Annotated in this window: 111 protein-coding genes, 1 tRNA gene, 1 rRNA gene and 4 pseudogenes (1 of these 117 running past the window's edge); 54 read left to right on the top strand and 63 right to left on the bottom strand. The window is 39.6% G+C overall.

Annotated elements, in window-relative coordinates:
* Together selB and selA are read right to left on the bottom strand one after the other, a co-directional pair.
* Window positions 1-1,579: the 5' portion of a selenocysteine-specific translation elongation factor gene (gene selB / locus F3G88_RS09300; RefSeq protein WP_149716014.1), read on the bottom strand. It extends 242 nt beyond the left edge of the window; the window shows 1,579 of its 1,821 coding nt (coding positions 1-1,579); it begins with the start codon at window positions 1,577-1,579; its stop codon lies beyond the left edge, outside the window.
* Window positions 1,576-2,901 carry an L-seryl-tRNA(Sec) selenium transferase gene (gene selA / locus F3G88_RS09295; RefSeq protein ID WP_149716013.1) on the bottom strand — a complete coding sequence of 442 codons (1,326 nt, stop codon included), beginning with the start codon at window positions 2,899-2,901 and terminating at the stop codon, window positions 1,576-1,578. The genes selB and selA overlap by 4 nt, the downstream gene beginning before the upstream one ends.
* 154 nt (window positions 2,902-3,055) lie before the next feature.
* On the opposite strand from selA, the gene F3G88_RS09290 reads away from it, so the two are divergent.
* From F3G88_RS09290 to F3G88_RS09280, 3 genes are all read left to right on the top strand, one after another.
* Window positions 3,056-4,729, top strand: coding sequence for a 4Fe-4S binding protein (locus tag F3G88_RS09290; RefSeq protein WP_149716012.1), 1,674 nt, complete (start codon window positions 3,056-3,058; stop codon window positions 4,727-4,729).
* Window positions 4,722-5,435: a TorD/DmsD family molecular chaperone gene (locus F3G88_RS09285; RefSeq protein ID WP_149716011.1), complete on the top strand. Its 714-nt coding sequence runs from the start codon at window positions 4,722-4,724 to the stop codon at window positions 5,433-5,435. The genes F3G88_RS09290 and F3G88_RS09285 overlap by 8 nt, the downstream gene beginning before the upstream one ends.
* A 125-nt stretch (window positions 5,436-5,560) precedes the next feature.
* Window positions 5,561-6,166: a DUF6803 family protein gene (locus tag F3G88_RS09280; RefSeq protein ID WP_149716010.1), complete on the top strand. Its 606-nt coding sequence runs from the start codon at window positions 5,561-5,563 to the stop codon at window positions 6,164-6,166.
* Between the two features lie 17 nt (window positions 6,167-6,183).
* Here F3G88_RS09280 and F3G88_RS09275 read toward each other — a convergent pair whose 3' ends face one another.
* Window positions 6,184-8,010, bottom strand: a complete 1,827-nt coding sequence (locus tag F3G88_RS09275) for a DNA recombination protein RmuC (RefSeq protein WP_223228775.1) — start codon at window positions 8,008-8,010, stop codon at window positions 6,184-6,186.
* A gap of 315 nt (window positions 8,011-8,325) precedes the next feature.
* On the bottom strand, window positions 8,326-9,537 hold the full coding sequence (locus F3G88_RS09270; RefSeq protein WP_149716009.1) for a saccharopine dehydrogenase family protein: 1,212 nt from the start codon (window positions 9,535-9,537) through the stop codon (window positions 8,326-8,328).
* Between the two features lie 92 nt (window positions 9,538-9,629).
* Here F3G88_RS09270 and F3G88_RS09265 point away from each other — a divergent pair, with 92 nt between their 5' ends.
* On the top strand, window positions 9,630-10,223 hold the full coding sequence (locus tag F3G88_RS09265; RefSeq protein WP_188117484.1) for a tetratricopeptide repeat protein: 594 nt from the start codon (window positions 9,630-9,632) through the stop codon (window positions 10,221-10,223).
* 107 nt (window positions 10,224-10,330) lie between these two features.
* Here F3G88_RS09265 and F3G88_RS09260 read toward each other — a convergent pair whose 3' ends face one another.
* Both F3G88_RS09260 and F3G88_RS09255 read right to left on the bottom strand, forming a co-directional pair.
* Entirely contained in the window at window positions 10,331-11,005 is a 675-nt protein-coding gene (locus tag F3G88_RS09260; protein WP_103573712.1) for a tetratricopeptide repeat protein, read from the bottom strand.
* Between the two features lie 10 nt (window positions 11,006-11,015).
* Window positions 11,016-11,657 carry a non-canonical purine NTP pyrophosphatase gene (locus F3G88_RS09255; protein ID WP_149716008.1) on the bottom strand — a complete coding sequence of 214 codons (642 nt, stop codon included), beginning with the start codon at window positions 11,655-11,657 and terminating at the stop codon, window positions 11,016-11,018.
* A 112-nt stretch (window positions 11,658-11,769) separates the two neighbouring features.
* Between F3G88_RS09255 and F3G88_RS09250 the strand changes: the two genes are divergently transcribed.
* The gene (locus F3G88_RS09250; RefSeq protein ID WP_107849640.1) at window positions 11,770-13,071 is read left to right on the top strand and encodes an MFS transporter; all 1,302 of its coding nucleotides are present in this window, start codon (window positions 11,770-11,772) and stop codon (window positions 13,069-13,071) included.
* Window positions 13,068-14,207: a BaiN/RdsA family NAD(P)/FAD-dependent oxidoreductase gene (locus tag F3G88_RS09245; RefSeq protein WP_149716007.1), complete on the top strand. Its 1,140-nt coding sequence runs from the start codon at window positions 13,068-13,070 to the stop codon at window positions 14,205-14,207. Before F3G88_RS09250 ends, F3G88_RS09245 begins: the two co-directional genes overlap by 4 nt.
* A 439-nt stretch (window positions 14,208-14,646) precedes the next feature.
* Here the strand turns inward: F3G88_RS09245 and F3G88_RS10645 are convergent, their stop codons facing one another.
* From F3G88_RS10645 to F3G88_RS09235, 3 genes and pseudogenes are all read right to left on the bottom strand, one after another.
* Window positions 14,647-14,778: a hypothetical protein gene (locus tag F3G88_RS10645; protein ID WP_262974783.1), complete on the bottom strand. Its 132-nt coding sequence runs from the start codon at window positions 14,776-14,778 to the stop codon at window positions 14,647-14,649.
* Window positions 14,771-15,587 (bottom strand): annotated as a pseudogene (locus tag F3G88_RS09240) (DNA-methyltransferase). Before F3G88_RS09240 ends, F3G88_RS10645 begins: the two are co-directional and overlap by 8 nt.
* Window positions 15,568-15,855: pseudogene (locus F3G88_RS09235) on the bottom strand (DpnII family type II restriction endonuclease); the annotation flags it as partial. The pseudogenes F3G88_RS09240 and F3G88_RS09235, both read right to left, overlap by 20 nt.
* A gap of 36 nt (window positions 15,856-15,891) precedes the next feature.
* On the opposite strand from F3G88_RS09235, the gene F3G88_RS09230 reads away from it, so the two are divergent.
* Window positions 15,892-16,239 carry a DpnII family type II restriction endonuclease gene (locus tag F3G88_RS09230; protein ID WP_149716005.1) on the top strand — a complete coding sequence of 116 codons (348 nt, stop codon included), beginning with the start codon at window positions 15,892-15,894 and terminating at the stop codon, window positions 16,237-16,239.
* On the opposite strand, the gene F3G88_RS09225 is transcribed toward F3G88_RS09230, so the two are convergent.
* From F3G88_RS09225 to F3G88_RS09155, 16 genes are all read right to left on the bottom strand, one after another.
* Window positions 16,195-16,386, bottom strand: a complete 192-nt coding sequence (locus F3G88_RS09225) for a DpnII family type II restriction endonuclease (RefSeq protein ID WP_103598435.1) — start codon at window positions 16,384-16,386, stop codon at window positions 16,195-16,197. The genes F3G88_RS09230 and F3G88_RS09225 overlap by 45 nt on opposite strands.
* Window positions 16,383-16,580 (bottom strand): DpnD/PcfM family protein, encoded by a 198-nt coding sequence (locus tag F3G88_RS09220; protein WP_107931224.1) that lies wholly within the window; start codon window positions 16,578-16,580, stop codon window positions 16,383-16,385. The genes F3G88_RS09225 and F3G88_RS09220 overlap by 4 nt, the downstream gene beginning before the upstream one ends.
* Complete coding sequence (locus tag F3G88_RS10565; protein ID WP_223228774.1) at window positions 16,580-16,924, bottom strand: type II restriction enzyme NmeDI-related protein; 345 nt, start codon at window positions 16,922-16,924, stop codon at window positions 16,580-16,582. The genes F3G88_RS09220 and F3G88_RS10565 overlap by 1 nt, the downstream gene beginning before the upstream one ends.
* A 25-nt stretch (window positions 16,925-16,949) precedes the next feature.
* Entirely contained in the window at window positions 16,950-17,282 is a 333-nt protein-coding gene (locus F3G88_RS10560) for a hypothetical protein (protein ID WP_223228773.1), read from the bottom strand.
* Window positions 17,279-20,539, bottom strand: coding sequence for a carbamoyl-phosphate synthase large subunit (gene carB / locus F3G88_RS09210; RefSeq protein ID WP_149716004.1), 3,261 nt, complete (start codon window positions 20,537-20,539; stop codon window positions 17,279-17,281). The genes F3G88_RS10560 and carB overlap by 4 nt, the downstream gene beginning before the upstream one ends.
* On the bottom strand, window positions 20,539-21,294 hold the full coding sequence (mreC, locus tag F3G88_RS09205) for a rod shape-determining protein MreC (RefSeq protein WP_149716003.1): 756 nt from the start codon (window positions 21,292-21,294) through the stop codon (window positions 20,539-20,541). Before mreC ends, carB begins: the two co-directional genes overlap by 1 nt.
* Complete coding sequence (locus F3G88_RS09200; protein WP_002939972.1) at window positions 21,284-22,321, bottom strand: rod shape-determining protein; 1,038 nt, start codon at window positions 22,319-22,321, stop codon at window positions 21,284-21,286. The genes mreC and F3G88_RS09200 overlap by 11 nt, the downstream gene beginning before the upstream one ends.
* A gap of 9 nt (window positions 22,322-22,330) precedes the next feature.
* Window positions 22,331-23,563 carry an ATP-dependent Clp protease ATP-binding subunit ClpX gene (gene clpX, locus F3G88_RS09195; RefSeq protein WP_149716002.1) on the bottom strand — a complete coding sequence of 411 codons (1,233 nt, stop codon included), beginning with the start codon at window positions 23,561-23,563 and terminating at the stop codon, window positions 22,331-22,333.
* Window positions 23,563-24,351, bottom strand: a complete 789-nt coding sequence (gene lpxA, locus F3G88_RS09190; protein WP_103600252.1) for an acyl-ACP--UDP-N-acetylglucosamine O-acyltransferase — start codon at window positions 24,349-24,351, stop codon at window positions 23,563-23,565. Before lpxA ends, clpX begins: the two co-directional genes overlap by 1 nt.
* 26 nt (window positions 24,352-24,377) lie before the next feature.
* Window positions 24,378-24,824: a 3-hydroxyacyl-ACP dehydratase FabZ gene (gene fabZ / locus F3G88_RS09185; RefSeq protein ID WP_004317884.1), complete on the bottom strand. Its 447-nt coding sequence runs from the start codon at window positions 24,822-24,824 to the stop codon at window positions 24,378-24,380.
* 110 nt (window positions 24,825-24,934) lie between these two features.
* Window positions 24,935-26,011, bottom strand: a complete 1,077-nt coding sequence (locus F3G88_RS09180) for an epoxyqueuosine reductase QueH (RefSeq protein ID WP_149716001.1) — start codon at window positions 26,009-26,011, stop codon at window positions 24,935-24,937.
* Between the two features lie 26 nt (window positions 26,012-26,037).
* Window positions 26,038-26,787 (bottom strand): ATP-binding cassette domain-containing protein, encoded by a 750-nt coding sequence (locus F3G88_RS09175; RefSeq protein WP_149716000.1) that lies wholly within the window; start codon window positions 26,785-26,787, stop codon window positions 26,038-26,040.
* Window positions 26,784-27,464, bottom strand: coding sequence for an ATP-binding cassette domain-containing protein (locus tag F3G88_RS09170; protein ID WP_149715999.1), 681 nt, complete (start codon window positions 27,462-27,464; stop codon window positions 26,784-26,786). Before F3G88_RS09170 ends, F3G88_RS09175 begins: the two co-directional genes overlap by 4 nt.
* Window positions 27,461-28,261 carry an ABC transporter permease gene (locus tag F3G88_RS09165; protein ID WP_149715998.1) on the bottom strand — a complete coding sequence of 267 codons (801 nt, stop codon included), beginning with the start codon at window positions 28,259-28,261 and terminating at the stop codon, window positions 27,461-27,463. Before F3G88_RS09165 ends, F3G88_RS09170 begins: the two co-directional genes overlap by 4 nt.
* The gene (locus F3G88_RS09160; RefSeq protein ID WP_149715997.1) at window positions 28,258-29,196 is read right to left on the bottom strand and encodes an ABC transporter permease; all 939 of its coding nucleotides are present in this window, start codon (window positions 29,194-29,196) and stop codon (window positions 28,258-28,260) included. Before F3G88_RS09160 ends, F3G88_RS09165 begins: the two co-directional genes overlap by 4 nt.
* A 12-nt stretch (window positions 29,197-29,208) precedes the next feature.
* On the bottom strand, window positions 29,209-30,741 hold the full coding sequence (locus F3G88_RS09155; protein ID WP_149715996.1) for an ABC transporter substrate-binding protein: 1,533 nt from the start codon (window positions 30,739-30,741) through the stop codon (window positions 29,209-29,211).
* Between the two features lie 175 nt (window positions 30,742-30,916).
* Here F3G88_RS09155 and F3G88_RS09150 point away from each other — a divergent pair, with 175 nt between their 5' ends.
* Window positions 30,917-34,237 carry a DUF748 domain-containing protein gene (locus tag F3G88_RS09150; protein WP_149716035.1) on the top strand — a complete coding sequence of 1,107 codons (3,321 nt, stop codon included), beginning with the start codon at window positions 30,917-30,919 and terminating at the stop codon, window positions 34,235-34,237.
* On the opposite strand, the gene F3G88_RS09145 is transcribed toward F3G88_RS09150, so the two are convergent.
* A complete protein-coding gene (locus tag F3G88_RS09145; RefSeq protein WP_148785924.1) occupies window positions 34,234-34,638 on the bottom strand; it encodes a hypothetical protein in 405 nt (134 codons plus the stop codon). The genes F3G88_RS09150 and F3G88_RS09145 overlap by 4 nt on opposite strands.
* Before the next feature lie 113 nt (window positions 34,639-34,751).
* Between F3G88_RS09145 and F3G88_RS09140 the strand changes: the two genes are divergently transcribed.
* The 9 genes from F3G88_RS09140 (at window position 34,752) to F3G88_RS09100 (ending at window position 41,793) form a co-directional block, all read left to right on the top strand.
* A complete protein-coding gene (locus tag F3G88_RS09140; RefSeq protein WP_149715995.1) occupies window positions 34,752-34,955 on the top strand; it encodes a tautomerase family protein in 204 nt (67 codons plus the stop codon).
* Complete coding sequence (bcp, locus tag F3G88_RS09135) at window positions 34,952-35,449, top strand: thioredoxin-dependent thiol peroxidase (RefSeq protein ID WP_103571730.1); 498 nt, start codon at window positions 34,952-34,954, stop codon at window positions 35,447-35,449. Before F3G88_RS09140 ends, bcp begins: the two co-directional genes overlap by 4 nt.
* 8 nt (window positions 35,450-35,457) lie before the next feature.
* On the top strand, window positions 35,458-37,173 hold the full coding sequence (locus F3G88_RS09130) for a phosphoethanolamine transferase family protein (RefSeq protein ID WP_149703267.1): 1,716 nt from the start codon (window positions 35,458-35,460) through the stop codon (window positions 37,171-37,173).
* A 26-nt stretch (window positions 37,174-37,199) separates the two neighbouring features.
* Window positions 37,200-37,841: a thiol:disulfide interchange protein DsbA/DsbL gene (locus F3G88_RS09125; protein WP_021088157.1), complete on the top strand. Its 642-nt coding sequence runs from the start codon at window positions 37,200-37,202 to the stop codon at window positions 37,839-37,841.
* A gap of 100 nt (window positions 37,842-37,941) precedes the next feature.
* Window positions 37,942-38,856 carry a branched-chain amino acid transaminase gene (locus F3G88_RS09120; protein ID WP_149715994.1) on the top strand — a complete coding sequence of 305 codons (915 nt, stop codon included), beginning with the start codon at window positions 37,942-37,944 and terminating at the stop codon, window positions 38,854-38,856.
* A gap of 16 nt (window positions 38,857-38,872) precedes the next feature.
* Window positions 38,873-39,985, top strand: coding sequence for a prohibitin family protein (locus F3G88_RS09115; RefSeq protein WP_004317857.1), 1,113 nt, complete (start codon window positions 38,873-38,875; stop codon window positions 39,983-39,985).
* A gap of 2 nt (window positions 39,986-39,987) precedes the next feature.
* Window positions 39,988-40,722 carry a bifunctional phosphoribosyl-AMP cyclohydrolase/phosphoribosyl-ATP diphosphatase HisIE gene (hisIE, locus tag F3G88_RS09110; protein ID WP_103575631.1) on the top strand — a complete coding sequence of 245 codons (735 nt, stop codon included), beginning with the start codon at window positions 39,988-39,990 and terminating at the stop codon, window positions 40,720-40,722.
* The gene (locus F3G88_RS09105; RefSeq protein ID WP_149715993.1) at window positions 40,712-41,242 is read left to right on the top strand and encodes a DUF2393 family protein; all 531 of its coding nucleotides are present in this window, start codon (window positions 40,712-40,714) and stop codon (window positions 41,240-41,242) included. Before hisIE ends, F3G88_RS09105 begins: the two co-directional genes overlap by 11 nt.
* Window positions 41,242-41,793, top strand: coding sequence for a DUF2393 family protein (locus tag F3G88_RS09100; RefSeq protein WP_149716034.1), 552 nt, complete (start codon window positions 41,242-41,244; stop codon window positions 41,791-41,793). The genes F3G88_RS09105 and F3G88_RS09100 overlap by 1 nt, the downstream gene beginning before the upstream one ends.
* Window positions 41,794-41,951: 158 nt before the next feature.
* On the opposite strand, the gene F3G88_RS09095 is transcribed toward F3G88_RS09100, so the two are convergent.
* The 4 genes from F3G88_RS09095 to modA (F3G88_RS09080) all read right to left on the bottom strand — a co-directional run bounded on the left by F3G88_RS09095 (window position 41,952) and on the right by modA (F3G88_RS09080) (window position 45,187).
* Complete coding sequence (locus tag F3G88_RS09095) at window positions 41,952-43,283, bottom strand: acetyl-CoA carboxylase biotin carboxylase subunit (protein ID WP_004317853.1); 1,332 nt, start codon at window positions 43,281-43,283, stop codon at window positions 41,952-41,954.
* Window positions 43,283-43,735 carry an acetyl-CoA carboxylase biotin carboxyl carrier protein gene (gene accB / locus F3G88_RS09090; RefSeq protein ID WP_021093317.1) on the bottom strand — a complete coding sequence of 151 codons (453 nt, stop codon included), beginning with the start codon at window positions 43,733-43,735 and terminating at the stop codon, window positions 43,283-43,285. The genes F3G88_RS09095 and accB overlap by 1 nt, the downstream gene beginning before the upstream one ends.
* 85 nt (window positions 43,736-43,820) lie before the next feature.
* A complete protein-coding gene (locus tag F3G88_RS09085; protein ID WP_149715992.1) occupies window positions 43,821-44,480 on the bottom strand; it encodes a molybdate ABC transporter permease subunit in 660 nt (219 codons plus the stop codon).
* 8 nt (window positions 44,481-44,488) lie between these two features.
* Window positions 44,489-45,187: a molybdate ABC transporter substrate-binding protein gene (gene modA, locus F3G88_RS09080; protein ID WP_103574059.1), complete on the bottom strand. Its 699-nt coding sequence runs from the start codon at window positions 45,185-45,187 to the stop codon at window positions 44,489-44,491.
* A gap of 127 nt (window positions 45,188-45,314) precedes the next feature.
* On the opposite strand from modA (F3G88_RS09080), the gene F3G88_RS09075 reads away from it, so the two are divergent.
* From F3G88_RS09075 to F3G88_RS10550, 11 genes and pseudogenes are all read left to right on the top strand, one after another.
* Window positions 45,315-46,403 carry a nicotinate phosphoribosyltransferase gene (locus tag F3G88_RS09075; RefSeq protein WP_149715991.1) on the top strand — a complete coding sequence of 363 codons (1,089 nt, stop codon included), beginning with the start codon at window positions 45,315-45,317 and terminating at the stop codon, window positions 46,401-46,403.
* Window positions 46,404-46,411: 8 nt separating this feature from the next.
* Window positions 46,412-46,909 (top strand): chemotaxis protein, encoded by a 498-nt coding sequence (locus tag F3G88_RS09070; protein WP_149715990.1) that lies wholly within the window; start codon window positions 46,412-46,414, stop codon window positions 46,907-46,909.
* A gap of 112 nt (window positions 46,910-47,021) precedes the next feature.
* Window positions 47,022-47,837, top strand: coding sequence for a menaquinone biosynthesis family protein (locus F3G88_RS09065; RefSeq protein WP_411160876.1), 816 nt, complete (start codon window positions 47,022-47,024; stop codon window positions 47,835-47,837).
* Window positions 47,837-48,103: a flagellar biosynthesis protein FliQ gene (fliQ, locus tag F3G88_RS09060; RefSeq protein WP_002940829.1), complete on the top strand. Its 267-nt coding sequence runs from the start codon at window positions 47,837-47,839 to the stop codon at window positions 48,101-48,103. The genes F3G88_RS09065 and fliQ overlap by 1 nt, the downstream gene beginning before the upstream one ends.
* The gene (locus F3G88_RS09055; protein ID WP_149715988.1) at window positions 48,100-48,897 is read left to right on the top strand and encodes a UDP-N-acetylmuramate dehydrogenase; all 798 of its coding nucleotides are present in this window, start codon (window positions 48,100-48,102) and stop codon (window positions 48,895-48,897) included. The genes fliQ and F3G88_RS09055 overlap by 4 nt, the downstream gene beginning before the upstream one ends.
* Window positions 48,898-48,905: 8 nt before the next feature.
* Window positions 48,906-49,394 carry an addiction module antitoxin gene (locus tag F3G88_RS09050; RefSeq protein ID WP_149715987.1) on the top strand — a complete coding sequence of 163 codons (489 nt, stop codon included), beginning with the start codon at window positions 48,906-48,908 and terminating at the stop codon, window positions 49,392-49,394.
* A gap of 62 nt (window positions 49,395-49,456) precedes the next feature.
* Entirely contained in the window at window positions 49,457-50,554 is a 1,098-nt protein-coding gene (recA, locus tag F3G88_RS09045) for a recombinase RecA (RefSeq protein WP_002940852.1), read from the top strand.
* Window positions 50,554-51,804 carry a phosphopyruvate hydratase gene (gene eno, locus F3G88_RS09040; protein ID WP_149715986.1) on the top strand — a complete coding sequence of 417 codons (1,251 nt, stop codon included), beginning with the start codon at window positions 50,554-50,556 and terminating at the stop codon, window positions 51,802-51,804. The genes recA and eno overlap by 1 nt, the downstream gene beginning before the upstream one ends.
* Window positions 51,805-51,908: 104 nt before the next feature.
* Window positions 51,909-52,091, top strand: a complete 183-nt coding sequence (locus tag F3G88_RS10685; RefSeq protein WP_180385140.1) for a hypothetical protein — start codon at window positions 51,909-51,911, stop codon at window positions 52,089-52,091.
* Between the two features lie 5 nt (window positions 52,092-52,096).
* Window positions 52,097-52,957: an AMIN domain-containing protein gene (locus F3G88_RS09030; protein WP_149715985.1), complete on the top strand. Its 861-nt coding sequence runs from the start codon at window positions 52,097-52,099 to the stop codon at window positions 52,955-52,957.
* A 74-nt stretch (window positions 52,958-53,031) separates the two neighbouring features.
* Window positions 53,032-53,136, top strand: a pseudogene (locus F3G88_RS10550) (tyrosine-type recombinase/integrase); the annotation flags it as partial.
* A 225-nt stretch (window positions 53,137-53,361) separates the two neighbouring features.
* Here the strand turns inward: F3G88_RS10550 and F3G88_RS09020 are convergent.
* The 6 genes from F3G88_RS09020 to F3G88_RS08995 all read right to left on the bottom strand — a co-directional run bounded on the left by F3G88_RS09020 (window position 53,362) and on the right by F3G88_RS08995 (window position 61,512).
* Window positions 53,362-56,352, bottom strand: coding sequence for a molybdopterin dinucleotide binding domain-containing protein (locus F3G88_RS09020; RefSeq protein WP_149715984.1), 2,991 nt, complete (start codon window positions 56,350-56,352; stop codon window positions 53,362-53,364).
* Between the two features lie 12 nt (window positions 56,353-56,364).
* Entirely contained in the window at window positions 56,365-57,102 is a 738-nt protein-coding gene (locus F3G88_RS09015) for a 4Fe-4S dicluster domain-containing protein (RefSeq protein ID WP_107855733.1), read from the bottom strand.
* A gap of 186 nt (window positions 57,103-57,288) precedes the next feature.
* On the bottom strand, window positions 57,289-58,419 hold the full coding sequence (locus F3G88_RS09010; RefSeq protein ID WP_149715983.1) for a glycerate kinase family protein: 1,131 nt from the start codon (window positions 58,417-58,419) through the stop codon (window positions 57,289-57,291).
* Entirely contained in the window at window positions 58,416-59,810 is a 1,395-nt protein-coding gene (locus tag F3G88_RS09005; RefSeq protein WP_149715982.1) for a GntP family permease, read from the bottom strand. Before F3G88_RS09005 ends, F3G88_RS09010 begins: the two co-directional genes overlap by 4 nt.
* A gap of 165 nt (window positions 59,811-59,975) precedes the next feature.
* The gene (locus F3G88_RS09000; protein WP_149715981.1) at window positions 59,976-60,944 is read right to left on the bottom strand and encodes a phospholipase A; all 969 of its coding nucleotides are present in this window, start codon (window positions 60,942-60,944) and stop codon (window positions 59,976-59,978) included.
* Entirely contained in the window at window positions 60,937-61,512 is a 576-nt protein-coding gene (locus F3G88_RS08995; protein WP_149715980.1) for a molybdenum cofactor guanylyltransferase, read from the bottom strand. The genes F3G88_RS09000 and F3G88_RS08995 overlap by 8 nt, the downstream gene beginning before the upstream one ends.
* 202 nt (window positions 61,513-61,714) lie before the next feature.
* Between F3G88_RS08995 and F3G88_RS08990 the strand changes: the two genes are divergently transcribed.
* Window positions 61,715-61,972 (top strand): SemiSWEET family transporter, encoded by a 258-nt coding sequence (locus F3G88_RS08990; protein ID WP_103617060.1) that lies wholly within the window; start codon window positions 61,715-61,717, stop codon window positions 61,970-61,972.
* 312 nt (window positions 61,973-62,284) lie between these two features.
* Here F3G88_RS08990 and leuC read toward each other — a convergent pair whose 3' ends face one another.
* Window positions 62,285-63,550: a 3-isopropylmalate dehydratase large subunit gene (leuC, locus tag F3G88_RS08985; RefSeq protein WP_012140464.1), complete on the bottom strand. Its 1,266-nt coding sequence runs from the start codon at window positions 63,548-63,550 to the stop codon at window positions 62,285-62,287.
* Between the two features lie 393 nt (window positions 63,551-63,943).
* On the opposite strand from leuC, the pseudogene F3G88_RS10820 reads away from it, so the two are divergent.
* From F3G88_RS10820 to F3G88_RS08970, 4 genes and pseudogenes are all read left to right on the top strand, one after another.
* Window positions 63,944-64,780: pseudogene (locus F3G88_RS10820) on the top strand (cache domain-containing protein); the annotation flags it as partial.
* A gap of 42 nt (window positions 64,781-64,822) precedes the next feature.
* Window positions 64,823-65,920: a methyl-accepting chemotaxis protein gene (locus F3G88_RS10815; RefSeq protein ID WP_508610357.1), complete on the top strand. Its 1,098-nt coding sequence runs from the start codon at window positions 64,823-64,825 to the stop codon at window positions 65,918-65,920.
* 71 nt (window positions 65,921-65,991) lie between these two features.
* The gene (locus F3G88_RS08975) at window positions 65,992-67,314 is read left to right on the top strand and encodes an NFACT RNA binding domain-containing protein (protein ID WP_149715978.1); all 1,323 of its coding nucleotides are present in this window, start codon (window positions 65,992-65,994) and stop codon (window positions 67,312-67,314) included.
* 2 nt (window positions 67,315-67,316) lie between these two features.
* A complete protein-coding gene (locus F3G88_RS08970; protein ID WP_149715977.1) occupies window positions 67,317-67,658 on the top strand; it encodes a hypothetical protein in 342 nt (113 codons plus the stop codon).
* Between the two features lie 117 nt (window positions 67,659-67,775).
* Here the strand turns inward: F3G88_RS08970 and F3G88_RS08965 are convergent.
* Window positions 67,776-67,873: transfer RNA gene (locus F3G88_RS08965), tRNA-Sec, on the bottom strand.
* Window positions 67,874-67,948: 75 nt separating this feature from the next.
* On the opposite strand from F3G88_RS08965, the gene F3G88_RS08960 reads away from it, so the two are divergent.
* Complete coding sequence (locus F3G88_RS08960) at window positions 67,949-68,524, top strand: BON domain-containing protein (RefSeq protein ID WP_149715976.1); 576 nt, start codon at window positions 67,949-67,951, stop codon at window positions 68,522-68,524.
* 2 nt (window positions 68,525-68,526) lie between these two features.
* On the opposite strand, the gene F3G88_RS08955 is transcribed toward F3G88_RS08960, so the two are convergent.
* The 3 genes from F3G88_RS08955 to F3G88_RS08945 are packed head-to-tail and all read right to left on the bottom strand — an operon-like array spanning window position 68,527 to window position 72,298.
* Window positions 68,527-70,977: an efflux RND transporter permease subunit gene (locus F3G88_RS08955; protein WP_149715975.1), complete on the bottom strand. Its 2,451-nt coding sequence runs from the start codon at window positions 70,975-70,977 to the stop codon at window positions 68,527-68,529.
* Window positions 70,977-71,579 (bottom strand): Tgt2/MlaC family protein, encoded by a 603-nt coding sequence (locus F3G88_RS08950; protein WP_149715974.1) that lies wholly within the window; start codon window positions 71,577-71,579, stop codon window positions 70,977-70,979. The genes F3G88_RS08955 and F3G88_RS08950 overlap by 1 nt, the downstream gene beginning before the upstream one ends.
* Before the next feature lie 2 nt (window positions 71,580-71,581).
* Entirely contained in the window at window positions 71,582-72,298 is a 717-nt protein-coding gene (locus tag F3G88_RS08945; RefSeq protein ID WP_149715973.1) for an MlaA family lipoprotein, read from the bottom strand.
* A gap of 154 nt (window positions 72,299-72,452) precedes the next feature.
* Between F3G88_RS08945 and F3G88_RS08940 the strand changes: the two genes are divergently transcribed.
* The 8 genes from F3G88_RS08940 to F3G88_RS08905 are packed head-to-tail and all read left to right on the top strand — an operon-like array spanning window position 72,453 to window position 78,480.
* Entirely contained in the window at window positions 72,453-73,235 is a 783-nt protein-coding gene (locus tag F3G88_RS08940; protein WP_149715972.1) for a TOBE domain-containing protein, read from the top strand.
* Window positions 73,236-73,991 (top strand): molybdate ABC transporter substrate-binding protein, encoded by a 756-nt coding sequence (modA, locus tag F3G88_RS08935; RefSeq protein ID WP_149715971.1) that lies wholly within the window; start codon window positions 73,236-73,238, stop codon window positions 73,989-73,991.
* Window positions 73,988-74,377, top strand: a complete 390-nt coding sequence (locus F3G88_RS08930; protein WP_149715970.1) for a TOBE domain-containing protein — start codon at window positions 73,988-73,990, stop codon at window positions 74,375-74,377. The genes modA (F3G88_RS08935) and F3G88_RS08930 overlap by 4 nt, the downstream gene beginning before the upstream one ends.
* Window positions 74,378-74,379: 2 nt before the next feature.
* A complete protein-coding gene (locus tag F3G88_RS08925; RefSeq protein ID WP_149715969.1) occupies window positions 74,380-75,237 on the top strand; it encodes a sulfate/molybdate ABC transporter ATP-binding protein in 858 nt (285 codons plus the stop codon).
* Window positions 75,237-75,911, top strand: coding sequence for a molybdate ABC transporter permease subunit (gene modB / locus F3G88_RS08920; protein WP_149716033.1), 675 nt, complete (start codon window positions 75,237-75,239; stop codon window positions 75,909-75,911). Before F3G88_RS08925 ends, modB begins: the two co-directional genes overlap by 1 nt.
* A 36-nt stretch (window positions 75,912-75,947) precedes the next feature.
* Window positions 75,948-76,445 carry a redoxin family protein gene (locus F3G88_RS08915; protein WP_103565976.1) on the top strand — a complete coding sequence of 166 codons (498 nt, stop codon included), beginning with the start codon at window positions 75,948-75,950 and terminating at the stop codon, window positions 76,443-76,445.
* A 9-nt stretch (window positions 76,446-76,454) separates the two neighbouring features.
* Window positions 76,455-78,011 carry a methyltransferase domain-containing protein gene (locus F3G88_RS08910; RefSeq protein ID WP_149715968.1) on the top strand — a complete coding sequence of 519 codons (1,557 nt, stop codon included), beginning with the start codon at window positions 76,455-76,457 and terminating at the stop codon, window positions 78,009-78,011.
* 4 nt (window positions 78,012-78,015) lie between these two features.
* Entirely contained in the window at window positions 78,016-78,480 is a 465-nt protein-coding gene (locus tag F3G88_RS08905; protein WP_149715967.1) for a damage-inducible protein, read from the top strand.
* 2 nt (window positions 78,481-78,482) lie between these two features.
* Here F3G88_RS08905 and F3G88_RS08900 read toward each other — a convergent pair whose 3' ends face one another.
* The 3 genes from F3G88_RS08900 to F3G88_RS08890 are packed head-to-tail and all read right to left on the bottom strand — an operon-like array spanning window position 78,483 to window position 81,726.
* Entirely contained in the window at window positions 78,483-79,286 is an 804-nt protein-coding gene (locus F3G88_RS08900) for a 3'(2'),5'-bisphosphate nucleotidase CysQ family protein (RefSeq protein WP_149715966.1), read from the bottom strand.
* Complete coding sequence (locus tag F3G88_RS08895) at window positions 79,283-80,560, bottom strand: citrate synthase (protein WP_021085366.1); 1,278 nt, start codon at window positions 80,558-80,560, stop codon at window positions 79,283-79,285. The genes F3G88_RS08900 and F3G88_RS08895 overlap by 4 nt, the downstream gene beginning before the upstream one ends.
* 2 nt (window positions 80,561-80,562) lie before the next feature.
* Window positions 80,563-81,726: a cation:proton antiporter gene (locus F3G88_RS08890; protein WP_149715965.1), complete on the bottom strand. Its 1,164-nt coding sequence runs from the start codon at window positions 81,724-81,726 to the stop codon at window positions 80,563-80,565.
* Between the two features lie 163 nt (window positions 81,727-81,889).
* Here F3G88_RS08890 and F3G88_RS08885 point away from each other — a divergent pair, with 163 nt between their 5' ends.
* Window positions 81,890-82,324: a hypothetical protein gene (locus tag F3G88_RS08885; RefSeq protein WP_188117483.1), complete on the top strand. Its 435-nt coding sequence runs from the start codon at window positions 81,890-81,892 to the stop codon at window positions 82,322-82,324.
* A gap of 358 nt (window positions 82,325-82,682) precedes the next feature.
* On the opposite strand, the gene F3G88_RS10545 is transcribed toward F3G88_RS08885, so the two are convergent.
* From F3G88_RS10545 to topA, 3 genes are all read right to left on the bottom strand, one after another.
* Window positions 82,683-83,018: a hypothetical protein gene (locus tag F3G88_RS10545; protein WP_223228772.1), complete on the bottom strand. Its 336-nt coding sequence runs from the start codon at window positions 83,016-83,018 to the stop codon at window positions 82,683-82,685.
* 47 nt (window positions 83,019-83,065) lie between these two features.
* A complete protein-coding gene (locus F3G88_RS10540; RefSeq protein WP_223228771.1) occupies window positions 83,066-83,401 on the bottom strand; it encodes a hypothetical protein in 336 nt (111 codons plus the stop codon).
* A 62-nt stretch (window positions 83,402-83,463) separates the two neighbouring features.
* Window positions 83,464-85,578: a type I DNA topoisomerase gene (gene topA / locus F3G88_RS08875; protein ID WP_149715963.1), complete on the bottom strand. Its 2,115-nt coding sequence runs from the start codon at window positions 85,576-85,578 to the stop codon at window positions 83,464-83,466.
* Between the two features lie 202 nt (window positions 85,579-85,780).
* Between topA and F3G88_RS08870 the strand changes: the two genes are divergently transcribed.
* Entirely contained in the window at window positions 85,781-87,280 is a 1,500-nt protein-coding gene (locus F3G88_RS08870) for a flagellin B (RefSeq protein ID WP_148823602.1), read from the top strand.
* A gap of 272 nt (window positions 87,281-87,552) precedes the next feature.
* Here F3G88_RS08870 and F3G88_RS08865 read toward each other — a convergent pair whose 3' ends face one another.
* The 11 genes from F3G88_RS08865 to dcd form a co-directional block, all read right to left on the bottom strand.
* Entirely contained in the window at window positions 87,553-88,323 is a 771-nt protein-coding gene (locus F3G88_RS08865) for an oxidoreductase (RefSeq protein ID WP_103574258.1), read from the bottom strand.
* A complete protein-coding gene (locus F3G88_RS08860; RefSeq protein WP_103574257.1) occupies window positions 88,310-89,017 on the bottom strand; it encodes an acylneuraminate cytidylyltransferase family protein in 708 nt (235 codons plus the stop codon). Before F3G88_RS08860 ends, F3G88_RS08865 begins: the two co-directional genes overlap by 14 nt.
* On the bottom strand, window positions 89,010-89,912 hold the full coding sequence (locus tag F3G88_RS08855) for a Gfo/Idh/MocA family protein (RefSeq protein ID WP_103574256.1): 903 nt from the start codon (window positions 89,910-89,912) through the stop codon (window positions 89,010-89,012). Before F3G88_RS08855 ends, F3G88_RS08860 begins: the two co-directional genes overlap by 8 nt.
* Window positions 89,913-90,959 (bottom strand): nucleotidyltransferase family protein, encoded by a 1,047-nt coding sequence (locus F3G88_RS08850; protein ID WP_103574255.1) that lies wholly within the window; start codon window positions 90,957-90,959, stop codon window positions 89,913-89,915.
* The gene (gene neuC, locus F3G88_RS08845; protein WP_103574254.1) at window positions 90,956-92,116 is read right to left on the bottom strand and encodes a UDP-N-acetylglucosamine 2-epimerase; all 1,161 of its coding nucleotides are present in this window, start codon (window positions 92,114-92,116) and stop codon (window positions 90,956-90,958) included. Before neuC ends, F3G88_RS08850 begins: the two co-directional genes overlap by 4 nt.
* Complete coding sequence (gene neuB / locus F3G88_RS08840; RefSeq protein ID WP_149715962.1) at window positions 92,113-93,114, bottom strand: N-acetylneuraminate synthase; 1,002 nt, start codon at window positions 93,112-93,114, stop codon at window positions 92,113-92,115. The genes neuC and neuB overlap by 4 nt, the downstream gene beginning before the upstream one ends.
* Window positions 93,115-93,138: 24 nt before the next feature.
* The gene (locus F3G88_RS08835) at window positions 93,139-93,750 is read right to left on the bottom strand and encodes a NeuD/PglB/VioB family sugar acetyltransferase (protein WP_103574252.1); all 612 of its coding nucleotides are present in this window, start codon (window positions 93,748-93,750) and stop codon (window positions 93,139-93,141) included.
* A gap of 2 nt (window positions 93,751-93,752) precedes the next feature.
* Window positions 93,753-94,904 (bottom strand): LegC family aminotransferase, encoded by a 1,152-nt coding sequence (locus F3G88_RS08830; protein WP_149715961.1) that lies wholly within the window; start codon window positions 94,902-94,904, stop codon window positions 93,753-93,755.
* On the bottom strand, window positions 94,891-96,078 hold the full coding sequence (locus F3G88_RS08825) for a UDP-N-acetylglucosamine 4,6-dehydratase (RefSeq protein WP_317454239.1): 1,188 nt from the start codon (window positions 96,076-96,078) through the stop codon (window positions 94,891-94,893). The genes F3G88_RS08830 and F3G88_RS08825 overlap by 14 nt, the downstream gene beginning before the upstream one ends.
* A 2-nt stretch (window positions 96,079-96,080) precedes the next feature.
* A complete protein-coding gene (locus tag F3G88_RS08820; RefSeq protein ID WP_149715959.1) occupies window positions 96,081-98,060 on the bottom strand; it encodes a motility associated factor glycosyltransferase family protein in 1,980 nt (659 codons plus the stop codon).
* Between the two features lie 196 nt (window positions 98,061-98,256).
* Window positions 98,257-98,817, bottom strand: coding sequence for a dCTP deaminase (gene dcd / locus F3G88_RS08815; RefSeq protein WP_002939953.1), 561 nt, complete (start codon window positions 98,815-98,817; stop codon window positions 98,257-98,259).
* 113 nt (window positions 98,818-98,930) lie between these two features.
* Here dcd and F3G88_RS08810 point away from each other — a divergent pair, with 113 nt between their 5' ends.
* The 3 genes from F3G88_RS08810 to F3G88_RS08800 all read left to right on the top strand — a co-directional run bounded on the left by F3G88_RS08810 (window position 98,931) and on the right by F3G88_RS08800 (window position 101,197).
* A complete protein-coding gene (locus F3G88_RS08810) occupies window positions 98,931-99,773 on the top strand; it encodes a DUF3737 family protein (RefSeq protein ID WP_149715958.1) in 843 nt (280 codons plus the stop codon).
* Between the two features lie 20 nt (window positions 99,774-99,793).
* A complete protein-coding gene (locus F3G88_RS08805; RefSeq protein ID WP_149715957.1) occupies window positions 99,794-100,360 on the top strand; it encodes a YcxB family protein in 567 nt (188 codons plus the stop codon).
* A 240-nt stretch (window positions 100,361-100,600) separates the two neighbouring features.
* Window positions 100,601-101,197: an effector protein gene (locus F3G88_RS08800; protein ID WP_103559022.1), complete on the top strand. Its 597-nt coding sequence runs from the start codon at window positions 100,601-100,603 to the stop codon at window positions 101,195-101,197.
* A 2-nt stretch (window positions 101,198-101,199) separates the two neighbouring features.
* Here the strand turns inward: F3G88_RS08800 and F3G88_RS08795 are convergent, their stop codons facing one another.
* A complete protein-coding gene (locus tag F3G88_RS08795) occupies window positions 101,200-102,348 on the bottom strand; it encodes a hypothetical protein (RefSeq protein WP_103559023.1) in 1,149 nt (382 codons plus the stop codon).
* Window positions 102,349-102,822: 474 nt separating this feature from the next.
* Between F3G88_RS08795 and F3G88_RS08790 the strand changes: the two genes are divergently transcribed.
* The 7 genes from F3G88_RS08790 to F3G88_RS08760 all read left to right on the top strand — a co-directional run bounded on the left by F3G88_RS08790 (window position 102,823) and on the right by F3G88_RS08760 (window position 111,680).
* Window positions 102,823-103,533, top strand: a complete 711-nt coding sequence (locus tag F3G88_RS08790; RefSeq protein ID WP_087581439.1) for a disulfide bond formation protein B — start codon at window positions 102,823-102,825, stop codon at window positions 103,531-103,533.
* Between the two features lie 10 nt (window positions 103,534-103,543).
* Window positions 103,544-104,437 carry a hypothetical protein gene (locus F3G88_RS08785; RefSeq protein WP_149715956.1) on the top strand — a complete coding sequence of 298 codons (894 nt, stop codon included), beginning with the start codon at window positions 103,544-103,546 and terminating at the stop codon, window positions 104,435-104,437.
* A gap of 22 nt (window positions 104,438-104,459) precedes the next feature.
* Entirely contained in the window at window positions 104,460-106,751 is a 2,292-nt protein-coding gene (locus F3G88_RS08780) for a molybdopterin-containing oxidoreductase family protein (protein WP_149715955.1), read from the top strand.
* A gap of 11 nt (window positions 106,752-106,762) precedes the next feature.
* Complete coding sequence (locus F3G88_RS08775; RefSeq protein WP_107830835.1) at window positions 106,763-107,314, top strand: 4Fe-4S dicluster domain-containing protein; 552 nt, start codon at window positions 106,763-106,765, stop codon at window positions 107,312-107,314.
* A gap of 10 nt (window positions 107,315-107,324) precedes the next feature.
* Complete coding sequence (locus F3G88_RS08770) at window positions 107,325-107,963, top strand: TorD/DmsD family molecular chaperone (RefSeq protein WP_107830833.1); 639 nt, start codon at window positions 107,325-107,327, stop codon at window positions 107,961-107,963.
* Window positions 107,964-107,973: 10 nt separating this feature from the next.
* Window positions 107,974-108,858: an NrfD/PsrC family molybdoenzyme membrane anchor subunit gene (nrfD, locus tag F3G88_RS08765; protein WP_149715954.1), complete on the top strand. Its 885-nt coding sequence runs from the start codon at window positions 107,974-107,976 to the stop codon at window positions 108,856-108,858.
* 113 nt (window positions 108,859-108,971) lie between these two features.
* The gene (locus tag F3G88_RS08760) at window positions 108,972-111,680 is read left to right on the top strand and encodes an ATP-dependent DNA helicase (RefSeq protein ID WP_149715953.1); all 2,709 of its coding nucleotides are present in this window, start codon (window positions 108,972-108,974) and stop codon (window positions 111,678-111,680) included.
* Window positions 111,681-111,706: 26 nt separating this feature from the next.
* Here F3G88_RS08760 and F3G88_RS08755 read toward each other — a convergent pair whose 3' ends face one another.
* The 4 genes from F3G88_RS08755 to rrf form a co-directional block, all read right to left on the bottom strand.
* On the bottom strand, window positions 111,707-112,591 hold the full coding sequence (locus tag F3G88_RS08755; RefSeq protein ID WP_149715952.1) for a hypothetical protein: 885 nt from the start codon (window positions 112,589-112,591) through the stop codon (window positions 111,707-111,709).
* 9 nt (window positions 112,592-112,600) lie between these two features.
* On the bottom strand, window positions 112,601-113,317 hold the full coding sequence (locus F3G88_RS08750) for a disulfide bond formation protein B (RefSeq protein WP_149715951.1): 717 nt from the start codon (window positions 113,315-113,317) through the stop codon (window positions 112,601-112,603).
* A gap of 9 nt (window positions 113,318-113,326) precedes the next feature.
* Window positions 113,327-113,494, bottom strand: coding sequence for a hypothetical protein (locus F3G88_RS10320; RefSeq protein WP_188117482.1), 168 nt, complete (start codon window positions 113,492-113,494; stop codon window positions 113,327-113,329).
* A 1,427-nt stretch (window positions 113,495-114,921) separates the two neighbouring features.
* Window positions 114,922-115,040 (bottom strand): 5S ribosomal RNA (gene rrf / locus F3G88_RS08745).
* Between the last annotated feature and the right edge of the window lie 51 nt (window positions 115,041-115,091).

The raw sequence follows: 115,091 nt of genomic DNA, 5'->3' as shown, positions 1-115,091 counted from the left end.
TAAGAGCATTATCGCCACTAACCCTATCGATCTCTAACTCATCATATATATTATATGGAGCTGTTGGGGCTAGCTTTCCACTTTCTAAAATTTCATAAATTTTCTCTTCAAGCCTTACTTTTAATTTGCTAAGATCAACGCCTTTTTTGGTATAGACGCCACTATCTTTTGAGATTAAATTTATACTTTCAAGCTCATCAAGCGCTTTTTGGGCTAAATTTTGGCTAGCCCAAGCAAGTTTTAGGCTGATACTTTGAGCTGAAAAGACAGCAAATTCATTCTTTTCTATCATAAATTTAATGGCTGATTTTATCCGCTCAAGCGCGCTTAGATCGTAGATATTTAAAGCCTTTTCATCGACAAAGACGTTTGAGACTTTTTTAGCTACGGCTACGGCCTCTTCGTGATTTAGACCAAATCTTTGATAAGAAGAGATGATGCCAAAGCCATTTTTGTGAGCTTCTTTTAAGATAGAAAAAGCTTCAACAAAATCATGCTTTAAAAGCGAGGCTAAAAAGAGAATTTTGCCAGCCTTTTTTAGTGGCTCAAGCACTGGGTTTAGCACCCTGCCGCCACCTATCACGCGCGCATCTGAGATGAGCACAAAGGCCTCGTCAAATTTTAAAAACATATCGCTTTGAAATTTAAAGCTCACAAAGTAGCTATCATCTTTTTGGCTTAGTATTAGCACCTTTGCGGGCACGTTTTTAGCGCCCACGCAAAATGTCACGCTTTGAGAGTGGATGAGATTTTTAGCAGTTACGACCGCATCAACCTCTCTAAATCCCCTAAAAAAGCCCTTTTTACTAAGTAGCTGACCCTTTTTTAGCTCGCTAAGCTCTATGCCAGTTAGATTAAGCGCCACGCGGCTGCTAACTCCGGCGCTATCAACGAATTTATCGTGGCTTTGCACGCTTCTTACTAGCACCTCTTTGCCAGCGTCGTAGTTAAAAAGCTTATCGTTTTTGCTAACGCTTCCCTCTATAACGGTGCCAGTTACGACATTTCCGATACCTTTTAGGCTAAAAACCCTATCGATGTAGTATCTAAAAACGCCGTCCTCATCGCGCTTTTTGGCTCTTAACGTAAAGAGGTAGTTTCTAAGCTCATCGATGCTTGTCTTATCCTTTATACTAACGGCAAAAATTTCTAAAATTTGCAGGTTTTTAAATTTAGAAATTTCATCTCTTATCTCTTTTTTTCTTAAATTTATGGTGGCCTCATCAACGAGATCGCACTTTGTAAGTGCCACGATTATAGATTTCACGCCAAGGAGATTTAAAATTTCAAGGTGCTCCAAGCTTTGAGGCATAAGCCCGTCATTTGCTGCCACCACAAACAAGCACGCGTCAAAGCCATACGCGCCGCTTATCATCGTTTTTATGAGATTTTCATGCCCTGGCACGTCGATAAATGCGATGTTTTCATCATTTTTGCTTAAATTTGAAAAGCTTAGATCGATCGTTATGCCACGCTTTTTCTCCTCTTCAAGATTATCCCCTTCAAAGCCATTTAGCTCCTTTATAAGCGCGGTTTTTCCGTGGTCGATATGCCCTGCTGTTCCTATTATTAAACTCATTTTTCTTCCGTTTCATTTATTATTTTTATTAGCGTCTCTACATCATCATCTAGAAGCGATCTAAGATCAAGCATAAATTTATCGTTTTCTATGCGTCCGATCACCTTTTTTTGCCTAAATTTTAGCTCGTTTAAATTTGCGTCGCCACCAAATGCCAAAGCCACGCTTGGCAACTTTTTATTTGGCATCGCACCGCCTCCCACAAAGGTAGAAGTTCGCACTATTTCAAGCGGAGTTTTTAGGCTTTTATTTATAAAATTTGCTAAGTTTTCAAGCTCTTTTACGCTTTTATGAAGCAGTTTTTGCGTTGTGATTAGCTCAAATTCTTTGTTTAGATAGGCTTTCATGCTCTCAGCCAAAAGCGAGATGATCACTTTATCGACGCGAAGCATCCTTAAAAGCTGGTTTTTTCTAAGCTTTGCGATGAGCTCTTTTTTGCCGACTATGATGCCACACTGCACCGCACCAAGAAGCTTATCGCCGCTAAAGCTAACCAGCGAAACATCTTTTAAATTTTTTAGATCTGGCTCGTTTTTGTCTAAGTTAAATGGTAAATTTCCGTAAAATCCACTGCCAAGATCAAAATAATCTATCAAATTTTGCCTGCTTGCTAGCTCGCTTAGCTCATTTGCCGTGGTCTCTTCGCTAAAGCCAACGATGTCAAAATTTGAGCGATGAACCTTTACAAGCATCGCTGTCTCATTACTGATCGCCTCTTCGTAGTCCTTTAGCCTAGTTTTGTTTGTAGTGCCGACCTCTTTTAAGATACAACCTGCGTTTGCCATCACCTCTGGCACTCTAAAACTGCCGCCGATCTCGACTAGCTCGCCTCTACTAACGACAACTTCTCTGCCCTTTGCAAAGGTGTTTAGCACCAAAAATACAGCGCTTGCGTTGTTATTTACAACGATGGCGTCTTCAAAGCCAAAAGCTCTTGCTATTAGCGAGCCAACGTAGTCGTATCTGTTGCCGCGGCTGCCCGTTTTTAGGTTGTACTCTAAGTTTGAGTATCCAGTAATAACAGGCGTTGCCCGCTTTAAAATTTCTTTATCTATAACGCTTCTAGCGAGGTTTGTATGTATGGTGACACCAGTTAAATTTAGCACTCTTTGAAGGCTTGCTTTATTAAATTTATAGTACTCATCTAGGATCAAATTTATTATCTCTTCGCCGCTAAAGCTTGCATTTTCATTTAAAATTTTAGCTCTAACTTCATCTAAAATTTGCCTTGCAAGCATAGTGACTAAACTCGTATCAAGCCCCAAAAATGCTTCGTTTTTTATTATCTTATCAACTTGTGGGATGTTTCTTAAATCGTTCAATTTGCGCTCCTAGTAAGTTAGTTTTACCAAGCCGTGATTTTAACATAAAAATATTATAAATTAAAACTTAGAGCAAAAAAAGAGCATATAAATTTCAGAGTCTATTAATCCCATTAATATTAGAATAAGCCCGTTTTTGATAATAGGAGAAACAATGAAAGAATTTGGCTTTTATAACGATTTTGACGATGCTTTGATGCTAAATGAGCAAATAGAGATCAACAACGAAAATGGCGACTATCTAGTTTCAAACTCTCCAAAGCTAAAAGCAAACATCATCGCACCTGAGATAAATTTCTACCTTAAAAATACCACTGCAAGCGTCTTAGAAAAAGCCAAAAACACACTTTTGCTCTACGAGGCAAGAGCTAGCGCCTTTGACATGGCAAAGGATGTGGATTACGAAAAAGAGGTCGGCAAAAATGTTGTCATAGTAAGCAACACAGGCCGCGAAGAGCTAGCAAATTTACTAAAAGAAAATGGCTACAAAGTGATCGAGCTTACACACTTTGAGGTTAAATTTATATATGGCGCAGCTGGCGAGCTAAGCGTTTTGGTGCTTAGAGCAAATGACGAATTTGAGGTTGATTGCGACTTTTTCTTGGTTGAAAACGCAAGGGACTATATGCTAAAGCAAAGCGGCTGCTACGAAATTTCAGGACTAAAAGATGAAAAAGTGCTTGAAATTTTAAACGCAAAAAGTCCAAAATTTAGATACAAAAGCTTTACTCAATACGACTCTTCAATCTGCCAGTATCACGAGCGCAGGAGTGAAATTTGCGGTCGTTGCGCCGAGGTTTGTCCAACGGTTGCCATCTTAAAAGAGGACGAGACAAAGCACCTTGTCTTTTCGCAGATAGACTGCACAAACTGCGGAAACTGCATCAGCGTCTGCCCTAGCGGCTCGCTAGACTCTACTTTGATGCCACAAAGCTCGTTTGCCACTATCGCTAAGCTTTACAAAGATAAGGTCGCTCTCATCGTATCTGAAGAGATGAATTTAGAAGAGCTTAGCGTTAGCCTACCCCAAAATGTCCTACCTTTTGTCATCCTAGCCCCACATCTGCTAAGCCAAACGCACTTTTTGACGCTTCTTCAAGAAAGTGGCGCGAGTGTGATTTTATATAGCAAGAGCCTTGGCAAGGGCGAAAAGGACGCCATTAGCATATTAAATCAAATTTATGAGCTTAAATTTAAAGAGCAAGCTATACACCACGCAAAAGACAAGGCTGAGCTTGAAATCGCGCTTAAAAAAGCAAAACTAATAGACGGCTCTCAGCACTCGATCAACGAATACGCACTGCCAAAGAGAGAAATTTTTGCCAAAAGGCTTGAGTTTATCGTGGGTAGCGATGATCTTGGCGTGGTAAAAAGTGGCGAAATGATAAGATATGGCGACGTTAAGATAAACGCTGAAACTTGCACTCTCTGCCTTAGCTGTGTTGGCGCTTGTAACGTAAGCGCTTTGGTGGCTGATAAGAAGACAAATTCGATTTTATTTAACCCAAGCGTCTGTACCGCCTGTGGCTACTGCGAGCTAAGCTGCGCTGAGAAAAACACCATCTCGCTTGAGGTTGGCAAGCTAGCGCTTAAGCCTGAGAGCTTCGTTTATAGCGAGCTTGCGCATGATGAGCTATTTGCCTGCGTGGAGTGCGGAAAAGAGTTTGCGACTAAAAAGGCGGTCGAGAAGATCGCAGCGATCATGCAGCCACGTTTTGGCAACGACAGAGCTAAAATAAAGTCACTTTACTGCTGCGCTGACTGCAAGGCAAAGATCATGGTGCAAGCCCAGCTAAATGCGATGAAAGAGGATTTATTAAATGGATAAGAATATCACAAAGGCAAGGGCATATTTTTACGAATTTTTAGCATATCCACTCTTTTTTCACACGAGTGATGAGGGGTTTGCGAGATGGAAAGAGCAGCTTAGCTACCTAGCGCAAAATCCTTTGAGCGAGCAAAGCGAAGAGGCGTTTGCAAATTTGGATAAATTTAGCTTTGATGAGCTTACAAGCGAGCAAAATGACGTTCTTTTTGGCTTTACAAATATCCCTTTAAGCGCCTCATTTTATGAAGAGGGTAGAGATAACGGCGCGGCTAGACTTAGGGTGATACACTGCCTAAAGCTTAGCCCATATAGGCGTGATAAGGAGCTTTGCAAGGATAGCGAGGACTACGTTGGATTTATATTTTTGGCGATGGCTACATTTTTAAGTGATGAATTTAATGGCGCAAAAAATATCAGCGACAAGCTCTTTGGCGAGACTTTAAATTTATTTATAGATGAGTTTGGCTCGCTACTTTTGGCTCATAAAAATGCAAATTTTTTCCACTTATATGCGATCATTTTAAAAGACTTTATCGAGCTTGAAAGAGCTGTTTTAAGCCTAGAGGCACCATCCAAGTCACAAGGCGATAGCGTTGCGGTTGCTGCGCTTAAAAAAGAGCCTTATCAAAGCAAGATGCCGACCTTTAAAACTAAGCTTCACTGGGAGGAATTCTCTCCAGTCATCTCACACGAGTTTAAAGACTAGCTCAAATTTACTCTTAGCCTAGCTAGGAGTAAATTTAACATCCGATTAAATTTGTTATCTTGATATTTTATGATTATTAGCAATTTGGCGTTAAACTTCTTTAAATTTTTTACAAAGGATTTACAATGGTAATGACACACTACATGGAGCTTTTATCGCTCAATCAACCTTACAATCTAATCCTCTTCATGGTGATACCTGTGGGGCTTACGGAGCTTTTAGTGGCGATGGAGTTTTTCACTATGTATCACATGGATAGCGGCAAAAATGCTGGCTTTAAAGCTATTAGCAAATTTGCTGGCATAGTGCTTGGGGTCTATTTTACAGCTCTTGTGATCTATTTTATGGCAAAAATTTATCCAAGTATAAAATGGCGTGGATATGCCGATGTCATCGCTGTCTACTCATATCTCATCAGCGTCATACCACTTCTTGGCATCGCGCTTTTAGAGCTAAATTTGATCTACAAAAACGCAAGCGAAAAGGCAAAGCTAAAGCTTCACTTTTTCCTACTCATATTTGCCTTGATCGTCGCACACGTCGCAATGATATTTGGCATGGTTGATCCTACCATAACTGGCTACAAGGCTGAAAACGGTGAGATGGGTATGCATATGAATATGCCGATGAACATGCCAGCAGATATGCCGATGCATGATCACCACAATATGATGATGGATATGCAAAATATGAGTGAAGATAACTCAACTAATATGCACATGCATCACTAAATTTAAAAGCTCCAAATTTACTCTTTAGAGCTAGCTAGCAAGATCTCTCTAGGTCTTGCTTCAAGCTCTTTTATCTGCGTATCTTTGGTATTTATAGCGATCTTTTTAAATTTCTCCAGCCTGCTATCAAGCCCACCTTGTCCGCTCACGCTTTTAACGACCTCGTTAAAGTTATCATTTACCGATCTCACCGAGTTTCCAAGCCTATTTAGCTTCTCAGCGACGGTGCAAAATTTCTCATAAATTTCATTTGCGCTTTTTAAAATTTCCTTCGCCTCTTTGTTGCCATTTTCCATGCGCCATAAATTTGCCACCACACGAAGTAGCGGCATGAGCGTCGTGTGCGAGACTAGCACCACTTTTTTCTCATATCCGTAGTTAAACAAATTTGGATCAAATTTCAAAGCCTCCAAAAATGCCGGCTCAACTGGCACAAACATCAGCACAAAATCAGGGCTTTTCACAAGCGATGAGTAGTCTTTTTTAGCTAGCTCGTCGATGTGCTTTTTTATTGAGGCGATATGCTCGCCAAGAGCTAGTTTGCTCTGCGCTAGGTCAGCCGCCGCAACCGCCTTTTCGTAGGCATGGAGTGAGACTTTGCTGTCTATTATCATCTGTTTGTCGTCTGGGAAATTTATAACAAAGTCAGGTATGAGCTTTTTGCCACTCACGTCAAAACTCTCTTGCGTAGTGTAGTGCGTGCCCTTTTCTAGCCCTGCAGCTTCCAGTGTTCGCTCAAGCTGCATCTCGCCCCAGTTGCCAAGGACCTTGTTGCTGCCTTTTAGCGCCGTGCTTAGCGAGTTTGCCTCTTTTGACATATTTTTACCAAGCTCAACCACCTCTTTTAGCTGCGCACTAAGCTCTCCTGCGCTCTTTTGCGAGTCGCTGTGGGCGTCATTTACCCTCTTTTCAAAGCTTGTTATCTTCTCTCCAAGTGGCGTTAGCAAGAGCTCAAGCGACTCTTTGCTGTTTTTTGAGAAATTTGCACTTTTTTCTTCAAATATCTTATTAGCAAGGTTAGCAAACTCTAAATTTAGCTCATTTTTCACCTTTTTTAAATTCTCTTCTTGCGATCTTAAGATATTTTCTTTTGCCTCGATCTCGCTTTTTAGTGCGACAAGCTCACACTCTAGTTCATTAACACGTTTGTGAGATTTTTTAAATTCATCATCTTTAAAGTCAAGTTCATTTTGCACTTTATTTAAATTTTCTTCTTGTGATATTAAGCTTTTCTCTTTTGTCTCCACCTTGCTTTTTAGAGAAATTATTTCACACCTTAACTCATTTTCTAGTTCATAAGATTTTTTTAAATTAATCTCTTTTAAATTGAGCTCACTTTTTGCCTTGTTTAAATTCTCTTCTTGTGATCTTAGGATGTTTTCTTTGGCCTCGATCTCACTTTTTAGTGCGACGATAGCGCGTTTTAGCTCATTTTCACTCTCGTTTGATCTTTTTAGCTCATCCTCTTTTGCACCAAGCTCGTTTTGTAAATTTATAGATAGCGACTTTGCCATCTCAGCCATCTTTGTCTGGCTGCCAAGCTCCTCATTTAGGCGCCTTAGCTCGCGCTCTAGCTCGTCCTCTTTTTCATCTTTTTGCTTGAGCGAAATTTTATACTCATCTAAATTTTTAGCTAGCTCATTTATCTTGTCGTTATTTGCTTCAAGCTTTGCTCTTTGCTCGATATTTAGCCGCTCGCTATCTTTTAGCTCATCTTGTAAATTTTCTAAAGCATCTCTTTGCTTTGTCTTTTGCAAATTTGCATTTATCAAAAAAGCTGCCAACACCACGCAAACAAGCGCAAGAGCTGCCACCAAAATGTATAAATTTTCTATCGTTAGCACCGAAATTTCCTTTTAAATTTTGGCTTTATTATATTTGAAAATTTGTAAAAGAGTTGTGAAAAATATCTTGCAACCAAAAAGGAGAGATAAAATTTAGTGGTTAAATTTAATAAATTTAGGTGAAGTATTTTTCGCTTAGACGAGACGAAATTCGATTTTAAGCGGAACGTGTTATTAAAATAAAAAATCAGGCGAAATATCGTGAGATGGATTTAAATGTTTTGAAGTAAATTTCGCCTCAAGGCAAGACAGATAGTCTGCCGCAGAGCGAAATTTACAAAATCATTTAAAGGCGCTCACGAGACAAGTCTAAATTTAAACTTCGTATCTTTCGCCGGGTTTCATTTCTATCATCTCCCACGGCAATCCCTGCTTATTTAGCTCATCCATAAAAGGTTTTGCGTCAAAATTCTCCATATTAAAGACGCCTTTGCCGCTCCAGATGCCTTTTGCGACCATTAGCGAGCCGATCATTGCTGGTACGCCCGTGGTGTAGCTAACAGCCTGCGCGCCTGTCTCAGCGTAGCAAGCCTCGTGGTCGCAGACGTTGTAGATATAGATTTGGCGCTCTTTGCCATCTTTTAGCCCACGTATCACGCAGCCGATGTTTGTTTTGCCTTTTGTGCGTGGGCCAAGGCTCGCAGGATCAGGCAGAAGCGTCTTTAAAAACTGGATCGGCACGATTTTCATGCCGTTATGCTCGACTTCGTCTATACGCAGCATTCCCACGTTTTCTAGGCACTTCATGTGGGTTAGATAGCTTTGTCCAAAGGTCATGAAAAAGCGAATTCTCTTTAGCCCTTTGATGTTTTTAACTAAGCTTTCAAGCTCCTCGTGATAGAGCAGGTAGCTGTCTTTGACGCCTACTTTTGGGTAGTCCCACTTAAACATTATCTGCATCGGCTTTGTTTCGATCCACTTGCCAGCCTCCCAGTAGCGACCATTTGCGCTAACTTCTCGTAAATTTATCTCTGGGTTGAAATTTGTTGCGAACGGATATCCATGATCGCCAGCGTTGCAGTCTAGGATGTCGATCTCATGGATCTCGTCAAATAAATTTTGCTGTGCATAGGCGCAAAATACGTTTGTCACACCTGGGTCAAAGCCGGAGCCAAGAAGCGCCATGGTGCCAGCGTTTTTGAAGTCACTATCCTTCGCCCACTGAAGCTTATACTCAAATTTTGCGGTGTCTGGGTGCTCGTAGTTTGCGGTGTCGATGTAGGGTATGCCAGCCTTTACACAAGCGTCCATGAGAGTTAAGTCTTGATACGGCAGTGCGACGTTTAGAAGCAAATCAGCCTTTGTTTGTTTGATGAGCTCCACCACGGCCGCTGTGTCGTCAGCGTCGATCTGCACGGTGTTTATCTGCACGCCAAGGCGATCTTTTATAAATTTAGCGATCGCGTCGCACTTGCTTTTTGTGCGGCTTGCTAGGGTGATATTTGTAAAAACGTCCGAGTTCATCGCACATTTTACGGTTGCGACTTGGCTAACGCCGCCTGCTCCGATGATTAAGATATTTGACATTTTGGCTCCTTAAAATTTTAGTGATTTTAGCAAAGTTAATATAAATTTCTAGCTTCAAAAGGTAAAATGAGCCAAATTTTAAAGGTAAAAAGATGAAGAAAATTTTGCCATTTTTAGCGCCTATTTGCCTCTTTGCAAGTAGCTGTGACGAGCTGGTGCAAGAGAGTGTGAATGAGTTTTATAAAAGCGATATAAATTTAGCCGAGCAAGCGACTGATGTCTGCTTAAAAGAGGGCAACACCGAGCAGGCGATCACTTCGCTCATAAATGGCGCCAGCATTTGCATGGTAAATAAAGAGCCACAAAGGGCTCTAGAGCTCTCACAAAGAGCCCTAGAGCTTGCGGCAAACGTTAGCGACAAACTGCTGCTAGCTCGCTCTTATCAAAACATAGGCGCAGCAGAAAAGATGCTAGGCAAATACGACGAAGCGCTTGCTAATTTTCAAGAAGCTCAAAAAATTTATGACGTCACGCCAAATACCCCAATGCGCGACGAGCTGCTTTGCATAAAGTCCATCGGCAGCACCTACTACATGAAAAATGACTTTGCAAATGCCTACGACAAGCACATTTTAGCGTTAAATTTACTTGATATCACACCAGAGTTAAGTGGCAACGAGCTTGTGCGATCAGAGCTTTTAATAGAGGTCGCTAACGACCTAGCAAAGCTTGATGGAAAAGATTAAGCCGCCAAAAACTACAAAGAAGTGCTTGAAATTTTAAAAGGCAAGGAGCAAAACCCTCGCGCGCAGGATCTTTTGGAGCGAGCTAGCAAGGGGCTAAAGGAGCTTAACTAGGGCTCTATCTTTAGCGTGCCCTCTTTTATAGAGCTTGCTAGCATCTTGGCAAACTCATCGTCTGCGTAGCTTTTTAGATACTCTTCTAAGTATGGTAACGCGCCTTTTTGATCCATCCTAGCAAACTTTACTAACGCAAGACCTAAATTTGCCCTTTTTACGCCTAAATTTAGAGCTTTATCGTAGTTTTGCTCTGCAAGCTCTAGGCGGTTAGAATTTGCTAAAAAATCAGCAAATTCAGCATAAATTTCCCCATTATCTGGCGTCAAATTTATAAGCTCGCCGTAAATTTTATCCGCCTTCTTAGCCTCGCCCTGCACGTCAAAGTTATGCTTCATCACGTGGATCCTAGCTTGGCAAATTTTAAAATACCAAGCCTCTTGCCCGCCTAAGCTCTTAGTAAAGCCCTCTTCGTCCATAAACTCAAAAATTTTCTCCACCTTTAAAAGATCGCCAAAGGCCGCCTTCTTTTGCTGCTCATCTTTAAAATTCAAAGGATATGCTCTTGCATAGATATATAGCTCGTCCGTTGCCTTAAAAAGTGCGATGTAGTCGATCTTTCCGTTGCTATTTTCGTCTTTATAAACTATGCTTTTATATTCAAGCGCCCTATACTCACTCGCCACCAAAATGCCAAAAGTAAAAAATATAAAAAGTAAAATTTTCTTCATAAAAATAGTCTTATTTGTAGTTTTTCTTTAGACTTTTTAGCACAAAATTTGCAAGCTCCAGCCCCTTTGAGCGGTGAGAAATTTTAAGCTTTGTCTCGTTATCTAGCTCACCAAGCGTCTTAGTAAAGCCATCTGGGATAAAGAGTGCGTCGTAGCCAAAGCCGTTTGTGCCGCGCTCCTCGTTTATCGCCTCGCCATACATAAAGCCATGGGCCGTGTAGTCTCCAAATTTCGAGCTAATGGCGATACAGGCGGTGTAGTGAGCTAGCGAGCTCTTTAAATTTAACGCCTTTAGCTTGCTAATTAGCTTTGCTCTATTGTTTGCGTCATTTGCGTTTTTGCCGCGCACTTTGCCATTTTCATCAAGGTCAAAGTAGCGCGCTGAGTAGATCCCTGGCTCGCCACCAAGCGCATCCACACTGATGCCACTATCATCGCTAAGTGAGACAAATTCGCCCTCAAGTCCCTGCTCTTTAAGCTTTGCAAAGACGGCTCTTGACTTTATGAGCGCATTTTGTTGAAAAGTGCTACCATCTTCAACGATCTCAAATGGCTTCACAACCTCGCTTAGTGCGTAAATTTCATAGCCTTTTAAAAACTCTTTTATCTCTTTTACTTTGTCTAAATTTGATGTCGCAAGCACGATTTTCATCGCAAAACTCCTTGATTTTTGGGCGTATTTTACAAAAAAGTAGATTAAATTTTTAAATTTAAATTAGTATTAAAATGATAAACTTAGTCCTTTTAAAAATAAGGGAAAATTTATGTTAAAAAGCGTTTTGCCACTATCTTTTATCGTAGCTAGCAGATTTTTTGGACTTTTTATAGTCCTACCGGTGCTTAGCCTTTATGCCCTAAATTTAGAGGGCGCAAACGAATTTTTAGTTGGGCTAATAGTAGGCGTCTATGCGATCTCACAGATGATATTTCAAGTGCCTTTTGGCGCTCTTTCAGATAAGATCGGCCGCAAAAAAGCCCTAACCATCGGGCTTTTGATCTTTGTGGTTGGCTCTATCGTCTGCGCTCTAGCAAGTGAAATTTACACGATGCTTTTTGGCAGATTTTTACAAGGTGTGGGGGCTGTAGGAGCCGTGGCAACAGCGATGATAAGCGACTTTGTGGCTGAAGAAAATCGCTCAAAAGCCATGGCGATAATGGGCGCTTTTATAGGGCTTAGTTTTACGCTTTCGATGGTGCTTGGACCGCTACTTGCCAAAGACTACGGACTTTCAAGCCTCTTTTATCTAAGCGCTGCTCTTAGCCTGCTTTGCGTCGTGCTACTCTACACCGTCGTGCCAAAAGAGATAAAAGTGAGCGCAAAGGCCCAGAAGGTGCCATTTGGCAAGCTCTTTTTACAAAAAGACTATATGATCATAAATTTCACCTCTTTCATGCAAAAAATGCTTACAAGCATCGCATTCTTGGCGATCCCGATCATATTAGTAAAAGAGTATGGCTATGAAAGTGGCGAGCTTTACAAGGTCTATACGCTTGGCGCCGTGCTTGGCTTTTTGGCTATGGGGCTGGCTGGATTTTTGGGCGATGGCAAGGGGCTTAGCAAGGTCATCTTGATAGCTGGCACGCTACTTTTTGCCATAACCTACGCCATTTTTGCCCTTAGCTTTACGAAATTTCTCTTTGTGGTTGGCATCGCGATATTTTTTGTAGGTTTTAACCTTCACGAGCCAATCATGCAATCAACCGCGACAAAATTTGTAAAATCCTCACAAAAAGGCACCGCTCTTGGCATCTTTAACTCATTTGGCTACTTTGGAAGCTTTGTTGGGGGCGCTGTTGGCGGATATATCATGCACACCTTTAACTTCAAAGTGCTTGCCATCGTCTGCGTGGTGCTTTGCGTGATCTGGCTTGTTTTGCTATTTAGCCTAAGCGATCCAAGAATCTTTAAAAATATCTACCTAAGCCCAGAAGCGAGCTTAAATTTAGAGCTTCTAAACAGCCAAAAAGGCGTGGTGGATTATTACAAAAACGAGAAAAATCAAGTGATCAAATTTGACTCTCGCCTAACAAGCGAGGTAGCTTTAAAAGAGAGCTTGAAGTTTTGATCTACGACGTCATCATCGTTGGTGCTGGCGCTAGCGGGCTCTTTTTAGGGGCAAATTTAAAAGGCAAAAAGGTTGCCATTTTAGAGAAAAACAGCAGCGCTGGCAAAAAAATCTTAGCAAGCGGTGGCGGCAGGTGCAACATCACAAACCGCTTTGTAAGCGCTAAAAACTACCTTGGCGAGCAAAAATTTATAGAGCAAATTTTAAAAGTACTAGGCCCTGATCAGGTTTTGAAATTTTTTAGTGAGCTTAAATTTAGCGAGCAAAAGCAAAATCAATTTTTCTGTGATAGCGGTGCAAAGAGCGTTTTGAGCCTCCTTTTAAAAAGGCAAAATGCAGAAATTTTTTATAACAAAGAGGTTATCGGCGCTAAAAAAGTAGATAAAATTTTTGAAATTTTGACAAAAGATGAGAAATTTAGAGCTAGAAATTTAGTTATCGCAAGTGGCGGACTAAGCTACAAAGCCCTTGGCGCAAGCGATATTGGCTACAAGATAGCAAGTGAGTTTGGCATTGAGCTCTCACCTACCACTCCTGCTCTTGTTGGCTTTAGCGTGCAAAAAGATGAGTTTTGGTTTAAAGAGCTTAGCGGTGTTAGTCTAAGTGCGGACGTGGAGATAAATGGCAAAAACGAGAGCCATAAATTTAGTGGCGATGTGCTTTTTACGCACAGAGGTATAAGTGGTCCAGTGATACTAAACGCCTCACTTTTTTGGCAAAAGGGGCGAATTTGCATAAATTTTTTGCCTAAATTTAGTGAGAAAAATTTAGTAAATGGCAAAAAGCAACTTAGTTCAGTTTTGCCTTTGCCAAAGAGATTTGTGCTGGAGTTTTTAAGAAATTTTGGCTTAAAAGATAGAGCTTATTATGAATTTAGTGATGATGAAAAGAGCATCATAAAAAGGCTTTTTGCTTACGAGTTTGCCCCAGCTGGGACATTTGGATTTGAAAGGGCTGAAGTTACAAAAGGCGGTGTAAAGACTAATTTTTTAGATGAAAATTTAGAGTGCAAAAGCGTAAAAGGACTTTATTTTATAGGCGAAGTCTTAGATATTACCGGTATGCTTGGTGGATATAACCTGCATTTTGCATTTGCAAGCGCTCTAAAGGTGGCTAACGCTTTAAAAAATAGTTAATCAAATAGAAGTGAAATTTAGCTAGTGGCAGCCAAAACTGCCACTAAATTTACTACTTCTCGCTTAAGCTCACAAAGTTTCTTATCTGATTTATAAATTTTATTATTATCTTGAGCTGGGATAAATATTTGAAGGTGCCTTAAATTTCCTATCTCAACAATAATACCTTGAAAATAAGAATGTATAAATTTCTCATTTTGCTCGCTCTTGCTATCGCCTGTTTTAGCTAATTTTTTATCTTTACACTCACAAAGCCCCCAAAGCCCCCAAAGCCCAGCTCTGATCTTATAAAATTCTTTATTAGTCTGAACTATCCATTTTATACTAACAAACTAGGTTTTGCTGCCCCAAGTGCTAACATCAGTTTTATGATAGAGATCAAAAAGCGTTGCCATGCCACCAAGCTTAGCCAACGCTTCTATTACACACTCTTTTTGATTCATCTCTTGCTTAGATACTCTTGTAGGCTTTTTACTTCGAGTGCTTTGCCAGTTTGAACTGTGCTTAGCGACTTAGCAGCTGCGAGTGCTGCGCGGATAGTTGTGAAGTATGGGATCTTAAATCTAGCCAAATTTTAAGCTCTCAAGCATTTTTATATCACTAAATTTATCTCTAAATTTTATAAAATTTGCTTCTAGTTCAGCCTTTCGTTTAAGCGCAATATCTATAAAATTCCTGCTCTTTTTCAATACCAACAAAATCTCTACCTAACAAATTTGCAGCTATGGCAGTTGTTGCAGAACCTGCAAATGGATCACAAATGACGCTATTTTCATTACTTGCCATCAAGATAAGCCTTATCAAAAGCGAAAGTAGTTTTTGTGTAGGATGCTTACCGCATGCTTTCTCCCAAGGAGCTATCGCAGCAAAACTCCACACATCTTTCATCTGCTTATCACCATTTATCCGCTTCATAAGCTCATAGTTGAAGATGTGCTTATGTTTCTCATCTTTTCTAGCCCAAATGATCTGTTCAGTGCTATGTGTTAGATACCGGCAGCTAAAATTTGGCGGAGGATTAGTTTTTTGCCATGTGATGATGTTTAAAATTTTATAATCAAGCTTTTGAAGTGCCCTACCGATAGAAAAGATGTTGTGATATGTCCCGCTTATCATTATGCTGCCATTGTCACTAAGTGATCGTTTAGCAAGCTTGAGCCATTTTAGGTTAAATTCATCGATCTCATCTATATTCGTTCCTTCATCCCACTTGCCTTTATTTACACTAACTATCTGTCCGCTTTGAATACTAAGTCCGCCATTTGAAAGAAAATATGGTGGATCCGCAAAGATAAGATCAAACTCGTCTTTAAATTTAGCCAGTTCGTTAAAGCAGTCGCCATTTATGAGCCTGAAATCGTTACGCATTTTTAAGCTCATTTATAAAAAGGTGCAAATTTGCAAAGTTGTAAATCCTCACACTCTTATAGGCTTCTTGTAGCTTATTTCTAGCATCGTGCCAACCCCAACCATCAGTGATCCAGATAAATTTATACTCTGATAAATGGGAGATCTTTTTAGCTATTTCGATGTAAGCTCTTGCTACTTCGTTTAATTTTGAGCCGCCACCACTATAAAAATTTGCTTCGATTAGATAAGTGATATTTTGTGCGCAAATCACAAAGTCAAATCTCTTCACATCACTACCTAAATTTAATAAAAAATTTGAGCTTGATACTTCAGCTTGAAAGCAGATATTTCTACACTTTTTAGAGAATATCGAAGCTGTTTTGAGGTACTAAATTTATTAATCGCCGTTAGGGAAAGTAATAGAAAAGTTGTGAGTTTGAGTGGTAATCTACTTGAGCTAAAGAGTTATTTTGATGAGCCAGAGAAAATTTACAACTTTCTTTTAGAGACTGGGCTTGATGAAATTTTCAAGGATAGGAAAATTAAAAATTTATGTGATTATGCCTTTGGTGTAGAAGTTGGACTTGACACAAACGCTAGAAAAAACCGCAGTGGAACAAATTTTGCGAATTTAATCTCAGAAAGGTTTCACTCTGAAAATATCTGTTTTCAAATCTTTTGAGCCAAGCAAGGAATTTAAAGCATTAAGTTTTATGGCAACCTCTGCAAGATTTTTAGAACATTTTTTAAAATCACAAAAGTAGCCAAGCGTGGCATTTGTCTCTTTTAAACTTGCCATAAAATCATCAAAAGGAGTTATATTATTCATTTTTTACCTTGTTCTTTTGGCTTATTTGTGGAAAAGGTATTAAATTTCACCTCTGTAAAATCATCAGCTCCGAGCACGATCTCGCAATTTTCATAAGCCATTTTAGCGATCTTACACGCCTCATGCTGATCTTTTGCTTTAAGTTTTATCTTTTTGTTTAAAATTTCAGTTATCTCAACTTCGAATTCGCCCATTAAATCCCCATTTTTATAAATGCTTGCTCGCTCTCTCTTTCAAGCTGCCTTGATATATCTTCGTAACTAGCAAATTTCACCTTTTGAGCTATCCGTTCGTAGATACTAGCTCTTAAAACACTCTCATACTCTCTTTGTCTCATTTTGTCTGCGACTATAAACATCCTAGCATTAAAGTCTTGAAGCTCGTAAAATTTATTTAGTGAGTTTTTAAAGTCCGTGCTATGCTCGACTTCGTAAAATGAGTTTGGCAAATTTCTTTCATTAAACCATATTGTATCTATTGTTTTTGCTCTTTTAACAATGTATTCGTAACTAAATTTATATATGTCACTCAAGCTCACAAGCTCATAAAGTTTCTTATCTGATTTATATATCTTGAGCTGGGATAAACGTTTGAAAATGCCTTAAATTTCCTATCTCAACAATAACACCTTGAAAATAAGAATGTGTAAATTTCTCATTTTCTTCACTCTTGCCATCACCAGTTTTTGCTAAATTTTTATCTCTAAAATCACAAAGTCCCCAAAGCCCAACTCTGATCTTATAAAATTCTTTATTAGTCTGCACTATCCGTCTTATGCTAGCAAATGGGGTTTTGCTACCCCAAGTGCTAACATCAGTTTTATGGTAAAGATCAAAAAGCGTTGCCATGCCACCAAGGCTAGCCAACGCTTCTACCACACACTCTTTTTGATTCATCTCTCGTTTAGATACTCTTGTAGGCTTTTTACCTCGAGTGCTTTGCCAGTTTGAACTGTGCTTAGAGACTTGGCAGCTGCGAGTGCTGCGCGGATCGTTGTAAAATATGGAATTTTAAATCTAAGTACATTTTGGCGGATCTTTTTGCCATCATCCACGCTTGATTTTGTATCACTTGTATTTATAACAAGCGCGATATCGCCGTTTTTAAGTCTATCTTCGACGTTTGGTCTGCCCTCGCTTATCTTATAGACGAACTCGGCCTCCACGCCAGCTTCGGTTAAAATTTTATGCGTGCCACCAGTTGCGATGACGCTAAAGCCAAGGCCGATTAAATCCCTTGCAAGGTCTGGTGCGTAAGATTTGTCGCCATCAGCTAGCGTTAAAAATACCCTGCCCTTGCTTGGCAAAGTGTTGCTCGCAGCGATCTGGCTCTTTGCAAATGAGCTTGCAAAGTCGTGGCTGATACCCATGACCTCGCCCGTGCTCTTCATCTCAGGGCCAAGGATGAGATCTGCGCCACTTAGCTTGTTAAACGGCAGCACGCACTCTTTTACGCTAACATGCGAGCTTACGCGAGGTTTTAAGATGTCGCCCTCTTCATAAACAACTCTATAATCATCATAAAATTTAAGCGCCTCACGTAAATTTCCCTGCCACATAACCCTTGTCGCCACCTTTGCCATAGGCACGCCAGTAGCCTTGCTCACAAACGGCACGGTCCTGCTTGCGCGAGGATTTACCTCGATCATATAAAGCTCGTTTTCATAGATAGCAAACTGGATATTCATAAGGCCTACAACGCCTAAATTTAGCGCGATATCTCTGGTTTGTCTCTCCACTTTTTTTATCATCTCATCGCTTAAGCTCATCGGTGGCAATATGCAAGCTGAGTCACCAGAGTGAATTCCAGCCTCCTCGATGTGCTCCATTATCGCACCTATATAGACCTCTTTGCCGTCACATATCGCGTCTACATCGAGCTCTTTTGCATCTTGTAAAAATTTATCAAGTAGCACTGGCGAGTGGTTGCTAACCTTTACTGCCTCGCTCATATACTCTTTTAGCTCGCTCTCGTTATGCACCCTTCTCATCGCTCTGCCGCCAAGGACGTAGCTTGGACGAACAAGCACTGGGTAGCCGATAGTTGCAGCCTTCTGCAAGGCTTCTTCTAGGCTAGTGGCGGTATCGTTTTTAGGCTGAAGGACGCCTATTTTATTTATAAATTCGCTAAATTTCTTTCTATCCTCGGCCACGTCGATCACTCTTGCGGTTGTGCCGATGATCTTAGCGCCGATCACGCTTAGGCGTTTTGCAAATTTAAGCGGAGTTTGACCTCCAAAATGCACGATCACGCCGTCTGGCTTTTCACGCTCGATGACTGATCTAACGTGCTCAAAATCGATCGGCTCAAAATACAAAATATCGCTCGTGTCGTAGTCGGTTGAGACGGTTTCTGGGTTGCAGTTATACATTATCGTTTTTATGCCAAGGTCTCTTAGGGCGTAGCTTGCATGCACGCAGCAGTAGTCAAACTCTATGCCCTGACCGATCCTGTTTGGACCGCCGCCTATTATCATCACCTTTTTAGCGTCTTTTGCCAGCTCTCTTTTAGGAAATTTAGTGATATTTGTGGTTGAGTAAAGATATGGCGTTAGCGCCTTAAATTCGCCCGCGCAAGTATCTACCTCGTTGTATTCAAGCTCGATGCCAAGCTTTTGCCTAGCAAAATAGATATCATTTTGACTAAGCTCAAGATCGTCTTTTTCATTTATAAGCACGGCTATCATCTTATCTGAAAAGCCCATGCTTTTGGCCTCTCGCAGTAGCTCTTCGTTATTTAAGATATCCATGTCGATCTTATCTTCAAATTTAACTATCTCATAAATTTGCTCTAAAAACCAAGGATCGATCTTGCTAAACTCATGCACCTCAGCCACGCTAAAGCCATCTCTAAATGCCTGCGCGATATATAAAATTCTCTGCTCGTTTGCATTTCTGATGCCATAAATCAAAGCGTTTTTCTCTAAACTAAGGCTGTTAAATCCGCAAAGATCGCGCTCTAGGCTACAAAGCGCCTTTTGGATACTCTCTTTAAATGTCCTACCAATCGCCATGACCTCGCCAACTGACTTCATCGCAGTGCCTAGATATGGGTTTGATCCTGGGAATTTCTCAAATGTAAAGCGTGGAATTTTTGTCACGATATAATCAATCACCGGCTCAAAGCTAGCAGGCGTGCCAGTGATATCATTTTTGAACTCATCTAGGCTAAAACCAACTGCAAGCAGTGTCGCAACCTTTGCGATCGGATAGCCAGTAGCTTTACTAGCAAGCGCTGAGCTGCGGCTAACGCGTGGATTCATCTCGATAACGATCATGCGGCCTGTTTTTGGGTCTATGGCAAACTGCACGTTGCTGCCGCCAGTATCAACGCCGATCTCACGAAGTATGGCAAAACTAGCGTCACGCATAGCCTGATACTCTTTATCTGTGAGCGTGAGTGCTGGTGCGACTGTGATGCTATCGCCTGTATGCACGCCCATTGGGTCAAAATTTTCAATAGAGCAGACGATGATGCAGTTGTCATTTCTATCTCTAATGACCTCCATCTCATACTCTTTCCAGCCAAGCAAGCTCTCTTCTATCAAAATTTCATGTATCGGGCTTGCGTCAAGGCCAGTGTTAGCTAGCTCTTTAAACTCATCCATATTGTAAGCCACGCCACTTCCTGCGCCACCAAGTGTGTAGCTAGCTCTTATGATGAGTGGGAAGCCTATCTCGTTTGCCGCATTCAGCGCGTCGTCCATGTTATAAGCATATCTACTCTCAGGCAGGTCCATGCCGATCTTTTGCATGGTCGCTTTAAAAATTTGTCTATCTTCGCCCTTTTTTATCGCTTCTGGGTTTGCACCAAGAAATTTGACATCCTTTAAAAGGCCGCTCTCAAAGACCTCCATAGCGGCATTTAGCGCCACTTGACCACCCATCGTTGGCAAGATAGCATCAATATTTTCTTTTTCGATGATCTTTAAAATGCTATCTTTTGTGATCGGTTCTATATACGTTGCGTCGGCGAAATTTGGGTCAGTCATGATGGTGGCTGGGTTTGAGTTGATAAGCACTACGCGGTATCCAAGCTCTTTTAGCGTCTTGGCCGCTTGCGTGCCTGAGTAGTCAAATTCGCAGGCTTGACCGATGACGATAGGGCCTGAGCCGATTAGCAAAATGGTATTTATATCTGTTCTTTTTGGCATCATTTTTCCTTTGTTACAACGTATAAGTAGTTTGGTATGTTTAGCTTCGCATAGGACTCAACTATCACGCTTTGATAGGAGCTCTCTTTTAAAATTTTACTCACGCGCCCTACTGGCACCCCACTAAAAAATATCCCGTCAAGCCCGCTCGTAAAGACCTCGTCGCCCTCTTTTGGGCTGAGCCATTGTGGGATAAATTTCACCATTATTTGGCCTTGATTTCCATGCGCGACGCCTGGAATTTTGTCATTTCCTATATAGACTGCAAATATACTTTTTGGGTCATTTTGCAAGTATGCTAGTGGCTTGCCATCTTTTGCGATGACGATGCCAGCGCTGCTTCCTTGATAGATGAGCCCATAAATTTTATTTGGGTCGTATCCTTCAAACTCGCTTATCCAAATTTTATTATAATCCCCGATATGCACATAACTAAGCCCTTTTACTAGCTTTACAGCTGGGGCGTAGGCAGTTGAGTTTTTATCTTTTAAAATTTGGTTTAGCTCGTTTGCAAAAGTAGATAGAAGCGTAGCTGAGCGCTCTAGCTCTTTATTTTGCGCTCTTAGTTTTTCTATCTCGCTAGCCTGCCTAAAATATTCGTTTATATAATCTTTCACGCTTTTGGCAAAATTGTCGTATGAATTTATAGCGTAGTTGCTAAATTTGATAGAGATGTTGCTTAAAATTTCGCCCTTAAACATCGAGGCGCCAGCAAGCAACGCTATAAAAACAAAAAGAACAATCTTACTCTTCATTTGTTAGCTGTTGTAAAAGTCCGATCTCTTGAAGTGCCTTGCCTGTGCCTCTAGCAACAGCAAGAAGCGGCTCATCAGCTACAAATACTGGAAGCTTAACGATATCAGATAAGAACTTATCAAGCCCTCTAATTAGCGCTCCACCGCCAGTTAGCACGATACCAGTCTCGACGATATCGCCAGCAAGATCAGGCGGCATCATCTCAAGCACGGTTTTTAGCGCATCTGCGATCTCTTTTAGCGGCTCTCTCATCGCCTCTCTCACATCCTCACTTGTTAGCTCGACCCTGCTTAAAAGACCGCTCACTTGGTCGCGTCCTTTTACCACTACGCTTAGTTCTTTTTCTAGCTGCACAGCAGAGCCCACAGCGATCTTTATCTCCTCGCCTGTTCTCTCGCCTATTAGTAAGTTGTATTTTTCTTTTATGTAATTAACGATACTGCTATCTATCTTATCGCCAGCTGTGCGGATTGATTTTGAGATAACTAAACCGCCAAGCGAGACGACGCCGATCTCAGTTGTGCCACCGCCGATATCAACTACAAGGTTGCCTTGTGGCTCGCGAACTGGTAAATTTGCTCCGATAGCCGCTGCCATAGGCTCTTCTATCAAAAATACCTCTCTAGCTCCTGCGCTTAACGCGCTCTCTCTAACAGCCTTTCTCTCAACCTGAGTAAGTCCGTATGGAACTGAGATAATGATCCTTGGGCGTAAGAAATTTTTCCTTCTATGAGTCTTTTCTATAAAGTAGCGTATCATCCTCTCTGTCATGTCAAAGTCTGCGATAACGCCATCTCTCATCGGTCTTATCGCCTCGATGTCGCCAGGAGTTTTTCCCACCATCTCTTTTGCAGCGTGGCCGACTGCTAGAATTTTTTGTTTTCCATATTTTTCACGTCTTACTGCAACAACCGATGGTTCATTTATGATTATTCCCTTATCTTTTACCAAAACCAAAGTGTTTGCCGTACCTAAATCTATACCCATATCACTTGAGAAAAAACCTATAACCTGATCTAAAAACATCTATTTCCTTTACGCTGTTAATTTATTGTGCTTTACCAAAATCGGCTTTGCCTTATCTTTTACCGTCTCTTTTGAGATCACGATATCGTAGTCTTTTAGCTCTGGCAGATCATACATTATATCTGTCATGAGCTCTTCCATTATGCTTCTAAGCCCTCTTGCACCAGTCTTTCGCTCGATAGCAAGGCTCGCTATCTCTTCAAGCGCTTCATCATCAAATTTAAGCGTAGCGCCGTCGATCGCACAAAGCTTTTGATATTGTTTTAATATCGCATTTTTTGGCTCGGTCAAAATTTTAACCATATCCTCTTTTGTTATCTCATTTAATGTAGCCACCACGTGAAGTCTGCCGATAAGCTCTGGGATGAGGCCGTATTTTACAAGATCGTCTGGCTCAAGCATGCTTAGTAAATTTTCTTTTTCATTTTTGCCACGTTTTTCTTGGTTAAAACCAAGTACGTTTTTACCAACTCTGCGCTCTATGATGTCAAGAAGCCCGTCAAATGCACCACCGCAAACAAATAAGATATTTGTCGTATCTATCTGGATGAAGTCTTGGTTTGGATGCTTTCTGCCGCCTTTTGGTGGGATATTTACGACGCTGCCTTCGATGATCTTTAAAAGCGCTTGCTGCACGCCCTCGCCTGAGACATCCCTTGTGATGCTTCTGTTTTCGCTCATTCTAGCGATCTTATCGATCTCATCGACAAATACAATGCCCTGCTCCGCCTTTTTCACGTCGCCATTTGCAGCTTGCAAGAGCCTTGTAAGGATATTTTCAACGTCCTCGCCGACATATCCAGCCTCAGTTAGGCTTGTCGCGTCGCAAATCGCGATAGGCACGTCAAGAAATCTCGCCAAAGTCTGAGCCATCAAGGTCTTGCCGCTACCAGTTGGACCAACAAGCAAGATATTTGACTTTGAAATTTCAGTGTCGTCTTTGATGTCGCTTTGTTTAAAAATTCTCTTATAGTGGTTATATACGCCGACGCTAAAGACCTTTTTAGCCCTATCTTGACCGATCACGTAGTTATCAAGTACCGCTTTTAGATCCTTTGGTGTGAGCTTTTGATACTCTATCGCCTCATCGTTTTTGCTCTCTTCTACACTCGTGTCACCATGTATCATATCGTATGCTGCTGCTATACAGTACTCGCATATATAGGCGTTTCCTTCGATATCTGCTAATAATCTTCTCTCAGCAGACTCAGCCTCGCCACAAAAATTACACTTTCTAGCCATTAATCTCTTCCTTTTGCAAGCGGAATTCCTCTTGTCGTTTCTAATATAAATTTACACATTTTTTTAACATTTTCGTCGCTGGTTTTTGCGATCAGCTCGTTTGCTTGATCTTTTAGGCTGATGCCTTGATTAAACAAAAATTTATAAGCGCGAACAAGCTCTTCAACCTGCTCTTTGTCAAATCTACGCCTAATGCCAACTAAATTTAAGCTTCTTATATAAGCTCTGTTGCCCTCAGCTAGGCAAAATGGTACTACATCTTGACTGAGCGCACTAGCCCCTGCGACCATGCAGCTTTCACCTACTCTAACAAACTGATGAATAGGCGTAAGACCGCCAACAACAGCGTAGTCGCCAAGCTCGACGTGGCCTGCTAGAGTTGCGTTATTTGCCAAAATGACGTTGTTACCGATAATGCAGTCGTGTGCGATGTGAGAATATGCCATGATAAAGGCGTTATCGCCGATCCTTGTTATACCATCACCCTTGTGCGTGCCTGAGTTTATCGTGCAAAACTCACGTATAGTTGCGTGCTCGCCGATGATAACGCCAGTATCGACCTCATCTTTATAGCTGATATCTTGCGGGATGTCGCCTACGATCGCGTAGCTAAATACACGAGAGTTATCGCCGATCCTCGTCTTGCCAAGCACCCTTGCGCCTTGTTTTATCGTGACGTTGTTGCCAAGGACCGCATCTTTACTTACAAATGCGTAAGCCTCGATATTTGCGTCATCTCCAATGATCGCTCCATCTTCTATAACTGCTGTTTGGTGGATATTTTTCATTATTTCTCTTTTTCTTAAGCAAAAGCCTATTTATCGACTATCATCGCTTTAAGTTCAGCCTCGGCGCATAGCACATCATCGACGTATGCTTTACCCTCAAGCACCCAGATATTGCCTTTGTGTTTTAATACATTTAATCTATACTCTAGCCTATCTCCAGGGCGGACTGGATGACGAAATTTCGCTCCGTCTATGCTCATAAAATAGACCACTTTGTTCTCGATGCCAGCTTGGTGCTCGTCACTCATACTCTTAAACGCTAGCACGCCGCCAGCTTGCGCCATACCCTCAATGATCATCACGCCAGGATAGATCGGGTGACCTGGGAAGTGCCCCTGAAATATCGGCTCGCCAATGGTTACATTTTTATAAGCGACGATATTTTTCGCAGGCTCTAGCTCGACAACTCTATCGATAAGCAAAAATGGAAATCTGTGTGGGAGAATTTTTTGAATTTCTACGACGTCTATCACGTTTTAGCCTTAGTAATGTAAATTTTTGCCGATTGTAACAAATTTATACTAAGAAAAAAATTATTAGCCTCTTTTAAAATCTCTGAAATTTAGCCTTAATAGGTCTAAATTTAGCCCTCTAAAACCAAAATTTCTTCGCTGTCGTTGTAAAAAACAGCCTTTGCGTAAATTTCGTAGCTGCCCTTTTTGACCTCATCTAAGATGATAATAGGATTTTGCGAAAACTCCCCGCATATCTGCCTACGAAATTTCATCTCAGCGTCAAGCTCAAGCGGCTTTTTACAAAGCTCATCAACGCTTTTAAATTTGCTATTTGTAAATTTATTAAAGCGCTCTATGCTCATAAATATCGCACCCTCTTTTAGCTCATCGTCCATTTCGCAGTCACTCTCCACATTTAGCCTTAAGCTCTCTCTTTTAAAGCCAGAGTAGAGCACAAAGTAGCTTGGCACCACGGCGCTTTGAAATTTTACACTAGCGCGTAAAAGTCTGTAGTTTAAAAATCGCCTTCTAAAAAGGTGAAATTTCTCTCCTCTCGCCTCGCACTCGCGCACCTTTTTGTAAAGCTCAAGTCTAGCTTCTATGCTGCCATAAAGCGCCCTTGCGCGAACATCGCTCATTAGCTCACTTTGGGGCAAATTTTGCGAGTCACGCTGTTTTTTTAGCGCAAAGACGCAGCCACAGTAGTTTTGGTGATATAGTTTGTCTTTTTTAGCGAGGATAAACTGTTCGCTTGTGCCGCCATTTTTTCTATAATCAACCGCAACCGCTTCTAAATTTGATCCAGCCACCGCCTCATCAAGCGCCTTTTTAAGCTGAGAAAAGTCCTTTTTTGGGCTCATCAAAAGCGTTGTCGTGATCTTATTTAGACCAAGTTCTATCGCCTTTTTAGCAGAGTCTTTCATACGAAAATCAAAGCAGTACTCGCACCTTTTGCCCTTTTCTGGTTCATCTTCAAGTCCCTTTGTGCCGCCAAGCCACGCTTCATAGTCGTACTGGCCGCATAAAAGCTTGATGCCAAGCTTCTCGCAGCTTCGCTTTACGTCCTCAAAACGCAGTAAAAACTCACTATATGGATGTATATTTGGATCGTAAAAATAGCCTACTATTCGCTCGTTTGGGAACTCTTTTCGTAGGCGCTGTAAAAAGTAGTGGCTATCGACCGAGCAGCAGATATGAACTAGCAAATTTGACCTTTTTTGCTTGCATTATATCAAAGTTTGCCCTCATAAAATTTGGCTGCATCAAGGTATTTTTTAAGGACATTTTGACTTGCAAGATCCTCAAATTTACCCCACGCCACTTGCTTGCCAGATTCGATTATTAGCACCTTTTGCGCTATCTTCATCGCACTTAGGATATCGTGCGTGATGAAAATTATGCTGATATTTTCATCCAAGCTTAAAAGCAAATTTATGATCTTTTGCTTTGTCTCGTTGTCAAGTCCGCTTGTTATCTCGTCGCAGATTAAAATTTTTGGTTTTGAAAGAAGTGCGAGCAATATCCCAACCCTCGTCGCCTCGCCGCCACTTAGTTGTGATGGATATTTTTCTAAAATTTCATCTTTTAAATTTAAATTTCCCATAAGCTCCTTGAGCTCATTTTCGCTAAAGCTAAGCTTAAGATACGACCTCACGTGAGCGATGGCTGTTTTTACTTTTAGCGCTGGATTTAGGGCTTGTTTTTGGTTTTGCAAGATATATCTGATATCTTTTTTGAGCTCATTTTTGTCCGTGATCTCTTCATTGTTTATATAAATTTTGCCCCCACTTTTTGGCTCACTAAATGATATGAGCTTTGCAAGCGTGCTTTTGCCACTGCCACTTTGACCCAAAATGGCTAAATTTTCGCCATCATCAAGCTCAAAATTTATCCCCTCCAAAAGGTGCAAAACTTCAGCTTTAGCGTTAAAATGCTCCTTAAAACTTAAACTTTTTGAGACGTTTCTGAGCCTTATTTTCACGCATTTTCCTTTAAATTTAGCCGCCCATCTCTCATCTGCCAAATTTCATCGCTAAGATAGTTCGTTAGCGCCTCATCGTGCGAGATAAAGATGACGCTCATCTTGCCCTTTAGGCTCTCTAAGATGCCCGCCACATGGCTACCGCTAATGCTATCAAGCCCGCTTGTTATCTCGTCGCAGATCAAAATTTTTGGCTTCAGGCAAAGCGCAAGAGCGATCTGCACGCGGCTTGCCTCGCCGCCACTTAGCTCGTATGAGTATTTGTGCCAGATGAGATTTGCATTATCTAGCCCAAACTCCCTAAAATAAGCAAAGGCAAGCTCTTTATTTGCCCTTTTATCGCCATCAAGATAGGCGTTAAAGTGATCGCCCACGTTTAAGAGCGGATGAAGGCTGGCAACTGAGTTTTGAAAGATGAGCGCAGCGACCTTTCTTCGGTGCTCTTTTAGCTCATTTTGACTAAGTTTTAAGATATCTTTTTTATAAATGCTAAATTTATCCGCTCTCACTCTAAATTCATCATCAAAAAGCCTTATTAAGCTCTTTGCAAAGAGCGATTTGCCGCTACCACTTGCACCCGTGATACCTATAAATTTACCCTCGCCCATGGCAAAATCAAGCTCACGCAAAAGCTTCTTATCCTTATAAAAAACGTTTAAATTTTTAATCTCTATCATATTTTTATATTGCCATTTTTTGAATTTGATGTGATGATCGAGGTTGCAAGGATGAGCAAAAAGAGCGTCACGCCAGGGAAAAGCACCATCCACCAAGAGCCCAGAAAAAGCGCCTCTTTGCTCTCATTTAGCATGATGCCAAGGCTTATTTTATTTGCATCGCTACCCACGCCAAAAAAGCCAAGCGTAGCCTCCATGACGACTGCGTTTATCGCGTTTATGCCAAAGATGCTAACTATTAAATGCTTTAAATTTGGCAAAATTTCAAAGCAGATAAGGCTAAATTTGCTAGCGCCATTTATCACAGCTTGCTCGGCGTAGTCGCACTTTTTACTAAGCCTTAAATTTTGCATAAAGACTTTTGCGCCCTGCATAAAGGAGCAAATGGCGATGATAAAAGAGGTAATCAAAAGATCACCACTACTAAATGAGCTAAAAAGCATGATAAAAACGATGTTTGGTATGCTTAAAAAGGCATCAAGCCCCTTATCAAAAAGGCTCTCGCAAACCCTACTCTTGCTCGTGCCAAAATATGCATAAATGAGCGAAAACAAGGTCGTTAAAAAGCCAGCTAAAAGCAAGACAAGAAGCGAGTTTTTAAGCGCGTAGGCCACTCTTATGAGATTGTCCCTGCCTAAGATGTCCGTGCCAAAGATATGCTCGCTACTTGGGGCTAAATTTACCGCCATAAAGTCAGTGAAATTTGGCTCAAATTTAGAAAAAAACGGCGTCACAAAGGCAAATAAAATAAGTGCCAAAAAAGTAACGCAAGCTAGAAAAAATATGACTTTTCTCATAAATTTCTCTTATCTGTCAAGATGGCAAAAATTTTAGCTAGCAAATTTGCCAAAACGACAAAAACAGCCGTTAGCAAAATGGTCGCAAGTGCGACTGGATAGTCTTTGGCGATGACCGCATCAAGGCTAAGCTTGCCAATGCCAGGAAATGAAAAAATGCTCTCTATGACGTATGAGCCAGCAAAAACGCCAGCCACAAGAGTGGCGAAATAATAGACTATATCGGTGCTTGCGTGCTTTATGGCAAAGAGATAAATTTTGCCGCGCCCCAAACCTCTAGCGTGAGCCGTTTGGATAAAGTCGGCGTTTAGGCTTTGATTTAGCCTGTCACGCACAAATTTTACGTTTGCTCCAAGGTGTGGCAAGATGATGGCAAGCGTTGGCAAGATGATAAATTTCACCCCAACGCCGCTAGATCCTAGCTCGTTTGCCCCAGAGCTTGGTAGTACGTTTAGATAGACGCTAAAGATCGCTATTAGCACGAGTGCGATGTAAAAATGCGGCAGTGATGCCAGCAAAAACGAGCTAAAATTTATAAAAATGTCAGCAAATTTATTCTTATAAATGGCACTTAAAAGCCCCAAGAAAAAGGATAAAAGAGTTATTAGAAAAAACGAAGTAAAAAATAAAATGAGCGAGTTTAAAAGCCTCTCTTTAATGAGCAGCGACACGCTTGCCCCACTTACAAAACTAGTGCCAAAGTCGCCCGTGACAAAGTGAGCTAACCACCTAAAATACTGCACGAAAAAGTTATCTTTTAGCCCTAAATTTCTTAAAATTTGCTCTTTTATGGCTAAATTTATCGCTTCACTTCTTGAAAACATCGCGTCAGTGATATTTCCTGGCAAAAAGTATATAAGCAAAAATAGAAAAAATGAGATAAAAAACAGCAACCCAAGGCTTGAGATCTCTGTTTTTAAAATGGCTCTAAACAAAGTTTTTATCCACTATTTTACTTGCCACTCTCTTATGTTCCATAAAAATCCAGCCCCATGGTGGCCTAAAATTTGCGTCTTTATGCCTGAAATTTTGTTGTTAAAAACGAGTGGATAGTCAAGATAGGCTATAAAAATGTAAGGTGGATTTTCAAAAAGCGCTTTTAGAAATTCTTTGTAGTATTTTTTCCTAAGCTCCACGTCCTTTGTATATCTTGCGTTTTTTAGGGCAAGATCGACGTTTGCGTCCTTGTAGTGGCTAAAATTCCAGCCATTTTCATTTACGCTCACATCGGCAAATCCGCCAAAAATTCTATACGTATGAAAGTCTGGATCAAACGGGCTTCCCCAGCCGATCACGAAGCTATCGACCTTGCTTATGCTAAAGGCTGTTCTTGGCTTAGCGTAGGCTTTGGCTCTCACGCCAAATTTCTCAAACTCACTGCTTAAAATTTTGGCTAGATTGACCCTTAAGATGTCGTTATTAAAGGCGTAGATATCAAAGCCAAGCTCCTTGCCGTCCTTTTCAAAAAAGCCAGCCTTGTTTTTCTTAAAGCCGCTCTTTTCAAGTAGCTCTTTTGCCTTTTGCGGATCGTAGCTAAATTTAAACTCGCCGTCGTTTGCAAAGCTTTTTTCTATCGGGTTATTCGCTACGCTTGCATATCCGTGAAATAAATTTTTAACTATCTCGTCTTTATTTACAGCGTAGTTTAGGGCTATTCTTACATTTTTATCTTGAAAGATAGGATCTTCAAAATTAAACATCAAAGCTCTATAGTCCGCACTTTTAAACTTAAGCAAGCTTAATTTCTTATCATCTTTTATGAATTTTACACCAGTTGGAGAGATGAGTGCGACGTCGATCTCACCGCTTTTTAGTCCAACTAGTCTTAAATTTTCATCGCCAACGATCTTAAAAAATACCTTTTTTATCTTTGGCTCGCCTTTATAGAATTTCTCATTTGCCGCAAATTCCAAGCTCTCATCTTTTTTCCATTTTACAAGCTTGTATGCGCCAGTGCCGATAGGGGCGTCATTAAATTTATCAGTTGCGATATCTTTGCCCTTTAAAATGTGCTCAGGCAAAACGCCAAAGCTAAGTGCGTCAAGAAACGGCGGAAAAGGCTCACTAAGCGTGATCTTAACTTTATAATCGCCTAAAATTTCAACGCTTTTTACCACCTCGTAGTTTGAGATAGCAGGCGCGTTTAGCTTCTTATCTTGAGCCGCTTCGATGGTAAATTTAACGTCCTTTGCGCTAAATTTCACCCCGTCATGCCAAAAGGCATCATCTCTTAGCTCAAAAACATACTCCAAGCCATCTTCACTCACCTGCCAAGACTTGGCAAGCTCAGGCACCACATGGCTATTTTCATCGTGGCTAGTAAGCCCAGAGAAAACCAGCGAAAGCGTAGGATCGTGATCCTCGTCGTAGAGTGGATTTATACGAGGTGTTTGCTCCTCGATAGCGACCACAACGGCATTTTCATTTGCATAAGCAAAGGTAGAAAACAACAAAAACAATAAAGTCAAAAATCTCTTCATCACTCGCTCCTTTGTTTAAAAAATATTTGACGAATAGTAATACGAAATGCATAAAAGTATTATTAAGATAAATGTAAATTCAATGTATAGAAAATTTGAAATTTCTAACTATCTTTTAACCTTTTTTAAAGTAAAATCAAGGCTCATTTTAGCTGACAAAAAGGTAAATTTCACAATGGATAAAAAGAAAAAAATAGCCCTGATCACTGGCATCTGCGTAGTTTCACTCCTGCTTATTTACACACTTCTTGGCTTTTTTGGTCTGCCTTATGCTATCAAAAATATCGCGCCAAAATACCTAAAAGACTACAACGCAACGCTTTTTGTTGGCGATGCTAAATTTAACCCATTTACCTTTGAGCTAAACGCTACAAATGCCGAGCTAAACACCACTTCGCCGCTTTTTAGCACGAAGCAGATCGACCTTAAGTTAAAGCCATTTTCTATCTTTAAAAAGCTAGTTGAGATAGACATTTTTAGGCTAGATGAGCCAAAAGTAAAGATCGCAAGAGATAAAAAGGCAAATTTTAACTTTAGCAATTTTATAAGCGATGATAACGCAACTAGCGAAGATAACAGCACTAGCTCGATAAATTTCGCGCTAAATAACGCAAAAATCATCAAAGGCTCATTTTCATATAGTGATCAAAATTTAACAAAGCCATTTAATGTAAGCTTTGATGATATAAACTACGAGCTAAGCTCGCTAAATACGAAGAAAAATAGCGCTGGCAGTCATATCTTTGACTCAAACTCAAGCCTAGCACACAAGATCGATCTAAATGGCGATATCAAGCTAAATCCACTAAAAATAGAGGGTAACGTCAGCATAAAAGACTTTAGTATAAAGCCAGTTGCGATAAGCTTCATCGACAATGACGCGTTAAATCTCAAAAATGCCATTATAAACTTAAAGATAAACTACGCTTTAAATGCCGACGAGAACGCAACTAAGATAAATTTAAAAGATGGCTTTTTAAATGTAAAAGGGCTAAGTTTAGATGAAGGTGCAAATGAGCTTAGCATTGGCGAGCTAGAGCTTCCAAAATTTGATCTTGATAGTAAGATAGCGGATAAAACGGAGGCTGCGCTAAATTTAAGCGCTGTAAATTTAAATGACATCTCTTTTAAAAGTGCTATCGCTGCGAGCATAAAATCACTAAATTTAAATGAGATCTCGCTGCTTGCAAATTTAAATGAAAAAAGCGAATTAAACGCCACAGCCAAGCTAAAAAATATGGGGGCAAACGCTTTAAAAATAGATGAAGTAGATAGAAATTTAGCAAATTTAAAAGATATAAATGCTTCAAATTTAAATCTAAATTTAGCAAATAACAAAACCGCCCTAACGCTTGAAAAAATAGCACTAAATGGCATCAACGCGCCACTTAGCAAAAGCGCAAGTGCATATGTAGCAAGTGCTGGCGTGACAAATACAAGCTTTACAATGGATGGCAACAAAAGCCTTGCGAGCCTTGATGAGCTAAATGTAAAAAATATAGAGCTTAAAGCAAAAAATAAAGATATAGCAAGCGTCGCTGACGTGGCGATAAAGAGCATAAGCTTTGATCTTTTAAAAATGGCTCTAAATATCGCTAGTGTCGATGTTGATAAGCCTAAATTTACTTCAGAACTAAACGACAATGGTCTAAGCGCTGTAAATGAGCTAGGATTTGACGAGCAGAGCGCAAAACCTGCAAAAGTGGCAAAACACACTAAAAAAGTAGAGAAAAAAGCTGAAAATAAAAGTGCTTCAAAAAGCAAAGAAAATGAGTTTAAATTTGATATAAAAAATATAAGTGTAAATAACGCAGATATCACTTTGACGCATCTTTTTGAAGGCGAAAAGATCGCTCATAAATTTGATAATCTTTTTGTAAAAGTAGCAAATTTAAGTAGCGATTTTAGCAAGCCATTTGATGCAAAAGTGGCGATGAAAAGCTCACAAAAGCTAAATTTGGATGTTGATTCGAAGATAAAGATCGAGCCACTTGACGTGAGTGCTAAAATCAAGCTAAATGATACAAATTTACCAAAGTATTTTGCCTACGCAAAGCCCTTTTTAGAGGCCGATCTAGCTAGCGGTCAGATGAGCGCAGATGCCCAGCTTCACTACGCAAAAGATATCAAAGCAGACGCAAAAGTTAGCATCAAAGATATAAGATTAAATGGCAAAAAAACTGAAAAACTAATCGCCTTTAAAAGCCTTGATCTTGAAAAAATTTCATTTGCCAAAAACGACCTTACTATAAGCGGGGTGAGCTTAAATTCTCCATTTATCAAGGCTCATCTAAGCAAAGAGCGTAAATTTAACCTATCTCAGATCGTAAAAGAGGATAAAAATAAAGCTAAAACTGAGGCAAAACCTGAGACCAAAAAAGTAGCTAGCAAAAAAGAGGACGAGCTAAAATTTAGCGTGAAAAATTTCTCTTTAAAAAATGGCGAGGTTGATTTCTCGGACGCATCGCTATTTATGCCATTTGCCACAACGATCTCAAAGCTTAATGGCAAGCTAACAGACATCGATAAAAAGCGCCCAAGCTCAGGCGAGTTTCAAGGTGTGGTTGGCAAAAATGGCTTTGCTCAGATCACTGCAAAACTCTTTCCGTTTGAGCTAAAGCAAAATACTGATATAAAGCTTGACTTTAAAGATATCGATCTAGTTAATGTGACACCTTATAGCGGGCAGTTTGTGGGCTATAAGATCAAAAAAGGCAAGCTAAATTTAAACCTAAACTATAGCGTCACCGACTCAAAACTAAATGGCTCAAATTTTATAAATTTTGACTCACTTACACTTGGAGAGAAGGTCGAGTCAAAAGATGCTGTAAATTTACCGCTTTCGCTTGCTATCTCGATACTTAGCGATCAAAATAATCAAATAAACATCGATCTGCCAGTTGAGGGAAATTTAGACGATCCTGACTTTAAATATGGCGGCGTCATCTGGGCTGCAGTAAAAAAGCTCTTTGCCGACATCACGCTAGCTCCATTTAGATTTTTAGGTAACGCCCTAGGACTTGGCAGCAAAGATCTTAGCTCTATTGATTTTCTTGCTGGAAGTAGCGAGCTTATAAGCTCAGAAGCGCCTAAGATAGCTGATTTTATAAAGCTAACTGGCTCAAAACCTAAAATGAAGCTTAGCATAACGCCAACATACTCAAAACTCGATGAGAGCTTTTATAAAAATAAAAAACTAGATCAAAAGATCAATCAAATCATCGCTTCAAGTGGCAAAGACTACATCGCGGTTTTAAATGAGCTTGTGCCAAATTTAAAAGATAGAAGCGAAAAAGCCTTAAGAGAAGAGGCGTTAAAGGGCATCGAAGTCGATAAAGCAAAGCTAGTAGAGCTTGCAAATGAGCGTGCAAATGCGGTAAAAGAGGCACTTATAAAAGCTGGGCTTGAGGCTAGCCGCATAAATATAAACGATGCAACAAGCTCAGAGCCTAAGCAAAATACCTACACAAGCGTGCTAATGGGAGTGGGGAACTAAATTTCATTTATTTCGCTGCTTCTTGCATTATAGACAAACCAGCTAAGAAGCATAAGCATCATAAATGCCCCAAAAATGAGGCTTGCGTAAAAGTATAGGTTAAAATCAGCTCCCAGCAAATTTGCGTTGTGAAGGGCGATCATGACGCCAGCTAAAGCGATTAAATAGCCAATTAGCTTGATGATGAAAATTTTTGGATTTACAAGGATAAGCAAAAGACCGCAAAGTATGATGCCAAGGGCTATTTGTAAATTTGAAACATCAGCTTGAGCGTTTGAGCTAAGTGTTAAAAAGCCAGCTAAAAGTGCCATTAGTATCATTAAAACTGCATAAACTGCCCTGCTTCGTCCAAAGCCATACATAAAGCAAACAAAGCCCTTATTTTGCCTGTTATAATCCATTTTCACTCCTTTTGGAAGTTTGCTTATTTTAATGCCAAATTCTTAAATAACGGCTTTAATCTGAAATTTCACTCATTTTGGCTAATATTTTGCATCTTAAAAAAGGAGCAAAAATGCCTTATGTAAATATCAAAATAGCAGGCCCAGAGCCTACAAAAGAGCAGAAAGATCAAGTTTTTAAAGAGGTAACCGAGACGCTTGTAAGAGTGCTTGGCAAGAAAAAAGAGGCGGTTATGATCTTTATCGAAACTCACGACGCTGGCAATATCGGCGTAGGCAGCGAGAGCGTAGAGGATAAAAGAAAGGGGATGAAATGAGCGAATTTAGCAAAGCAGACATTGAGAGAAAGATAACGCTTGAAGTTGGCGATAAAGCGCCAGAGTTTGAAGCGCTAAATCAAGATGGCGTAAAGGTCGCATTAAAGGACTTTATAGGCAAAAACGTGGTGCTTTACTTCTACCCAAAAGACAACACTCCTGGCTGCACGACTGAGGCTTGCGAATTTAGCGCAAACTACGATCAGTTTATCAAAAATGACACCGTTATCATCGGCGTTAGCCCAGATAGTGTGAAGTCGCATGTGGGCTTTATCGCAAAGCAAAATTTAAAGCACATCCTCTTAAGCGACGAGGATAAAGAAATTTCAAAACTTTATGGCGTTTGGCAGGTCAAGAAAAACTACGGCAAAGAGTATCTTGGCATCGCCAGAAGCACCTTTGTGATCGGCAAAGACGGCAAGATAGCTAAAATTTACAAAAGCGTAAAAGCCAAAGACCACGCCGCAAAAGTCCTAGCTGATCTTGTGAAGTAAGGTAAAAAATGACCAAATTTTTTAATACCATTATAAAAAGTCCATTTATAAATATATTTGTGGTTACAACACTTGTAATGTTTATCGCAAATATCTATAAAATTTACTTTTTTGAAGGAACTGACCGTATAGCTCTTATGCATATGGCAAGAAGCTTAACTACTATATTTTTACTAAATTTAGTTATCACTCATGTTCTTTACTTGCTAAGTCGTGGGTTATTTAAAGGGGTTTATCTAGCTTATGCACTAACCATTTTTGTTCTATGTTTTATAAATTTTTTCACTTTAACAAGTTTAAAAACAGATATAAATATAGCAATAATAGATAGTGTGCTACACACAAATCCAGATGAAGCCGGTGAGTTTTTTCAGACATTTTTTGAAGCTAAATATCTAGTAGTTGCTATACTTTTATGCATCATCTTTTATTTTATGACAAGATATAAAAGATCTAGCACAAAAGAATTTAGCCGAAAAACTATTATTGTCCTTTCGGTAATTTATATAGCCTTTGCAGCTGTATTTTTTACAAAATCAGCAATGAGAATATCGTCTAATAAAGCTGATAGAGCTATAAGCAAGCTCTCAGAACACATCCTGATAAACTACGCTTTTGTTTTAAAAAAATATCTTTTAGATGATAATTTTTTAGCTAGCAATAAGCAAATTTTAAAAGATTATGACGCATCTAAAGTAGCAAATCAAAACATAAAAGCCGAGCAAAAAGTAGCAAATGTAGTCTTTGTGATCGGTGAAAGCTTGCAAAAAAATGAGATGAGCGTTTATGGATTTGGTTTGCCAACTACACCAAATTTAATGGCTTTAAAGCAAAGTGGCAATGCTATAGTCTATACAGATACTACTGCCCCTGATACATATACAAATGGTTCTCTTTCAAAGGTTTTAAATTTTTCAAACTATGAAAGCAAAGAGCCTTGGAGCAAGAGTTTAAACATCGTTGATATGTTTAGTCTAGTAGGATACAAAACAGCATGGATAAGTAATCAAAGCAATATCGGCGGATATTCTACAACACAAAAAAGTGTTGCAGATAGAAGTGATATCACATTTTTTACACAAAAATTTGCATCAGCTACAAATTATGCCGGTAGAGAAACAGATGGCATACTTTTGCCTGAAATTTTAAAGATAAAACAAAGTCTTGGAGAGTCAAATTTTTATATCATTCACCTAATGGGAAATCACTTTAAATACAACCTAAGGTATCCAAAAGATTTTGCAAAATTTACAGCCAATGATCTACAAAACAAAATGAATCCTGGACAAAAAGAGAGCTTTGCTTGGTATCTAAATAGCGTACTTTATAATGACTACGTGATAAATGAAATTTATAAAATTTTTAAAGACGATGAAGCTTTGATAGTCTATCTCTCAGACCATGGCGAGGCTCTTTTTGAGATAGATGGCATAAGAGGTCACGGCATGATAAACCGCTTTGTTTTAGAAATTCCGCTTATATTTATAGGAACTGATAAATTTAAAGCAAAATATCCACAAATTTGGCAAAAACTTGAAGTGGCAAAAGATTATAAATTTATGAGTGATGACATCATTCACACTTTTGCCGACATCATAGGTACAAAACCACTTGAATATAACGCATCAAGAAGCTTAATAAGTGGTGAATTTAATGCGAGCAGAAAGCGCCTAGTAAATGGTACTGACTATGAAAATATCAAAAATGTAAAGCCGCAATGGTAAATAACAAAAAATAATAAGGAGCAAAGATGAAGCTTATAAAAATGCTAATTTTAAGTGCGTTTTTTGCGCTAAATTTATCAGCACTGACTGAAGGTGTGGAGTATCAAACTCTAGCAAAACCGCTTAACGTGCCTAAAAACTCAGTCGTTAAGGTCTTTAGCTACGACTGCCCTCACTGCTATAAATTTGACCGAACGATCACAAGAAAGTTGATGTCAAAGCTTGACGGGGTCAAATTTATCCCATATCACCTAAGCACCAAAGGCAAGCTTGGCGAGACTACAAGTAAAATTTTCGCCGCTCTTATATCGATAGATGAGGCAAATGGGACTGATCTGCTAAGCGATGAGTCTAAATTTAAGCAAGCTAAATTTGCTATCTACAAAGCAAGACACGATGAAAAAGATGACTTTAATGATGGCAAAGACAAGCAAAGATTTATAGATCTAGCGCTAAATGCGGCTCACGTGAGCAAAGACGAGTATGAAAAAGCGCTAAGCTCAGAGCGTGCAAAAGAGCTTTTAAACGAGTGGTTTGCCTCTTATGATGTAGCAAGCATCAGCGGTGTGCCAGCCTTTGTGGTAAGTGGCAAGTATCTGATAAATTTAAACGCAGCATCGTCGATCGACGAGATGGCAAAGACGATAAAAGAGCTTTTAGATAAGTAACTTTAGCCTAAAATTTACGGACATTTTGGGCTTAGAAATGTAAATTTAAAGCAATTTTAGATAAACTCGGATCAAATTTCTAAAAAAGAAAGGTTTAATTATGAACGCTTCAGAATTCATCTGGATGGATGGAAAACTAGTAAAATGGGACGATGCGAAAGTACACGTTCTAACTCACTCTTTGCACTACGCTAATGCTGTATTTGAGGGCACAAGAGCTTATAAAACAAAAAAAGGTCTAGCTATTTTTAGACTCAAAGACCACACAAAAAGACTTTTAAGATCAGCAAAAATGACCGTTTTAAACGTGCCTTATACTGAAGAAGAGCTTGAAAAAGCACAGATCGAGCTACTTCGCGCAAATAAATATAACAGCAACGTCTATATCCGCCCACTTATCTTTTTAGGATACGGCGTAATGGGCGTAGCGCACACAAAAGCACCAGTGCAAACTGCTATCGCTTCATGGGAGTGGGGTGCATATCTTGGCGATGAAGGCTTAGAAAAAGGCATCAGAGTTAAAATTTCAAGCTTTGCTAAACTTGCCCCTGCTGCTCAAATGAACAGAGCAAAGGCTAGCTCAAACTACCTAAGCTCACAAATGGCAAACTACGAAGCAAAAGAGGCTGGATACGACGAGGCGCTACTTCTTGATAGCGAGGGCTTTGTGGCTGAAGGTCCAGGTGAGTGCTTCTTCATCGTTGAAAATGGTGCATTGATCACTCCACCAAACGATAACAGCCTAGTTAGTATCACTCAAGATACGGTCATCAAACTAGCTCACGACCTTGATATCGAAGTAAGAAGAGAGCGTATCACAAGAGATCAGGCCTACACAGCTGATGAGGCGTTTTTCACAGGTACAGCAGCCGAAGTAACACCGATAAATAGCATAGATAACCGCATCATCGGCAATGGTGCTAGAGGCGAAGTGACAAAGAGACTACAAAAAGCTTACTTTGACGTAGTTTATGGTCTAAACAAAAAATACGAATCATTTTTAACATATATTTAAGATTTAAAGGAACGAAATGCCCGCTGATTTAAATGATTATTTCAACAAAAAAAAGCCAGGTAATGACAACAGGGGCTCAGGTCAAAATAATGACAAAGAGCCACCTTTTAAAAAGGATTTTAAAATGCCAAATATACCAAGCGGCTTTGGCAAATTTGGTGCGCTAGCCTACATCATAATCGCCATTATCGCGATCCTTGCTATCACTCAGCCATTTAAAGTGATACACTCAGGCGAGGTCGGCATCAAAGCCACAGCGGGTAAATATGAGCCAAATCCTTTGCAACCAGGGTTTCACTTCTTTTTGCCATTTATCCAAAACATCATCGTAGTTGATACTAGAGTTAGGATCATCAACTACACTTCAGGCGAGGACATGGGCGAGAGCTTGCAAAAGTCTTATCAGGGAGCTGGAATTTTACGCAAAAATTCGATCTCGGTTTTGGACGCTAGAAATTTACCAGTTAGCATCGATATCACCGTGCAGTACCGCCTAAATCCAGAAAATGCACCACAAACTATCGCATCTTGGGGTCTTAGCTGGGAGAGCAAGATCGTTGATCCTGTCGTGCGCGACGTAGTTCGCAGCATCGCTGGTAAATATACAGCCGAAGAGCTGCCAACTAAGAGAAATGACCTAGCAAGGCAGATCGATGAGGGCATAAGAAAAGACATCGACTCTCAGCCAAACAAGCCAGTCGAGCTTCTAACTGTGCAGCTTCGTGAGATCATCTTGCCTTCAAAGGTAAAAGAGCAGATCGAGCGCGTCCAGATCGCTAAACAAGAGGCCGAGAGGACAAAATACGAGGTCGAGCGGGCAAATCAAGAGGCTCTAAAACAAGCTGCACTTGCCGAAGGTAGCGCAAAAGCTGCGATCATCGAGGCAAAGGGTAAGGCAGATGCTATCAAGATCGAGGCTGATGCGACTGCGTATGCAAACAAAGAGATCGCAAAAAGTGTCGATCAAAATTTATTAAATTTAAAACAGATCGAGACACAAAATAGATTTAACGACGCTCTTAAAGAGAACAAAGATGCCAAAATTTTCTTAACACCTGGCGGGGCTGTGCCAAATATCTGGCTAGATGCAAAAGATAGGGCAAAAGCTAGCTCAGTTAGCGAAAGGTAAAAATGAATAGCGTAGCAAAAAGTATAGACTGGCAAAAGGTTGGTGGATTGCTCCCGGTAGTGGTTTGCGATCACGCTACAAACGAGGTTTTGATGCTTGCTTATATGAACGAAGAAGCACTAAGCTTAACTCTATCTAGCCGCTACGCTCACTACTTTTCACGCACTAAAAATAGAATTTGGAAAAAAGGCGAAGAGAGTGGCAACACGCAAGAGATCAAGGCTGCGTTTTTAGACTGCGACAACGACACCTTGCTTTTAAAAGTCGTTCAAAACGGAGGCGCTGCTTGTCACACTGGGGCAAGGTCTTGTTTTTTTAACGAGATAAATTTAGAAAATTTAGAAATTTCAGATGAAAAAAGCGAGGTTAAAAAGCCAAGCTACGGCGTCATTGACGAACTTTATCACGTTATAGAGGATAGGAAGCTAAACGCAGATCCGCAAAGCTCATACGTGGCAAGTCTTTTTAAAAAGGGTGAAAATCAAATTCTAAAAAAAGTTGGCGAGGAGGCTACAGAGCTTGTCATGGCGGCAAAAGAGCTTAGTTTTGCCAAGCAGACAAAACAAGATGAGCAAAAGGCAAAAAATGACCTCATCTACGAAGCAGCCGATCTTTGCTTTCACGCACTTGTGGCGCTTTCAGCCCACAACATACATCCAGATGCCGTCAAAAACGAACTTGCAAGGCGTTTTGGCATGAGTGGCATCGAAGAAAAAAGATCGCGAGATGTTAAATAGCATCAAGCACAACATACTTTTCATACTTCAAAACGCCAAACTTATCGACTTTCTAGCCTATGGCTGGGTCTTTTTAGCCTTCGTTTTTATCGTGCTTTTGGGAATTTTCATCGCGATAAAGTCGTGGTGGCAGATAGGATTTTTATTTATCCTAGCTGGTTTTTTGGGACTTTTTGCAGGTAACTACTACGCAAACAAATATATAAATGAAAGCCTAAGACCTATTAGCATAAGCAAAATAAACACAAAACAGCTTCAATATGTCGATGCGTTGATGGTTGATTTTAACATCACAAATAATTCAAACTACACATTAAACGTTTGCAAAATTGAGCTTGGCTTCTACCTTGGTTCAACGCAAAGCACGAGAAATTTTCTAAATTCACTAAACCCTTTTGCTAAAAAACGTATCATTTTAAATGAAGCGCTTTTGCCAAAGCAGAGCAAGCAGATAAGAGAATTTGTCAATGACTTTGCCTTCATTGACTACAATATCACCAAAAAAGCGGAGTGTTTTTGATGAGTTCAGCCTACTTTACGATCGTTCATATCATCGTGCTTTTCGCGATCGCACTACTTTCTATCTTGTTTCTTGTGCTCTCACTTAGAGCTGAGCGAAAGCTATTTTTATCGCTACTTTTTACAAATATTTTGGTCTCAACCACGCTTGCCATTTTTTTGATGCTAGTTCTTGACAAATACACCAAAAAAGGCATAGTCGAGGGCGTAAAGAGCGAGCGAGTGTTAAGAAATGAAAGCATCGTCTTTCGAGGTCAAGTAAGAAATGTCGGCAAATTTACCATTAGCAAATGCACTCTTACAATTAAGCTCATAAATCAGCCACTAAATAAAAACGATCTTGGTGGCGAAGCGCTATTTAAACCAAGCGGGCTCTCATTTTTCTCATGGGTTTTTGGAGGCGATGAGGACGAGAGACCAAACACTGTTGCATACAAATTTGACATAGCTCAAAATTTACCAAAGCAAAAAGCGGTGCCATTTACCGTAACTATGCCCTATCCGCCATATTTTAAAAATGGTATGAATATCACAAAACTTAGTTGCTACTAATAAATTTAGATAAATTTTTTAGTATTTATTACATTTTATAGTTACAAACTGACTAAATTTCTCTTAAATTTAAAAAGTTTAATACCTAAAAATTTGGCTTATATATAAAATAAGAAATTTTAAACCAAAGCCAAAAGGCAATGGTTTAAAATTTAGTTTTAATGTCTTGAAAGATAGTTTGTATCGTAGTTGTTGCTTAAAAAGTCTTTGTTTTCCATCATGGCGATGTGAAAATCTTTTGTTGTTTTTATGCCACTTATTATGAGCTGATCAAGAGCTACTTTCATCTTGTGAATGGCTCTATTTCTATCTGTGTCCCAAACTACGAGCTTACCTATCATACTGTCATAATACGGCGGTATAGAGTAGTCTTGATAGATGTGGCTATCCATTCTCACGTTGCGGCCACCTGGGCAGACATATTTTGTGATCTTACCAGGGCACGGAGTAAAGGTGTTTGGATCCTCAGCTGTGATCCTGCACTCGATCGCATGACCTTTTAGCTCGATACTCTTTTGTGACGGTAGCTTTTCGCCCTCAGCCACTTTTATCATAAGCTCGATGATATCAAGCCCACTTACCATTTCGCTAACTGTGTGCTCGACTTGAAGCCTTGTGTTCATCTCGATAAAGTAAAAGTCTAAATTTTTATCAACCAAAAACTCAAACGTACCAGCTCCCTCGTAGCCGATCGCTTTTGCCGCTTTTATGGCAGTTTCATGTAGCCTCTCCCTTGTTTTTTCATCAAGTAAGATAGCTGGGCTCTCTTCGATCAGCTTTTGGTGACGGCGCTGCATAGAGCAGTCGCGCTCACCTATGTGAAGCACGTTGCCGTGGCTATCACCGATGATTTGAACCTCGATGTGGCGTGGATTTAGGATATATTTTTCCATATACATTGTGCCATCGCCAAATGCACTCATCGCCTCACTCTCAGCAGACCAAAACGCCTTTTCTAAATCAGCCTCTTTTTCAACCACGCGCATACCGCGTCCGCCACCACCTGCAGCAGCTTTTAGTATGACAGGATAGCCTATCTTTTTGGCTAGCTCTTTTGCTGCTTTTGTGTCAGCCACAGCGCCGTCTGAGCCTGGTATTACTGGCACGCCAGCTCTTTGCATGACCTGTTTTGCCTTGCTCTTGTCACTCATCAAAGCCATCGCAGCAACGCTTGGTCCAATGAATTTGATCTTGTGATGTGAGCAAATTTCAACAAAATTTTGATTTTCACTTAAAAAGCCATAACCAGGGAAAATAGCGTCTGCTTCGCTGATCTCAGCTGCGCTTATGATAGCTGGGATGTTTAGGTAGCTGTCGCTTGAGCGCTCTTTGCCGATGCAAATAGCCACGTCGGCGTATTTTACGTAAAGCGCGTCTTTGTCAGCGGTTGAATAAACTACAACGGCTTCTTTACCCATCTCCTTTATTGTTCGCAAAGCACGAAGAGCGATCTCACCGCGGTTTGCGATTAAAATTCTTTTTAATTCCATTAATTTTTCTCCACGCCAAATAACGGCAATCCAAACTCAACTGGCTGTCCGTCAGAGACTAGCATCTCAGTGATCTGGCAGTCAAACTCAGCCTCGATCTCGTTCATGATCTTCATAGCTTCGATGATGCCTACTACATCGCCCTTTCTCACTCTTTGGCCTGCTTTTACAAATGGAGCAGCGCCTGGGCTTGGAGCAGCGTAGAAAGTACCTACCATAGGAGATTTTATGCTATCTTTTGGCGAATTTGCAGCTGGTTTTACCTCTGAGCTAACGACAACATTTACAGGTGTTGGCGTTGGAGCTGCTGCTTGTGCTACTGGCTTCGCAGGCGCGCAATAATCAGCAAATTTCTCTACCTCAACCTCAAAATCACCACTTTTTATCTTGATATGATTCATCTCCATACCATTAAAAAATTCGATAAGCTCTTTTATATCTTCTTTTTTCATAGAAAATTCTCCTAAATTTTTATATAAGCCCCTAATTGTAGCGAAATTTAAATAAATTTAATTTTTAGCTGGCACAAATTTTGTGCTAAATCCTACTTTTTTCTAGCAAATTTATAACCCAAAACAAAATAAAACTAAGCACAACCAAAACAAGGCTTAAAGCGAGTGCCTGATCGCTTCTGCCGTCGTAGACTGCGTTATAGATAGCAAGCGAGATGGTGTCTGTTTTGCCTATGATATTGCCGCCTAAAATGAGCGTTATACCAACCTCGCCAAGCCCTCGCGAGAGCGCTAGGATAAAGGCCGCCACAATGCTTTTTGCAACGCTAGGCAAAAGCACCAAAATGGCTGTTTGAAATTTATTTTTACCAAGGCTATATGCCGCCTCGCTAAGGCTTTTTGAAAGTGAGCTAAGCGCTGAAGCTACGGGCTTTACAAATAGTGGCAGTGAGGCTATAAAGGCGGCTATCACAAGGGCTTTAAAGCTAAAGACGATCTCTAAATTTAAAGCCTTGCCGATGATGCCATTTTTGCCAAGCAGATAAAGCAGCAAAAATCCCGTTGCAATGGGCGGAAATATGAGCGGAAAGGTGACTATCATCTCGGCAACTACTTTAAATTTAGACCTACTAAAGGCTAAAAAATAAGCTAGAGCTAGTCCAAAAATAGCAAGCAAAAGCCCCTGACATAAAACGACCTTTATACTTAAAAATAGCGGATCAAAAAGCCATGTGAGCTCTTGCAATCTTAGCCCTATCTTATGCCAAATTTAGCGTAAATTTCTTTTGATCTCTCGCTTTTTAACTCGTTTATAAATTTCTCGCAATCACCCTTTTTCTTGCATCCTTCAAGCTTTGCAGCTACGATGTTTGCTGGTGCATAAAGCGCCTTATCTATCAAGATAAAACTACCAAATTGATCCTTGTGCGCGTTTAGCTCAGTTTGGTTGATAAAGCCAGCATCAACTTCGCCGTTTAATATATAGGTAACGACCTGCGGTACGCCATTTACCGCTAAAATTTTATCCTTTAGCTCGCCGTCTAAATTTGCTTTTTGCATAAACTCACTAGCTCTTTTGCCATAAACTGTCTTTACTGCGTCTGGCATAGCGATCTTAGAAAGTCTTTTTAGCTCGTCAATTTTTTCTATTTTTACGCCCTTTTTGGTAGCTAGCACCAAAGCGCCTTGGCCTAAATTTACAAATTCTAAAATTTTTAGATCAGACTTTTTCAAAAAGTCCTCATCGCCCACTATCACGTCTGTTTTGCCCTCTTTTGCCTGCGCCATGATCGCTGTGATGTTTGCAAAAGAGGTATCGATATTTACGCCATCTTTTTTGAGATTTTGCGCGACTGCCTCGACTATCTTTTTATATCCACCGCCTGCACTTACTAGCAAATTTTCATTGCCAAATGCAAAAACTGCGGCCATTAAAAGCAAAAACTTTTTCATACTTTTTCCTTTAAAAATAAAATTTTACGATTTTATAAAATATACTCTTATATATTCTTAAAATATATTTTTACAATTTTACTCTTTCGCTAAAATGGTATAATCTCACAAAAACAAAAGGATAGACATGAACGAACTTGAGCTAAAGATGCAAGGCAAGATAGATAGGCTAACAGATAAGACTTTTAGGCTAGATCCTAGGATTGGCGAGGGCTATTTCACGGCGAAATACTTTTTAAAAGTAAACGAGATAATTAAGCAAAATTTGCCTGACCAACACGTGACAATGCAGTTTTTCCAAAGGCGCGATGATATCGTGCTTTGCGGTATCGACGAGGTTTTAGCTATCATCAATAAATTTGCCAAAAGTCCAAGCGAGCTTGAAATTTACGCACTTGATGATGGCGATATCATAAACGCAAACGAGCCAGTTTTAAAGATAAGTGGCAAGTATGAAAATTTCGGCTTTTTAGAAAACGTGATCGACGCGACGCTTACTAGAAGAAGCTGCGTGGCGACAAACTCCAGAGACGTGATAAAAGCGGCAAATGGCAAGGACGTCTTTAGTATGGCTGATAGACAAGACGACATCTGCACGCAGCCAGGCGACGGATATGCCTCATTTATCGGCGGCATCAAAAAGGTCGCCACAGACGCTCAGGGCGAGCTTACAGGGCTAAAAGGTGGCGGCACCATGCCTCACGCGCTCATTCAAATGTGCGGTGGCGATGTAGTGAAGGCTTGCCAAATTTATGCTAAAACCTTTGAAAATGAGCAAATCACGGCTTTGGTTGATTATAACAACGACGTGATCACGGACGCTTTAAAGGCTGCAAATGCCCTAAAAGAGAGGCTTGGCGCAGTTAGAGTTGATACTAGTAAAAATTTGATAGATAAGTATTTTGAAGGCAAAGATACGAGTAAATTTGACCCGCATGGCGTTTGCAAGGAGCTTATATTTGCTCTTAGAGAGGCGCTTGATAAAGCTGGCTTTAAACACGTTAAAATCGTCGTTAGCTCAGGCTTTAATCCGCAAAAAATGAGTGAATTTGAGAAATTTAACACCCCAGTTGATATTTACGGCGTGGGAAGCTATCTTGTTAAAAATGATATTTGTGGCTTTACAGGCGATCTTGTCGAGCTAAACGGCAAAAACGAGGCTAAATTTGGCAGGAAAAATTTCACTTCAGATAGACTAAAAAGAGTGAAATTTTAGGAGAAAAGATGAAATTTATCAAAATTTTAACGTTTCTAGCGCTTTTGCTCTCTAGCTGCATGGCCGCAAACTACGCTAACGCCTTTGAAAAGGTTGGCATAGTTGAAGACGGCGTTTACCGCTTTAGCCAAAATGGCGTAGGAGTCAAAAAAGACCTGCTTGTAAAGGTGATCTCGGTGCAAAATGCGGACAGCCCCCGCAAAAAGATCATCTCCATGCTAAATATCCCTAAAAAATCTAAAATCACGGACTTTAAAACAAGCGACGCAGGCGTTATAGTCTGGCCATTTTATGAGTTTGAGGGCAAATTTATAACGACAATAATCGTTGAAAATATAAAAAAAGAAGATAGCGATCAAAAACTGCTTAAGATGCTTGAACTCAAACATCCGTTTTACTCAACGATCCTAGCTCGAAGAAAAGGGGCTAAAGACGCCATAGACGTGAAATACGTGCTAAATTTCAAAGAGGCAAAGCTGGTAAAATCGTTTCAAAACCACCCTTAAAACTTTATTTTAAATAAATTTCATTAAAATGGCGTAATCAAAAAAAGGATCATCTTTGCATAATCTAAAAACCATAAACGTCGCTCACTCGCCGGACGCTGACGATATTTTCATGTATGCCGCGGTCAAATTTGGCTGGGTCAGCAGTAAAAATTTAGCCTTCACATCAAAGGCGCTAGATATTGAGACACTAAACGAAGAGGCGCTAAAAGGTACTTATGAGGCCACAGCGATCAGCTTTGCACTCTATCCTAAAATTTGCGATGAATTTGCACTTTTACGCTGTGCGGTGAGCTTTGGCAACGGATATGGCCCAAAGCTTATCAAGCTAAAAGATAAGCAGCTAAAGCGAAATTTCAAGGTCGCACTCTCTGGCAAAAACACGACAAATGCCCTGCTCTTTCGCATAGCTTACCCAGAGGCAAGGATCGTTTATAAAAATTTTCTTGAGATCGAAAATGCCGTGCTTAGCGGCGAGGTCGATGCTGGCGTGCTCATACATGAAAGTATCTTAAATTTCTCTGACAAGCTCTGCGTCGAGCGTGAAATTTGGGACATCTGGAGCGAACTAAACGGCGAAAATTTACCGCTTCCACTTGGTGGCATGGCGCTTAGACGAAGTCTGCCGATAACTGACGCCATCGAGTGCGAAAGAGTACTTAGCGAGGCGGTTCGCATAGCCACTTCGCACAAGCCATTTTTATCTCACATGCTAATGGAGCGAAACCTCATCAGAGTTGGCAAAGACGAGCTTAAAGCATATCTAAATTTATACGCAAATGACGAGTCTATAAGCATGAACGAAACGCAGCTAAAAGCGCTAAATAAGCTCTATCAAATAGGCTTTGAAAAAAGCTTTTTTGAAAAGCCAATCGACATAAATGAATACCTAATCCCAGCTGAATACAACGAAGTAAGGTTTAGCTAATGCAAAGTACGCTTGTCTCACTTGGAGTTGAAACCTTTAAGATCGCCCTTTATATCAGCCTTCCGATGCTACTAAGCGGCCTGATCGCTGGTCTTATCATCTCCATCTTTCAAGCGACCACGCAGATAAACGAAACCACGCTAAGCTTCGTGCCAAAGATCTTACTAGTCGTCGTTGTCATCATATTTTTAATGCCTTGGATGATCTCGATGATGGTTGAATTTACCACTCGCATGCTTGATTTTATACCGGAATTTATCCAGTGACGAGGCTTGTTGATTTTTCTAAATTTACCTCTGTTAGGATAGGTGGCGTGCATGAAATTTTCGAGGTTGATAGCCTTGAAGATCTAAGCTCACCTCACTTTTTAGGCGCTGTGATGATAGGCGGAGGCAACAACCTTCTTATCTCGCCGCATCCCCCAAAAATGGCGATGCTTGGCAAGGAATTTGACTATATAAATTTTAATCCGCTCGGCGAGAATATCCACCTTGAGATAGGTGCTACGACAAAATCAGCAAAAATTTACAACTTCGCTAAGCAAAACAATATAGCCGACCTTGAGTTTTTAAAAAATATCCCTGGCACGCTTGGCGGACTTATCAAGATGAACGCTGGACTGCTTAAATTTAGCATAAGCGACAATCTCACGCATGTGCGTCTGGCTCGTGGATGGGTGAGTAAAGATGAGATAAGCTTTAGCTACCGTCACAGCGGTATAGATGAGGCCATTTTGGGAGCTAAATTTGAGCTTCATAGTGGTTTTGACGCGAGCATTTCTGATGAGATAAGCGCAAAAAGGACAAATCAACCAAAAGGGGCTAGCTTTGGCAGCTGTTTTGTTAATCCAGATGGGCACTTTGCAGGGGCATTGATTGAAGCAGTTGGGCTAAAGGGGTATGCGATCGGCGGAGCGAAATTTAGCGAAGAGCACGCAAATTTTTTGATAAATTTTAACCACGCAAGCTTTGAAGACGCCACAAATCTTATAAATTTAGCAAAGGCTAGGGTTTTAGAGAAATTTGGCGTAGAGCTTAAGACTGAAGTTTGCATTTTATAAGGATAGTGATGAGTGAGTTTTTAGCAGAAGTTTTAACACTTTCTATTTTGTTTATTATGATTGGTTTTTATGCCGTTTATAGGGCTAAAAAGGCGCAAAGCGAGCATGAGAAAAATATGGCTGATTATGATAAAAATCTACTAAATTTTGCTCAAATTTTAGGTGTGCAAAACTACATCGACCTAGTTAAATTTGATGAAATTTTAGCCCAGGCCTTAAAAGAAAAACTAATTTTTAAATTTAATAAATCTACCTCACAAGAGAAGTTTATCTCTTTTATAAAAGAAGAAAATTTCAAAACCAAACCCCAAATTTCACAAAATCATATCGATGAAGCTTTTTTAAACATTTGCGCAAGCTCCCTTGTAGAGCCGCTTAAGCTAGCGATACTAAAAAACGAAGATCAAATTTATGGATTTTTGTTTGAAAAAGAGCAGCTTTTTGCTCTTATTGATAGCGCTGCGCTGCTTGGCGAAAATATTATAATTTGCGAGTAAATCAAGTAAAATTCATCTCTTTTTAGATAAAATCAAGCCAAATTTCAACTATAAGGTAAAAAATGGCAAAAGAAAAAGATAGTGATAAAAAGATAGCTATCCCAGAGAGCGAAGCGGACAAGAAAAAGGCGCTTGAGCTTGCGCTAAAGCAGATCGATAAAGCTTTTGGCAAAGGCACGCTTTTAAGACTTGGCGACAAAGAGGTTGAGGCGATCGAGTCGATACCGACTGGCTCGCTAGGACTTGATCTGGCTCTTGGCATAGGCGGCGTTCCAAAAGGCAGGATCATCGAGATCTACGGACCAGAGAGCTCTGGTAAGACTACTCTCACGCTTCACATCATCGCCGAAGCGCAAAAAGCTGGCGGAATTTGTGCATTTGTCGATGCAGAGCACGCACTAGATGTAAAATACGCTTCAAATTTAGGTGTAAATACCGACAACCTTTACGTCTCTCAACCAGACTTTGGCGAGCAGGCACTTGAGATCGTTGAGACACTTGCAAGAAGCGGTGCGATCGATCTTATCGTAGTTGATAGCGTTGCTGCACTTACTCCAAAGAGCGAGATAGACGGCGATATGGGCGATCAGCACGTTGGTTTGCAAGCAAGGCTTATGAGCCAGGCGCTTAGAAAGCTAACTGGAATTTTAAGCAAGATGAAGACAACTGTTATCTTCATCAACCAAATTCGTATGAAGATCGGCATGATGGGATATGGCACGCCAGAGACCACAACTGGTGGTAATGCGCTTAAATTTTACTCATCTGTAAGGATCGATGTCAGAAAGATAGCCACACTTAAACAAAACGACGAGCCTATCGGCAACCGCACAAAAGCAAAAGTTGTTAAAAACAAGGTCGCGCCTCCATTTAAAGTAGCTGAATTTGACATCATGTTTGGCGAGGGTGTGAGCAAAGAGGGCGAGATCATCGACTATGGTGTAAAACTCGACATCATCGACAAATCAGGTGCGTGGTTTAGCTACAAGGCCGAAAAACTAGGTCAAGGTAGAGAAAACGCCAAAGCCTACCTAAAAGAGCACCCAGAAATTTCTGATGAGATAGTAGCGGCGATCAAAGGCTCAATGGGCATAGATCACCTAATAAGCAGCGGCGCAAAAGACGAAGACGACGACACAAACGAAGCAGGAGATGAATAATGGTATTTATTGAAGATGTAGAAGCTCACGAGGTTTTAGACAGCAGAGGCAACCCAACAGTTCGTGCGACAGTTAGACTAAGCGACGGCACCGAGGCAAGCGCGATCGTACCAAGCGGTGCAAGCACTGGCAAGCGTGAGGCGCTCGAGCTTCGCGACAAAGACGAAAGATATGCTGGCAAGGGCGTTTTAAAGGCTGTTTCAAATGTAAATGAAAAGATCGCTGAAGCGGTGATAGGCCTTGATGCTTATAACCAAAAAGCAGTCGATGCAGAGATGCTTGAGCTTGATGGCACGCACAATTACTCAAATTTAGGCGCAAATGCGGTCCTTGGCGTATCTATGGCAGTAGCTCGCGCAGCTGCAAAGAGCCTAAATATCCCGCTTTATCGCTACCTTGGCGGTGCAAACGCTAGCATATTGCCAGTGCCGATGTTTAACATCATAAATGGCGGCGCACACGCAAATAATAGCGTTGATTTTCAAGAATTTATGATCATGCCATTTGGCTTTAGCACATTTAGTGAGGCACTTAGAGCTGCGACTGAAATTTATCACAAGCTAAAATCTATCCTAAACGCAGCTGGTCACAGCACGGCTGTCGGCGACGAGGGCGGCTTTGCTCCAAATTTAAAAGACAACGAAGAGCCATTAAAGCTTATCTCTCAGGCTGTAAAAGAGACTGGATATGAGCTAGGCAGCCAGATAAAGCTAGCACTTGACGTCGCTTCAAGCGAGCTTTACAAAGACGGCAAATACGAGCTTGAGGGCAAGAAATTTAGCAGTGACGAGCTTATTAGCTACTACGAAAAACTTTGCGAAAAATATCCGATATTCTCTATCGAAGATGGCCTTAGTGAGGATGACTGGAGCGGCTGGGCTGAGCTTACAAAAAGGCTTGGCAGCAAGGTGCAGCTAGTTGGCGACGACCTTTTTGTTACAAATGAGAAAATTTTACGCGAAGGCATCGAGAAAAAGATAGCAAACGCTATCTTAATAAAGCCAAATCAAATAGGCTCAGTCACGCAAACTATGCAAACTGTCCGCCTTGCTCAAAGAAATGGCTACCGCTGCATCATGAGCCACAGAAGCGGCGAGAGCGAAGATGCGTTCATCGCTGACTTTGCAGTCGCACTAAACACTGGCGAGATAAAGACAGGTGCCACCTCAAGAAGCGAGCGCAACGCAAAATACAACCGCTTGCTTGAGATCGAGCTTGAGGCGGGTGAGTTTTTAGGGGATAATATTTGAGCGAAATTTTAGATGAATATGGCAAAGAAGATGGCATATTTCATAAAATCGTAAAATTTGTTCGGCCGACACTGCGCTACGTCATAGCCACCATTTGCGTGGCTATGTTTGCCTTTTACGTGGGCAACATGATGTTTGGCAAACGCTCACTTGACGTGATGCTAAGCCTTCAGAGCAAAAAAGAGAGGCTTAGCGAAGACGTGGAAATTTTAAAAAAACTAAACGCACGTCTGCAGAAAGATTATTTTGAACTACAAGGCCTTGAGCCAGACTCTAATAAAAAGTAGGAACGATGAAGAAAATTTGGTTAGTTTTATCTATATTTACAGCGAGCTTATGTGCTAGAGAAAACCCATTTATGCCTATTAGCGAGCTAAACACAAGCGTTATGACGACAAATGTCGTAGAAAAATATGACAGCTTCAACTCGCTCTCGTTTAAATTTCCAAGCGATGCGATGCTTCTGCTTGATGTCACCATAAGATATAGAGCAAATGACGGCAGCATAAAAGAAAAAAGACTAACCGATATAAACAAAACTATCGACTGGAACGATGAATTTGCCCTAAGCAAGATGAAAAATCCAGAACCAGTCGCAGCTAAAAAACTAGATGTTTCTGTCACGATGGCAGAGGTACCAGCTCAAAAGGTGAGCACGCCAGTCATAATAGAAAAAAATGAGACTAAAATTTCAAACAAAGATAGAAATAAAACCTCAGATGTGCCAACTCCAAACGTCGTGGTGATCGACCTTGGCACAAAAAAAGTAAAAGAGCTAACTAAGCCTGAGCAAAAGCTAGTTGAAGTAAAGATCGAGCCAGCCTCAAAGCCTACTCAAGAGATAAAAAGCAGCGAAAAAGAGGTTAAATTCTTAGGATTTGTGAGCTTTTTAACACATGAAAAAGAGCTAAATATCATCACAAAAGCTAAAAACTTAAAGCACTTTGCATATGAAAAAAACAAGATCGTGCTTGACTTTGCAAAACCTCCAAGAAGCTTTAAAACTAGAAATTTAAAGCTTGAAAACGATACTTTTAAAAACGTCATAATCGGCTGGCATGACAAATATTTCAGAGTGGTTTTAGAACTTGATAAGATGCATAAATATAGGCTTGAAACCGCCGAAAATGGATATGTGCTTAAACTTTTATAGTTTTTATATTTAAATTTAAGCCTACTATTTTAATTTCTCTTGGTCGTAACCAAAAAAGCTTGACACTAGCGTAAGAAGCTTTTAGGCATGCTAGCCTAAACACCTCACGAATTTACATGCACTTTGATAGTGATAAGCTAAAACTTGCTGCAAAAGTGGCTGAGGATCTGGCGAACTAGAGTACTTAAAGATAGAGCAAACTAGCAATATTAAATTTAACCAATACAAAATTTAAAACATCAAATTTAACTATGAAACTCTATAAATATATGAGAATTTTTAGCTTATAATCAGCCTAAAAGCTTACCCTGTATCTAAATTTAAATTTACAACGCACAAACAAAAAGCTGCACGAAAGTGAAATTTGGCAAGCAAATTTTACTCTGCTCGCCAAATTTATCAAACTAGCCTATCTTTCTTATCTTTGCAGGAAGTGCTTGTCTAGCGCAAGTACCAACCAACCAGTCATTTAGGCTAAATTCGCCATTTCTTTTTGGATCAAGAAGTCCGAGTTTGTTGTGATTGACCCCTTTTTCTAAATTTGCTATCCCAAAAGCTGGCTTTCCATCGACGATGTGCGTTCTTATACCAAACTCATCATGGCCAAATCCATGCTCTATGCTGATAACCCCGCTAGAAACGCCGTCCGTTACAAATGCCTCGCCAACTTGCGCTCCATAAGGTGTAGTCACTTTGACCTTATCGCCTGAGCGAATGCCCTGCTCGCTCGCTACATCTGGCGCCATCCTTATGAAGTTGCTAGGATGGACAGCTCTTAGTCTTGGGCTAACAAATGTGTAGAAGTGCTGGATATTTGACTTTCTTGAGCTAACTGTGTATTTCCACTCAGAGCGTGGGAAAAATTTCTCAAGCGGCGTGCCGTCACTTGCTACTGGTAGCATCAGGCTTGGCACTCCTGGCATATATTCGCCTGTTATTGAGTGTCTGTGTCCGCCAAGTGGCTCATAGTAGATAGAAGCTGGCGTAGGCGCTGGCACTTTTACGGTTGCTTTATCGCCCTTGTATGCGCTCTCATAGCTATCATATCTGCCGCCTTTTGCTAGCACGTGCGCTACTTTTGGCCTCTCTTCGTCTTTTAGATAAGGATCAAGCTTTGTCATCACTCTTGATATCTTACTAAGCTTTTTGTCCTCGTCGCTTATATCTTTCACGCCCTCGCCGTCAAAGGCTAAATTTGCTAGTGCAGCTGCATAGTACTGCTCTTTTACGTCAAGGTCCATGAAATTTCCGTCTTTATCTTTGAAGGCATTTTTACCAAAGCCTTTTAGTCCAAGCCTCTTTGCTACGGCTATATAAAACGCCTCAACGTCGATCACGCCGCCATTTTTATCCTTTGCCTGCTTTGAGCTAACGGCTGGATAGCGCACGACTGAAGTTTTAGCGATCGTTCCCCAAAGAGAGTTTGGAAGAGCCCAGTTTTCTAAATTTACCCCGTCTGGCACGATGTAGTCAGCATAGGCGTTTGTCTCGTTCATGAAGGCGTCGATACCCACAAAAAGTGGTAAATTTTTACTATCTTTTAGCGCGTCTAAAACCGCTCTTTCAAGTCCTGCTTGGCCGTAAAGTACGTTTGTCATGTAGTTTATGAAAACTTTTACTTTATATGGATAGCCAGCCTTGTGGCTTGTAAGCGTTTCGTTTACAAGTGGCATAGAGATAGGGTACCATGGCTGAGTTGATGGATAGCCGCTACCGCCAGCTGCTACTTTGCGCTTATACTCAGAGCTTGTTTCATAGTATTTGCCCGATCTTGATAAATTTAGACCATTTGGCTTATAAGCGCCTTCAAAGCTCTCAAGGTCATATCTGCCCTTTAAAAACTCGTGTGTGCCGGCACTTGCATTGACGTTGCCGCCTTTATAGCCGTAAGTACCCATTAGCGTGTTTAGACAAAGGATCGCAAAAGTAGTCATACCAGCTTGCGTATGCATCATACCGCCATGCACGTTTGTGCTCACCTGTCTGCCATTTTTGGTGAAATTTTCGCAAAGCCAGATGATATCTTCAACGCTTACGCCACAAATTTTTGAGTACTCCTCTAAGCTGTGCTTATAAGCTGACTCTTTTAAAAGCTGCATTGAGCTTTTTACCTCGACTTTTTTGCCGTCTATTAAAATTTTGCCTTTGTAGTAGAGCTTGGCTGGTTCATTTACCTTGTAGCTTTGTGTCTTGCCATCTTGCGAGCAGACCTGCCACTCGTTATTGATAAGTGCAAATTTGCCGTAGTCTTTGTGACCTTTTTCGGTGATGACTAGATGCGTAGCGTTGCACCAGTGTATCTCGCCTGCTAGCTTTGCTTGGTCTAAATTTGGCTGGATAAGGTAGTTTGTAGCGTATTTTTCATTTTCTATGATCCAGCGTATCATAGCCATGGCTAGAGCTGAGTCGGTGCCTGGCTTTATCGCTATCCAGCGGCCTTTGTCTGAAGAGGCGTATTTTACAGCATTTGTAACGCTTGGGTCGACCACTGCGTAGCTAAAGTCATCTCTAGTGCCTCTTGCGTAAGAGAGCATTTTTGCCTGTTTTTGGAAAGGGTTGCCACCATTTGACGGCGAAGTGCCCCAGTAGATAACAAATTTAGAGTTTTCATAGTCTGGTTTTGTGTGTGCAAAGCCCTTTGCGTTGTGCGCGATCTTGCCGCCGACCCTAAAGCCGCCGCCGCAAATTCCGCCGTGTGAGTAGTGATTTATAGTACCAAATGACTTTTTGACAAAGCGATCGACGATATCAGAGCGTCCGTCATATAGGTAAAAGCTTAAAAATTGATTACGCTTGGTGCCGTACTCTGGGTTTTCGCTGTCGATTAGCTCGTCGCTATATATCGCTCTTAGCCCGTCCACGTGTCCCTCACCAAAGAGATCTCCGCCCTCTACTACCTCTTCTACTAGCTGCTCAAAGCTTATGCTCTTCCACTTGCCCTCGCCTCTTTTGCCAACTCTTTTTAGCGGAGTTAGTATCCTTGCAGGTGATTCTATCATCTCAGGCAATATCGCCCCTCTGGCGCAAACTGTGGCTCGCTTTTCATCTTCGCCGCTTAGTGTTGTGGCAAGCAAAGCGTCGTTTATCGATGTGTCAAAATTTGCCCAGTGTACGTTTGAGAGTGGATTGTATGGGTTGCCGCTACATCTTAAAACGCGGTCGTTTTTGTCATCTACGTGAAGTCTTATGCCACACTTTGTCGTACAGCCGTGGCACATTGAAAAGACAACGCTATGTCCGTAGTTGAGTGAAATTTTGCCGTCTTTTACGCTAAATTCAGGCTCTAGTGAGTTTGACTGCGGTTTGTAGTCGTCTTTTTCGCCGTCTGCTAGCACAGCGCTTGCGGTTAGTGTTGAGAGTACGGCTGATCTTTTTAAAAATTCTCTTCTTTGCATTGCTTATTTCCTTTACTGTGCTATCTCTTCGCTCCAGTTGATAACCTTTTGATATCCGTTTTCAAGCTCGAGTTTCTTATCGTTTTTAGCCAAAATTTCGCTGACGCCGTGGTAGAACACCTGTGGATTTGTATTTTTAGGGCTATCTATGACCATAGTCTCATGTGTGGCTAGAAATTTTCTGATATTTGAGTTAGGATCATTAAGATCTCCTATTATACGGCTACCGCCCACACAGCTCTCTACGCATGCTGGCTGAAGTCCCGCTCTTAGTCTGTGGTCGCAGAAGGTGCATTTATCGGCCTTGTAGGTATGCAAGCTAAGATATCTTGCGTGATATGGACAGGCCTCCACACAAAGCGCACAGCCTATGCACTCTTTTGTGTCGATCTTTACGATGCCGTTGCTTCTTTGGTAGCTTGCTCCAGTTGGACAAACGTCGATACAGGCTGGCTTGTTGCAGTGGTTGCAAAGTCTTGGAAGTGACGCAATGACCGCCATTTTGCCGCTCTTATCCTTTGCCTCGTACTCAGAAACGATGGTCCTAAAAGCACCTGGTTGAACGTCGTTTTCCAACATACAGCTCATAGTACATGACTGACAGCCAACACATCTTGTTAGATCTATCGCCATGCCGTAGCGAACGCCACTACCGCCAAAGTCCTTTGGTGCTGCTTTTAGCGCAGTCGTAGCGAAAAACAGTCCTGCAGCTGTGATGAAGCTGCGACGAGAGTTTAGGGTCTGTTGCATAAGAAATTCTCCTTTCTTTTTAGAAGTTTTTCTTATTCTAACATAGTAAATTTTTTTTCTAAAGTTTATTTTATATTTTTGCAAAATGTATTAAATTTTGAGAATTTTTGTAGCACTTTGTAGGTAAAATTTGAAGTTAAATTTAAAGAGAAAAAGATAGAAATTTAGCTTCTATCTTTTTTAAATTTATGATTTGTGGTTTAGCATATAAAGGCGGATGACTTGCTCGGCAGTCATCTTTAAATTTCTAAGGGCATTATCTTTTCGCATGGCTTCTTCAAGGCTCATTGGCTCATTTAGTATGCAAAAATATGCGTCAATGCCGTGTTTATGGCAGTCTTTGGCGCACCTTTGCACGCTTCCAGCAAGCGCGATGACTGGCTTATGATGCCTCTTAGCTATCTTTGCCACGCCTGTTGGGGTCTTGCCCATGGTGCTTTGAAAGTCCATGCGGCCTTCGCCAGTGATGACAAGATCAGCCTTTTTGATCTCATCTTCAAGTGCTATTGTCTGCGTGATGATCTCGATGCCAGGCTTGAGCTTCGCTCCCAAAAATGCTACAAAAGCAAAGCCGAGTCCGCCAGCTGCTCCAGCGCCCTTTTGCGTGTGAAATTTGGTGCCATTTTTCTCTTTTACAAGGCTTGCAAAGTGCTTTAGTCCGTCATCAAGTTGCTTTACCATGCGGCCATTTGCGCCCTTTTGTGGGGCATAGACGTAGGCTGCGCCCTTTTGACCGTAAAGTGGATTATCCACGTCACAGGCGATTAAAAATTCGCACTCTTTTAGCTCTTTTAGCGCCCCTTCATCTGAAAACTCACAAATTTGAGCTAGATCCTCACCTTTGCCCTCAAGCAAAGCGCCATTTTTATCATAAAATTTAAACCCTAAAGAGCTTAGCATGCCTGTGCCAGCGTCATTTGTCGCACTTCCACCGATGCCTATGATAAATTTCCTTGCCCCCTTACTAATGGCATCTTTTATCATCTGACCAAAGCCAAATGTGCTAGTTTTCATAGGATTTCTCTCATCAGGATTTATAAGAGTAAGTCCTGAAGCGCTTGACATCTCAAGTATGGCAAGGTCGTCTTTTAGGGCATATCTAGCTAAAATTTCAGTCCCAAGCGGGTTTTTGACGATGGTATCTATAAATTTCGCATCAAGCGCGTCAGCCATAGCCTCCACGCTGCCCTCACCGCCGTCAGCTACTGGTTTTACTACGACGTCGCAAAAGTCTTCAAGCGCCTCTTTTATAGCAAGGCCCGCCTCAAGCGAGCTTAGCGAGCCTTTTAATGAATCTATCGCAACCAAAATTCTCATAAAAGCACCAAAGATAGTATATAAACGCTGATCATTCCAACAACGCCCATGATAAATGTCATCGCTGTTTGTGTGCGGTAACCTTGATCTGCAGTCATCTTACTAAAGTTTGTCACGACCCAGAAGTAGCTATCGTTTGCGTGAGATACGCACATAGCACCTGATGCTATCGCCATGACACAAAGTGCGGCTGAAATTTCGCTCGTAAAGCCAAGCGTGTGCATGAGCGAGTTGTCAGCGCTAAATGCACCCATGATAGAGGCTGTCGTGATGATAGCCACAGTCGAGCTTCCTTGAGCGGTTTTTAGCACGGCTGAGATTATGAATGGGAAGAAAATTCCTATCGCTTTTATAGTTGAGGCATTTTCTTTTATGAAATTTACAAAGCCAGCCTCAGTGATGACGTTGCCCAAAACGCCGCCAGCTGCGGTGATAAAAAGTATTGGACCTGCGATCTTTAATGATTCGTTTGTTATGTGGTCAAATTCTCTCATCTTTTTGGTTTCAGCTAGCAAAAATACGCAAAAGATCACGCCAATAGCAAGGGCGATGATAGGGTTACCTAAAAATAAAAATATCTTTGGCAAGAGCGCAGCTTTATCAAGCATGCCTTGTTTTGCTAAAACGTCTATAACAGAGCCAACCGCCATGAAGATGATAGGCATGATGATAGGGGCAAGGCTTAAAAATCCGCAAGGCAATTTGCCAAATTTATTTAAAAGCTCCTCGTAGCTAGCCGTTATCGTAGCGTCAGCCTCTTTATCGCTGATAGTTACGCTTTTAGCGATGCTTTTTGAAAAGAAATAAACAGCTACTAAAACAGGCACCGAAACTACTGTACCCATAATGATGACAAGAAGTAAATTTCCTCCAAGGCCAAGCGTGCCAGCAGCTGCTATCGGGCCAGGAGTAGGCGGGATGAAGACGTGAGAAGCATATAGGCCGCCACTAAGTGCTACTGACATAGCAACTGGGCTTGCTGAAATTTTCTTATAAAGTGCCTCGCGAATAGAGTTTAAGACGACAAAACCGCTATCGCAAAATACTGGTATGCCAACAACCCAGCCCATTATAAGCATGGCAAGCTCAGGGCGTCTTTGTCCGACTAGCTTTACGACCATGTCAGCTAGCTTTAGCGCAGCTCCCGTTTTTTCAAGCACTGTGCCGATGATCGTTCCAAAGATGATGACGATGCCGATGCTCTTAAATGTGCCACTAAAACCAACGCCTATCATCGCTGGGATATTGGATAGATCGATACCTGCGACTATTGCTAGCACCAAAGATATACTCATAAGTGCCAAAAATGGATGCACCTTGAACTTTGAGATCATAAGGATCATAAGGATGATTGCTATAACAAAACAGACAATCAAAGCTATACCGCTCATGAAAACTCCTTTATTGTGAGATTTTGCTAGTGATTTTAGCAAAATTTGCTTATATTTTTTCTAATATTTTTAAGTTTTTCTATTAGTTAAATTTTTTTCATTATTTATGTAAATTTTAGATTATCTGCCCAAATTTAGCCACTTTATAAGATTAAATTTTTAAGGCTATTTTAAAATAACAAAGCCAAGACCAACCTTATCTGTGTGCCTGTTGTAGTCTATCAAGCTCTCGCCGTATCCAGTAAAATACTGCAAATAGCCATAAACACCGGTTGAAAATATCGGAAACATATATGAAATTTCAGCTGCGCCTTTATTTGTTTTATCAAAATGTAAGTTATTTCTTAGCATTAGGCTAAAGATGTGGTCGTTTAGGTTGTAGCTAAGCCTTACGTCGCCGTGTCCGATGTATTTTAAGATGTCCTTATTATCGCTCTTGTCGCCAACGACTATCCAAGCTCTTGGCGAGACGCTAAAGTTGCCATAGACAAAGTCACTTTGCACGTAAGCTCTGTTCCAGCTCCTTGATTTGCTGCCATCTCGTCCATTTGACTCATGCAAAAGGCCAAATTTTAGATTTTGGATGCCGATTCTCTCTAGATATTTTGGTGAGGCAAAATTTAAGAAAATTTCTGGCTGATAGTTTGTCTCGCGAAACGGCGATGACTTTTTAGTGATCTGCCACCACGAAGTCTGCGTATATGCCGCTACAAGGCTCTCTCTAAGACCAAAAACGTCGTAGAATAGCGGCTTTGCAAGGCTTATTTGAAACTTGGTCTCAACGCTCTTTCGCCCATCATCTGGCACAGTTTTAGCGTAAGTTACTGGCAAAAGGTAGTTAAATTTATAAAGCTCGATACCAAGTGCGTTTTGCAGATGATGTTCAGCCTTATTTTCTTGTGTGATCTTAGCCTGCTTTACCTTTGCTTCTGGCGTCGCTGGCTCGGCATTTAGGCTAGCCTTGGAGGCTAAGCCTTGCGCGTTTATAGAGTTTTCGGCAATGCTTTTATAAATTTGCATAGCACCTTTTATATCGCCACTTTGCTCAAGTGCTTGCGCCCTTTGAAACTCGCTAAGTTCGCTTGCTGCTAAAAGGCTAAAGCCAAGAGCCAAAAATAGTATAAATTTAGGCATCTTTTTGCTCCTTTTTTTGAATTTCATTTGCTATTTTGTATTCTTCTGGGAAATTTACGTTAAAAAACTGCTCTTTATCATCAAAATTTACTATCTTGCACTTGCAGTTTTTTCGTAAAAGCCCGATTTTATGCTCATTTTTTTGGTAAAGCTCATGCGCAAACGGGGCTAAGCTTGGGCTAAAAAAGCCACAAAGTGAGTGGATATGCTCATCATCGCCAGCTACGACCATCTCAAATTCATCTTTAAATTTAGCCAGCTCGTCAAGACTTTTTGGGTCAAAAAATGGCATATCAGCTGGGATGATAAAGACGCTATGATCAAAGCTTTTTAGCACGCAGTAAAGCGCTAGCATCGGCGAAAAATCCTCACTGCTCTCATCTTTTATGAGCTTTAGCGGTGGGTTAAATTTCTCAAATTTAGAGCTTACAAAAACCTCATCAAAGACTTTGCTAAATTTAGCGACCTGATAGTGCGTGAGTGTTTCAAATCCCCCAAATGGCAGCAAGGTCTTATCCTGACCCATGCGCGAGCTCTTGCCACCTGCTAAAATGACGCAAGTTTGCATCTTTTATCCTTTTAAATTTTAAAAATTACAAAAGTATAACCAAATTTTCTAACTCATCTTGTTTTAAATTTATTATCACTTTACAAAGCTTTGCCCTTAAATTTGCAAAAAAGAGTGTTTTTTGGCAGATAAAATTAATTTTTTTACATCGCTAATCATAAAGCTAAAAGTAATATAATGGCTTACTTTTAAAGGAGATCACATGAGTGAAAGAAATTTACAAATTTTAGGTTGGATAGGTACGTGCCTGTCGGTTGTTATGTATTTTTCATACATCCCACAAATAATAGGCAACCTTGATGGCCATAAAACGCCTTTTATACAGCCACTAGCGGCTGCGATAAACTGCACGATCTGGACAAGTTACGGCCTACTAAAAGCCAAAAAAGACTACCCACTTTCTGCTGCAAACTTGCCAGGCATAATCTTTGGACTTTTGGCAACTATAACAGCGTTTTAATGCGCTAGCTTCAAGCTTTTTACACTAAAAATAGCCGATAAATTTGCAAATTTATCGGCTAACAAATCTAAATTTTACAAATAAACTAAAATATCAAATTTAAGACAGGTCTAAAAGTAAATTTCACAAGAAATTTCATCAAATTTTGTCAAAAACGTAAGGTGAAGTATCGCGAAGCGGGCTTTAAAATTTAGCGGCAAGATTTTAAGATAGATTTGGATGTTGTGACGAAATTTTCACACAAGATAAAACACGTAGTTTATCGAAGTGTGAAAATTTCTAACTCATTCAAAGATACTTAAAAGCTAACGCCTATAAGTCCCTTGGATCGGCGATTTTACCAGCTATGGCTGAAGCCGCCACAACCGCCGAGTTAGCTAGATAAATTTCACTCGTTCTATCGCCCATACGACCGACGAAATTTCTATTTGTAGTCGATATGCAGCGTTCATTTGCACCTAAAATACCCATATATCCGCCAAGACAAGCACCACAAGTTGGGTTGCTCACAACTGCGCCAGCTTCTATGAAAATGTCGATTAGCCCCTCTTTTTCAGCAGCTCTTGCGATCTTTTGCGTCGCTGGAGTGATGATGAGCCTTGTTTTGCGGGCTACTTTTTTACCTTTTAGGATTTGTGCTGCGATACGAAGGTCGCTTAGACGGCCATTTGTGCATGAGCCGATAAATGCCTGATCGATAGCTAGATCGTCGCGAACCGCCTGTCTTACGCTCTTGCCGTTGCTTGGCAAAAATGGATATGCGATGACTGGATCAAGGTTTGTGACATCGATCTCTAAAATTTTGTCGTATTTTGCGCCCTCGTCTGAGTAGAAAAATTTTGGTTTATCGCGTAAATTTTTATCTTTTAAAAACTCTTTTGTGATCTCATCAACCGCGATGATACCGCTCTTTGCGCCAGCTTCGATCGCCATGTTACACATTGAAAATCTATCATCCATGCTAAGGCCATCTATCACCTCTCCGCTAAACTCAAGCGCCTTGTAAAGTGCGCCATCGACGCCTATTTGGCGGATGATCTCAAGGATGAGGTCCTTGCCATAGACGTGCTTATCAAGCTTACCTTTAAAGACGACCTTGATACTCTCAGGCACTTTAAACCAGTTTTTGCCAGTGATCATCGCGTAAGCTAGGTCGGTGCTACCCATACCGGTGCTAAACGCTCCAAGAGCGCCGTGCGTACAGGTATGACTGTCTGCGCCGATGATGACGTCGCCTGGGATGACTAGCCCTTTTTCAGGCAAAATCGCGTGCTCGATACCCATATCTTTTTCGTCAAAATAGTTTTTAAGGTCGTGTTTGTAGGCAAATTCGCGTGAAATTTTGGCTTGATTTGCGCTTAGGATGTCCTTTGTCGGGATGTAGTGGTCCATCACGATGGCAAAGCCGTCTGGATTAGCTAGCTTTTTAGCGCCACTTCGCTCAAACTGCTTGATCGAGATAGGTGTCGTGATGTCGTTGCCTATGATCATATCGATCTTACTCTCGATGATCTCTCCTGCGCTTACCTCTTTGCCAACGTGATCTGAAAATATTTTCTCGGTGATGGTTTGTTTCATAAATTTCCTTTAAATTTTGGGGCGATTTTAACGAAATTTGTATAAAAAGATATTTAGCCAGCGCTTTAAATCACTATAAATTTGACAAAAAATTTATGCTAAAAATTTGGGCAGATAAGATTTGTAAGATAGCATTTTCTTTTTTATATATTTTAAAATTATAATTTAAGCAACTAAAATAAATTCAATGTAAAATTTAGCTTTAAATTTTATGCTAAAGCCCTAAAATACTCTATTTATTACTTTCGATAACTAAATTAATAAAATTTAGTAAAATTTATCATAACAAGCGTTATTTAGCTACTTTTTGCTATTTTTTCTTAAAAATAAAAATTAAGAGATATTGTTTAACTTTTATTATAAAATACGCCGAAAATTTTAAAAGGATTTAAGATGAAAAGACTTTTTTCTAGCTTGTCTAACAAGATAGCCTTTTTGCTGACAGCTTGGATGCTAGTAGGCATAGGCATATTTTTTAGCATAAACTACTCAAATTCCAAATCGGAAAAAATTCAGTCCTACAACAATGTGCGTAAAACTGGGCTAAAATCGACGATGTACTTTGTCGATGAGTTTTTAAAGTCAAGACTTCACATGGTGCAAAACTTTGCAAAAGAGCTTGAGGATAAAAAGCTCTATGCTAGCAGGGACGATATGGCCGAGGCACTAAAGGGTGCGTTTGTCATTTCGCCATTTGACGCGCTATTTGTGGGCTACGCAGACAATGGCAACGTCATAAAGACTGATCTTTTGAAAAACAATCAGCCATTTTTGATACCAAATTTTGATGGTCGCACGAGGGCTTGGTTTCAAGGTGCTAGCAGCAGCGGCAAGCCTGGATTTTCAGAGCCATACGTAGATGTCACGACAAAGAATTTAACCATCACAGCCTACGCTCCTATCTTTGATAGCAACCATAAGCTTGTAGCGGTAATTGGTGCAAATATCTTCTTAAACAGCTTTAGCCAGGAGCTTTTAGAGATAAAAACGACTAAGACTTCAAGTATCATGATCGCCGATGACAACGGCAAAGCGATAGTTCATCCTGATGTAAATTTGATCACAAAAGAAGATGAAAACTACAAAAGCCTTATCAAAGAAAATATGAAAAAGAGCATAGAGGGCGACAAGGTTTCGCTATTTTTCCATAACGGCATGAGAAACGTCATCTACTGCCAAAACCAAAAGCTAACTGGCTGGAACGTCTGCATAGTGGCTGATGCTGATGAGTTTGTGGCTGAAATTCAAAGTGCTTCAAATAAGCAAATTTTGATGTTTAGTCTGTTTTTGATCTCAGTCATCATCGCTATTATGGTGGTCGTTAGATACTTCTTAAGGCCGGTTTTAACGATACAAAATGGGCTAATCGAAGTCTTTAAATTTATAAACAACAAAACTTCAAACGTTGAGCCTATCAAGCTAAAAACAAGCGACGAGCTAGGCGTTATGGCCAGCATAATCAACGAAAATATAGAAAGCACAAAAGAAAATTTAAATAACGAGCGCGAGTTTTTAGCCAAAACGCAAGAATTTGTAAGCAAGATAAAAGGTGGCGACTTTAGAGCGACGCTTGAAGCGACGACAAATAGCCAAGCTCTGCTAAAGCTAAAAGAGGCATTTGGTGATCTACGTGACTCGCTAAAGACAAATATCGCTTCAAATGAGCACGATATCTTAAAAGCGCTAGAAATTTACTTTAAAAACGACTTTACAGCTAGGATAAACGACGAGGGCGTCATCGCAAAAGGCATCGACGCGCTTGGCGATAAAATAGCGCAGATGCTAAAAAATAATGAAGATGTCGCAAAACTGCTAGAAGACCGCGCTAAAGCGCTAAAAGGCTACATGCAGGAGCTTACCACTAAGGCAAACAAGAGTGCGACTTCGCTCTCTGAGGGTGCGGCCGCGGTTGAACAGATGAGTGCGTCTATGAGGCAGGTAAATGCAAGATCAGATGATGTCAAAAGGCAGTCTGAGGAGATAAAAAATATCATCACCATCATCCACGACATCGCCGATCAGACAAATTTACTAGCTCTTAACGCTGCAATAGAAGCAGCACGTGCGGGCGAGCATGGCAGGGGCTTTGCGGTTGTGGCTGATGAGGTTAGAAATTTAGCCGAGCGCACTCAAAAAAGCCTTGGCGAGATCGAGGCAAATGCAAATATCCTAACGCAAAACATCGACGACATGAGTGCGGCGATAAATGAGCAAACCATAGCGATCGCTCAGATAAACACGTTAGTTGCCGACATCGATAATCTAACAAAAGAAAATCTTGAAGTGGCAAATCAAACAAATAAGGCCACAAACGAGGTCGATGAGATAGCTGATCAGATCGTAAAAGAGGTCGCTAAAAACAAATTTTAACTTTTGTCCTAGCAAACCAGCTAGGACCTTTTGTTAAAACATTTTTGCAACATTTCTGATATAATCCCCACATGAAGTACGCACATTTAGTTCAAATAGCAAGTTATCTATCAAAATTTAAAAAGATAAGCCAAGCAAAGCGCGTAAGCGACATGGCTATACTTATCGAATTTAGCGGCGAAAAGATCATTTTTGATCTAAATAAGTCAAACTCTGCTATCTATAAAGATGACGAGCTAAAAGAGGCGAAAATTTATCAAGCACCCTTTGACAACGTCCTAAAAAAGCGCTTTAACGCCTCGCACATAAAAAGCGTCGAGTGCCTAAAAGACAATAGAATTTTAAAATTTACTTGCACGCAAAGTGGCTCATATAAAAGCGAAAATTTCATCCTCTATCTTGAATTTACTGGCCGCTTTACAAACGCCGTGATAACTGACGAAAACAACGTCATCATCGAGGCTCTAAGACATATTGACAATAGCTACCGCAAGATAGAAACTGGCGAAGTTTTAGTTGAGCTGCCAGCCATAGCTATAAAAGAAAAGCCGTGCGAGCCTATAACGGACTTTGATGAGTTTTTTAAAAGTGAAGCAGCTAGGATAAATGAAGCAAGGATAGCTAGCTTAAAAGAGGCAAAGCTTGCTAGCGTGCAAAAAAAGATAGATAGTATGAGAGAAATTTTAAACTCGCTTGAAGATAAAGATGAGCTTATGAAAAAGAGCGAGGAGTTTGCAAACTACGGCACGCTTTTGCTTGCAAATTTGGCAAATTTTAAGGGCTATGAGAGAGAAATTTGCCTGAAAGATTTTGAGGGCAACGAGATAAAACTAGAGCTTAGCGACACGCCAAAAAATAGCGCAAATGAATTTTATGCAAGGTCAAAGAAATTTCGCGCAAAAGCCCTTGGTGTGGAGATAGAAAAGAGAAATTTAAGTGAAAAGATCGAGTTTTTAGAGGGGCTAAAGTCACTTTTAAAAGAGGCAAATAGCGCTTATGAGCTTGAAATTTTAAGCCCAAAAAACAAGGCAAAACAAAGAGAGCGCCAGATAAAAGATGTGAGCGAAAATGCTGAAATTTTCTATGTTAGAGAGTTTAAAATTTTAGTTGGCAGAAACGAAAAAGGCAATATAAATTTACTTGATCTCGCCAAAAAAGACGACATCTGGCTTCATCTAAAAGACGCCCCAAGCGCTCACGTCATCATAAAAACAAACAAAAGCAAAGTGCCAGAAGACGTGCTAGAAATGGCGGCTAAATTTTGCGTGGAATTTAGCGTAAAAGGGGCTGGCAGATACGAGGTGGATTACACCAAACGTGAAAATTTAAGGCGTGAAAATGGCGCAAACGTCACTTACACAAACTACAAAACTATCATCATAAATAAAGGCTAAAAATGGCGGTAACACCTCTAGGAAACACCAACTTCATCAACCAAAACGCCCCAGTCGTCTCGCAGGTGCATGCAAACCAGCAAGCACGCTTTGACATGCAAGCGCTAATGGCATCTGAGCTAGCCACCCAGCAAAACGAGGAGATCAAAGAGGTGCGTCCGATGGAGGAGTCGTATAAACTTGATCCTGAAAAAGAGCACGAGCGTCAAAAGAGCGAAGAAGAGGCGAGCGAGTTTGGGAACGAAGAGCAAAACGCAAAAGCCAAAGATCAAGAGAATTTAGAAGACGAGCTTGATAGCGAAGAAGAGAGCGAAGAACCGCACGTTTTGGATATAAAAATTTAAACTTTAAATTTAAGATGGTTGTTTAAATCACACAATTATTTTTAAAAGTTACTAGCTAGCTACGCCTAAAATCATAAAAACAAATCATTTAAAAAGTAGAAATTAAAGAAGTAAAAGTGGCGAGAGGATGAGAGAATCGAACTCCCCACCAGACGGTCAACCGCCCAGTCATCGGGTTTGAAGCCCGTGAGCATCACCAGATTACTTTATCCTCCGTGCGTGTTATTTTAGCAGATTTAGATAAATTTTAGCCCATTTTCTATAAACTTTTTGAAATTACAAAAGGATTTATGATTTTTAAATTTAGCGTTTTTGCATTTTTGGTCTTATTTTTTTGCTCTTGCTCCTCAGTCCTCACCCCAGCAACAGCGCCACTAAATGTATATGACGCATACTCCATTTCTCGCGATAAACGCGGCATCTACTCGATCTCACGTGATAAATTTATCCAAAGCAAGCTACAAAGCAAAATTTTGTTTTCAAAAGGACTTAGCAACATCGACATCGAGATAGAGGTCTTTTATGGCGACGCCTATCTCATAGGGCTTGTTGATAGCAAAGAGCTTGAAGGTAAGCTAGTTGAGCTTGCCAAAAGCACAGACGGCGTGCGAAAAATTTACACCTATCTTAGGGTAAAAAAGAGCGAGTATCCGTGCGATAGCCTAAGCATTCTTGCAAACTTAAAGCAAAATCTCTTTAAAGATAGCGTCGTTGAGGGCACAAATGTGCGTGTTAGCATCGTTGGCTGTGACGTTGTTTTTAGCGGTGTGGTAGATAGCATCGAACAAGAAAAGCACGCCATTTGGTACGCTAAGCACATTGACGGCGTGGCTGATGTCTATTCGTTTATCAAAGTTATCAAATAAATTTATACCTCGCGCTTTTTCACAAAACTAGCTATCAGACTTGGCAAGATTATGAGCGCACCAAGCAGCATAAATATCATAACTAGATCGGTCAGCAAGCCAAAATAAATTGTCGGTATAAAGTTGCTAGTTATCATGACGCTAAATCCAAGAAAAATGGTAAATGAGGTGTAATACATCGCGTATCCTATGCTCGCGTGCGCAGCCTTAATGCTCTCAAAAACGTTCTTTGTAAGCAGCTCCTCTTTGAAGCGGTGGATGTAGTGGATGATATCATCAACACCGATACCTATACTAATGGCTGCTATCGTAATGCTCATCACGTCAAGCGGTATTCCAAAAAATCCCATCACGCCAAAAAGAGTGCAAAGCGGGATCAAATTTGAAACTATCGCGATGGTTGCTAGCTTGATACTTCTAAAAACAAAACAAAATATGACAAAAAGTATCGCAACCGTTAGTCCAAATGTATCAACCTGCGAGCTAAGTAAATTTTGAAGCATGTTATTATAAAGTACCATCATACCGACAACTTCGATGCTTACGTTATCGTTTTTAGTTAGCTCTAAAAGCCCTTCTCTAAGCTCTTTTAGAAATAAATTTCGTCTAAGCTTTGGATCGCTATCAACGATCCTTAGGCTAAATCTAAGCTCGTCGTTTTCAACACTCACGTAAGGACTTAACAAGATCTTTTTATACTCAAGTGGTAGCTTCTCATACATAGCAGCAAGCAAAAAATCATCACTAACGCCGTTATTTAGCTCTTTTATTGCTTTTATGAGCGTTGCAAGAGAGCTTACGTTGCCTACAAATTTTTGCTGCATCAAATGGTCGTGAATTTTCTCTGCAACTCTTGTGTGATAGCTGTTAAACCAGTATTTTGCGTCTTTTGCGTCCTTTTCAAATTCGCTCTCAAACTCGTCTTTTTCTTCACTACTCTCTTGCTTTAGTTCGCTCTCTTTAAATTTCACTATCACATCAACCGGGATCGTGCCACCAAGCTTTGTGTCGATAATCTGCATGCCTTGGCGGATCTGCGTGCTCTCTTTAAAGTAGCCAATGAAGCTGTTTTCAACCTTTATCTTGCTTATGCCATAAATGCCAAAGCAGACGACTAGCACGCAAAATACGTAGATGATCTTTCTTGAGTTTAGGGCTAAATTTGCGCAGTATTTTGTAAATTTAAAGCTGTTTTCAAATGTCCTAACAGGGGCGAGCTTCTTTAAATTTGCATTTACCGCGCCAAATAGCAAAAAGGCAAGCACGAGTGAAACGCTAATGCCCGCACTCATCATAATGCCAAGCATAATAACTGGCTTTATATCGGCACTCATTAATGAGCTAAAGCCAATAACCGTTGTAAATATCGCCCAAAAAGATGGAGAAAATTTGTCACGGAGTGTCAGATAGATGAGCTGATTTTGGCTGTATTTTGGGTGTTTTGCGTAAAATTCTCGGTAGCTAACGACTAGGTGGATGACTGTTGAGATGGTGATAATTAGCTGAAGTGCGATGTAGTTTGAGCTAATGACCGTCACTTCCCAGCCAAACATACCAAAAATCCCAGTCGTAAAAATGGCACTTACTGCGCAGATAAACATCGGTAAGACGATCCATCTAATCTGCCTAAAAAATAGCCACAAACTAAAGCTAAGAAGCGCTAGAACACTTAGGCCATAAACCAAAAGATCGCTCTTTATAAAGCCTATCATATCATCAGCGATCATATTTGCGCCGCCCAAAAACAGCTCGTCATTTGCGTTAAATTTAGCGATAGCTGCCTTTATGGCTTCAAGGTTTTTGTGATCACTCTTTCTAAGCTCATCTCGGTAGGCCTTAAATTCAGCCACAAGTGCTTGAAATTTAAGCTTTTCTGCCTGCGTGATAGTGCCGTTTGACTCTTTTTGGCTAAGTAAATTTCGCTCATTTAAAAGCTCGTTAAATTTCTCATCTTGCTTTAAATTTAGCGCGATCGCTGTGGTTTTTAGATCTTTGCTTATCAAATTTCCACTATAAATGGGACTTTTTGCAAACTCAAGCTTTGCTTTTGAGATATTTATATCTTTATCGCTTAGCGTTGGCGTATGCTCTAAGATGCCAGTCACGCCGCCTTTTACGCTATTTAGAAGCGGCACATTTAAGATAGAGATGACGCTGCTAACCATATCGTTTTTGGCTAGCTCATCGCTTAAATTTTTAATAAGCTCTAAATTTTTAGGTGAAAAAAGATCATCTTTTGGGGTAAAAGCGACCACCAAAAGCCCTGGCGAGTCGTAGCGTTTTGCTATCTGTCTATAAGCTTTTAGATCAGGGTCGTGTTCAAGCAGCAAGGTCTCAGCTGAAGCGTCGATACTAAGCTTTGTGCTAAGGTAGCCAAAAACTACGCTTAGAACTAGCACAAGCGAGATAACAAGCTTGTTTTTGGCAATGATAAATTTAAAAATTTGTCGCATTAAGGATTAGTTTTATTTTGATCAGGCAAAACCGCTTCGTTTAGTTTTTGTAAAAGCGTATTAAAATCGCCATTGTTTAGCACGTCGCCAAACTGGCTTCTATAAGTTTGAATGATGCTCACACCAACGATATCAAGGTCGTAAATGAGCCAGCCACGCTCCTTTGCGTCGTAAAATTTATAGACAAATTCATAGCTTTTGCCATCATTTACTAGCTCAGATGTGACCCAGTATCTATTTTTTTGTGGCTCACTTTCTCCAGTGATGTGGATCTGTTGGTCTTTGTAGCCTAAAAGCTTGTCGATGTATGAGCTTTTTAGCTTTTGCTCAAATGCAGCGTCAAATTTAGCTTGCTCATCGGCATTTAGGCTGTTGTAGCGTTTGCCAAGGCTGATCTTTGCCATTTGCTTGTAGTCAAAAAATGGATCAAGCAGAGCAAATATCTCTTTTGTCTTTGCCTTGTCATCTAAATTTGCATTTTTTAAAACTTCAATCACTTTAACAGTTTTTGCCTCTATCTCAGGCTTTATCTGCTCTTTTGACATAGCAAAAAGGCTAGTTGTAAAAAGTAAAACCGCTGCAAGAATTTTTAAAATTTTCATACTTACTCCTTGATAAGTTTATCGCGTCTTTGCTCGTAAGCATCGCGTAAAAATGGATATAGATCGATCGCGTCTTTGCGTAGTTTTTCATATGCTGTTGGGTCTTGTGAAAAGCTATTAAACGTCCTATAAGATTTGATACCAACCGATAAAAGCATAGGGTCTACGTAGCTGATAGGATCGGCAAAATAGTCGCCAACTAGGCCGCCAGTATCTCTTAAATTTGATGGTCCGATAAGTGGCCAAACGATGTGAAAGCCGCTTCCAAGCCCCCAGTAACCAAGGGTCTGACCAAAGTCCTCGTTGTGAGCCTTTAGATCATAGTATTTTGCCCCGTCCGTTAGCCCACCAAAGCCAATTATCGTGTTTGCTAAAAAGTGCAAAGTCTCTTCGCCCGCGTTTTGAAATTTAAACTGAAGCAGGTTATTTACAAAGCGCACTGGAAAAAGGAGGTTGTCAAAGAAATTTGCAACCATCGTTCTAGCTGTGGCTGGCACGACATAAGCGTAGCCTTTTGCTACTGGAGTTAGCATGTTTATATAGATAAAGTCATTTACGTTTGTCATCACTCGGTTGTAGCCACTAAGTGGGTCAAATACATCTTTTTTTGCTTCAAATTCAACATCAAAGTCATCATTTTCATTGCCATTAGTCGCGTTTATGTCGGCGCTGGCACAGGCTAAAAGCAGGCTACAAAAGATAGCAAGCAAAAATTTCATCATAAAACCTTAAAATTTATTTATAAAATGTGGCTTAGATTTTATCCTCTTGAAACTTTACAAAAAGTTAAAGAAAATTTGTAATTTAAGCTTGCGAATTAATATAATTAGATATACTTTGCAAATTATTATTATATATTTAGAGGTTAAAATTTTGAAAGCAGATATAAATTTAGAGCTATTTCTGGGCGAAGATACGCAGGTTTTAGCAAAGCATATAGCGCTACTTAAGGCGATAAAAGAGACAAAAAGCATCACAAAAGCAGCCGAGGCTGTCGGCATATCATACAAGAACGCTTGGGACTGCTTGGATACGATAAATAACAAAAGTAGCAAACCGCTAATCGTAAGAGCTGATGGCAACAAGAAAAATAGCGGCTCAGAGCTTAGCCCATATGCCAAAAAACTGATAAAAATTTATGACGCTATTCTCGAAACACAAAAGGACTTTTTGCAAAAAATTTGCCAAAAGGTTGATTTTGAAGATGTTGATATCATAAATTTACAAAGAATGAGTATGAATTTAAGTGCGAGAAATCAGCTCTCATGTGAGATCGTTAGTATAAACAGAGGCGCTGTAAATTCTGAGATCACTGCAAAGCTAAGTAACGGCAACACGCTTGAAGCGACCATAACAGTTGAGAGCGAGAAAAATTTAGGCCTAAAAGTGGGTCAAAAGGTAGTTTTCATCTTTAAAGCGCCATCTGTCATCCTCGCAAAAGATCTTGATATAAAAATAAGCACTAAAAATCAGCTAAAAGGTGAGGTCATCGAGGCAAAGATAGGCGCTGTAAATGCTGAGGTCACGCTAAAGCTAAGTGATGAGCAAACTTTAACTGCTATCATCACAAAAGATAGCGCAATGGATATGCAAATAGGCGTTGGCGACACGCTAATAGCGATAGTAAAATCATCTGAAATCATAATAGGAGTTTAAATGAAAAAGGTTTTTAAATTTTTATGTGTGGCAGCACTGCTTGCCATGAACGCACTTGGTGCAGAGGTAAATGTCTATGCCGCAGCAAACACGACCTATGCGTTTCCTGAGCTTATAAAAGAGTTTAACAAGTTTCATCCAGACGCTAAGATCAACCTAACTCTTGGTGCAAGCGGCGGGCTTGTCACGCAGATACAAAACTCGGCCCCAGCTGATATCTTCATGGCTGCTGATATGGGCTTTGCGCAAAAAGCCTACGACACAGGCTTTGCAGTCGCTGCTCCAAAAGTTTATGCACAAGGCGCTTTGGCGATCTTTTCTATAAGAGACGTGGATTTTAAAAAGGGCATAGAAGTGGTTCGCGGACTAAAAGCGATCTCAGTAGCAAATCCAGAAACAGCACCTTACGGCAAGGCTAGCATCGAGGCTCTAAAAAACGCGAAAATTTATGATGAAGTAGAGAAAAACATCGTCTATGCTCAAAAAATTTCTGAGACTCTATCTCAGGCACTAAGCGCTTCGGATGTTGGTTTTATCGCTGCTAGCGCGCTTTTTAGCGAGAAAATGGCAAAATACAAAGAGGGCACTAACTACATCTTCGTGCCTCAAGAGCTCTATGCTCCGATCGATCAAGGCATCGTGCTCTTAAAACGTGCTGAAAATAACGCTGATGCGAAGGCATTTTACGACTTTGTCCTAGGCGATAAAGCAAGAGAAATTTTCAAGAAATTTGGCTACAACGTCCCTGCTAAATGATAAGAGCAAAGATCGTTCAAATTTCTTCCAAAGATGACGTCAGTTTTTTTGAGCTTGAGTGCTTAAATTTAGGAGCAAATTTATATATGCTAGCCTTAAACGAGGCTAGCAAATTTGCTCTAAATGATGAGGTTAGCTTAAATTTTAAAAGCTCAGACGTAGTTTTATCAAAGATAAAGCTTCAGGCTAGCTCTCTTGAAAATGAGCTAAAATGCGAGGTCGCTGGCATAACTCGCGGCGAAATTGTAAGCATAGTTAGCCTAAAGTGTGGGCAGCTTTGCTTTGAGGCTATCATCTCAGATCACGCCCTAAAAGGGCTAAATTTAGTGATAGGCGAGCAGCTCTTTGCCTACGTTAAATCAACAAGTATCCACGTAAGCGCTTAAAAATGATAGAAATTTCTTGCAAAAAAGAGCTAAATGGCGGTGGTGGTAAATTTATGCTTGAGGCTGAGCTTGCCTTTGAAAGTGGCGAGTTTGTCGCACTTTATGGAGCAAGTGGCGGAGGCAAGACTACGATTTTAAGGCTCATCGCTGGCTTTGAAGCCCCGCAAAGTGGCGTGATAAAGGTCGGGGATAAGATCTTTTTTGACGAAAATACAAATTTAGCCCCGCAAAAGCGAAATATCGGCTTTTTGTTTCAAGACTACGCCCTTTTTGAAAATATGAACGTCTTTAAAAATTTGCTCTTTGCAAATAATGATGAAAATTTAGCAAACAAGCTACTTGAAATTTGCGAGCTAAAGAGCCTAAAAAACGCCAAGATAGGCGAACTTTCAGGCGGTCAAAAGCAGCGCGTGGCACTTGCTCGTGCGGTGATGAGAAAGCCAGAAATTTTACTACTTGATGAACCACTAAGCGCCCTAGATAACGCTATGCGTGAGAAGCTGCAAGACTATTTGCTAGCACTTCACGATGAGTTTAAGATGAGCGTTATCTTAGTAAGTCACGACATAGCTGAAATTTACAAGCTTTGCAGCAAGGTTTTTGTCCTTGAAAATGGCAAAATTTCAAGGTCTGGCAGTGCGAGTGAGATATTTTTAAAAAGTGCAGGATCGCAGAAATTTGCATTTAACGCTAAGGTTTTGGAGATCAAAAAGCGTGACGCCATTTTTATGGCAAGCGTGCTAATAAACCGCCAAATTTGCGAGGTCGTGCTAAGTAGCGCAGAAGCTAGTGGGCTAAGAGCTGGCGACACCGCCATAGTTAGTACAAAAGCCTTTGGCGTAAATTTGGTAAAAGCATGATGAGTGAGCTACTATCTATCGACTACGAGCCATTTTGGCTATCTCTAAAACTCTCTTTTATCACGACATTTATCCTATTTTTCTTCTGCGTAGCACTGGCATACTTTATGTCGCAAAATAAATTCTTTGGCAAGGCATTTTTAGAGTCTGTTATCTCGCTGCCTTTGGTGCTGCCGCCAAGCGTTCTTGGCTTTTATCTGCTTATTTTTCTCTCGCCCTACTCGGCTTTTGGTAAATTTATCGAAGATCTCTTTGGCGTGAGGCTGGTTTTTAACTTCACTGGCCTTATTGTGGCAAGCTGTATCTACTCGCTGCCATTTATGTTTGGGCCCATTTATGCTGGGCTAAATAGCCTAAAAAAGAGCCTTTTTGAGGCGAGCTACAGCCTTGGAAAAAGCAAGCTTACGACCATTTTTAGAGTGATCTTGCCAAGTATCAGATCAAACTTACTAACCGCGATCGTTGTTAGTTTTGCTCATACGATGGGCGAATTTGGCGTGGTTTTGATGATAGGTGGCAGCGTGACTGGCGAGAGTAAGGTCGCTAGTATCGCGATATTTGAGGCGGTTGAGATGCTTGACTATACCAAGGCTCACATCTACGCACTTTTGATGCTAATAATTAGCTTTTTCGTTCTTTTTGTCGTCTATCTCTTAAATTCAAAAAAAGCTTAAAGATATATAATAGATAAAAATTTTAAAGGATGAAAGATGATAAAAGTGCCCACAAGCATCTATCTAAGGACTTTAGACGGTAAAGAATTTGACTTTTCTGCCTTCGCAAGGAGCCATGACTGCGTGGTTTTTATCTACCCAAAGATAGGCGAGGATTTTGAGCTTTTAAGCGAACAGCTACAAAATACTGCGGGCATGAAAGGCTGCACCAAGCAAGCGATAAACTACAAAAAACTTCTTAAAGAATTTAACGATCTTGGCTTTATGGTAGTAGCTATTGGCTCCCAAGATATCGCAGCTCAAAAGAAATTTGAAGAAGAGACTGCAACTGGCGTGATGTTTTTAAATGATAGCGAGTTTATGCTAGAGCGCGCACTTGAGCTTCCGGTATTTGCAGCTTCAAATGGGCATAAATTTTACTTTCGTCAAACGCTTATCATAAAAGGTGGCAATATAAGGCGCGCATATATTGTTGATGAGCCTGAAAATGACGCTAAAAATATGCTAGAAAAATTGCAAAATAAAGAGTACTAGGAGGGTAAAATGAGCCAAAATAGCAAAATCGAAAAATCTTATGATGAACTAACTTACAAATCAGCAGCATTTGCGCAGTCATCGCCTTATAAACTAGAGGCCTGCGCTACGCTACTTGGTATCAACCCACCGCCTTGCAAAAACGCAAAAGTTTTGGAGATAGGGTGCAGTTTTGGCGGAAATTTGATCCCATTTGCTGTAAATAATAAAAATGCAAGAGTAGTTGGCATCGATCTTAGCGGTGAGCAAATAAGGCGCGGGCAAGAGATCGTTAAGGAGATAGGACTAGATAATCTAGAGCTAATTCACGGCGATATCTGTGAGTTTAAAAGTGATGAGAAATTTGACTACATAATAGCTCACGGTGTCTTTAGCTGGGTGCCTGACTTTGTAAAAGATGCTATTTTAAGGGTAGTAAGAGAAAATTTAAGCCAAAACGGCGTGGCGTTTATATCTTATAACACATACCCAGGCTGGAAAGTAAAAGATGTCGTGCGTGATCTTATGCTGCTTGCCGCAAAGGATAAAGAGAGCACGGAGGATAGACTAAAGGCCGCAAGAGAGGCGCTTTTGGTTTATAAAGATTTTTTACTAACCAAAGATAATGAATACTATGAGAAAAAAATACCTGCCAAAATGCTCATGCACTGGGTGGAAGAGGTTTTAAGCAAAAGCGACTTTTATATAGCTCATGAGTTTTTAAAGGATATAAATGATCCATTTTACTTCAAAGATTTTAATAGTATGCTTGTAAAAAACGGACTAACTTATCTTTGTGAATATACACTTGAAGATATTTTTGTCCCCGATCTTGGTATAAGTAGGGTTGATGATTATAAAAACGATAAATTTAAAGATAGGATCGATCTAGAGCAGTTCATTGATATTGTTAATAATAAAGTCTTTAGACAAAGCTTGATCGTACATAGTGAGGCCTATGAAAAGATAGCCAATAAACAAATAGGCCCAAGCGATGTAAATAAAATTCACGTTGTAGCTGATTTTAAAAAAGAAAATGGCTTGTGGAAAGATAGATATACTCTCATGCCGCAAGATATCTCCTGGCTTTGCGAGGTCTTTTATAAGATGTATCCAGCAAGTATAAACTTATCTCAAATTTTAGAAATTTTGCCAGAAGATAAGCTTATGGTTTATAGCGCTTTTGTAAGAATTCTAACCAACTCAGCTGATGCGATGATAGTAAAAGATGAGCTAAAAGATGTGGAGTACAGACCAGGATATTCAAAGCTTAATCCAAATTTGATCGGCTATATTAAGTATTTTTTAAAGCATCAAAATGACTCGGACATAGCTTTTGCAAATCAATTTAGTATGTCGGAAAAGCTTAATTTGATTGATTATTATATATTTTTACAGCTTGATGGTAAAAATAGCCTAAGTGATGTTGCTGCTAAAACTTTAAAATTTATTAAAGAAAAAAATATTCAAACACTTGAGGTAGATGGCAAAAAGATAACAAAGAATGTTATAGCGGCAAATATAATAAACTATGTAACAGACACTGCAAAAATGGCCAGCATTCTCTATCTACTGGAAGAAATTTAGGGCTATGAAAAATCTTTCCGCCTTTTTGTTTTGTATATTTCTAGCAGGTTGTGCGAGCCAGCCAAGCGTGAAAAACTTAAATCTTAAAAGCAGCCTAAAATACGGCGGCGAAGAGCTTGCAAAGATACTTGAGCAAGATGATGCAGTGGCATTTAGCAGTAACTTGCGTGAGGGAGTTTTCATCTACATAAGTAACGCTAAAGCCGCAAACTATCTTGGCGTAGTAAGAGCTGAGAGACACGCTAAATTTAGCGTAAAAGAGCTAGGCAAAAACGATCTTTTGATAAAAAGCGTAAATGATCTAATGCAAAGCTTTGATGCCAGTTTAGAGCGAGCTAGAGAGCTAAAATGTGGCACTTTAGTGATCAGGCTAAAAGACAAATTTCAAGATTTAGAAGCGGCAAATAAATTTTTAGAGCAAAACGAGAGCGCATTTTTAAAGATGAGCGATGAGATAAGGTGTAAGTAGCCTTATCTGCCCTGCTCTATCAGCCTAAAAACTTCATCCTCTAAGCCCAAAGCATTTTTGCCAAAAGCTACGTAAAATGGGCTTTTTAGATCAGCTAGCTTGTAGCTTGGCTCGCATCTGTCACTAACGTTTAAGACCTTGCCACCGCTAAATTTCACTACCGCCTCGCCTGCAGCATTGTCCCAAAGATAGCTTGGGCTAAATCTCACATATATCCCGCCAAGCTCGGCTAAACGGCAAAATTTAATGGCAGATCCGATGCATTTTTGCTCTAAATTTAAACTATCTCTTACAAGTTCAACCCTCTTCGTCTCGCCTCTTCTGCTTGAAAAGATGAAGTTATTTAAACTTTTAGCTTTTTCATTTAGATCATGCCTTGCTACGACCTCATCATTTGCGCCTAAAATTTCTTTAAAAGCGCCGTTTTCATCGGCGTAAAAAAGCTCTTTGCTAACTGGGATAAAAATGACACCAAGCACCGGTCTAGCCTCTTTTATAAGTGCTATACAAACGCAAAATTCACCATTTCTAGCTAAAAATTCTTTCGTGCCATCAAGGGGATCTACTAGCCAAAACTCGTCTTTGTCGCTATCTTGTAAGATGCTCTCTTCAGAGCAAATTTTTATCCCACTTTTACTTAGCTCTTTTAGTATCACCTCATTTGCCGCTAGATCAGCGCTAGTTAGCGGCGAGCTGTCATCTTTTAGGCAGACTTTAAGCGCCTGGCTATTAGATGAGTAAAATTTCATTATCTCACCCCCAGCGCTGATGGCTGCCTTGATGGCTAAATTTAAAAGCTCGCTCATTTTGGTGTTCTGTTTGTCTCTCCGACGTAGAGCTGTCTTGGACGGACGATCTTTATAGTGTCTTGCTCTTTTAGCTCGATCCACTGGCTGATCCAGCCTGGCGTCCTGCCGATCACAAAGATGACGGCAAACATATTATTTGGTATGCCAAGCGCCTTCAGGATGAGCCCTGAGTGAAAATCAACATTTGGATACAAATTTCTACTTACAAAGTAGTCGTCATTTAGTGCGATCTCTTCGATGCGGTTGGCGATCTTGATGAGCTCTGAGCTAATGCCGATCTCGTCCATCAGCTGATCTCTCATCTTTTTTAGCACCTTTGCGCGTGGGTCAAAGTTTTTATAGACCCTGTGACCAAAGCCCATTAGTCTAAACGGATCGTTCTTATCCTTTGCTCTAGCGATGTATTTATCGACGTTTGCGACCGAGCCGATCTCTTCAAGCTGGCGGATAACGCCCTCGTTTGCTCCGCCGTGAGCCCAGCCCCAAAGTGCGCCGATACCTGCGCTTATACATGCGTATGGGTGCGCGTGCGTAGAGCCAACAGTCCTAACGGTAGTCGTTGAGGCATTTTGCTCGTGGTCAGCGTGCAGCATAAAGACCGTATCAAGCGCCTTTATCTCGATAGGCTTAAGATCGACGTGCTCGTATGGATAGCCCCTCATCATGTAGAGGAAATTTTCTGTAAAGCCACGATCTAAATTTGGATAGATAATAGGAAGTCCGCGTGAGTAGCGGTAGCTAAAAGCCGCGATCGTTGGGATTTTGGCGATTATCCTCATAGCCATCTCGTGATACTCTTCAGGCTTATCCATATTTAGGTGGTCTGAGTAAAAGGCACTTAGCGCTGAGACTGCTGCCTGCAAGATCGCCATAGGGTGCGCCTTGTCTGGAAATGCGTCAAAGAGCTTCATCATGCCCTCGTGTATGAAGCTTCTTTTTTTGAGCTCATCTTTAAAGCCCCTGTATTGCTCATTAGTTGGTAGCTCTTTGTTTAAAAGCAGGTAGGCAACGTCCAAAAATGTCTTATTTTCAGCCAAATACGCGATGTCGTAGCCTCTATACATGAGCTCGCCCTTTAGGCCGTCGATGTAGGTTATGGCTGAGCGGCACATCGCAGTTGAGGTGTAGCCCCTGTCAAAGGTAAACATCCCAGTGTCGCTAAAGAAGGTCGATATGTCGATGACATCTGGTCCCATCGTGCCTTTTAGGATAGGAAATTCATAGCTCTTGCCAGTTCGGTTGTCGATTAGTGTGGCTGTATTTGATGACATTTTTACTCCTTGCTTTTTGATTGCATTAAAATTTTGATGATTATAGCTCCTATTATAGCTTGTGCGAGGCTTGCTAGGATGAAAGATGAGTAAGAATAGTCACTTATCTCGCCTGATTTGTGTGCGATAGTAGCAACTGCGATCAAAAGAGTGAGCGGCATAGACTGCGAAACTGAAAATAAAAATATCCCTCTAAAGCCAAGCTTGCCCAAAAAGAGCAAACTAGATACAACTCTGGTGCCAAGCATCGCTAAAAATATAAAAATAGCATCCTTTATCACTTCGCTAGATCCTAGGCTTGAAAGCTTGAAAGTCGAGCCTATGTGGATGAAAAATATCGGCACTAAAAAGCCAAATCCAAAGCTTGAAAGCTTATGCGGCAAGTCCTTTTTGTGATCAAAAAATGTCGTGATAAACATACCTGCGATAAACGCACCAAAGGCGACTTCTAAATTTAGATATAACATCAAAGCTATCATTGTGAAAAATACCGCGATGCAAAGCCTGATGTCCTTCTCGTCCTTATCGTAGTGTGGCATGAGCACCACTTTAAGCCCCGGATACCACCAAAAAAGCACATCCAAAATTTTAAAACTAAGCACGCTGATAGCCAAAAACAGGATCAAATAGCCTATCGTTAGCCATAAATTTATACTCGCTCCAAATTGCAAGTAAGCAGCGGTAAATGTTAGAAGCGTGATGCTTAAAAGCTCGCCGATAGTTGATATTAGCATGCTTAAATTTAGCCACTCTTGCTGCCTACCATACTCCTTAAATAGCGTAAATACCATACCAACGGCCATTATCGGGATGATGATGATGTAAAGCAGACTAAGCTCAAGTCCTAGCGTCAGGGCCGTAGCTAGAGCGTAGATGAGCGCAAGGTAGATGAGCCCAAGGCGCAAAATTTTACGGTCGATGTTTATGAGCATCCTAAGATCGATCTCCATGCCAGCTAGAAACATCAAAAAGAAAAAGCCAACTTCGCTGATGAGCTTAAACATCTCGTTGTCGCCAACGACTCCGATGTAGCCAGCAACCGCTCCAAGTAGTATCTCAGCAGGTGCGACTGGGATGCGTAAAATTTTAGAAATATAAGGCGAAGCAAAGACGATAAATGCCAAAACGACAAGGATGCTAAGCTCGCTTGCTTGGTGTAACTGCAAAAAGATCCTTAAAATAAAAATGCCTGATTGTATAAAAAGCTTTGTTATTTTTTGATTAAGCTAAGCGAAATTTGGGCAAAATGGCAACTATTTTAGAAATTTGGAGTGAAATTTTATGCGCAAATTTAGCCTTTTTATTTTGATATTTTTTGGCGCCTTTTCTTTGGCAGGCGAGCTCAATTTAGTTGAGAGTTTTAGATTTGATGGCAGCACATTTTATAAAAAACAAGTGGTTAAAAATGAGAGTTTTTACTTTTTAAAAAATGAAAACATGGACGAGCACTTTGCCTCTTTTAGAGTAAAGTTTGACAAAGATGCCAAGACAAAAAACGAACTAGAAGAGCTAAAAATGGCTCTTAAGCAAGATAAAAACGTGCTTTTTAGCGAAGAAAATGATCAAATTTTAGCCCTCATAAAAGATGAAACTAAGAGCAAAAATATAGAAATAATCCACTTTTTACTTAAAAAAGATGGAGTTATGATGCTTTCGTATGAGAGGATTTACGATCCAAAAACCTTAGCAGATGCGCTTAAACCAGTGCTTTTAAGCGAAGCTAGAAATTTTATGCTACAGATGCCAAAGGTAGAGGCTAGGTAGAGATGCGCATGTGGCGGCGCACTGCATGGGGTTTTGTTAAATTTGAGCAAATTTTAAATTTTATGAACGAGTAATTTCGGCTTTAAAATTTGAGCTAAGCGGCAAGCGAAGCTAAATTTTAGTAGTCAATTATTAGGGGTGAATGAAATTTAAAAATTTGTCGCTACGAACTAAAAATTTAATTTTTACAAAAAAGTTCTAGCAAATTTTAAAATTTACGAGCGAGCATATCACGCTTCCAAATTCAGTGGCAAGTGATAACGAGCCCTAAATTTAGTAGTCTGCTAAGGCGAGTGAGTAAAGTTTTAAAATTTGCTCTTAGAAATAAAACTATGCGAGAAATTTAAATTTTATAGCATTACTTTTTCTTATAAATTTCCGCTCTCTCTTTTAAAAGTCCTGTTTTTAAATTTGGCAAAGCACTAAGCTCATCAAAAAGTCCAAAAAGTGCATGCTGTGGCGGCAAGCTAAGGTGAGTGAGGGATTTTAGAGACAAGATAGGCGAATAGTCCTTGCTTTTTAGCCTAGCCACCAAGATCACAAGGCTCGTAAGTCCTGGCATCTGGCGTAAGAACTCTAGGCTATCTATGTGGATAAATTTAGGCGAAAGTCCGTCGCCACTGATCTCTAAACTCTTTAAATTTTGCAAATTTGAAAATACAGAATAGTCGCTTATCTTTTGAAAATTCTCCACGGCTAGGCTTTCAAGTACGGCAAGTTTAGCGATCGGTGCTATGCTTTTTACGTTAGCTCCTGAGCCGATAAAAGGCTCTTTAGACTAGAAATATTTGCCAGCGCGTCAAGGCTCTCATACGAGCCCCATTTTATGTGAAGGCTCTTTAAATTTCTTTGGCAGCACACTGCGTCAAAGAGCTCTTGAGGCATTTTCGTGCAAAAGCTAAGCTCATCAAATGCCTCTTGCTCGCTTCTTAAAAAGTCGCACCACTCATCAAGCACTACTCTTTTTTGCTTGGCGGTTTTATACTGCGGCGTGAAGCTGTCGCCTAGCTGCGTGCAGTTTATCACAAGGCTTTTTTGCTCTTTATACTGGCTAATTTGTGTGATAGTTTCAGGCATTTAAAGTCCAAATTTATAAAAGCCAAATTTAGGCTCAAAATCTCAAATTTGGCTAGAAGTTTTTAGTTTTCAGAAACTAACGTCTTTTTCTTGCACTTTGTGCACTCTATAAATGTGCCTTTTTTAAGCTCTTTTTTGATCATATCGCCGCCGCACTCGTCGCATTTTTGCGCGACTGGCTCGTAGTTTGAGATGAAGTCGCATTTTGGATAGTTAGCACATCCATAAAATTTACCGCGCCTGCTAAATCTCTCGACGATCTCGCCACCACATTTTGGACATGGCACGTCAAGCTTTTTAAGCTCACGTTTTGGCTTAGCTGCCGTAGTAGTACCTGTATCTGCGCTCTTTTCATTATCTTTTGCGATGTTTCTTGAGTATTTGCATTTTGGGAAATTTGAACAAGCGATAAATTCGCCATATCTGCCCTTTCTAAGCACTAGCTCACTTCCACACTTTGGGCACTTCTCACCGATCGGAGTGGCTGTTTTTAGGCTTTTTATGCCAGTTTTGCCAGCGCTTATTTTTTCCATAAATGGATAGTAAAAGTCGCTTAGCACCTTTTGCCAGTCAGCCTTGTCAAGCGCGATCTCATCGAGCTTTTCTTCAAGATGTGAGGTAAATTCGCTATCGACGATGTTGCTAAAGTGCTCCTCCAAAACGCCTATCATGCTAAATGCGATCTCATTTGGTATGAGCTGCTTTTTCTCGATCCTTACGTAGTCTCTTGATGTTAGCAGCGAGATGGTCGGTGCGTAGGTGCTTGGGCGGCCAATCCCTAGGCTCTCTAGCTTTTTAACAAGGCCAGCTTCAGAGTACCTAGCTGGCGGCTCGGTGAAGTTTTGCGTGCTTTTTATGCTTTGCAAACTCATCTCATCGCCCTTTTTTAAATTTGGCAAAATTTTATCCTTATCAAGCTCGCCATAAACTTTGTAAAAGCCGTCAAATAGCACCTTTCTGCCACTTATCTTAAACTCGCCTTTTTCGCTCGCGACATAGACGTTTTGCGTTTGGCTCACACATGCGCTCATTTGGCAGGCTAAAAATCTATTGTAGATGAGCGTGTAGAGTTTGAGCGCGTCTTTATCTAAAAATTTAGCGGCAATTTGCGGTGTGAAGTTTAAATTTGTAGGGCGGATCGCTTCATGGGCTTCTTGCGCACCTTTTGAGCTTGTCGTGTAGTTTATCGCTTTGGCTGGCAGATACTCTTTGCCGTAGTTTTGCAGGATGTGCTCTCTAGCGGCTGCGACGGCCTCTTTGGCTAAATTTAAGCTGTCCGTTCTCATGTAAGTGATCGCACCCATGAAGCCCTCGTTTGTTTGCACGCCCTCATAGAGGCTTTGCGCGATCATCATGGTCTTTTTAGGGCTAAAGCCAAGGCGGTTGCTCGCACTTTGCTGAAGGGTTGAAGTCATAAATGGCGGGCTTGGCTGGATCTTTCTATCTTTGCTCTCGATCTCACGGACGCTAAATTTCTCATTTTGTAAATTTTCAATGATGTATTTTGCGCGGTCTGGATTTTGGATGGTTAGCTTTTCGATCTTTTGATTTTCAAATTTAACTAGCTCAGCATCTAGATCTTTTTTAAAAACGGTGTCTATAGTGTAGTACTCAACCGGCTTAAATGCCTGAATTTCACGCTCGCGGTCGACTATTATCTTTAGCGCCGCACTTTGCACACGTCCAGCGCTTAAGCCTTTTTGTATCTTTAAATTTAAAAGTGGGCTTAGCTTGTAGCCAACGATGCGGTCAAGTAAGCGCCTTGTTTGCTGGGCATTGACGCTGTTCATATCGACGTGTCTTGGGCTTTTTAGAGCGTTTTGTATGGCGCTTTTGGTGATCTCGTGAAAGACGATACGAGGCAGGCTGGTTGGTTCTTTGCCGATGGCATTTGCGATGTGAAATGCGATCGCCTCACCCTCTCTATCCTCATCGGTCGCGAGGTAAATTTCATCTGCACCTTTGGCAAGCTCTTTTATCTCTTTTACGATGGTGGAGTGATCACTGCTGATGCGATACTCTGGGGTAAATTTATCATCCTCTATCTTGATGCCAAAGCTCGTTTTTGGCAGGTCTCTGATGTGGCCCTTTGAGGCGATGACGTTGCAGCTTTTGTCTAAGAAATTTTTGATAGTCTTTGCTTTTGCAGGAGATTCCACGATGATTAAGCTTTTCATTTATATATAGCCTTTGAATTTTTTGGCGTAATTGTAGCAGAAATAATTTTTTAGAGTGTAACGTGCAAAAAATTTTTAGATGGAGCGCAATTTTTGTTTTTTATAAAAAATTTTTATGCATAACTCTAAACTTTTTTAAAAACCGATCGATATAGTTTTCGTGCGACATGAAGTCGTAACTTAAAACATAAAAGGATTTACAATGAGTTTTCGTATTAACACAAACGTAAACGCACTTAACACACACGCTAACGCAGTTAGCAACAACACTGACCTATCTAAGTCACTTAACAAACTTAGTTCTGGTCTTAGAATTCAAACAGCTGCAGATGACGCTTCAGGTCTATCTATCGCAGATAGCTTAAGAAGCCAAGCTTCAGCTCTAGGTCAAGCTATTGCAAATGGTAATGATGCTATTGGTATCATTCAAGTTGCCGACAAAGCTATGGACGAGCAGCTAAAAGTTCTTGATACTATCAAGACTAAAGCTACTCAATCAGCTCAAGACGGCCAAACAACTCAATCACGCCAAGCATTGCAAGCTGATATCGTTCGTCTAATGGAGGAGCTTGACAATATCGGTAACACTACTTCATTTAACGGTCAGCAACTACTAAACGGAACATTCTCTAATAAAGAGTTCCAAATAGGTGCTTATTCAAACCAAACTGTTAAAGCAAGTATTGGTGCGACTACATCTGACAAGATCGGTCTTACACGTTTTGAGAGTTCAAAACTTCTAACTGGTACAGATAAAGTTAGCCTTAAATTCTTAAGCGTTGATGGTGTAAATGATATTAGTATAGCTTCTACTAAGATATCAACTGGTCTTGGAACTGGTGTTGGTAAATTAGCAGAAAATATCAACAAAACATCTGATAAGACAGGTATTAGAGCTACATTTGATGTAACTAGAACTATGTCAACTTCTATAGTAAGCGTATCTATCAAAAGCTTTGCTATCAACGGCGTTAAAATCGGCGACCTTGATGTAAAAGAAAACGATAGCAACGGCGCATTGGTAAATGCAATCAACGCTGTTAAAGATCAAACAGGTGTTGAAGCTTCTATCAATACAGAAGGCAAAATGGTTCTAACAAGCCGTGACGGTCGTGCGTTTAGTGTTTCAGGTGATAATATCTCAAAAGCAATCGGTATGAAAAAAGACCAAGTTTTCGTTGGCCGTATCAACCTTGTTCGCCTTGATGGTAGAGATATCAAACTATCTGCAAAAGGCGCAGCTGGCGGTGATGCTCTAAAACTAGAGTCAGAAGCTTTCTCAGCAAAAGGTGGTGCTCAAGCTTCAGTTGCTTTAAGAGATGTAAGAGGTCAAATAGACGGCAAACTAGCTAGTGCTATGGGCTTCCAAAGAATGACTAAAGTGCTTACAGTAGCTCAATCAGCTGGTGTAATGACACTAAAAGGCGCAATGGCTGTTATGGACATCGCTGAGTCAGCTCAAAAAACACTTGATCAAGTTCGTTCAGACCTTGGTTCAGTTCAAAACCAACTTCAAGCTACAGTTAACAACATAACTGTAACTCAAGTTAACGTAAAATCAGCAGAATCACAAATCAGGGACGTAGATTTTGCTAGCGAGTCTGCTAACTTCTCAAAGCATAACATCCTAGCTCAATCAGGTGCTTATGCTATGAGTCAAGCAAACAGCGTTCAACAAAACGTAATGAAGCTACTACAATAGTAGGAGCTGAGTGAAGTTTTAAATAGGGCTTTGTTGCAGTAGCAAAGCCTTAATGTGTTAATGCTTTTACAATACGCAAACCCCCAGCCCCAAAGCTAGTCTTTGGGGTTTTAGATATTTTTCCATATTAAGTTAAATTGTAAAAATAGAAAAATTATAGATAACAAGCTCTTGCTTGGTAAAATTTAGTATGAGAAAAAGTGCGTATAAAAAGCGATATATAAATTTATCTAGCTTAGACTAGATAAATTTATACTATTTTATTTGTATTTTTATAGGCTAAAGCCATCATCAACTACGATATTTTGTCCATTTACATATTTTGAAGAATCGCTTAGCAAATACACTAAAGCCCCGCATATATCATTTACATCAAGCATACCTTTTGTGCCACATCTCTTTTTATATTGGCTTAAAAATGGCTCAGGCTGTCCATCTAAAATCCCTCCAGGACTTATGGCATTTACGCGGATATTATCTTTTTTAAACATCTTTGCCATATATTTCGTCATACCAAGAAGGCCATGTTTTACAACTGTATATTCAACTGGAGAGTGCATATTTGTCCCCTCATATGTCTCAAAAGCAGGGGCTCCGATACCTTGAATGGATGAGATGTTTATGATATTACCATAACCTTGTTCCAAGAAGTACTTGATGAAATTTTGCGAGATATTAAAGTATCCACCAAGATGTAAATTTAAAAAAGCATTAAAATCATCCATATCGATCTCAAAAAATTTCTTACCGTAATTTTTACTTTTTGGATAGGCATTATTTACTAATGCGTCTATGTGCCCATACTTTGAGTGCAAGAAGTTTATAGCCTCATTGATAGAATTTGCATCACTGATATCAATTTGCAAAACCTCGATCCTTGCATCTTTTTGCGAGCTTGTAATCTCATCTTTTAATAAATTTGCCCTTTTTGTATCAACATCTGCTATCACACCAATTCCATTTTGGTTAGCAATCGCTCTTATGAAAGCACTTCCTATCCTGCCAGCCCCTCCAGTAACTACTACGACCTTATCTGTTAGCATTTTTTTCCTTCATTATAAACTCTACAAATTTAAAATCAAGCTCACAATCTATATCAATCGATCTATCTTCATCCATCACATAAAGTCCAGTTTTTGGTAGAAATAAAGTATCGTTATTTAATAAAACTTCACGCTTCCATATGTAAATAGAAGCGTTCATATCATAAGTTTTTGGTGCATCTTGACGGCGCAAAATAGCATTTGGTAAAGTTTTTGCAAGTGCTACGTGTCCATCTAGATAAATTTCAACTAGGTTAAAATATGGACTTCTTCTGCTTGGCATAGCGGTTATTAGGTTGTCATTATCATCACGCAAAAACTGCTCAAAAGAATTTGTTATGTCACTCACATCACGAAGCGGGGCTGTCGCATCAAGGTCGATCTCATAGTCAAATTTACGTCCGTAATGTTCCTCACTTTTTAAAAAAGCATCTTTTATAACATCAAGTTTTCCTGCCGTATCGCTAGCCATAGCAGCATCTCTTTTAAAAAAGACCTCCGCACCGTACTTTATAGCTGCTTCTGCTATCAGGTCACTATCTGTGCTAATAACAATATGCTCAAACAAATTTGATGCTATTGCCTGCTCTATAGTGTGGGCTATAAGTGGCTTACCACAAAGCTCACGCACATTTTTACCTTTTACCCCTTTACTACCGCCTCTTGCGCATATCGTACATAAAACATTACTCATTGTTTTGCCTTTGAATTTGATCTATCGCGTCCATCACATCTAGCCCCTCATCAAAGCTACAAATATATTTTTGCTCACCCAAAACATCTTTATGCATAGCTAAAAACATCTCATTTCTTGCCAAATTTGGCATGTTATAAATTTGCTTACTACCATCTTGCCTAGTAAGTGTGCCTGCTATAAAGTCAAGCTCATATGTAGAGCCTTCGCACTCCACCCGCAAGCTTCTATGCGTTATATGGCTTAGATAGTCGATACTTAAATTTGCTATGGCATCCATTTTAGTCCTACCAAAAACCACACATAGATCATCGCTTGTTATCTCTAAATTTGAAATTTTACCTTGAAAGCTCTTTAGGCTTTCAAATTTACCGCATAACCACATGGTGTAGTCTAGCTCATGGCTAAGATCTAGCAAGACACCGCCACCTTTTTCTTTGCTAGCACTATAGCACTTTCTATAGTCGCCACTTCGCCAACTTGGTAGATACTGACCGCAATTAGCATTTAGATATAAAATTTTCTCGTTTTTTAAAAACTCTTTTAGCTTTTGTAAGAGCGGATGAAATCTCAGTACATAGCCTACAAAAATTTTATTATTTTTAGGTGTAAAACTATATTTTTTTTCAAATAATGGCTTTTCGCAAAGTATGATCTTGCCACTAACTCTTTCATCTATAAATTTCAAATTTTCTAGATGCAAAAATGTGGGAGTCGCTATGACGAAGTAGTCAAACTTGTCTAAATTTGAGACCTCTTCTAAGCTTTTGTAGCAAATTTTATCAGCCACATCTTGGCTAGTGACTAGGCAAATTTCATCTATCTGTGCTAAAGTCTCTAAGACCTCGCAGTGTCTTTTGCCGATCGAGCCATAGCCTACAACAAGAGCTTTCATCTAAAATATCTTTGCGTATTCTTCATTTGCCTTTTGATACTCTTCAAGGCGTCCTATGTCTATCCAGTACTCATGTATCGGAAAAGAGATTACATTTTTATTTTGAGCTATTGCCTTTTCAAAGAGCGTAGGCATATCATAAAACTCATCTTGTGGGATCAGATCTAAAATTTCAGGTGAGAGCATATATATCCCAGCACTTACGAAAAATTTCTGTACTGGTTTTTCTGCGATAGCAGTTATTTTATTATCATTCATCTTTACCACGCCGTAAGGAACCTCGTAGTCGTACTCTCTGACGCACATTGTAGCTGTAGCTTTATTTAGCGTGTGATAGTTAAAAATGTGCTCGAAATTTACATTTGTAAGAAGATCGCCGTTCATTACGAAAAATGGCTCACTTGGACGCTCTTTTAGCAAGCTTAATGCCCCTGCTGTGCCCATCCTTTTTTCTTCTAAAACATAGTCTATATTTACGCCAAATTCTTTTCCGTCGCCAAAATAGTCTCTAATGATACTTGCATTAAAATTTACACACATTGTGATATTTACAAAGCCATACTCTGCAAATTTCTCGACTATCGTCTGAAGGATCGGCTTGTTTCCAACCTTTAGCATCGGCTTTGGCGTATCTTGCGTGAGTGGTCTAAGCCTAGTGCCAAGGCCTCCTACCATTAGGATAACTCTATTTGTCTTGCCAACTGGCTTAATAATATCTTCTATGTCTTCTATACCTACAAGCTTGCCGAGCTCGTCAACCAATGGAATTTTATGAAGTTTTTTAGCAAGTGCTATCTTTAAAATAGACTCTTTAGTATCACCGACACTTGCTATACTTGGGCTCTTGTGCACCACTAGACTGACGCTACTATTTAGATCAAGGCCGTTTAGCAAACCGCGTCTGATGTCACCATCTGTTACCGTGCCTACTAGAGCATCGTTTTCATCAACAACGATGGCGATTTGAAGCCCTCCGTTGTTGATAGTCTGCAAGGCATCTTTAATGGTTGAATTTATACTTAGTTTTATATCGTTTACTATTCTCATTTTATACCTATATCATAAAATTTCTTTTTCAAAATACCATCAAGCTTGATCTCTTTTAAAATTTTAACCATTTTTTTGCTTGGATTGCCACCATCATAAGGGTTGATCGTATCTTTTAAAGTTTGTTCAAATTCTTTTGAATACGCTCTTTTGATAGCAGCTAAAATTTCTTCTTTCGCAGGCCTAACATCTATCACACTGCTAGCTCGAGCACGTCCTTTTTGGCGGTCGCCTATATTTATGGTGGCCTTTTTAAAGCTTGGAACTTCCAAAAGGCCACTTGAGCTATTTCCCAGGACGATATCAACAAATTTTATTGCGCTTAGGTATCTTAGCTGTCCAAGTGAGACAAAAGCCACGGCCTTTTGTGGGTTTTGTCTCACATACTCATCTATCATTTTATTTATCACATCGCCATCTGTATCGCTATTTGCCTTTGTGAAGATAAAATTTGTATCATCTAGTTCATCAAGTGCTTTTAAAAGCTCATTAAACTGCTCTCTTGCACTACTATTTTCAAGTGTAGCTGGGTGAAAAGTGATGAGGATATTTTTTTTAGCAAGCTTAAATTTTATAGATTTTTCAAACTCATCTTTGTTTAGTAAATTTAGCTTTTTTATATTTTCTATGCCAGGACCACCAACATTAAAAACTCTACCAGGCTCTTCGCCAAGCTGAATTATGCGGTTTGCATACTCATTTGTAGCTGCAAAATGTATATGGCTCATCTTTGTTATGCTGTGTCTAAAAGCTTCGTCAAATGCTCCTTGTGTGGTCTCACCGCCATGGATATGTGCCATTGGTATCTGCATGATACTAGCAACACCTGCTACACCAAATATCTCATATCTATCGCCAAGAAGCACCAATATATCAGGCTTAAGCTCAGCTAATGCCAGAGCAAATTTCTCATAAATTCTTGCCATCTCAGCGCAAATATCAAGACTTGTATGCGAACTACTTAAAATTTCTATCTTTTTATCTATCTTAAATTCTTTTTCTATCTCTTTGTATGTGAGTCCAAACTCGGGACTTAGGTGCATGCCAGTAACAATAAGCTGAAGCTTAAGCTCACTATCTGCCTCGATCTCTTTTAAGAGCCAGTAAAGCAGGCCATATTCAGCTCTAGTGCTTGTCACTACACAAATTTTTCTCATATCAGTTCATCTCGTTTATAGTCTTTTTGTGAAATTTGCCCGATCACCTCATCCCACCTCATAGGATTTATGCCATCTCCTGGGCGTTTTACGCAGATATTTTGCTCGCTAAAAATTTCACCCTTTTTTATATCTCGTTTTGCTACAATCGACTTTCTAGCTATTTTGATATTTTCGCTCTCGCTTTTGCTAAAGTGCTTTAGTCCGTCTCCAAGGGCTAGCTCGATATTTCTTATGGCTTCAACCATAGCCGATAGCTCATCTAGCTCAAGGCTAGCCTTATGATCAGGTCCAGGCAGGCTCTTATCAAGTGTAAAGTGCTTTTCTATGATCTTTGCGCCCATCGCAACCGCTGCGATATCAACCTCGATGCCAAGGGTATGATCACTATATCCGACCTCAAGCCCAAAGGCATTTTTAAGAGTTATCATCGCCTTTAAATTTACATCCTCCATCGGCGTTGGATACTGCGTATTTGCATGAAGAAGGCTTATGTTTTCACGCTTTGTACCGCTTTTTACAAGTACTTCTATCGCAGCTTCCACCTCGCCTAAATTTGCCATTCCGGTTGAGAGAATGATCTTTTTATTGAGCCCGCCTATCTGCCTAAGATATGGCAAATTTGTTATCTCGCCACTTGGGATTTTAAATATGCTAAGCCCCAGCTCGTCAAGAAGTTTTATGCTGTCGCTATCAAAAGGAGTTGAGAGAAAAGTGATATTTTTTTCTTTGCAGTAGGCTATAAGCTCTTTATGCGTGCTCTCGTCTAGTTCAAGCTTTTTTATCATCTCAAACTGGCTTTCATTTTTATCGGTAGTTTCTTTTTGATAGCTAGCCTTTTGCGCGTTTTTTGAAACAAGATTTTGAGCCTTAAATGTCTGAAATTTCACCGCATTAGCGCCAGCACTAGCTGCTACATCAATCATTTTTTTGGCTAAATTTATATCGCCATTGTGATTAACCCCAGCCTCAGCTATGATAAAAACTCTATTTGACATCAAATTTCCTTTAAAATGCTAGTTTTAAGCCTTTATAAAAGCGTTTTTCTCCAAGCTTCTCATCACGCTAGTTCCGCCGCCTATGATAGAACTTTCGCCTATCACGATATACTCTTTGCTGGTTGCATTGCTACCAAAAAATGTCTCATCTTGCACGACAACGCCACCATTTACCACACTTGCTGTTGAGATATGGCAGTGATCGCCGATAGTTGCGTCATGCTCCACAAGCGCTTTTGTGTTTATGATGCAGTTTTTGCCGACATTTGCACCAGCGTTGATCAAGGCATGATGCATCACAACCGTTCCCTCACCTACACTTGCATGCTTCGAGATATACGCAAGCGGAGAGATGATGGCTGGAAGGTAAAAACCTATCTCTTTTAGTAGTGCAAACAGCCTTTTTCTAGGCTCACTACTTTTTATCTGCCCAACCGTCACCACAGCATTTTTGCATGATTTAAAAACCTCAGCCAGATCATCATCGCCACCGATGATCTCGTAGCCAAGCACCTTTTTGCCAATATTTTCTGCCGTATCTATGATACCAATTATATTAAATTTAGCCTCGCTCTCGATGACATCTATCACACTTTTGCAGTGTCCGCCGCCACCTACTAAAACTATATCTTGCACGGCTAAACTCTCGCGCTACTTGGGATATTTACTATCCTATCGCTTAGAAATTTAGCATTTTTTAGCTCATCTCTTTGGCAGTCCTTAAACATATCAAGCTCATTCATAAGCTGCCAGATAGGACGTGTGAAAACGCCATTTTCATTACTAAATTTCAAAAACTCGTCTCGTTTTTCACGGCTTTCAAAGAGCACCGCATTTAGCCAAAAATTTGACCTAGCGTCCGCTGGCTCATCTATAAATTTCACATCATCAAATTTAGAAAAATACTCTTTATAAATCATCGCAAGCTCGCGTTTGCTCTTTAAAAATAGCTCCAAATTTTCAAGCTGCGCCACAAGCAGGGCCGCATTTAAATTTGGCAAGCGGTAGTTGTAGCCGATCTCGCTGTGACGATACTCAAAAGGATGTGGCACCTTGGCCGTTGTGGTGATAAATTTAGCGTGCTTTGCTATCTCCTCATCGTTTGTGATGATAGCTCCGCCACCTCCACTTGTGACGATCTTATTGCCATTAAAGCTCATGGCTGCAAGCTTGCCAAAATTCCCTGTATGAGTGCCTTTGTAGTAGCTACCAAGGCTCTCAGCGCAGTCTTCTACTAAAGCAATGTTCCAACGCTTACAAATTTCAGCTATCTCATCTATCTTGCAAGGCAGTCCAAAAGTGTGCATAGGCACGCAGGCACGCACTATCCTGCCGCTAGTTTTATTTACACATTTGCCGCCTTTCAGCTCGCAGTTTTTCTCCAAAAACGCACTAAGTGACGCTGGCGACATACCAAGCGTATCAAGATCAACGTCCACAAAAACCGGCTTTGCAAAAAGGTAGCTAATGGCGTTGCAAGTGGCTATAAAAGTAACTGGCTGGGTGATCACTTCGTCATTTTGCTCTACACCAGCTAGTTTTAGGCAGATGTGAAGCGCCGAGGTGCCATTTGTCGTGGCAACTGCAAATTTAGCACCGACCATTTGAGCTAGCTTACTCTCAAACTCATCGACAAATTTGCCGACACTTGAGACAAAGCTAGAGTCGATACACTCAAGTAGATATTTTTTCTCATTGCCTATAAATTTAGGCTCGTGAAGCGGGACTTTGTCCTTGCCAAAAGTGCTTTTTATAAATTTCAAAACCTCGTCAAAATCACATCTTTTCATCGAGATATTTTCCTGTTTCTTTATGCATAAAATTTGGTATGAGCTCGAAAACTTCGTGCAAAACGTCCTCTTTGCTCCATGCTAAGCCTGATTTTAAATTTAAGATATTGTTTTTGAAAATTTCTAGCTTTTCGCCATCAAAATTTGCATCATTTTTAACTATGCCGATATTTTGAAGTCTTTGCATATCAAGCCTCTCGCCATCAACAAAAAACTCCTCATAGTCCTTCTCTCCAGTCGTATCGCTAGGCGCAAAAAGACAAGGATAAAAGCCATCTTTTGGAAGCACTTTTGCAAGCTTTCTAGCCTCCTCCTCATTTTCACACAAAAATGGCTTGTAACCCAAATTTGCCAAGTATCGCTTAGCTATCTCACTAAATGTTATGAGGTCTAAATTTTCATCTAATTTTGGGAAAAATATATCTCTATTTTCTCCAAAAATGGTGCTTAAAAGGCAGAGCTCACCGCTCTCTTTTGGCGTTAAAAAGTAGCGTCTGACGTCGTTTGGAGCGACTATGGGCTGAGCCTTTTCTATGCGTTTTTGAAAGCCAAAAAGAAGCGAGCCATCGCTAAATGCCACGTTGGCAAATCTAGCCATCGAGACATCTATCTCTAAAGAGTGCCTAAACGCAAACATCTCCATGATGCGCTTGCTAGCTCCCATTAAATTTACAGGGTTTGCGGCCTTGTCGGTGCTAACGCAGAAATATTTTTTTGACTTCATACACATAGCTTGAGCCAGCGTTTTGTCGGTATTAAAGATATTTGTTTCAAGCATTCTCATGAGTGTAAATGGGTCTTTTTCGCTTCTAACGTGCTTTAGAGCTGATAAATTTAGCACGTAGTCAAACCCACCATTTTGCGCTAAAAGTGCGTCAAATTCGGCACTTGCAACATCTATGGCAAAAGTTTTAAAGTCACCATTTATATATCCAAACTCACTTCTTATGTCACGCACTAGCTCGACAAGGTTGTTTTCAGAAATATCAACGACGTAGAGTTTTTTGGGATCTCTTATAAAGATCTCTTTTGTCACGGCAGACCCTATCGAGCCAGCACCGCCGATAACTAGAAAGCTTGAGCTTGAAACTATCTCTTTTAGGTCTTTATCAAGTGCATTTATATCATCTTCAAAGAGGTTTTTTGTGCGACCTATTAAGCTTAATATATCCATTATTAGTCTTCTTTTGGAAAGATTCCACGTTTTTTAAGTTCTTTTATAAGAGGTTTAGAGGCTTCTTTTGTTGTTTCTATATCAGCATTTATGCCACCAGCCGCTGAAAATAGCCAGTATTTATGCGCATTTGCCCATTCAAATAACTTATCTATCTTTTCTTTGTTTGTGTCACTTGGTGCTACAGAAATTTTAGCAAGCTCTAGCTCCTGGTAGAAAACCGATATCATAAAAACATTTTGTATGTATTTCATATACTTTCTTTTTGATATAAAGTCTTTAGCTTTGTCTACTTTTTTAACTATTTTTAAAAGTTCATCAAAATGCTTTTGAGTTATCTTGTCTTGTTCTCTTAGTAAATTTAACTCATCTATCCTAGGAGTAACTTCTAAAAATACTTTTTCAAGCTCTTTTTTCAAAAAGGTTTGCATTTTTATCTTTTCTTGTATCACTTTATAAGCTCTAAGCATATCGTTATTTGTTGTTTTTTCGCTATTTTTTGGTATGTTTGGCAGTTTCTTTTCTTTTTTATCTGCACAAAGCTCTTTCATAACCTCCAAAAATGGTCTTTCTATTGTTCCTTCTATCCTTGCACCGCCTTCAGTACAGTTATATGATGTTATATTCTCGAGTTTAGACTGTTCGATATCATTTTCAAATTGATTTTTAAATAGCGTCCAAACATAAGTTGTTCGTACTTCACCTTCGCCACCATAAGCTGTGATATATAAATTTTCATCCGGCTGAGCTATAGTATGACCTTTTGCATGACTTGCCCCATCTTTTCCAAAAGCAAGATCTTGGCCTATAAAAACAATATTTTTATGCCCTAATACATAAGCAAGCTGATAAGCCATGTTTGCACAACTATGCCCGACACCCAAATAGCCATATTTTCTTAAACCAAACATCTTCTCTTCATGCTGTGGCTTCATGGTAAGTACCAAGCGTCTTGGTAAGATATTTTTTACGCTTTGCGTGTGGGTCACAGAAGAGATAACAAAATGTATATCCTCATCAACGTCTGGGTATTCTTTCTCAAAAAAGGTGGATGTCGGTATCATACGCTCGATAGACGTAACATAGTCAGGCTTTATGCCATTTCTAGCAAGTATTGGGTATGAGGCATCGACACTAATAATACTTACATAAGGTGCAAATTTTTTAAGTGTCTCTAGTTGTTTGTCTAAACTTGGGCCGGTTGAAACAATTATAGCCGTATCAACTAGCTTATGTCTCTTTTTGATTAGATCATGGTAGCAATAGTTTTTAAGCATCTCTGGCAAATTTTCTATATTTTGCCTTGTACCTATCAAAAGATCGTCTATAGAGTTACCATGTGCTATAACTATATGAGAAAATGCCTCTGCGAATTTTTTGTTTATATCTATATAGTCATCTGAAAACTGATCATAAAATTTAGAGTGTATTATTAGATTATATGTCTTTGAGTAGGGTTCTAACTCAGCGTTTACTATAAGATAGTGAAACTGTGTGTGAGTTGTAAATTCTGAGAAAAATAGCACTATCTGCTCTTTTTCTAACTCTTCAGATAGATCGATCAAATTTAAAACGCTATAAATTATTTCAATCTCTGGTTCAATGATAGCAATGCTTTTATGTGTCACATTTTTTGCTAGAGCTTTATAAAGTACGCCATTTCCAAGACCATAGAAAAAAAGACCTGGGTATCTTTTGTATTTTTTTTCTATCTCATCAAGCATCTTATATGTCTCTTCGACAGGATTTTCATATATGGATTCAGACGTCTCTTTGTTTATGATATTTATATCCAAAGGATCATTTTTTCCTAAAACTATCTCATATTTATTTTGGGATGTCATGCTAAATAATCTAGCAGCTAAGACTTCGTCTTGTTGAAATAACGCTTGTAGGTTCTTTTCAAAGATCGGATTTATTATACCGTTTAGCTTTGTTTCTTTTGTCTGTTTAGCCGCTTTTTTACTTTTTTTCTCTGACATGTATATCCTTATATTTGAGCTTGATTTATGTTCTAGTTTATAAATTTTTAAGCAAAAGCTGTGCCAAATTTAAAATTTGTTTATCAAAGCTCTGCTCTTTCTAGCTTCTATTTCGTCAAAATTTCGTTATTGTTTAGGGTTTTTATAAAAAGTGGGCGATAAATTTAGCCTTTGCAAAGTCGCAAAGGCATGAAAATTACTTCAAAATTCTAGGTAGTGTGATGCCTTCTTGGGCTTGGTATTTGCCATTTTTATCAGCATAAGTCACCTCGCAAGGCTCATCACCCTCGATAAATAGCACCTGTGCGATGCCCTCGTTTGCATAAATTTTTGCAGGAAGTGGTGTCGTGTTTGAGATCTCTATCGTGATATGCCCCTTAAATCCCGGCTCAAAAGGCGTCACATTTACGATGATGCCGCATCTTGCGTATGTGCTCTTGCCAAGGCAGATCGCTAGCACGTTATCAGGCATGTTAAAGTATTCGATAGTGCGTGCTAAAGCAAAAGAATTTGGCGGCACGATGCAGACATCGCCCTTAAAATCGACCACATTTTTCTCATCAAAATTCTTTGGATCAACGACGGTTCCGCCGATGTTTGTGAAAATTTTAAACTCATCGCCCACGCGGATATCATAGCCATAGCTAGAAACGCCATAACTAACGACGCCGCGGCCCACTTGCTCCTCGGCAAATGGCACGATCATCTTCTTTTCAACCGACATTTTCCTTATCCAAGAGTCTGATTTTAAACCCATTTTTGCTCCTTTTTTGGGGCGATTATAACGCTTTGCGTCTTTAAAGTAAATTTAATGGCACTTTGCAGTAAAACTAGTATAATTTTGAGAGCAAAATTTCATAAAGGACAAAAATGCAAGAGAGAAACGCAGAAATTTTCACTGGCGAGCGAGCGATGTTTGGCGCAAAAGGGGCAAAATTTATAAACTGCATCTTTGAAGAAGGCGAGTCACCGCTAAAGCACAGCTCAAATTTAGAGCTAAATGAGTGCGTTTTTGCCTACAAGTATCCGCTCTGGTATGCAAGCTACATCACTATAAATGGCGGCTACCTCGAGCCTTTGGCAAGGGCTGGCATGTGGTACAGCACAAATTTAAGCTTTAAAGACGTGCTCATAAATGCGCCAAAAAGCTTTAGAAAAAGCTCGCAAATTTTACTTGAAAATGTAAGTTTCTCAGACGCCGCCGAGACACTTTGGGGCTGCTCAGACGTGAAGATAAAAAACGTCTTTGCAAAAGGGGATTACTTCGGGGCAAATAGCGAAAATTTGGAGGTTGATGGGCTAAGCTTGGACGGCAACTACTGCTTTGATAGCTGCAAAAACCTTCTCATCACAAACTCAAAGCTCATCTCAAAAGACGCCTTTTGGAACTGTGAAAACGTGCTCGCGCAAAACTGCTTCATCTCAGGTGAATACCTAGCTTGGAACGCTAAAAATGTGACGCTCATAAACTGCACGATAAAGAGCTTGCAAGCCCTTTGCTACGTAGAAAATTTGGTCGTGAAAGATTGCACTTTTATGGATACAAGCCTTGCTTTTGAATATTCAAGCGTCGATGTGAGCACAAAAAGCAGCATAAAAAGCGTGAAAAATCCAAAAAGTGGCGTCATAAGAGCTGGCAAGATAGAGGAGATCATCATAAACGGCAGTTTGGTTGATGCAAGCAAGATAAAGATAATCACCGATGAAATTTAGACAAAATTTGAAGGAATAAAATGCAAAATGAAAAATTTAGAGCGAAATTTAGTATAAAAAATGATGCTAAATTTAAAAAGCTACTACGCGAAGTCTCACGCACCGTCTATAAAAAGAATAAATTTGTATTTTTAATGAGAATGATTGAACTACCATTTGCTGCGCTATGTGGAGTAGCTTTGGTTGTGCTTTTTGACATTTCTGGGCACGAGTTAATAGTATATTCTGACATGGACGATGTCTCTACTTTGGCAAGAAATTTAGCCATCGTTTTGTGCGTTGGCATAGTCTTGCTCTATATTTATGCGGCCGTCGTTAAGCCGGTTTTATTTACTAGAGCCATTTACTCAAACATCGATGTTGAGCGCGAGCAGAAGATCGTTATATATGATGATGAGGTCTTGTTTATCACAAAAAATAGCACGGTTCATTTTTCGTTTAGTGCGTTTCTTGGCACTTGTGAAACGGATGATTTTGTAGCTTTGATCTTAAAAGAAGGCTCATTCTTATATATCCCAAAAGAGTCACTAAATGAAAAAGCGCAAGAAATTTTGGAATTTCTAAAAGAAAAGATAGACCAAATTTAGTAACAAATTTTTAGGCGTTATGAATTAAATTTGCTGGCTATATTCAGAATAAAATCTCTAAAAATATAGAGATCATCACGGATGAAATTTGATTTGTTTTTAAAAAAACATTTGCTACACAACTTAAATTTCTAAAGCCGAAATAGCTCGCTAATAAAAGATCTTACAAATTTCGTAAAATTTAATAACTTTTATCCTAAGAAGTAGTAAAATAGTTACACTTTTTTGATCGGAAATGATATGAAATTTAAAGATTTTAAAGAAAAAAACAGTAGTAACTATGACTTTTTCACAGCTGATGAGATGAGCTATAAAGAATTTGTGCAACTAAGCTTTAAAGAGTTTTTAACTAGCGATAGTGGCTCAAAGTGGCAGCTTGACATAGATGATAAAAGGTTTAACTCATTTCCAAATTTCACCCAAAAACATCAAATTTGCATATCGAATTTAGACTATGAAGATAATGTTTTTCAGTTTAGAATTTGCTCTGAAAACAACGTATCAAGCCTTGGCTACCGCATGTTTACGAGCTTTGATAGCGCGCATAAAGACTTTGTCACAGACGATATCAAGCACTCTGATGAGGTTATGATGAGTCTAAAACTTGGCGAGCTTAAAGAGTTTCCTTGCATATCAAAATGTGGCTGGTGGATCAAAGATATCTGGCGAGACATGTATCCTATCTTAGACGAGACTAACAGCGAGGACTTTGTGGCTGGCATTATAAAAAACGAATTTACCAAAAAGATGACCGAGATAAACGAATGCCTAAAAAACGCTCAAGATAGCGGCAAGCTTGACGAAGTGATCGCCAAACTAAAAGCTAAAATCAACTGAATTTAGAAATTTCCACCCACCGCACACGAGCTAGCTGGATATGAAGTAAGTCCGTAGTCAGCTGACTCAACATTATAAAAGTCTAAATTTGCACTTCGCGAGATGATATACTCAAAGCCTTTTTGATTTAGCTCGATCAAAATTTCAAGCTCTGTATCTCTTTTGCAGACTATGCTTTCAAAAAAGTGAGAGAAGAAAGAAATTTTGGCATTTTCTTTTTGCATTGAGTGATTTAGCATGAGCTCCATGTTGCTAAAAATTTTAAAGATAGTTTGATTTGTCTCAAATTTACCAAACCTTGCGTAATAATTTTGCAAATTTGCATCACTTAGTACGATGTTTTTAGTGCAATTTTTAGTGATCTGCTCGTAGATAAGACCAAAGAGCTCGATAGAAGCATTTTGATTATCCATCACCCTATTTTCGTGGTTTGTGACGACTACAAAGCCATCTTTTATCTCATATTTTTCATTTTTATAATAAAAGCTAACGCTTGCCACCTCTTGCTCAAAGCGCTTTTTATAAGCAAAAGGCAAATAGTTTAAAACGCCCATTTTATCGATGATAGCCGAGCTTCTTACGCCGCCATCTAGCTCGTGCTGCATGAAGTATCTTATGAAGCTACCTTGTTCTATATCAAAGCTGTTTAAATACTCGATCTTGTCAAGATAGATGCATCGGTAGAGCTTTACAAATTCTGGGTTTAGCCTCAAATTTATCTCATCTTGTAGCTCGCCATACTTTTCAGTCTGATCTGCGTCTATAAATTCGATGATATTCATCTGCTTTTCGATCTTATCTTTTACAAAGATCGAAATTTTCACATCTTGCATCTCGTAAAAGCACTTTATCGTATCTGTGGCACTTTTTGTGATGTCTGTTTTAAATTTCTTAGCAAGCTCTGCTTTTTTAAGGGTGAGCGAAAAGTCGCCATTTTTTAGTTTATTTTGTGAGTACAAAAGATAGAGTAGCTGCTCATAGACCATTAGATGCGAGTAGGTTAAAAATGTATTATCCACCACGATGACGTAGTAGCAACGCGTTATAGAGTACCTTTTGTTATTTTGCAAAAATTCATCATAAATTTTTAATTTGCTTGGGGATTTACATACCTTAAAAACATCATATGATTCTAAAAATATATTTTCCATTACTACCCCTTTTTACCTTTTGCAAAAATATTACATAACTATTCTTTAAGCTAATTTGAATTTATAAGCTAACTAATAAAAATAATTTTGTAAAAATTAATATTAATTTAATTAAATATAGCTTAATTATATAAAATATTTTTGTATAAATCTATTTTTATTTACGAATTTTTATTATATAAAGTAGAAATTAGCTATAAAAATATATTTTTTAAACTAAATTTAATAAATATAGTTATATTATTTTTCTCAGATAAGCATGCTTGTAGTTGAAAATTTACAAATTGGGAGCTCAAAATGGAATTTCTAATTTTGACGCTATTTCTGATTAGTGGGCTTATCTTATACATAAAGCCACAAATGAAGAAAATAGCAACGTCCTGTATGGCTTTGGGGTGCGTAATACTAGTTGCACTAGAATTTTACGTAAATTTATGGGTAGTCTTGCCAATAGGCAACTTTTAGGAGGGCAAGATGCAAACAAAACAAAACGAAATCCCAGCAAACGAACAAGGCTTTTTCAACCTTATGTCACTAGCCATCACTGCTCTTGTGGCACTTCCAGTTGGTATCGCCTGCTTGGTGCTTGGCTTTGGACTAGGTGATAACCCTTGCGTAATGTGCTGGGCCGAGAGGATCACGATGATAGCTATTAGCCTAATAGCGCTTTTTATCATCAGGTACGGACTAAAGCCTGGCTATCTAGCAGCACTTTTACTAATGGCTTGCTGGGGCATATTTAATGGCTTTATCCACTACAGCCTTGATGGAACATTTGGTGGCTATCTTGACATCAAACAAGGTTTTGGCCTTGAAATTTTAGGTGCCCACACTCAGTTTTGGGTTATGGTTGTTGATTTTTGCGTGATCATATTTTTGGCTTTTATATTTTTGTTTAGCAAAAATTTGGGCCTTATAATGCAAAAAAGCTCAAATGGCGAATATGGCAACTTTCTAAGCTACTTACCACTTGGCAAATTTGCAAATTTAGTCTTTATTGTGATCATCCTTGCAAACTGCGTTCAAGCCTTTATAGCTTCTGGTCCACCACCATATCTAGGATCTAGCACACCACCAAGGATGAGTATTGATCCTTCAAAATGGTTCTGGGAGAAAGACCACTGGGATAGCTCGCTTGATTTTAGATTTGACTGGAACCCTGAGCTTCCAGACCTAGCAAAGTAAGGAGTAAAAGATGAAAAAACTAATATTTTTTGTCGCATTGGCAAGCCTTGCTTTTGGGTTTAACTTTGACATGGATAGTAAAAATGGAGCGATCCAAAACGTAAAAGAGCTAGGTCTTAAAGATGCGCTCACTCTAAATTTGCAAAATGATAATGCAATAACTGGAGCCGACTACGATGAGAGCAAAAAGCACTTTGCCATTGTCTCAAACGACAATGAATTTTACATCGCAGATGAGAATTTAAAGCCTCTAAGTTATGCTAAGCATGACCGCCATTTTATAATGGAGATGGAGGCAACAGTCGGAGCTACTTGGTATAAAAAAGAGCTTGGCATGATAAGTTATAACAAAACTTTTGTCTTCTATGAGCCAGCTAGCAACCTTAGCAAAGACGAGCAAAATAGCCAGTGGAGGCACCTATTGGCTGGATATGACGCATGGAAGCTAAATGACCTTGGCAACAAGGGCAGATTTTCTACCATCAGATCAAAACAGCAGTACATCTTAGGCTGGGACTACTTAGAAAGTGAGAATAAATTTTTCACAGCTAGCGTGCCAAATGACGTTAGAGACTACTGGAGTGTCGCTATATTTGACGGCGACGATAAGATGATCTTAGAAGAATTTATGCCAAAAGCTGGAGCAAATTTGCAGCTAAAAGAGGGTAAAAATTTAAACAACTACTACATTACTGGTGTTGATGTGAAGCCTGGTGCGCTCTATCTTTTAAGCAAAAATTTCTCAACTATTTTAAAGTTAAATTTAACCACCAAAGAGATAGACGAGGCATTTAGTTTTAGTGGGGTAAATAACCCAAGAGCATTAGCAATCAAAGATAATAAATTTTACATCTTCTCACGAGAAGGCAAAGAGAATAAAGTTTTTATCTTTGAGGTGAAATAGCTATCAAATTTAAGGAGAAAACATGCAAAGACGTTCTTTCCTAAAAGGCACCGGAGCGGCTCTAGCAGCAGCTGGGACAGCTCCTAGCCTATTTGGTATGGAGCAATTTGAGGTGGATTTTAACCCAAAATCCTATAAGAACGAGGAAAATGTAGAGTACTACTACCTAACCTGTCCTAGAAACTGCCGTGATGCCTGTTCGATGATCGCTGAGATAAAAGATGGCAAAATGGTAAGCATAAAAGGCGATCCAAAGCACCCACTAACGCAAGGCACAGTCTGCGTCAAGGGTCACACCTATGCCATGCACCTATATAACGCTGATCGCATCATGCACCCTATGAAAAGAGTCGGTAAAAAAGGCGAAGGGAAATGGGAGAAGATAAGCTGGGATCAAGCCTTAAAAGAGATAGCTGCAAAGCTAACTGAGATAAAAGAGAAATTTGGCGGCGAAGCCTTGACCGAGTTTGTCTACTCTGGCAACGAGGGACATATCTCAAAAACTATCGCACCAGGAAATTTCTTTGAAAAATATGGAGCTACAAGGCTTGTTAGAAACCCTTGTGACTGGCCAAGATACGCGGGCACTCCTAGCGTTATAGGTACTGACTTCTCAAAAGATGCACTTGAGATCGATGAGAGCGATATGTATATCAGCTGGGGATCAAACGAAGCTTACACAGCCGTACACTGGATAAGATTTGCTCACCGCGTTAAAAAAAGAGGCGGAAAGATCATCGTTATAAATACAATAAGAATTCCTCTAGCAAACCAAGCAGATATGTTTATCCAGCTAAAACCATCTAGTGACCCTGCATTTTGTCTAGCGGTCTGTAAATTTTTAATAGAAGAAGATCTATATGATCATGAATTTGTAGAAAAATACACAACAGGCTTTGAAGATCTAGTGCACGAGTGCTCACTCTACACCTATGGCGAGCTATCTGAGATGTGCGGAGCAAGCGTGGATCAGATCAAAGTTTTTGCTAGAGAGTACGCTCACGCAAAAGCACCAGCTATCATGCACGGCGATGGCGGACAAAGACACTTTAACGGAGCAAGACTTGTTCGTGCGGTTACATTTTTACCAGTTTTAACTGGCGCCTTGACAAAGCTTGGTGGCGGACTATTTTGGGCGTATGTGCATGTAAAAGGCTGCTTTAATTTCGACAACTGCATGCCAGATCTCTCTCCAAAAGATAAAGATGGCAAAAAGATAGAAAGACAGCAAGTAAGCTATATAGAATTTGGTAAAGGCATACAAAAAGAAAATCCAACATATCTTGACAAGCCTATAAACACGGTCATTAGAGCATGTATCAACTACAACTCAAATTTAATGGTAACAGCACCAAATACAAATTTGATCAAAAAGCGTGTAATGGACGATGACTTCTTTTTGGTTGTAATTGATCCTTACGAAACAGATACCTGTGACTATGCTGACTATGTTCTACCTGGTGTTACATTTATGGAGAGTGAGGATATCCAAAACGACCAAATTTCTGGATACGTCTGTTACAACGCTCAAAGTGTAAAACCTCTTGGCGAAGCTAAGACAAATTTAGAGTTCTTTAACGCTCTTGCAAAAGCTATGGGCTATACAGAAGAGTGCTTTAACTGGGATAGTGAAACGGTTTGCAGACGCTTTTTGGATACAGAATTTGCCAAAAAGCAAAACATCACCTATGAAAAACTAAAATCAGTCGGCTGGATCAAACCATTTAGAACACCTGAAACGATGAAGGATCAGTTCCCATACTACCCTTATGCACCAAAAGACAAACTAGTTTTTGGCACAAAGAGTGGAAAATGCGAGCTTTACTCACAAACCTTTAAAGACGCAGGATATCATCCGGTAATAGACCTTGAAACTGACTGGGACTACTATGAAAAGAGCAATAAATTTGGAAAAGACTATCTCAAAAAATATCCGCTTTATTTCATGACGCCAGGTACTCAGCTCCAAGATAACTCAAACTGGGGCAATATGCCTTATATCTTAAAAAGGGTTATCGTTAAAGGCAATGCTGAGCTATTTATGACACGTGAAGACATGGAAGCACGCGGTATCAAAAACGGAGATACAGTTGAGGCAACAAACGAAAAAGGTACAGCCGTCTTTACAGCAGTCGAGACAAATCAAATGAACCCAGGCATAGTCTATGCGTGGAACAACATCTGGGTAAAAGTGACAAAATCAAGAACTGGAGCAAATATACTTTGCTCTGACGGCGTTAGCGATCTAGGAAATGGCTCAACTTATACAGCTAGCTTTTGTGAAGTAAAAAAAGCAGCTAAACAAGAGATGTAAAGGGGTCTAAGATGAAAAGAAAACAAGGTTTTTTATTTGATTATAACTTTTGTATAGGCTGCAAGGCTTGCGAAATTTCATGTCAAGTCTATCACAACCAAGATCCAGACATCAACTGGAGACATGTTGATGGCCTTATGATACATGAAGATGGCATAGAAAAAGAGATCTTTATAACTCACTCTTGCCACCACTGCGACGAGCCAGCCTGTATGGATGTCTGCCCAGTTGGAGCATATATCAAGCTAGAAAATGGTGTCGTACAGCCACTTCATGATAAGTGTATAGGCTGTGGATACTGCTTGATGGCTTGCCCTTATGGCTCTATCACAAAAGGTAAAGACGGTAAAGCTCAAAAGTGCAATCTCTGCGCTGAAAAACTTGAGCGTGGCGAAGAGCCAGCTTGCGTAGCAGGCTGTCCGTGTGGAGTACTAAAACTAGTTGATAGCAACGTTAGCGACAGCGCTGGTATGCAAAAAGAGATGCCAGGCTTTAAACACTTCTTTACCAAGCCAAATATCCGCTTTTATCCAAGAATGAAGCGAAATGATTTCATACACTAAAGAGTAAAAGATGGATAAGGTCAAAGAAAAGCTTAGCGTTAGCCTTAGTGTTGAAGACTTTTTAAGGCGATTTTTCTTAGTAGAGCTTAGAGAGCAAAATTTAGATGAGCTCATAAGCATAAGCCTTAATTTTAGTGATAAATTTAAAAATCATGACTTCATACTTTGGCTAAATAAGTGTAAAGATGATCTAAATTTGCTAGACGAGCTAAGATATGAATTTAATAGGCTATTTGTAGGGCCAAGACACCCAAAAGCTGAGCCATACGAGTCGGTTTATTTTGATTATAAAACGATGTTTGGCGAAAAGACTATGCAGGTGCGTGGCTTTTATAAAAGCTCTGGACTAAAGCTTAGTAAAGAGCAGTTTGATAAATTTCCAGATGATTTCATAGGATACGAGCTGCAATACCTTTACTTTCTAAGCTTCAATGCCTTACAGGCAGACGAAAAAGAGAAAATGGATGAAATTTTACGTAAAAAATATGACTTCATCCGCACTCATCCGTTTGAGTGGTTTTATAAATTTAGTTCTCGCTGTAAGGAGGCTACAAATTTAGAAGCCTATGTGAGCTTTGCTGATTTTTTAAATTTATATCTTGAAAACGAGATAGAGCAGTCAAGAGCTCTTCTAACTTTTAAGAGTTAAAGGATAGATAATGGAACAAACAACTTGGGGATGGCTCATAGTCATATATCTGTTTTTGGGCGGTTTAGGTGCTGGGGCATTTTTGTGCTCGGCTTTAGCCTATAAAGGCTTTTTGGGCAAGCTCGATGAGAAATTTTACAAATTTGGATTTTTGCTAGCGCCAGTAGCGGTCATAGTTGGAACTGTACTTTTGCTATTTGACCTAGCACCAAGTGCGGCGATCAATCCAGCTAAGATCATAGGTCTTTACACAAGACCAGTTTCTATAATGAGTATCGGCACATATCTTCTAACATTTTTCATAATAGTTAGCGTGCTCGTGCTTTTACAAGTTAAAAAAGGTGGCAAAATTTGCGATATGATGCTTAGTTTTGGCTCGCTACTTGCAATTGGAGTGATGGGTTATACTGGACTACTTTTGTATGTTGTAAAAGCGATCCCACTATGGGCAAGCATATGGCTACCGATACTATTTACTATTTCAGCCATATCAACAGGTCTTAGCGCAAACGCTATATCTGTGCTAAGTGGTGGCGGCATTTTGAGCCACGAGTCGCATAAATTTCACACTATTTTGGTGGCACTTGAAATTTTTGCCCTCTTGATGCTATTTGCAAGCGTTAGAAACGAAGCTGCTGGCATGGCTAGCATAACCAAAATAGTATCAGGCTCTCTAGCACCGATGTTTTGGATAGGCTTTATAGTGCTTGGTCTTGCACTGCCATTAATTGGCGGCAGTAAATTTATGCTACAAAGATGTGGCGTGACAAAAGATGGAGCAGTATGCGGATGTAGCGAAGGCATCAAAAGCTGTGTATATAATGAATATGGTGTTTTAATCGGCGGTTTTTGCCTAAGAGCATTTATCGTTCTCGGCGCGGTTTATATATTTTAGTTTCTCCCTTTTCCTAATACTTGGGTCGGATGAAAGTCCGACCTATTAAAATATCTTAAAAATATTTTTAAAAGATTCGATAAAATACGTAAATACTTTATTTAGGAATAAACATGGATTTTGAGGACCAAATATTAAGAACTTGTGAAAATATAGATAAAAATCTTGCGAACAACAAATTGTGTGACGAGCGAGGATTTGTTAGCCAAGCTATCTTATCTCAGCTTAGAAATTTAGTAGAGTATATTTTTCAAAAAATTCACTCTAGTGAAGAAAAAATAGATACCAACGAGTATCAGCAGGTAATTAATGAAAATGCTCTTAAATTTGTAAGATCAAGAAAAGGAAATTATGCGTTACTGGTTAATTTCCACAATTTTTTACAAAAGGCTGCTTCGCATTATATGCTTAGTGAAAATTCATCTGAACGCTTGATGTTAAAATATTTTTTATTTTTAGTTGAATGCAAGAAATTTTTAAAAGAAAAATACGACATTGAAGTTCTTAGAAATTTAAGTAAATTTCCACTTAATTTAGATAAAAAATTTATGGAATACTATGAAAAAATTGCAGAAAAGATAGGGAATCAAAGTGATTTAAGTAATTCCGACAAAAAAAGCAATGCTTACTATGTGACAAAAGTCAAGCCTTTCATAGCAAAAGGACAAATTTATTATGAGGTAACATTTGTTAATGCTGTTGATAATTTTAGCAAATTTGATAAACTAATTGCATTTTGTAAATTTAGAATTTTTGATAATTATGCTGTCAATTTATGGATTCGTAATGAAAATATAGAAATTCTAAACAAATCACTGCAGGTAAAAATTATTGACTTTTTGGAGGTTGCTATTAGGCCGGCTGAATTACAAAATTTTGGCAAGATATTTGGACTTAGTCAAAAAATAAGTAAAACAAACGAATATAAAGAATTAATGCAATTTTTGACACGTGAGGAAATTAGCTTAGTTGATTTGATTGATAGATATGACTACCAAGACATAAAAAGAAATATTATTTCTAAGGGCCATGTTTCACATATTTTTGATATTTTAGATAAGGCAAAGACAACTACTGGAGATGGTAGAAATACAATTAGGTATTTACTACACAACTTACGTAATCAAGTAATAAAAAAGCAACTTCCAAATAATGAAGACAGACGCTTATTGAATTTAGAACTAAATTCAAAATGTCTTCCATTTGAGCAAATGCCGTTTGCTACATCTTTAATAAATCACAATCCTAGCTTTTATGATTTGTTAGAATGTATGGATACAAGCAGAAGAGAGCATGAATTATTTGCTAGGGCAGTAAAAAGTAGGATTGAAAATAGCGGAAGCTTATTTGTTGATAAAAAGGAATTTAATTTTAACAATATAGATAATCTAAGATCTCAATTTAACTCAAAATTATGGCCAGGAAATAAAAACAATCCCAAAGGGCATACCGGTAGGAGAATTGAGGAATTTCAAAGTCACTTTTATATCAAAGAGTATGTCGAAAAATCTATCGAAATTATTGATGGGCTTGACAAATTGACGCAGGGCGGTATTCAAAACTACTCAAATTCTGCAAAAGAGTGGATAAAGAACAATTTGACGCTAATTGATGATAAAGAAAAAGAAAATATTGTTATTAATCTATTTGAGAAATCAAAAGTCGCCTTGATTTATGGCGCAGCCGGTACTGGTAAAACGACTTTAATTGATTACGTATCACAATTTTTTAAAGAAAATAGTAAAATATTTTTAGCCAATACAAATACTGCTGTAGATAATTTAAAAAGACGTATTGCTGCGAGCTCAAAAAGTGAATTTAAAACAGTTGCTAAATTAATAGCGGGTACAGACACAAAATGCGATGTTTTAATTATCGATGAATGTAGTACAATAAGTAATGATGATATGCAAAAAGTACTCAATAAAGTAAAATTTGAGCTCATTCTCTTAGTAGGAGACATATATCAGATAGAAGCGATATCATTTGGCAATTGGTTTAAAATCGCTCAGAGTTTTCTTGATAAAGCAACTTTTACATTAGAAAAAACATATAGAACAAAAGACAAAAAACTTTTAAAACTCTGGGATGAAGTAAGAAGTTTTGGTGATTGTATTAGTGAAATTTTACAAAGAGAAAGCTATTCGCAAAAATTAGAAGATTTAAGTTTTGAAGCTAGTGATGATGAGATTGTTTTATGTCTTAATTACGATGGATTATATGGTATTAATAACCTAAATACTATTTTGCAAGAAAACAATAAAGCAAAAGCTGTAGAATGGGGTCTTCATAGATATAAGATCGGCGATCCTATTTTGTTTAATGAGGTAGAAAGATTTAAACCACTTATTTACAATAATATGAAAGGAAAAATTGTTAATATTGAGCTTGAAGAAAAACGAATTTGGTTTAGCATTGAACTTGAAAAATCAATAACTGGACTAGATGCACAAAAGTATGATTTTGAGTTATTGGAGAATAGCGATAAATCGGTGATAAAATTTTATGTTAATCAATACGGAACGGCTGATGAGGAGGGGAATCCTGAAAATAATGATGAAGAAACTGTTGTACCGTTCCATGTGGCATACGCCATTTCAATTCATAAAGCACAAGGTTTGGAGTACAAAACTGTAAAAGTAGTAATAAGTAGCGAAGTTGATGAAATGATAACGCATAATATTTTTTATACAGCAATAACCAGAGCGAAGGAAAATCTACAAATATATTGGTCGCCGGAAGTCGAAAAGAAAATTCTAGAAAGCTTCAAAAAAAGAAACAGCAATAAAGATATTGATTTTTTGCAGAAATTAAAGAAATAAAAGCCGCCCGCAAGACGGCTTAAATTTTATCTCTCGAAAATAAAAATTTTATTCACACCGTCCTCTCTGGACGCGACGTAGAATTTACTCTCTTTGATAGCGAGCGCATGGGCATCGCTCGCGCCTTCAAAGCTATAAATCTCCATGATCTTTTTGCTGCACGGATCAAGCTTTAGGATGCTTGAGTATTGCTTCGAGAGTAGATAAACAAACTCGCCGCTCGCATCCATACCCGTTACATAGTAGTCATTTATCTCTCTGCCCTCTTTTACGCCAAGACTCTCATCAAAGCTCGGAATAAATTCTGTAGACAAAAGGTTATCGCTATCACTAAAACTAGCAATACTCCAACTTTGCTTTATGTCATCTGGCACACTTGCTATAAAAAATTCGCCATAGAAGTCAGAGTGATCCCAAGAGAGGATATACTGCTGTTTTGCACGAACTGTGTAGTATCGGTCCTTAAAATCAAGGCTAAATTTATCATAGCCATCATGCAAATATCTCCACGCCTTATTTGCATCATCCTTGCTTTGATCTGGCATAAATTTGAAAAATTCATACGTTTTGTTATAGCTAATCAGCCCAAGAGAACCTTTAAAAAAGCTTGCACCAACCGTATCTTCCATCTGTATGATCCAATCAGGCGTGCTTCTTAGATAGCTTTTTATCTGATCTAAATTTTCATCCATAGAGTAAAGCTCAAATTTTAGTGTGCCGACCAAAAAACTTTTGCTCTCCTCATCATAGTCAAGACCTGTAACTGGATTGCTATTATTTAGTTTTAGCTCTATTTGTCCAGCTTTTTTTAGTGGAGTTAGATTTGTAACTGCACCATTTGCTGCATTTAGATCAAACTCTCCACCAAATGCCAAGCAAGTGCAAAGTGCTATTAAATTTAAAATTTTCATTCCATATCCTTACTTTGGTAAATTTGGTAGTTTTGGATTCCAGCTTTCGCGAAAATCTATCTCATGTTCATCCCAGTGATCAAGCTCCCAAAACCATTTAGAAGGATCAGCGCTCATGCGAGAAGGCGTAGCCGATGCTAGATATGGTGGTGGGCCAGCTGTTATAAAAGCTTGAATGCAGTTAAATGCCATAATGACCACAAAAACAGCCACAGCTATCTTTCCCAATAAGAAATTTGGTAAAACAACTCCGTATGCGTTTTCTTCGCTATTTTGCATGATCTTGCCAACATTTTTACCAAGCATCAAAATAACACCTAAAAAGATAATGACACAAAAGTGTACGACAACAACCCAAAACTGCGTATGAGCGCCTAAAATTTCAAGTCCAAAACCTTGCTTTATATCAAGATATCCGCCGCCTGTGCCATCTAAACTATAGTGTAAAAAGCCATCATATAGCCCAAGGCACGACAAAAAGATGATTGTGACCAGATATCTAACCTTAAAGCCGTAACGTACAACGATAAGCGCCATAAAAGAGATCGCCACCATGCAAAATCTCTCATGCCAACACATTATACAAGGGCTATCACCCATGCCAAATCCAAGTATCAGACACGCAATGCCAACAGGAAGTGCGACCAAAGCGAGGGCAGCAGCTGCAAAGAGATTGAAAAATCTCTTTTCGTCATCACCCCAGTTTGCAATTTTTTTATTATTCATTGCCTGCCCCTAAAAATTTCCCATTGGCACAACAGCAAATTTATTTACCCATGCCATCATCATAATAAGCACAACCATTCCAGCAACACCAAACCCCATTACTGCCTGCTTTTTCTCTGGTTTAAACAACAAAAATAGACCAGCAATTAAAAACATCAAAACCATTAAAAATTCCATTTTTTATCCTTTATATGAAATTTAATATTTATTAAAATATACTACCTGATTTATAATTTTAATCTTAAAGGATATTTTTTTATTATTATAAATATATTTTTTACTTAATATTTACAAATATAAAATGTGTTTACCTAAAAATATTTATTATATTAATTCTGAATTATGCTTTTTATATTAATGTACCTAAAAACAATTTTAAGTCAGATAGTATAAAACTATTAAAATTATTGATTTAACAATAGTAAATTTCAATCTTTTACCAGCAAGCTTTAATATTATTTGGCGGTAGAAATAATGTTTAAATTTACATTGACGAGTTGTTATCTTATTTGGTAACTGGTTTTAGATCAGCACTAATAAACACATCTTTTGAAGTTGTGTATTCGTCCAAAATATTAAGATAACACATTCAAATAAAAGGCTTTAAAATATTTATACTTACTTATAGCTGGTTAGTAATTATCAGTGATTAAATTTTAACAAAAACAAGCATCAAAACCGTTAATAAATTATCTAAGATAGAATACTCTCCAGTCCGTCAAACCTAAAAACACAACATTAACACCTATGTTGCCAACCAATATAGCCGCACCTTTAGCCAAGAAATAAAATAAGCCTGCCATTTCGTCAGCTCCCGCATCCGTTCTAACAGTTTAGTGCTTTAAAGACACTCTTTTTAACATCAGCATCACGTCCAAGACCAAAGATAGCATACTCCATATCTAGCTTATGCTCTTTTAGCTGTCTCGCGCTCTAGCTCTTGTCACCAATACTTATAGCTATACCACCACCTGCTTTTGTTTTTTTAGTCATGCATCTATTATGTCTTTTGTATTGGATTAAAATTTTGCGTCATCAAATAGCGCTTTTTGTAGAGTTTTAACCTTGAAGCATAAATTTACTCTACCTATATTTTACTATTTAATAAATACATTTTTATTTAAAATTATAAAGCATCTATACGTATTACATTTTAACCACACCAGCCAAAAAGCAATAACTACCCAAACGATAATAAGCAACATATCTCAAACAAAAATAAGAACTATATACCCAATAAAATAAATCTTCCATATTGGCTTACAATTTCCCATTAAAAGTTTACTTCATAAACAACAAATTTATTTTTAAACCATTAAAATATTGCCCACTAATTATAAAAACAGCATTATACAAGCCATTTTTTACATCACATCAACCGCAATCTAGCAAATAAACAACCCTTAACACCAATAAAACAATAAATTTAAAAAGATAAATAACCCAATAGTATAAAAACAAACATAAAAGCCTTACTATACCTAATCAATAAAAACCAATTAAAAAGAAATAAGAAAATAAAAACTAATATTTTGCACTCAACAGAAAGTAACAATAATAAAAACTAGGATTAAAAATATAAGAACCAAGCAGATAAACAACAAAGCCCGCAACGACCTACTTTTCCAACATCCCAGTAAGGGAGAGTATCATCAGCCAGGACGAGCTTAGCTTCTTGGTTCGAGATGGAGCAAGGCGTTTCCTCGTCTGTATAGTCACGGGCAGTGTTAAATAAAAGATATATTAGCAAATCTCTTATTTAACACTACTAGAT

This window comes from Campylobacter concisus, from assembly GCF_902460675.1.
GTDB classification, from domain to species: domain Bacteria; phylum Campylobacterota; class Campylobacteria; order Campylobacterales; family Campylobacteraceae; genus Campylobacter_A; species Campylobacter_A concisus_AJ.
Note: the sequence above shows the minus strand (reverse complement) of the source record. Positions and strands in the feature narration are given on the sequence as shown.

Coding starts and splice junctions, on each gene's coding strand:
- F3G88_RS09290 (WP_149716012.1), top strand. CDS start 3,056: ATGAAAGAATTTGGCTTTTATAACGATTTTGACGATGCTTTGATGCTA.
- F3G88_RS09285 (WP_149716011.1), top strand. CDS start 4,722: ATGGATAAGAATATCACAAAGGCAAGGGCATATTTTTACGAATTTTTA.
- F3G88_RS09280 (WP_149716010.1), top strand. CDS start 5,561: ATGGTAATGACACACTACATGGAGCTTTTATCGCTCAATCAACCTTAC.
- F3G88_RS09270 (WP_149716009.1), bottom strand. CDS start 9,537: ATGTCAAATATCTTAATCATCGGAGCAGGCGGCGTTAGCCAAGTCGCA.
- F3G88_RS09265 (WP_188117484.1), top strand. CDS start 9,630: ATGAAGAAAATTTTGCCATTTTTAGCGCCTATTTGCCTCTTTGCAAGT.
- F3G88_RS09260 (WP_103573712.1), bottom strand. CDS start 11,005: ATGAAGAAAATTTTACTTTTTATATTTTTTACTTTTGGCATTTTGGTG.
- F3G88_RS09255 (WP_149716008.1), bottom strand. CDS start 11,657: ATGAAAATCGTGCTTGCGACATCAAATTTAGACAAAGTAAAAGAGATA.
- F3G88_RS09250 (WP_107849640.1), top strand. CDS start 11,770: ATGTTAAAAAGCGTTTTGCCACTATCTTTTATCGTAGCTAGCAGATTT.
- F3G88_RS09225 (WP_103598435.1), bottom strand. CDS start 16,386: ATGAATAATATAACTCCTTTTGATGATTTTATGGCAAGTTTAAAAGAG.
- F3G88_RS09220 (WP_107931224.1), bottom strand. CDS start 16,580: ATGGGCGAATTCGAAGTTGAGATAACTGAAATTTTAAACAAAAAGATA.
- F3G88_RS10560 (WP_223228773.1), bottom strand. CDS start 17,282: ATGAATCAAAAAGAGTGTGTGGTAGAAGCGTTGGCTAGCCTTGGTGGC.
- carB (WP_149716004.1), bottom strand. CDS start 20,539: ATGCCAAAAAGAACAGATATAAATACCATTTTGCTAATCGGCTCAGGC.
- mreC (WP_149716003.1), bottom strand. CDS start 21,294: ATGAAGAGTAAGATTGTTCTTTTTGTTTTTATAGCGTTGCTTGCTGGC.
- F3G88_RS09200 (WP_002939972.1), bottom strand. CDS start 22,321: ATGTTTTTAGATCAGGTTATAGGTTTTTTCTCAAGTGATATGGGTATA.
- clpX (WP_149716002.1), bottom strand. CDS start 23,563: ATGGCTAGAAAGTGTAATTTTTGTGGCGAGGCTGAGTCTGCTGAGAGA.
- lpxA (WP_103600252.1), bottom strand. CDS start 24,351: ATGAAAAATATCCACCAAACAGCAGTTATAGAAGATGGAGCGATCATT.
- F3G88_RS09170 (WP_149715999.1), bottom strand. CDS start 27,464: ATGATAGAGATTAAAAATTTAAACGTTTTTTATAAGGATAAGAAGCTT.
- F3G88_RS09165 (WP_149715998.1), bottom strand. CDS start 28,261: ATGAGAAAAGTCATATTTTTTCTAGCTTGCGTTACTTTTTTGGCACTT.
- F3G88_RS09155 (WP_149715996.1), bottom strand. CDS start 30,741: ATGAAGAGATTTTTGACTTTATTGTTTTTGTTGTTTTCTACCTTTGCT.
- F3G88_RS09150 (WP_149716035.1), top strand. CDS start 30,917: ATGGATAAAAAGAAAAAAATAGCCCTGATCACTGGCATCTGCGTAGTT.
- F3G88_RS09145 (WP_148785924.1), bottom strand. CDS start 34,638: ATGGATTATAACAGGCAAAATAAGGGCTTTGTTTGCTTTATGTATGGC.
- F3G88_RS09140 (WP_149715995.1), top strand. CDS start 34,752: ATGCCTTATGTAAATATCAAAATAGCAGGCCCAGAGCCTACAAAAGAG.
- bcp (WP_103571730.1), top strand. CDS start 34,952: ATGAGCGAATTTAGCAAAGCAGACATTGAGAGAAAGATAACGCTTGAA.
- F3G88_RS09130 (WP_149703267.1), top strand. CDS start 35,458: ATGACCAAATTTTTTAATACCATTATAAAAAGTCCATTTATAAATATA.
- F3G88_RS09125 (WP_021088157.1), top strand. CDS start 37,200: ATGAAGCTTATAAAAATGCTAATTTTAAGTGCGTTTTTTGCGCTAAAT.
- F3G88_RS09120 (WP_149715994.1), top strand. CDS start 37,942: ATGAACGCTTCAGAATTCATCTGGATGGATGGAAAACTAGTAAAATGG.
- F3G88_RS09115 (WP_004317857.1), top strand. CDS start 38,873: ATGCCCGCTGATTTAAATGATTATTTCAACAAAAAAAAGCCAGGTAAT.
- hisIE (WP_103575631.1), top strand. CDS start 39,988: ATGAATAGCGTAGCAAAAAGTATAGACTGGCAAAAGGTTGGTGGATTG.
- F3G88_RS09105 (WP_149715993.1), top strand. CDS start 40,712: ATGTTAAATAGCATCAAGCACAACATACTTTTCATACTTCAAAACGCC.
- F3G88_RS09100 (WP_149716034.1), top strand. CDS start 41,242: ATGAGTTCAGCCTACTTTACGATCGTTCATATCATCGTGCTTTTCGCG.
- F3G88_RS09095 (WP_004317853.1), bottom strand. CDS start 43,283: ATGGAATTAAAAAGAATTTTAATCGCAAACCGCGGTGAGATCGCTCTT.
- accB (WP_021093317.1), bottom strand. CDS start 43,735: ATGAAAAAAGAAGATATAAAAGAGCTTATCGAATTTTTTAATGGTATG.
- modA (WP_103574059.1), bottom strand. CDS start 45,187: ATGAAAAAGTTTTTGCTTTTAATGGCCGCAGTTTTTGCATTTGGCAAT.
- F3G88_RS09075 (WP_149715991.1), top strand. CDS start 45,315: ATGAACGAACTTGAGCTAAAGATGCAAGGCAAGATAGATAGGCTAACA.
- F3G88_RS09070 (WP_149715990.1), top strand. CDS start 46,412: ATGAAATTTATCAAAATTTTAACGTTTCTAGCGCTTTTGCTCTCTAGC.
- F3G88_RS09065 (WP_411160876.1), top strand. CDS start 47,022: ATGTATGCCGCGGTCAAATTTGGCTGGGTCAGCAGTAAAAATTTAGCC.
- fliQ (WP_002940829.1), top strand. CDS start 47,837: ATGCAAAGTACGCTTGTCTCACTTGGAGTTGAAACCTTTAAGATCGCC.
- F3G88_RS09050 (WP_149715987.1), top strand. CDS start 48,906: ATGAGTGAGTTTTTAGCAGAAGTTTTAACACTTTCTATTTTGTTTATT.
- recA (WP_002940852.1), top strand. CDS start 49,457: ATGGCAAAAGAAAAAGATAGTGATAAAAAGATAGCTATCCCAGAGAGC.
- eno (WP_149715986.1), top strand. CDS start 50,554: ATGGTATTTATTGAAGATGTAGAAGCTCACGAGGTTTTAGACAGCAGA.
- F3G88_RS10685 (WP_180385140.1), top strand. CDS start 51,909: ATGTTTGCCTTTTACGTGGGCAACATGATGTTTGGCAAACGCTCACTT.
- F3G88_RS09030 (WP_149715985.1), top strand. CDS start 52,097: ATGAAGAAAATTTGGTTAGTTTTATCTATATTTACAGCGAGCTTATGT.
- F3G88_RS09020 (WP_149715984.1), bottom strand. CDS start 56,352: ATGCAAAGAAGAGAATTTTTAAAAAGATCAGCCGTACTCTCAACACTA.
- F3G88_RS09015 (WP_107855733.1), bottom strand. CDS start 57,102: ATGCAACAGACCCTAAACTCTCGTCGCAGCTTCATCACAGCTGCAGGA.
- F3G88_RS09010 (WP_149715983.1), bottom strand. CDS start 58,419: ATGAGAATTTTGGTTGCGATAGATTCATTAAAAGGCTCGCTAAGCTCG.
- F3G88_RS09005 (WP_149715982.1), bottom strand. CDS start 59,810: ATGAGCGGTATAGCTTTGATTGTCTGTTTTGTTATAGCAATCATCCTT.
- F3G88_RS09000 (WP_149715981.1), bottom strand. CDS start 60,944: ATGCCTAAATTTATACTATTTTTGGCTCTTGGCTTTAGCCTTTTAGCA.
- F3G88_RS08995 (WP_149715980.1), bottom strand. CDS start 61,512: ATGCAAACTTGCGTCATTTTAGCAGGTGGCAAGAGCTCGCGCATGGGT.
- F3G88_RS08990 (WP_103617060.1), top strand. CDS start 61,715: ATGAGTGAAAGAAATTTACAAATTTTAGGTTGGATAGGTACGTGCCTG.
- leuC (WP_012140464.1), bottom strand. CDS start 63,550: ATGAAACAAACCATCACCGAGAAAATATTTTCAGATCACGTTGGCAAA.
- F3G88_RS10815 (WP_508610357.1), top strand. CDS start 64,823: ATGTTTAGTCTGTTTTTGATCTCAGTCATCATCGCTATTATGGTGGTC.
- F3G88_RS08975 (WP_149715978.1), top strand. CDS start 65,992: ATGAAGTACGCACATTTAGTTCAAATAGCAAGTTATCTATCAAAATTT.
- F3G88_RS08970 (WP_149715977.1), top strand. CDS start 67,317: ATGGCGGTAACACCTCTAGGAAACACCAACTTCATCAACCAAAACGCC.
- F3G88_RS08960 (WP_149715976.1), top strand. CDS start 67,949: ATGATTTTTAAATTTAGCGTTTTTGCATTTTTGGTCTTATTTTTTTGC.
- F3G88_RS08955 (WP_149715975.1), bottom strand. CDS start 70,977: ATGCGACAAATTTTTAAATTTATCATTGCCAAAAACAAGCTTGTTATC.
- F3G88_RS08950 (WP_149715974.1), bottom strand. CDS start 71,579: ATGAAAATTTTAAAAATTCTTGCAGCGGTTTTACTTTTTACAACTAGC.
- F3G88_RS08945 (WP_149715973.1), bottom strand. CDS start 72,298: ATGAAATTTTTGCTTGCTATCTTTTGTAGCCTGCTTTTAGCCTGTGCC.
- modA (WP_149715971.1), top strand. CDS start 73,236: ATGAAAAAGGTTTTTAAATTTTTATGTGTGGCAGCACTGCTTGCCATG.
- F3G88_RS08930 (WP_149715970.1), top strand. CDS start 73,988: ATGATAAGAGCAAAGATCGTTCAAATTTCTTCCAAAGATGACGTCAGT.
- F3G88_RS08925 (WP_149715969.1), top strand. CDS start 74,380: ATGATAGAAATTTCTTGCAAAAAAGAGCTAAATGGCGGTGGTGGTAAA.
- modB (WP_149716033.1), top strand. CDS start 75,237: ATGAGTGAGCTACTATCTATCGACTACGAGCCATTTTGGCTATCTCTA.
- F3G88_RS08915 (WP_103565976.1), top strand. CDS start 75,948: ATGATAAAAGTGCCCACAAGCATCTATCTAAGGACTTTAGACGGTAAA.
- F3G88_RS08910 (WP_149715968.1), top strand. CDS start 76,455: ATGAGCCAAAATAGCAAAATCGAAAAATCTTATGATGAACTAACTTAC.
- F3G88_RS08905 (WP_149715967.1), top strand. CDS start 78,016: ATGAAAAATCTTTCCGCCTTTTTGTTTTGTATATTTCTAGCAGGTTGT.
- F3G88_RS08900 (WP_149715966.1), bottom strand. CDS start 79,286: ATGAGCGAGCTTTTAAATTTAGCCATCAAGGCAGCCATCAGCGCTGGG.
- F3G88_RS08895 (WP_021085366.1), bottom strand. CDS start 80,560: ATGTCATCAAATACAGCCACACTAATCGACAACCGAACTGGCAAGAGC.
- F3G88_RS10540 (WP_223228771.1), bottom strand. CDS start 83,401: ATGCCTGAAACTATCACACAAATTAGCCAGTATAAAGAGCAAAAAAGC.
- topA (WP_149715963.1), bottom strand. CDS start 85,578: ATGAAAAGCTTAATCATCGTGGAATCTCCTGCAAAAGCAAAGACTATC.
- F3G88_RS08870 (WP_148823602.1), top strand. CDS start 85,781: ATGAGTTTTCGTATTAACACAAACGTAAACGCACTTAACACACACGCT.
- F3G88_RS08865 (WP_103574258.1), bottom strand. CDS start 88,323: ATGCTAACAGATAAGGTCGTAGTAGTTACTGGAGGGGCTGGCAGGATA.
- F3G88_RS08860 (WP_103574257.1), bottom strand. CDS start 89,017: ATGAGTAATGTTTTATGTACGATATGCGCAAGAGGCGGTAGTAAAGGG.
- F3G88_RS08855 (WP_103574256.1), bottom strand. CDS start 89,912: ATGAAAGCTCTTGTTGTAGGCTATGGCTCGATCGGCAAAAGACACTGC.
- F3G88_RS08850 (WP_103574255.1), bottom strand. CDS start 90,959: ATGAGAATAGTAAACGATATAAAACTAAGTATAAATTCAACCATTAAA.
- neuC (WP_103574254.1), bottom strand. CDS start 92,116: ATGAGAAAAATTTGTGTAGTGACAAGCACTAGAGCTGAATATGGCCTG.
- neuB (WP_149715962.1), bottom strand. CDS start 93,114: ATGTCAAATAGAGTTTTTATCATAGCTGAGGCTGGGGTTAATCACAAT.
- F3G88_RS08830 (WP_149715961.1), bottom strand. CDS start 94,904: ATGAAAAGATGTGATTTTGACGAGGTTTTGAAATTTATAAAAAGCACT.
- F3G88_RS08825 (WP_317454239.1), bottom strand. CDS start 96,078: ATGGATATATTAAGCTTAATAGGTCGCACAAAAAACCTCTTTGAAGAT.
- F3G88_RS08820 (WP_149715959.1), bottom strand. CDS start 98,060: ATGTCAGAGAAAAAAAGTAAAAAAGCGGCTAAACAGACAAAAGAAACA.
- dcd (WP_002939953.1), bottom strand. CDS start 98,817: ATGGGTTTAAAATCAGACTCTTGGATAAGGAAAATGTCGGTTGAAAAG.
- F3G88_RS08810 (WP_149715958.1), top strand. CDS start 98,931: ATGCAAGAGAGAAACGCAGAAATTTTCACTGGCGAGCGAGCGATGTTT.
- F3G88_RS08805 (WP_149715957.1), top strand. CDS start 99,794: ATGCAAAATGAAAAATTTAGAGCGAAATTTAGTATAAAAAATGATGCT.
- F3G88_RS08800 (WP_103559022.1), top strand. CDS start 100,601: ATGAAATTTAAAGATTTTAAAGAAAAAAACAGTAGTAACTATGACTTT.
- F3G88_RS08795 (WP_103559023.1), bottom strand. CDS start 102,348: ATGGAAAATATATTTTTAGAATCATATGATGTTTTTAAGGTATGTAAA.
- F3G88_RS08790 (WP_087581439.1), top strand. CDS start 102,823: ATGCAAACAAAACAAAACGAAATCCCAGCAAACGAACAAGGCTTTTTC.
- F3G88_RS08785 (WP_149715956.1), top strand. CDS start 103,544: ATGAAAAAACTAATATTTTTTGTCGCATTGGCAAGCCTTGCTTTTGGG.
- F3G88_RS08780 (WP_149715955.1), top strand. CDS start 104,460: ATGCAAAGACGTTCTTTCCTAAAAGGCACCGGAGCGGCTCTAGCAGCA.
- F3G88_RS08775 (WP_107830835.1), top strand. CDS start 106,763: ATGAAAAGAAAACAAGGTTTTTTATTTGATTATAACTTTTGTATAGGC.
- F3G88_RS08770 (WP_107830833.1), top strand. CDS start 107,325: ATGGATAAGGTCAAAGAAAAGCTTAGCGTTAGCCTTAGTGTTGAAGAC.
- nrfD (WP_149715954.1), top strand. CDS start 107,974: ATGGAACAAACAACTTGGGGATGGCTCATAGTCATATATCTGTTTTTG.
- F3G88_RS08760 (WP_149715953.1), top strand. CDS start 108,972: ATGGATTTTGAGGACCAAATATTAAGAACTTGTGAAAATATAGATAAA.
- F3G88_RS08755 (WP_149715952.1), bottom strand. CDS start 112,591: ATGAAAATTTTAAATTTAATAGCACTTTGCACTTGCTTGGCATTTGGT.
- F3G88_RS08750 (WP_149715951.1), bottom strand. CDS start 113,317: ATGAATAATAAAAAAATTGCAAACTGGGGTGATGACGAAAAGAGATTT.
- F3G88_RS10320 (WP_188117482.1), bottom strand. CDS start 113,494: ATGGAATTTTTAATGGTTTTGATGTTTTTAATTGCTGGTCTATTTTTG.